This window comes from Actinomadura physcomitrii, from assembly GCF_008923205.2.
Taxonomy (GTDB): domain Bacteria; phylum Actinomycetota; class Actinomycetes; order Streptosporangiales; family Streptosporangiaceae; genus Spirillospora; species Spirillospora physcomitrii.
In genome coordinates this window covers 13,042-102,318 of record NZ_WBMS02000038.1, presented here as the reverse complement: position 1 = coordinate 102,318, position 89,277 = coordinate 13,042, and the positions used below count along the sequence as shown (strand labels likewise).

77 protein-coding genes and 1 pseudogene are annotated in these 89,277 nt (G+C 73.6%); 36 read left to right on the top strand and 42 right to left on the bottom strand.

The annotated features are described in order from the left end of the window. From F8568_RS35225 to F8568_RS35215, 3 genes and pseudogenes are all read left to right on the top strand, one after another. A pseudogene (locus F8568_RS35225) lies at positions 1-308 on the top strand (DUF4350 domain-containing protein); the annotation flags it as partial. 86 nt (positions 309-394) lie between these two features. Continuing rightward, on the top strand, positions 395-1,363 hold the full coding sequence (locus F8568_RS35220) for an AAA family ATPase (RefSeq protein ID WP_151590616.1): 969 nt from the start codon (positions 395-397) through the stop codon (positions 1,361-1,363). Beyond that, complete coding sequence (locus F8568_RS35215) at positions 1,363-2,655, top strand: DUF58 domain-containing protein (RefSeq protein ID WP_151590127.1); 1,293 nt, start codon at positions 1,363-1,365, stop codon at positions 2,653-2,655. The genes F8568_RS35220 and F8568_RS35215 overlap by 1 nt, the downstream gene beginning before the upstream one ends. Before the next feature lie 123 nt (positions 2,656-2,778). Here the strand turns inward: F8568_RS35215 and F8568_RS35210 are convergent, their stop codons facing one another. After that, positions 2,779-3,774 (bottom strand): stage II sporulation protein M, encoded by a 996-nt coding sequence (locus tag F8568_RS35210; protein WP_151590129.1) that lies wholly within the window; start codon positions 3,772-3,774, stop codon positions 2,779-2,781. Positions 3,775-3,843: 69 nt separating this feature from the next. Between F8568_RS35210 and F8568_RS35205 the strand changes: the two genes are divergently transcribed. Further along, a complete protein-coding gene (locus F8568_RS35205; protein WP_151590130.1) occupies positions 3,844-4,887 on the top strand; it encodes an RDD family protein in 1,044 nt (347 codons plus the stop codon). 41 nt (positions 4,888-4,928) lie between these two features. Here the strand turns inward: F8568_RS35205 and F8568_RS35200 are convergent, their stop codons facing one another. The 4 genes from F8568_RS35200 to ahcY (F8568_RS35185) all read right to left on the bottom strand — a co-directional run bounded on the left by F8568_RS35200 (position 4,929) and on the right by ahcY (F8568_RS35185) (position 9,580). Further along, positions 4,929-6,185 carry an MFS transporter gene (locus F8568_RS35200; RefSeq protein ID WP_160573454.1) on the bottom strand — a complete coding sequence of 419 codons (1,257 nt, stop codon included), beginning with the start codon at positions 6,183-6,185 and terminating at the stop codon, positions 4,929-4,931. A 57-nt stretch (positions 6,186-6,242) separates the two neighbouring features. Continuing rightward, positions 6,243-6,821 carry a hypothetical protein gene (locus tag F8568_RS35195; RefSeq protein WP_151590132.1) on the bottom strand — a complete coding sequence of 193 codons (579 nt, stop codon included), beginning with the start codon at positions 6,819-6,821 and terminating at the stop codon, positions 6,243-6,245. Between the two features lie 3 nt (positions 6,822-6,824). Next, a complete protein-coding gene (gene ahcY, locus F8568_RS35190; RefSeq protein ID WP_151590134.1) occupies positions 6,825-8,081 on the bottom strand; it encodes an adenosylhomocysteinase in 1,257 nt (418 codons plus the stop codon). Between the two features lie 68 nt (positions 8,082-8,149). Then, positions 8,150-9,580, bottom strand: coding sequence for an adenosylhomocysteinase (gene ahcY / locus F8568_RS35185; protein ID WP_151590136.1), 1,431 nt, complete (start codon positions 9,578-9,580; stop codon positions 8,150-8,152). Positions 9,581-9,795: 215 nt separating this feature from the next. On the opposite strand from ahcY (F8568_RS35185), the gene F8568_RS35180 reads away from it, so the two are divergent. Continuing rightward, positions 9,796-10,179, top strand: coding sequence for a MerR family transcriptional regulator (locus tag F8568_RS35180; protein ID WP_151590138.1), 384 nt, complete (start codon positions 9,796-9,798; stop codon positions 10,177-10,179). A 64-nt stretch (positions 10,180-10,243) separates the two neighbouring features. Next, positions 10,244-10,729, top strand: coding sequence for a hypothetical protein (locus F8568_RS47180; protein ID WP_202124345.1), 486 nt, complete (start codon positions 10,244-10,246; stop codon positions 10,727-10,729). 24 nt (positions 10,730-10,753) lie between these two features. On the opposite strand, the gene F8568_RS35170 is transcribed toward F8568_RS47180, so the two are convergent. The 7 genes from F8568_RS35170 to F8568_RS35140 form a co-directional block, all read right to left on the bottom strand. Continuing rightward, positions 10,754-11,425 carry a response regulator gene (locus F8568_RS35170; protein WP_151590140.1) on the bottom strand — a complete coding sequence of 224 codons (672 nt, stop codon included), beginning with the start codon at positions 11,423-11,425 and terminating at the stop codon, positions 10,754-10,756. Positions 11,426-11,461: 36 nt separating this feature from the next. Beyond that, entirely contained in the window at positions 11,462-13,075 is a 1,614-nt protein-coding gene (locus tag F8568_RS50730) for a sensor histidine kinase (protein WP_328600660.1), read from the bottom strand. Between the two features lie 367 nt (positions 13,076-13,442). Beyond that, complete coding sequence (locus tag F8568_RS35160) at positions 13,443-14,402, bottom strand: cation diffusion facilitator family transporter (RefSeq protein WP_151590142.1); 960 nt, start codon at positions 14,400-14,402, stop codon at positions 13,443-13,445. Beyond that, on the bottom strand, positions 14,403-15,539 hold the full coding sequence (locus F8568_RS35155) for a bifunctional phosphoglucose/phosphomannose isomerase (protein ID WP_328600661.1): 1,137 nt from the start codon (positions 15,537-15,539) through the stop codon (positions 14,403-14,405). Further along, positions 15,536-15,718: a Trm112 family protein gene (locus tag F8568_RS35150; RefSeq protein WP_151590144.1), complete on the bottom strand. Its 183-nt coding sequence runs from the start codon at positions 15,716-15,718 to the stop codon at positions 15,536-15,538. Before F8568_RS35150 ends, F8568_RS35155 begins: the two co-directional genes overlap by 4 nt. 7 nt (positions 15,719-15,725) lie before the next feature. Continuing rightward, positions 15,726-17,081 (bottom strand): phosphomannomutase/phosphoglucomutase, encoded by a 1,356-nt coding sequence (locus F8568_RS35145; protein ID WP_151590146.1) that lies wholly within the window; start codon positions 17,079-17,081, stop codon positions 15,726-15,728. A gap of 128 nt (positions 17,082-17,209) precedes the next feature. Further along, positions 17,210-17,587 carry a DUF3499 domain-containing protein gene (locus tag F8568_RS35140; protein WP_151590148.1) on the bottom strand — a complete coding sequence of 126 codons (378 nt, stop codon included), beginning with the start codon at positions 17,585-17,587 and terminating at the stop codon, positions 17,210-17,212. A gap of 231 nt (positions 17,588-17,818) precedes the next feature. Between F8568_RS35140 and F8568_RS35135 the strand changes: the two genes are divergently transcribed. Then, positions 17,819-18,235 carry a metallopeptidase family protein gene (locus tag F8568_RS35135; RefSeq protein ID WP_151590150.1) on the top strand — a complete coding sequence of 139 codons (417 nt, stop codon included), beginning with the start codon at positions 17,819-17,821 and terminating at the stop codon, positions 18,233-18,235. 20 nt (positions 18,236-18,255) lie between these two features. Here F8568_RS35135 and F8568_RS35130 read toward each other — a convergent pair whose 3' ends face one another. From F8568_RS35130 to F8568_RS35115, 4 genes are all read right to left on the bottom strand, one after another. Next, on the bottom strand, positions 18,256-19,701 hold the full coding sequence (locus tag F8568_RS35130; protein ID WP_151590152.1) for a DUF5719 family protein: 1,446 nt from the start codon (positions 19,699-19,701) through the stop codon (positions 18,256-18,258). A gap of 1 nt (position 19,702) precedes the next feature. Then, positions 19,703-23,011 carry a glycosyltransferase gene (locus F8568_RS35125; RefSeq protein WP_151590154.1) on the bottom strand — a complete coding sequence of 1,103 codons (3,309 nt, stop codon included), beginning with the start codon at positions 23,009-23,011 and terminating at the stop codon, positions 19,703-19,705. A 233-nt stretch (positions 23,012-23,244) separates the two neighbouring features. Beyond that, on the bottom strand, positions 23,245-23,460 hold the full coding sequence (locus F8568_RS35120) for a WhiB family transcriptional regulator (protein WP_171064042.1): 216 nt from the start codon (positions 23,458-23,460) through the stop codon (positions 23,245-23,247). A gap of 281 nt (positions 23,461-23,741) precedes the next feature. After that, positions 23,742-24,656, bottom strand: a complete 915-nt coding sequence (locus F8568_RS35115) for a hypothetical protein (RefSeq protein ID WP_160573455.1) — start codon at positions 24,654-24,656, stop codon at positions 23,742-23,744. A 172-nt stretch (positions 24,657-24,828) separates the two neighbouring features. Between F8568_RS35115 and cofD the strand changes: the two genes are divergently transcribed. Together cofD and F8568_RS35105 are read left to right on the top strand one after the other, a co-directional pair. Beyond that, a complete protein-coding gene (gene cofD, locus F8568_RS35110) occupies positions 24,829-25,779 on the top strand; it encodes a 2-phospho-L-lactate transferase (protein ID WP_160573456.1) in 951 nt (316 codons plus the stop codon). Then, positions 25,776-27,062, top strand: coding sequence for a coenzyme F420-0:L-glutamate ligase (locus F8568_RS35105; protein WP_328600662.1), 1,287 nt, complete (start codon positions 25,776-25,778; stop codon positions 27,060-27,062). The genes cofD and F8568_RS35105 overlap by 4 nt, the downstream gene beginning before the upstream one ends. 11 nt (positions 27,063-27,073) lie before the next feature. Here F8568_RS35105 and F8568_RS35100 read toward each other — a convergent pair whose 3' ends face one another. The 6 genes from F8568_RS35100 to F8568_RS35075 all read right to left on the bottom strand — a co-directional run bounded on the left by F8568_RS35100 (position 27,074) and on the right by F8568_RS35075 (position 35,237). Further along, positions 27,074-28,090, bottom strand: coding sequence for a substrate-binding domain-containing protein (locus tag F8568_RS35100; RefSeq protein ID WP_151590158.1), 1,017 nt, complete (start codon positions 28,088-28,090; stop codon positions 27,074-27,076). 75 nt (positions 28,091-28,165) lie between these two features. Continuing rightward, positions 28,166-30,718, bottom strand: coding sequence for a bifunctional FO biosynthesis protein CofGH (locus tag F8568_RS35095; protein WP_151597967.1), 2,553 nt, complete (start codon positions 30,716-30,718; stop codon positions 28,166-28,168). A 423-nt stretch (positions 30,719-31,141) separates the two neighbouring features. Beyond that, complete coding sequence (locus F8568_RS35090; protein ID WP_151597966.1) at positions 31,142-32,086, bottom strand: DNA-3-methyladenine glycosylase family protein; 945 nt, start codon at positions 32,084-32,086, stop codon at positions 31,142-31,144. Next, positions 32,079-33,146, bottom strand: a complete 1,068-nt coding sequence (gene manB, locus F8568_RS35085) for a mannose-1-phosphate guanylyltransferase (protein WP_151597965.1) — start codon at positions 33,144-33,146, stop codon at positions 32,079-32,081. Before manB ends, F8568_RS35090 begins: the two co-directional genes overlap by 8 nt. Positions 33,147-33,183: 37 nt before the next feature. Beyond that, positions 33,184-34,353: a glycosyltransferase family 4 protein gene (locus tag F8568_RS35080; protein ID WP_151597964.1), complete on the bottom strand. Its 1,170-nt coding sequence runs from the start codon at positions 34,351-34,353 to the stop codon at positions 33,184-33,186. A 179-nt stretch (positions 34,354-34,532) separates the two neighbouring features. Beyond that, positions 34,533-35,237, bottom strand: coding sequence for a class I SAM-dependent methyltransferase (locus tag F8568_RS35075; protein ID WP_151597963.1), 705 nt, complete (start codon positions 35,235-35,237; stop codon positions 34,533-34,535). Between the two features lie 97 nt (positions 35,238-35,334). Between F8568_RS35075 and F8568_RS35070 the strand changes: the two genes are divergently transcribed. Together F8568_RS35070 and trxA are read left to right on the top strand one after the other, a co-directional pair. Then, positions 35,335-36,336, top strand: coding sequence for a lysylphosphatidylglycerol synthase transmembrane domain-containing protein (locus F8568_RS35070; RefSeq protein ID WP_328601162.1), 1,002 nt, complete (start codon positions 35,335-35,337; stop codon positions 36,334-36,336). A 2-nt stretch (positions 36,337-36,338) separates the two neighbouring features. Then, entirely contained in the window at positions 36,339-36,662 is a 324-nt protein-coding gene (gene trxA, locus F8568_RS35065) for a thioredoxin (protein ID WP_151597962.1), read from the top strand. Here trxA and F8568_RS35060 read toward each other — a convergent pair. The 3 genes from F8568_RS35060 to F8568_RS35050 all read right to left on the bottom strand — a co-directional run bounded on the left by F8568_RS35060 (position 36,643) and on the right by F8568_RS35050 (position 40,839). After that, positions 36,643-37,734 carry a glycosyltransferase family 4 protein gene (locus tag F8568_RS35060; protein ID WP_151597961.1) on the bottom strand — a complete coding sequence of 364 codons (1,092 nt, stop codon included), beginning with the start codon at positions 37,732-37,734 and terminating at the stop codon, positions 36,643-36,645. The two genes, trxA and F8568_RS35060, sit on opposite strands and share 20 nt — an antisense overlap. Next, a complete protein-coding gene (locus F8568_RS35055; RefSeq protein ID WP_328601163.1) occupies positions 37,734-38,636 on the bottom strand; it encodes a glycosyltransferase family 2 protein in 903 nt (300 codons plus the stop codon). The genes F8568_RS35060 and F8568_RS35055 overlap by 1 nt, the downstream gene beginning before the upstream one ends. 160 nt (positions 38,637-38,796) lie before the next feature. Further along, complete coding sequence (locus tag F8568_RS35050; RefSeq protein WP_151597959.1) at positions 38,797-40,839, bottom strand: hypothetical protein; 2,043 nt, start codon at positions 40,837-40,839, stop codon at positions 38,797-38,799. A 107-nt stretch (positions 40,840-40,946) separates the two neighbouring features. Here F8568_RS35050 and F8568_RS35045 point away from each other — a divergent pair, with 107 nt between their 5' ends. The 7 genes from F8568_RS35045 to F8568_RS35015 all read left to right on the top strand — a co-directional run bounded on the left by F8568_RS35045 (position 40,947) and on the right by F8568_RS35015 (position 53,856). Next, the gene (locus F8568_RS35045; RefSeq protein ID WP_151597958.1) at positions 40,947-41,843 is read left to right on the top strand and encodes a TIGR03089 family protein; all 897 of its coding nucleotides are present in this window, start codon (positions 40,947-40,949) and stop codon (positions 41,841-41,843) included. Between the two features lie 153 nt (positions 41,844-41,996). Further along, the gene (locus tag F8568_RS35040) at positions 41,997-43,418 is read left to right on the top strand and encodes an LCP family protein (RefSeq protein WP_151597957.1); all 1,422 of its coding nucleotides are present in this window, start codon (positions 41,997-41,999) and stop codon (positions 43,416-43,418) included. Between the two features lie 11 nt (positions 43,419-43,429). Next, positions 43,430-44,737, top strand: a complete 1,308-nt coding sequence (locus tag F8568_RS35035; RefSeq protein ID WP_236009808.1) for an acyltransferase family protein — start codon at positions 43,430-43,432, stop codon at positions 44,735-44,737. Between the two features lie 161 nt (positions 44,738-44,898). After that, positions 44,899-46,026 carry an acyltransferase family protein gene (locus tag F8568_RS35030; protein WP_151597956.1) on the top strand — a complete coding sequence of 376 codons (1,128 nt, stop codon included), beginning with the start codon at positions 44,899-44,901 and terminating at the stop codon, positions 46,024-46,026. Positions 46,027-46,085: 59 nt separating this feature from the next. Continuing rightward, positions 46,086-48,311 carry a bifunctional glycosyltransferase/CDP-glycerol:glycerophosphate glycerophosphotransferase gene (locus F8568_RS35025; RefSeq protein ID WP_202125704.1) on the top strand — a complete coding sequence of 742 codons (2,226 nt, stop codon included), beginning with the start codon at positions 46,086-46,088 and terminating at the stop codon, positions 48,309-48,311. Positions 48,312-48,414: 103 nt separating this feature from the next. Then, on the top strand, positions 48,415-51,822 hold the full coding sequence (locus F8568_RS35020; RefSeq protein ID WP_151597955.1) for a bifunctional glycosyltransferase/CDP-glycerol:glycerophosphate glycerophosphotransferase: 3,408 nt from the start codon (positions 48,415-48,417) through the stop codon (positions 51,820-51,822). Between the two features lie 24 nt (positions 51,823-51,846). Continuing rightward, positions 51,847-53,856, top strand: a complete 2,010-nt coding sequence (locus F8568_RS35015) for a glycosyltransferase (RefSeq protein ID WP_151597954.1) — start codon at positions 51,847-51,849, stop codon at positions 53,854-53,856. A gap of 77 nt (positions 53,857-53,933) precedes the next feature. Here the strand turns inward: F8568_RS35015 and F8568_RS35010 are convergent, their stop codons facing one another. Next, positions 53,934-55,460, bottom strand: coding sequence for a hypothetical protein (locus tag F8568_RS35010; RefSeq protein WP_151597953.1), 1,527 nt, complete (start codon positions 55,458-55,460; stop codon positions 53,934-53,936). 169 nt (positions 55,461-55,629) lie between these two features. On the opposite strand from F8568_RS35010, the gene F8568_RS35005 reads away from it, so the two are divergent. Next, positions 55,630-56,664: a CDP-alcohol phosphatidyltransferase family protein gene (locus F8568_RS35005; RefSeq protein ID WP_151597952.1), complete on the top strand. Its 1,035-nt coding sequence runs from the start codon at positions 55,630-55,632 to the stop codon at positions 56,662-56,664. A 15-nt stretch (positions 56,665-56,679) separates the two neighbouring features. On the opposite strand, the gene F8568_RS35000 is transcribed toward F8568_RS35005, so the two are convergent. From F8568_RS35000 to wecB, 3 genes are all read right to left on the bottom strand, one after another. Further along, positions 56,680-58,839 (bottom strand): glycosyltransferase, encoded by a 2,160-nt coding sequence (locus tag F8568_RS35000; protein WP_236009813.1) that lies wholly within the window; start codon positions 58,837-58,839, stop codon positions 56,680-56,682. An 86-nt stretch (positions 58,840-58,925) separates the two neighbouring features. Continuing rightward, positions 58,926-59,660 carry a hypothetical protein gene (locus tag F8568_RS34995; RefSeq protein WP_202125703.1) on the bottom strand — a complete coding sequence of 245 codons (735 nt, stop codon included), beginning with the start codon at positions 59,658-59,660 and terminating at the stop codon, positions 58,926-58,928. Beyond that, positions 59,657-60,772, bottom strand: a complete 1,116-nt coding sequence (gene wecB, locus F8568_RS34990; protein WP_151597950.1) for a non-hydrolyzing UDP-N-acetylglucosamine 2-epimerase — start codon at positions 60,770-60,772, stop codon at positions 59,657-59,659. Before wecB ends, F8568_RS34995 begins: the two co-directional genes overlap by 4 nt. A gap of 24 nt (positions 60,773-60,796) precedes the next feature. Between wecB and F8568_RS34985 the strand changes: the two genes are divergently transcribed. The 3 genes from F8568_RS34985 (at position 60,797) to F8568_RS34975 (ending at position 64,935) form a co-directional block, all read left to right on the top strand. Then, entirely contained in the window at positions 60,797-62,272 is a 1,476-nt protein-coding gene (locus F8568_RS34985) for a glycosyltransferase family 4 protein (protein WP_151597949.1), read from the top strand. Positions 62,273-62,365: 93 nt separating this feature from the next. Next, the gene (locus tag F8568_RS34980) at positions 62,366-63,628 is read left to right on the top strand and encodes a nucleotide sugar dehydrogenase (RefSeq protein ID WP_151597948.1); all 1,263 of its coding nucleotides are present in this window, start codon (positions 62,366-62,368) and stop codon (positions 63,626-63,628) included. Between the two features lie 137 nt (positions 63,629-63,765). Further along, positions 63,766-64,935 (top strand): glycosyltransferase, encoded by a 1,170-nt coding sequence (locus F8568_RS34975; RefSeq protein ID WP_151597947.1) that lies wholly within the window; start codon positions 63,766-63,768, stop codon positions 64,933-64,935. Between the two features lie 173 nt (positions 64,936-65,108). Here F8568_RS34975 and F8568_RS34970 read toward each other — a convergent pair whose 3' ends face one another. After that, on the bottom strand, positions 65,109-67,163 hold the full coding sequence (locus F8568_RS34970; RefSeq protein WP_151597946.1) for an outer membrane protein assembly factor BamB family protein: 2,055 nt from the start codon (positions 67,161-67,163) through the stop codon (positions 65,109-65,111). A gap of 136 nt (positions 67,164-67,299) precedes the next feature. On the opposite strand from F8568_RS34970, the gene F8568_RS34965 reads away from it, so the two are divergent. The 7 genes from F8568_RS34965 to F8568_RS34935 all read left to right on the top strand — a co-directional run bounded on the left by F8568_RS34965 (position 67,300) and on the right by F8568_RS34935 (position 73,763). Beyond that, a complete protein-coding gene (locus F8568_RS34965; RefSeq protein WP_151597945.1) occupies positions 67,300-67,917 on the top strand; it encodes an HD domain-containing protein in 618 nt (205 codons plus the stop codon). A 43-nt stretch (positions 67,918-67,960) separates the two neighbouring features. After that, entirely contained in the window at positions 67,961-68,473 is a 513-nt protein-coding gene (locus F8568_RS34960; RefSeq protein ID WP_151597944.1) for an SRPBCC family protein, read from the top strand. Between the two features lie 79 nt (positions 68,474-68,552). Beyond that, positions 68,553-69,335 (top strand): acetoacetate decarboxylase family protein, encoded by a 783-nt coding sequence (locus tag F8568_RS34955; RefSeq protein WP_328601160.1) that lies wholly within the window; start codon positions 68,553-68,555, stop codon positions 69,333-69,335. Continuing rightward, positions 69,332-69,961: an SDR family NAD(P)-dependent oxidoreductase gene (locus F8568_RS34950; protein WP_151597943.1), complete on the top strand. Its 630-nt coding sequence runs from the start codon at positions 69,332-69,334 to the stop codon at positions 69,959-69,961. The genes F8568_RS34955 and F8568_RS34950 overlap by 4 nt, the downstream gene beginning before the upstream one ends. 87 nt (positions 69,962-70,048) lie before the next feature. Further along, a complete protein-coding gene (locus tag F8568_RS34945) occupies positions 70,049-72,502 on the top strand; it encodes a HelD family protein (protein WP_151597942.1) in 2,454 nt (817 codons plus the stop codon). Positions 72,503-72,879: 377 nt separating this feature from the next. After that, entirely contained in the window at positions 72,880-73,011 is a 132-nt protein-coding gene (locus F8568_RS49960) for a hypothetical protein (protein WP_268896469.1), read from the top strand. Positions 73,012-73,130: 119 nt separating this feature from the next. Further along, on the top strand, positions 73,131-73,763 hold the full coding sequence (locus F8568_RS34935; RefSeq protein WP_151597941.1) for a TetR/AcrR family transcriptional regulator: 633 nt from the start codon (positions 73,131-73,133) through the stop codon (positions 73,761-73,763). Here F8568_RS34935 and F8568_RS34930 read toward each other — a convergent pair. The 6 genes from F8568_RS34930 to F8568_RS49950 form a co-directional block, all read right to left on the bottom strand. After that, positions 73,756-74,610: a glycosyltransferase family 2 protein gene (locus tag F8568_RS34930; protein WP_151597970.1), complete on the bottom strand. Its 855-nt coding sequence runs from the start codon at positions 74,608-74,610 to the stop codon at positions 73,756-73,758. The genes F8568_RS34935 and F8568_RS34930 overlap by 8 nt on opposite strands. A 23-nt stretch (positions 74,611-74,633) precedes the next feature. After that, positions 74,634-75,521, bottom strand: coding sequence for a CDP-alcohol phosphatidyltransferase family protein (locus F8568_RS34925; protein ID WP_236009806.1), 888 nt, complete (start codon positions 75,519-75,521; stop codon positions 74,634-74,636). Continuing rightward, on the bottom strand, positions 75,511-76,587 hold the full coding sequence (locus F8568_RS34920; protein ID WP_202125708.1) for an iron-containing alcohol dehydrogenase family protein: 1,077 nt from the start codon (positions 76,585-76,587) through the stop codon (positions 75,511-75,513). The genes F8568_RS34925 and F8568_RS34920 overlap by 11 nt, the downstream gene beginning before the upstream one ends. A gap of 62 nt (positions 76,588-76,649) precedes the next feature. After that, positions 76,650-77,381 (bottom strand): phosphocholine cytidylyltransferase family protein, encoded by a 732-nt coding sequence (locus tag F8568_RS34915; RefSeq protein ID WP_151597938.1) that lies wholly within the window; start codon positions 77,379-77,381, stop codon positions 76,650-76,652. Beyond that, a complete protein-coding gene (locus F8568_RS49955) occupies positions 77,378-77,983 on the bottom strand; it encodes a DUF5941 domain-containing protein (protein WP_202125700.1) in 606 nt (201 codons plus the stop codon). The genes F8568_RS34915 and F8568_RS49955 overlap by 4 nt, the downstream gene beginning before the upstream one ends. Further along, on the bottom strand, positions 77,980-78,765 hold the full coding sequence (locus F8568_RS49950) for a DUF5941 domain-containing protein (RefSeq protein WP_151597936.1): 786 nt from the start codon (positions 78,763-78,765) through the stop codon (positions 77,980-77,982). The genes F8568_RS49955 and F8568_RS49950 overlap by 4 nt, the downstream gene beginning before the upstream one ends. Positions 78,766-78,889: 124 nt before the next feature. Here F8568_RS49950 and ispD point away from each other — a divergent pair, with 124 nt between their 5' ends. Together ispD and F8568_RS34895 are read left to right on the top strand one after the other, a co-directional pair. Then, positions 78,890-79,591: a 2-C-methyl-D-erythritol 4-phosphate cytidylyltransferase gene (ispD, locus tag F8568_RS34900; RefSeq protein WP_151597935.1), complete on the top strand. Its 702-nt coding sequence runs from the start codon at positions 78,890-78,892 to the stop codon at positions 79,589-79,591. Continuing rightward, entirely contained in the window at positions 79,588-80,340 is a 753-nt protein-coding gene (locus F8568_RS34895; RefSeq protein ID WP_151597934.1) for a glycerophosphodiester phosphodiesterase, read from the top strand. Before ispD ends, F8568_RS34895 begins: the two co-directional genes overlap by 4 nt. A 28-nt stretch (positions 80,341-80,368) precedes the next feature. On the opposite strand, the gene F8568_RS34890 is transcribed toward F8568_RS34895, so the two are convergent. From F8568_RS34890 to F8568_RS34880, 3 genes are all read right to left on the bottom strand, one after another. Further along, entirely contained in the window at positions 80,369-80,911 is a 543-nt protein-coding gene (locus F8568_RS34890) for a Uma2 family endonuclease (protein ID WP_328601159.1), read from the bottom strand. Positions 80,912-81,003: 92 nt separating this feature from the next. Further along, the gene (locus F8568_RS34885; RefSeq protein ID WP_151597933.1) at positions 81,004-81,810 is read right to left on the bottom strand and encodes a hypothetical protein; all 807 of its coding nucleotides are present in this window, start codon (positions 81,808-81,810) and stop codon (positions 81,004-81,006) included. A gap of 100 nt (positions 81,811-81,910) precedes the next feature. After that, positions 81,911-82,978: a glycosyltransferase family 2 protein gene (locus F8568_RS34880; protein ID WP_268896466.1), complete on the bottom strand. Its 1,068-nt coding sequence runs from the start codon at positions 82,976-82,978 to the stop codon at positions 81,911-81,913. A gap of 255 nt (positions 82,979-83,233) precedes the next feature. Here F8568_RS34880 and F8568_RS34875 point away from each other — a divergent pair, with 255 nt between their 5' ends. From F8568_RS34875 to F8568_RS34865, 3 genes are all read left to right on the top strand, one after another. Next, on the top strand, positions 83,234-84,904 hold the full coding sequence (locus F8568_RS34875) for an LCP family protein (RefSeq protein ID WP_151597932.1): 1,671 nt from the start codon (positions 83,234-83,236) through the stop codon (positions 84,902-84,904). 24 nt (positions 84,905-84,928) lie between these two features. Beyond that, positions 84,929-85,747, top strand: a complete 819-nt coding sequence (locus F8568_RS34870) for a thioesterase family protein (protein WP_328601158.1) — start codon at positions 84,929-84,931, stop codon at positions 85,745-85,747. 102 nt (positions 85,748-85,849) lie between these two features. Continuing rightward, the gene (locus F8568_RS34865; protein ID WP_151597930.1) at positions 85,850-86,314 is read left to right on the top strand and encodes a hypothetical protein; all 465 of its coding nucleotides are present in this window, start codon (positions 85,850-85,852) and stop codon (positions 86,312-86,314) included. A 257-nt stretch (positions 86,315-86,571) separates the two neighbouring features. Here F8568_RS34865 and F8568_RS34860 read toward each other — a convergent pair whose 3' ends face one another. After that, positions 86,572-87,048 carry an ATP-binding protein gene (locus F8568_RS34860; protein ID WP_160573879.1) on the bottom strand — a complete coding sequence of 159 codons (477 nt, stop codon included), beginning with the start codon at positions 87,046-87,048 and terminating at the stop codon, positions 86,572-86,574. A 248-nt stretch (positions 87,049-87,296) separates the two neighbouring features. Between F8568_RS34860 and F8568_RS34855 the strand changes: the two genes are divergently transcribed. Together F8568_RS34855 and F8568_RS34850 are read left to right on the top strand one after the other, a co-directional pair. Beyond that, complete coding sequence (locus tag F8568_RS34855; RefSeq protein WP_160573878.1) at positions 87,297-88,160, top strand: helix-turn-helix domain-containing protein; 864 nt, start codon at positions 87,297-87,299, stop codon at positions 88,158-88,160. Then, the gene (locus F8568_RS34850) at positions 88,160-88,396 is read left to right on the top strand and encodes a DUF397 domain-containing protein (protein ID WP_151597927.1); all 237 of its coding nucleotides are present in this window, start codon (positions 88,160-88,162) and stop codon (positions 88,394-88,396) included. The genes F8568_RS34855 and F8568_RS34850 overlap by 1 nt, the downstream gene beginning before the upstream one ends. 34 nt (positions 88,397-88,430) lie before the next feature. Here the strand turns inward: F8568_RS34850 and F8568_RS51225 are convergent, their stop codons facing one another. Beyond that, on the bottom strand, positions 88,431-88,604 hold the full coding sequence (locus F8568_RS51225) for a DUF4241 domain-containing protein (RefSeq protein ID WP_151597968.1): 174 nt from the start codon (positions 88,602-88,604) through the stop codon (positions 88,431-88,433). Further along, the gene (locus tag F8568_RS51220; RefSeq protein ID WP_151597926.1) at positions 88,574-88,945 is read right to left on the bottom strand and encodes a DUF4241 domain-containing protein; all 372 of its coding nucleotides are present in this window, start codon (positions 88,943-88,945) and stop codon (positions 88,574-88,576) included. Before F8568_RS51220 ends, F8568_RS51225 begins: the two co-directional genes overlap by 31 nt. Positions 88,946-89,277 lie beyond the last annotated feature (332 nt).

Genomic DNA, 89,277 nt, shown 5'->3' with positions numbered 1-89,277 from the left:
TCCGCTCCGCGGAGACGGTCGAGGGGCGCGCGCGCCTGTACCGGGCGAGCCGCGCCCGGGACCGGGCCGCGGACGCGCTGCGCTCGGGCGCGCGCGAGCGCCTCGTCCCGCTTCTCGGGCTGCCGCGCACCAGCGCGCAGGACCCCGCGGCCGCGCGGGAGATCGTCGCGGCCGTGGCCCGCCGGACCGCCCGCGACGAGGCGTACGTCGGCGCGGCCCTGTACGGTCCCGAACCCGTGGACGACGCCGGGCTGATCGCCCTCACCTCCGTCCTCGACGACCTGGAAAGGCAGGTACGCCAGTCGTGAACCACCCTGTTGACCTCGGGAAGGACGACGCGCCAGGGCCGGTGCCCGGCGACGCGCCGGCCGGCACCCCGCCGGGCGCCGTGGGCATGTCCGAGGAGGTCCGGCGGCAGGCCGAGACCGCCCGCGCGGCGCTCGCGGCCCTGCGCGGCGAGGTGGCCAAGACGGTCGTGGGCCAGGACTCGGTGGTGACCGGGCTGGTCATCGCGCTGCTGTGCCGCGGCCACGTGCTGCTGGAGGGCGTCCCCGGAACCGCCAAGACGCTGCTCATCAAGACGCTGTCGCGGGCCCTGGACCTGGACTTCAAGCGCGTCCAGTTCACTCCGGACCTGATGCCCGGCGACGTGACGGGGTCCCTGGTGTACGACAACCGGACCGCGGAGTTCGAGTTCCGCGAGGGCCCCGTCTTCACCAACCTGCTGCTCGCCGACGAGATCAACCGGACGCCGCCGAAGACGCAGGCGTCGCTGCTGGAGGCCATGGAGGAGCGGCAGGTCTCGGTGGAGGGGGCGGCCCGCGCCCTGCCGGACCCGTTCGTGGTCTGCGCGACGCAGAACCCGATCGAGTACGAGGGCACGTACCCGCTGCCGGAGGCGCAGCTCGACCGGTTCCTGGTGAAGCTCACCGTGCCCGTCCCCACGCGGGACGAGGAGATCAAGATGCTGCAGCGGCACGCCACGGGGTTCGACCCCCGCGACCTGTCGGAGGTCAAGGCCGTGGCGGGCGCCGCGGAGCTCGCGGCCGGGCGCGCCGCCGTCCGGGCGGTGCACCTGGACCCGAAGGTCGCCGCGTACGTCGTGGACCTGTGCCGCGCCACGCGCCAGTCCCCGTCGCTCCAGCTGGGCGTCTCCCCGCGCGGCGCCACCGCGCTGCTGGCCACCTCGCGCGCGTGGGCGTGGCTGTCGGGCCGCGACTACGTGACGCCGGACGACGTGAAGGCCCTGGCCCGGCCGACGCTCCGGCACCGCGTGCAGCTGCGTCCCGAGGCCGAGCTGGAGGGCGCGACCGCCGACGGGGTGCTGGAGGGCATCCTCGCCCACGTCCCCGCGCCGCGCTGATGGCGCTCACCGGACGCCTGGGGCTGCTGGCGCTGCTCGGCGCGCTCGTGCCGATCCTGCTGCCGAGCTGGTGGACGCTGCTCGCGCTGTGGGGCGTCCTGCTGCTCGGCGTCGTGGTGGACCTCGCGCTGGCCGGCAACGTGCGGGCGCTGCGGTTCCACCGGTCGGGCGACACCAACGTCCGCCTCGGTGAGACGGCCCATGTGGCGCTCATCGTGGAGAACCTCGGCCGGCGGCGGCTCAAGGCGCGGCTGCGGGACGTGTGGCCGCCCAGCGCCGCCGCAGCGCCGCGGACGGTGCGCGTGGACGTCCCGGCCGGGGAGCGCCGCCGCGTCGACATGGCGCTGACGCCGACGAGGCGCGGTGACCGCCGCGCCGTCACGGTCGTGGTCCGGTCGGTGGGGCCGCTGGGGCTGGCCGCCCGGCAGCTGTCGCGGTCCGCGCCCTGGACGGTGCGCGCGCTGCCGGCGTTCCCGTCGCGCCGCCATCTGCCCGCGAAGCTGGCGCGGCTGCGGGAGCTGACCGGGGCGCACGTCGCGCTCATCCGCGGCCAGGGGACCGAGTTCGACTCGCTGCGCGAGTACGTCGACGGCGACGACGTCCGCTCCATCGACTGGCGGGCCACCGCGCGGCGCGCGGACGTGGTGGTCCGGACGTGGCGTCCCGAGCGCGACCGCCGGATCTACCTGGTGCTGGACACCGGCCGCACGTCCGCGGGCCGGGTCGGGGACATCCCGCGCCTGGACTGCTCCATGGACGCGGCGCTCCTGCTGGGCGCCCTGGCGTCCCGGGCCGGGGACCGCGTCGACATGCTCGCCTACGACCGGCGCGTCCGTGCGCGCGTCGAGGGCGCGTCCCGGACCGACCTGCTGCCGTCGATGGTGCACGCGATGGCCCCGCTGGAGCCGGAGCTGCTGGAGTTCGACGCGGCGGGGATGGTGTCGACGCTGATGGCGCGGGTCCGCCAGCGGTGCCTGGTGGTGCTGCTGACCGAGCTGAACACCGCGGCGATCGAGGAGGGGCTGCTGCCGCTGCTGCCGCGGCTCACCGCGCGGCACCTCGTCATGATCGCCGCCGTGTCGGACCCGCGGGTCGGCGAGATGGCCGGCGGGCGCGGCGACCTCGCGGCGGTGTACGACGCGGCGGCGGCGGAGCGGGCGCGGGCCGAGCGGGGCCGGCTGACCGCCGAGCTCCGCACGCACGGGGTCGAGGTCGTGGACGCGCCGCCTCAGGACATCGCTCCGGCCCTCGCGGACGCCTACCTCGCCCTCAAGGCCGCCGGGCGGCTCTGAACGGCTCAGCGGCCTTCTCAGCGACATCTGGACGGCCATCGGAGGCCGTGAGCCCCCCGGCCGGACGGACACTCGCGCCGGTTAATGGCGGTTTCACCTGGTATGACGCGTTCAGTCGAGGGATCAGCCGGCGACCGGGGCGAGGTCGGGGCGCAGCTCCGCGTCGCCCGTCTCGCCCCGCCGGGTGGCGCGCCGGCCCAGCACGATCACGTACCCGAGGAACGCCGCCTCGGCGGCGACGCCGATCGCGATGCGCAGCCACGTGACGTGCACCCAGCCGGTGACGAAGCCCTCGATCAGCCCGGACACCAGCAGCACGCCGACGAGCCCGATCGCGATGCTGATCGCGGCGCGCCCCTCCTCGGCGAGCGCCTGCCCGCGGCGGCGGCGCCCGGGGTCCACGACCGTCCAGCCGAGCTTCAGGCCCCCCGCGCACGCGAGGTAGACCGCGGTCAGCTCCAGCAGTCCGTGCGGCAGGATCAGGCCGAAGAACACGCCGCCCTTGCCGTAGGCGAACATCAGCCCGCCGTTGATGCCGAGGTTGACCTGGTTCATCAGCAGCACGTACACGGTCGGGATGCCGAGCAGGATGCCGAAGATGAGCGCGATCGCCGACACCCACGCGTTGTTCGTCCACACCTTGAACGCGAACGACGCCGCGGAGTGCTCGGTGTAGTAGTTCGCGAAGTCGTGCTCGACGAGGTCCCGGAGCTCGTTGGGGGTGCCGATGCTCGACTGCACGTGCGGGCTGTGCACGATCCAGATCGCCAGGGCCAGCGCCAGCAGGTTGCCGATGACCGCGTTCCCCAGCCACCACCACCGCATCCGGTAGGCGGCGGCGGGGAACGACACGGTCGCGAACCTCGTGACGTCCCGCCACATCGGCGCATGGGCGCCCGCCACGGCGGCCCGTCCGCGCGCCACCAGCGATGACAGCCGCCCCACGAGCTCGGGGTCCGGGGAGCTCGACCGGACGACCGACAGGTTCGTGGCGGTCCGCTGGTACAGCTCGACCAGTTCGTCGGCCTCCGCGCCGGTCAGCCTGCGGCCGCGGTTCACAAGATGCTCGAGGCGCAGCCAGTCGGCGTTGTGCGCGGCCACATAGGCGTCGACGTCCACCCGGGGAGACTAACGCCTCGGCCGGCTAAGGCGGCAAAATGGACCGCCCCGGCATTGGAGGATCAGGACATGGCCGAACTCGTCACCGGCGAGGCCGTCGCGCTCGACATCCGGGTCGCGCGGCTGGCCAGCCGGGGCTGTGCCCTGCTGCTGGACCTGATGTTCCAGCTCATCCTGCTGAACGTCGCCGTCTACGTGACGGGCCTGACGGCCCTGGTCGCCGACGAGGCGTGGACCATCGGGCTGTCCCTGGTCGCCGTCGTCGCCGTGATGGTCGGCTACCCGTGCGCGTTCGAGACCCTCTCCAGGGGGCGGACGCTCGGGAAGATGGCCCTGCGGATCCGGGTGGTGGCCGACGACGGAGGCCCGATCAGGTTCCGGCAGGCGCTCGTGCGCGCGCTCGCCGGGTTCATCGAGTTCTGGACGCTCTACGGCGCGCCCGCCCTGATCACCTCGTTCTGCAACCGGCGCGGGAAGCGCCTCGGCGACCTGTTCGCCGGGACGATCGTCATCCAGGAGCGGATCCCGTCGTCCGGCCTCTTCGGCCCCGTCGCCGTCATGCCCCCGCAGCTCGCCTGGTGGGCGCGGTCGCTGGAGATCTCCATGCTCTCGGACGAGCTGGCGATGACGGCCCGCCAGTACCTGTCGCGGTTCTGGGAGTTGCTGCCGGAGGTCCGGGACTCTCTGGGCCAGCGCATAGCGGCCCAGGTCGTCGCCGCGATCAGCCCGCCGCCGCCTCCGGGCGTCCGCCCGGAGATCCTGCTGTCCGCCGTCCTGGCGGAACGCCGCCACCGAGAGGAGTGGCGGCTGGCACAGCGCCGGGCGCGCCGCCTGCGCCGCAGCGGGCGGACGGACTGGGCGCAGCCTCCTGCTCCCGGCGCCGTCCCTATACCCGTCCCGGCGATGGCCACGGCCGGAGCAGGCCAGCCTCCCCCGCCCGGGTGGCAGGGACCTCCTGCCGGTCCGCCGTGGAGGCCCGGCCCTTACCCGACGGGTCCTTATCCCACAGGCGCTTATCCGGCCGCCCCTTACCCGACCGGCTCGTACCCGTATCCGGCGCAGGGCGTGCCGCCAAGTGCCTACCCCAACAACGGCGTACAGCCGGGCCGGTAGCCGAACCTTCCACTGGGCCGCGCCCCATCGGAGTGCGCCGGTCAGCGGCCGACGTGGTGCGGGGTGCGGCTGCGGCCCGGCTCAGTCGAGCCCGCGGACGTCCCGCGCCGTTCGAGCCGGACGAGCGCGACCAGCGCGGCGAGCGCGAGCACCGCGACGGCCGCGGTGAACGCCACGGCGGCGCCGCGCAGCCCGAGCACCTGGGCGGCGACCCCGACGAGGATCACCGGCAGGGAGATCCCCGCGTAGGCGGTGAGGAAGAAGCTCGACACCGTCTGGGCGCGCTGCGCGGCCTGGGTGCCCGCCGTGATGGCGGCCAGCCCGGCGCGGAAGCCTAGGCTCTGCCCCAGGCCCGCCACGACGGTCCCGGTGACGAGGAGGGGAAGGGACTCGGCCAGGAGCGCGCCCGCGATGGCGGCGAGCCCGGCGATGAGCACCGCGCAGCCCGCGGGCAGGGCGATCCTCTCCGGCACTTTGGCGAACACCACCTGCCCCACGGTGGACGCGCCGAACATGGCGAACACCACGGCGCCCGCCAAGGCGCGGTCGGGGCGGTGCAGCACGTTGACGAGGATCCCCGGCGCGACCGCCGTGACGAGGCCGAAGACGGCGAACGCGGAGAACGCCGCGATGGCGGCGGGCACGAACACCGGCCGCACCTCCGCCGGCACGGCCGGGCGCTGCGCGCGCGGCCACACGAGCCGGCGGCCCCGCACCGTCTCCGGTGCGGCCAGCACCGCCACCAGCGCGAGCGCCAGCACCACGAGGTCCACCACGAACGGCAGGGCCAGCGGATGGGGCGCGTACTCGGCGAGGAGCCCGGCGAGCAGCGGGCCGCTGCCGAGCCCGAACATGTTGACGGCCGCCGCGAGCAGCGCCGCCGCGCCACGGCGCTCGGGGCGGACGAGTTCGACCAGCGTGACGGTCCCGGTGGCGGTGACGACGCCCGCGGACAGGCCGGACAGCACCCGCGCCGCGAGCAGGACCGGGACGTCCTCGGCCACCAGGTAGACCACAGCCGCGAGCATCGACACCGCGACGCCGGCGAGCATCACGCGGCGGCGGCCGAGCGCGTCCGACGACCGCCCGAACAGCAACGCGAACATAACCCCCGCGGCGTAGACGGCGAAGACGACGGTCGTGACGAGGCTGCCGAAGCCGAGATGCCGCTGGTAGATGGGGTACAGCGGCGTCGCGAGCGTGGTGCCGAGCATGACGGCCCAGAAGGCGTACGCCATGCACGCCGGGCCGATGACCCTACGCAGGTGCCGCCCCGAACCGTGCCCCCGAATCCCCATCAATCCTCTCCTTCCACCCGAATCACCCTTCCCAGTGCCACGGGGTCGAACATCTGGTCAGGCCCGCAGGTTCGGTGGTGAGTCCAGGTCGGTGAGTTCCACACCGGGAGCCGCCACAGCGATGTCACCGGCCAGATAGAGCGACTCCACCTCGCCAGTCGACAGGTCGGTGATCTGGTATTCCGAGACGGGCAGCGGCTCCGTCTCGGTCTCGTAAGGGGTCGTCCCGCACCGGCGCCACCGCCACGACACCGATAGCGCCGACAGCGACGTCCCGCTCAATCGGACGAGACGCACATCGGCCTCGGCGCCCTCGTCCAGTTCCAGGGAACGCGCCACCGCGACGAGGAATCCCGGCGAGCCCGACACGAAGCCCGACGCCCGATCCCCGTGCTCGGTGCGGTCCTCTCCGGCCGCGCGCACCCACGCCAGTTCGGACCCGGTCAGCCCGCCGCGCAGCCACCAGCCCGGGGTGACGACCTCGACGCGGATCTGCCGCCAGCGCGCGTCCACGACGAGGTCCAGCCGGACGCCGTCGTCGCGCCGGGACGTGTAGCGCCAGCCGCCGGGCCCGGGAGCGCACTGGAAGCGCTCCTCGATCCCGTCGTCGAGATGCAGGTACGCCCCGGACGGCACGGGTCAGGACCCGATGCGCCAGGAGTGCAGGTAGTCCTCCTGGTCCGGGGTGAGCAGGTCGATGGAGATGGCCATGGACGCCAGCTTGAGCCGGGCCACCTCCGTGTCGATGTCCTTGGGGACGTCGTGGACGGCCGCGGGCAGCGACGCGTGCGCAGTCGCGAGCCACGCGCACGTGAGGGCCTGGTCGGCGAAGGACATGTCCATCACCGCGGCGGGATGCCCCTCGGCGGCCGCCAGGTTGACCAGGCGCCCCTCCGCCAGCAGGACCAGGCGCCGGCCGTCGGCCAGGACGTACTCGTCCGCCTGCGGGCGCACGCCGTGGTGGACGGCGACCGCCATCTCCTCCAGGGCGCGCACGTCGATCTCGACGTCGAAATGGCCGGAGTTCGCGAGGATCGCGCCGTCCTTCATCAGCGCGAGGTGCTCGGCGTTCACCACGTCGCGGTTGCCGGTGACCGTGATGAACACGTCGCCGTCCGCCGCCGCCTCCGCCATCGGCTGCACGGCGAAGCCCTGCAGCGCCGCGTCCAGCGCCTTCACGGGGTCGATCTCCGTGATGACCACGCGGGCGCCCAGTCCCCGCGCGCGCTCGGCGAGGCCCCGACCGCAGTAGCCGAAGCCCGCGATGACCACCGTCTTGCCCGCCAGGAGCGTGTTGGTCGCGCGCACGATGCCGTCCAGCGTCGACTGCCCGGTGCCGTAGCGGTTGTCGAACATGTGCTTCGTATCGGTGTCGTTCACCGCGACCATGGGAAACCGGAGGGCGCCCTCACGGGCCATCTGGTGCAGGCGGATGACGCCCGTCGTCGTCTGCTCGCAGCCCGCCTTCACCGTGGGCAGCAGATCAGTGCGTTCTATGTGGAGCGTGTTGACGAGGTCGCAGCCGTCATCCAGCACGAGATCGGGACCGGTCTCCAGAGCCTGGTGGATGTGCGCGTAGTAGCCCTCACGGTCGATGCCCGCGCGCGCGAAGACCTCCGTGCCGTCCTCCTGCACCAGCGCGGCGGCCGTGTCGTCCTGCGTGGACAGCGGGTTCGACGACGCGAGCGCCACGCTCGCCCCGCCCGCCTGCAAGGTCCGGATCAGGCAGGCCGTCTCCGTCGTGATGTGCATGCACGCCGCGATGCGCAACCCGTCCAGCGGACGCTCCCTGGCGAACCGCTCCCGGATCTGCCGCAGCACCGGCATGCTCCGGTCGGCCCACTCGATCCGCTTGACGCCCTCGTACGCCAGCGACACATCCGCGATATCGCTCATCCGTCCCCCTCAAGGCACAAACCGCCGCACGGCCCGGGGCCGTGCGGCGGTCCGAACGCTACAGGCGATCAGTAGCGGTAGTGGTCCGGCTTGTACGGGCCCTCGACGTGGACGCCGATGTAGGCGGCCTGCTCCTTGGTGAGCGTGGTCAGCTTGACGCCGAGCGCGTCCAGGTGCAGGCGGGCGACCTTCTCGTCCAGGTGCTTCGGCAGCACGTACACGCCGACCGGGTACTCCTCGGTCTTGGTGAACAGCTCGATCTGCGCGATGACCTGGTTGGTGAACGAGTTGGACATGACGAACGACGGGTGGCCGGTGGCGCAGCCGAGGTTCATCAGCCGGCCCTCGGCCAGCACGATGATCGAGTGGCCGTCGGGGAACCGCCACTCGTGCACCTGCGGCTTGATCTCGATCTTCTCGATGCCGTCGATCCTGGCGAGGCCGGCCATGTCGATCTCGTTGTCGAAGTGGCCGATGTTGGAGACGATCGCCTGGTGCTTCATCCGGGCCATGTGGTCGGCGCGGATGATGTTGAAGTTGCCGGTCGTCGTGACGAAGATGTCGGCCTTGTCGACGATGTCGTCCAGGGTGGTGACCTGGAAGCCGTCCATCGCGGCCTGCAGCGCGCAGATCGGGTCGATCTCGGTGACCACGACGCGGGCGCCCTGGCCCTTCAGCGCCTCGGCGCAGCCCTTGCCGACGTCGCCGTAGCCGCACACCACCGCGACCTTGCCGCCGATCAGCACGTCGGTGGCGCGGTTCAGGCCGTCGATCACCGAGTGCCGGCAGCCGTACTTGTTGTCGAACTTCGACTTGGTCACCGAGTCGTTGACGTTGATCGCCGGGAAGGCGAGGGTGCCGGCCTTCGCCATCTCGTAGAGGCGGTGCACGCCGGTCGTGGTCTCCTCGGTGACGCCCTTGATCGCGGCGGCCGTCTCGGTCCAGCGGCCCGGCTTCTCGGCGATGGTGCGGCGGAGGGTGTCGAGGATGATCCCCCACTCCTCCGGGTCGTCCTCGGTCGCCTGCGGGACCGCGCCCGCCTTCTCGTACTCGGCGCCCTTGTGGACGAGCAGGGTCGCGTCGCCGCCGTCGTCCAGGATCATGTTCGGGCCGGAGCCGTCCGGCCACTGCAAGGCCTGGTCGGTGCACCACCAGTACTCTTCGAGCGTCTCGCCCTTCCAGGCGAACACCGGGACGCCCTTCGGGTCCTCGGCGGTGCCGTCCTTGCCGACGACGATCGCGGCGGCGGCGTGGTCCTGGGTGGAGAAGATGTTGCAGGACACCCAGCGGACGTCGGCGCCGAGCTCGACCAGCGTCTCGATCAGCACGGCGGTCTGGATCGTCATGTGCAGCGAGCCCATGATCTTGGCGCCGCGCAGCGGCTTGGCGGCGGAGTACTCCTCGCGCACCGCCATCAGGCCCGGCATCTCGTGCTCGGCGAGCCGGATCTCCCGCCGGCCGAAGTCCGCCAGCGACAGGTCGGCGACCTTGTAGTCCATGCTTTCGTTGCTCCTTGTCTGCTTGCTCGCAGCAGGGTCCGCCTTGCAGCAGGTCCGCCCGTGCGCGGCAGGTCCGTTGGCGCCCGCGGGCCGCGTCGTTCGTCCGCGAGGACCGGCCCCGCGGGCCGGCCGACCCGGCCGAGTCTACGGGCGGGGACGGTCCCGAGGCACGGTCGGGGGCGCATTTCTGACACAGATTTGTCAGAATCGACGGTATGCGCATCACGGAGGCCGCCCGGCGGCTCGGCACCTCGCCCCGCATGCTCCGCTACCGCGAGACGCTCGGGCTGCTGCCCGCGACCCGCGACACCGCGCCGGCCTCCCCCGGCACCGGACGGAGCGGCGGGACCGGACGCGGCGGCGGGCACCGCCGGTTCGGCGACGCGGAGCTGCGCGCCGTCGCGCTCGCGCTGGCGCTGGAGAAGCGCTACGACATCGGTCCCGCCGAGCTGGCGTTCGGGCTGCGCGTCCTCGCCGAACCGCAGGTCCAGGCGCACGTCCGCGAGCTGGGCGAACGCATCGGACGGCTGTCCGCGCCGCCCGCGCGGGCGCTCGACTTCGAGAAGGAGAAGGCGCTGCGGCTGCTGCGCCGCCGGTAGCGGCCGGCTCACGTTCCGTCGGCGGCACCCACTACCATCCCGCTGGACGGACGGGAGACGGCGCGTGAAGAACTGGCTCTACGGGGTGCTCGGCCTCGTGCTCGGCATCGGACTGTTCGCGGGCGGCCTGGCGTCGATGCCCGGCGGCACGGTGAAGTGCGGCGAGCGGGTGATGTCGCCTGGCGACACGTGCACGACGCTCCGGAACGGGCGCGCCACCAACCGGTCCTACGACGAGCAGAAGTCCAAGGACGGCCGCGAGGCGGTCATCATGATGATCGTCGGCCCGTTGCTGGCGATCGGCTGCGGCGTGCTGTTCCTCGGCCCGGCCCTCACGCGCCGCCGCAAGGGCGCGGCGTACGCGGCCGGCCCCGCCCCCGGCCACGGATACCCGGGCCCCGCCGGCCCCGGCCACGGCGGCCCGCCACCCGCATACCCGCCACCCGCATACCCGCCACCTGCGTACCCGCCCGCACCGCCCCCGCCCGGCTACCCGCCCGCACCGCCCGCCCAGCCGTACGGCCCGCCGGGCCCGTACCCGCCCGCCTGACGCGGCGGCCCGGCCGGCCCCTGATCAGGTCGCGTTCTCTCCGGGGACGACGACGCCGGACTCGTAGGCGAGCATGACGGCCTGGGCGCGGTCGCGCAGGCCGAGCTTGGTGAAGACGCGCGCCACGTGCGTCTTCACCGTGTGCTCGCTGACCACGAGGCGGGCGGCGATCTCGGCGTTCGACAGCCCGCCCGCGATCAGCACGAGCACCTCGTTCTCCCGCGCCGTCAGCGTGGCCAGCTCCGACGGCGCCTGCGGCCGGTTGCGCCGCTGCTTGGTGAACTCCCGGATCAGCCGCCCGGTGACCTGCGGCGCCAGCAGCGAGTCGCCGCGCGCGACGACCCGGACCGCGGAGACCAGCTCGTCGGCGGTCGCGTCCTTGAGCAGGAACCCGGACGCGCCGACGGCCAGCGCCTCGTAGACGTACTCGTCCACGTCGAAGGTGGTCAGCACGAGGACGCGGACGCCCTCGGAGCCGGGCCGCGCGAGGATCCGGCGGGTCGCCTCGATGCCGTCCATGCCGGGCATCCGGATGTCCATGACGACGACGTCGGGGCGGTTCCGCTCGGCGAGCGCGACGGCCTGCCGCCCGTCGCCGGCCTCGCCGACGACGGTGATGTCGTCCTGCGCGTCGAGCAGCGCGGCGAACCCGGCGCGGACGATGGTCTGGTCGTCCGCCACCAGCACCCGGATCACCGGCGGGGCTCCGTCCCGGGGCGGGCGAGAGCGCGGTCAGCGGCGGCCGGGGGGCGCCTCGGAACCGTGTCCACTGGTGGAATTCCCCTCCCTCGTGAGCGGCAGTTCGGCCTCCACCAGGAACCCGCCGTCGGTGGCCGGGCCGGCGGAGAACCGTCCGCCCAGCATGGTCGCACGTTCCCGCATGCCGACGAGACCATGTCCGCCGCCCGGTCCGCCGCCCGGTCCGCCGCCCGGTCCGCCGGGCCGCGGCGGGGCGCCCTCCAGCCGGGTCGGACCGGCCGGGCCGCCGCCGGCCGGGTCCAGTACCGCGGTACGCGCGGCGGGATCGTCACGGTTCAGCACCCGCGTCGACCCGGCGGAACCCTCGTCGCGGACCCGCACCGCGAGCCGGTCCGGCAGGAAGGTGAGGTCGACGTGCACACCGGCGCCGGGCGCGTGCCGCCGCGCGTTCGTCAAGGCCTCCTGGACGATCCGGTACGCCGACAGCTCCACGGTCGTGGACAGCGCGCGCGGGTCGCCGTGCACGGCGAGGTCGACGGCGCCGCCCGCGCCGCGGTGCTGCTCGATGAGGTCGGGGAGCCGGTCGAGGCGGGGCTGCGGGGAGTTCGCGGCGTCCGGTTCCGGCTTGGCGTCGGCGCGCAGCACGCTGAGCAGCCGGCGCATCTCGACCAGCGCGTCCCGGGCCGTCTTGGCGATCTCGGTGTAGCCGGCGCGGGCCTCGGGCGACAGGTCGTCCATCGTGTACGGGGCGGTCTCCGCCTGCACGGCGATCATGGAGACGGAGTGCGCGACGACGTCGTGCAGCTCGCGGGCGATGCGGGCGCGCTCGCGCATGACGGCCTGCTCGCGCTGGACGGCGGTGAGCCGGGTCAGGGTCTCGTTGGTGCGCTCCTCCGCCTCCGCCTCGGTGCGGCCCGCGGACTCGACGGCGCGGCGCGCGTCGCCGAGGCCGATGGCGGCCAGCACGGCGACGACCGCGGCGGGCCAGGGGACGTCGTCGAGCGTGCCCGTGGCGAGGTAGACGACGGCGACGGTGGCGACGCTCCCGGCCGCGAGAACGCCCGCGGACTGCCGGGGCAGCTGCCGGCCGAGCGCGTACAGCGTGTAGAGCGCGGCGAACGCGGTGGTGATCAGCAGCTGCTGGCCGGTGAGCAGCCCGGCCGCGAACGCGCCGAGGACGACGGCCGCGACGGGCCGCAGGTTCTCGCGGCGCCAGACGAGCGGGACCGTCGAGGCGACCGCGAAGCCGCCGGCGAGGCTCACCGGGGACCCGGTGCTCGGCGCCAGCTCGGCGAGGGCGGCGATGGTCAGCGCGAGACCGGTGAGGGGCGCGAAGTACCAGGCGCCGGTGAACTCGGTCCAGGTGCTGATCCAGCGGGGCAGCGGCGCCGTCTCACCACCGGGACGCGGCGGCATGCCGGGAGCGCCGGGCATGCCGGGGACGGGCGCGCGGCCCGCGCCGTTCAGCCGGGCGCCGAGCCTGACGGCGAGCGGCCGCAGCAGGTGCCCGATGCCGGTGAGGATCCAGAGCAGCAACTGCCCCACCCCCGCGACGATCCGGCCGGACAGCCGCCACGCCTGGTGCGCGAGGGCTGGGCCGAACCCCGCGGGGTCGGGTCCGGTCCGGGCCTTGTCATCGGTGGTCACTCCTCAATACTGACCGCTGGTCGGGCATATCACCTCACCGTGCGGTGGTATGCGCGCGGCCGGAATCCCCCTGGAGGACGACCCCTGGTCCCTCCTTGCGGTGGACGTGCGGACGACCGGCGCAGACGTAATGTCTTAACCGTGACCGCGACGGCGGCGCCGCCGACGTAGGGGGTTCGGCGGGGCTGCCGCGGTCACGCCAACCGCCCGGTTTCAGGGGTCCGGGCGGGGAAGCATGGGAAGCACCTCGCCGGACGGCCGCGCCGCCCGCCTCCGCGGAGGCACTCGCCGGTCTCGCCTGGGCTGGGGTTCGGCCGGCATCCTGTGCCGGCCGCCCGGCGAGGGATCCCATGCGGCCGCCCGCGCGTCACACCTCGCCCGTGGCCTTCCCGGCCGGCTTGGCGGGGTTCCTGCGGTCCGCCTCGTCGAGCGCCGGCTCCAGGTAGATCAGTTCCGCCTCGGGGATCACCGCGCGGACCTTCGCCTCGGCGGCGTCGATGCCGCGCGCCACCTCGGCGGCCGTGTCGTCGTGGTAGACGGCGATCTTGGCGGCGATCAGCAGCTCCTCCGGGCCGAGGTACTCGGTCCGCATGTGGATGACGTGGTCGACCTGCTCCACCGACTCCAGCGCGTCGATGATCCGCTTCTCCTGCTCGGCGTCGACGCCCTCGCCGATCAGCAGGCTCTTGGTCTCGATCGCCAGCACCGTCGCGACCAGGCCGAGCAGCAGGCCGATGCCGACGGTGCCGATGCCGTCCCAGACCCCGTCGCCGGTCGCGACCGCCATCGACACGCCGAACAGCGCGAGGATCAGGCCGATCAGCGCCGCCGCGTCCTCCAGCAGGACGACCGGCAGCTCCGGGGCCTTCGCGCGGCGGATGAACGCCCACCACGAGTGCCCGCCGCGCAGCTGGTTCGACTCCTTGATCGCGGTGCGGAAGGAGAAGCCCTCCATCCCGATCGCGATGACCAGAACCGCGAACGCCCAGATCGGCGACTCGACGTCCTCCGGGTGCCGGATCTTGTGGTAGCCCTCGTACAGCGAGAACGCCGATCCGACGGTGAACAGCACGACCGCGACGACGAACGCGTAGAAGTAGCGTTCCCGGCCGAAGCCGAACGGGTGCTCGGGCGTCCGGTCGCGTTCGGAGCGCTTGCGGCCGAGCAGCAGCAGGCCCTGGTTGCCCGAGTCGGCGACCGAGTGGATCGACTCGGCCAGCATCGACGACGAACCCGTGAACGCGAACGCGACCATCTTGGACGCGGCGATTCCGAGGTTGGCGGCCAGGGCCGCGATGATGGCCTTCGTCCCACCCTCAGCACTCATCTAGGCAATCCTCGCTTTGAGCTCTTGAATGGCCGGCACGGGCGTCGGGTCGACGCCCAGCGTGATGGCCAAGTAAACCGTGACGTAGTCGGCCAGCGCGATCATTGTCGCGATCCTCTCGAGCGGATGGTCGCCCTCGGCGAGGATCTCGGTCACCGCGACGCCCCGGTCCCGGGCCATCTCGACGGACGCCGCGCGCCGCTTGGCGGTCTGCGGGTGCTCCTCGGTGTCGCGGAGGACGACCAGGTGCAGGCCGTGCTCGGCGTCCTCGGCGCGGTCGCGGAAGAAGTCGTCCGGATCGGCCGGCGAGCCGCCGCCCGCGAAGAAGCCGTCGAACGCCATCACCTGGTTGTGGTCCGCCTCCGGCAGGCCGCCGAAGACGCCCGGGTACTTGGCGTTCTCGTTCAGCTGGCAGCACATCCGGTACGCGGCCGTCTCGGCGAGCGGCGACGTCCCCCACACCAGCGGGACGTCGCCGGCGAGGTCCAGCGCGATCCGCTTCGCCGGGTTCACGAACGGCTCGCTGTCCGGGCGGCACCGGTGCGCGACGTCTTCCAGGCGGGCCGCCGTGGACTCCAGCACCGCGTCGGGGACGTCCGCCAGGCCGAGCGTGCGGGCCGCGACGAGCAGCGGGACGGTGAGCCCCCACAGCGTCGACCGGGGCTGCCCCACCGACCGCACCGGCACGAACAGGCCACGGCTTCGGGCGGCGAGGTCGGCCAGCGGCGAGCCGGCGCCGCCGACGCACAGCAGCCGGCAGCCGCGCCGGGCCGCCTGCGCCGCCACCTCGAGGGTCTCCTCGGTGGAGCCGGAGCAGGACACCGCGATCACCAGGTCGGCGGCGCCGACCCAGCCCGGCAGCCGGTACCCGCGGACGGTCGTGACCGGGACGGGGCAGCCGAGCCCGCACACCGCCGCGAGCACGTCCCCGGAGATCCCGGAGCCGCCCATGCCGGTGACGACGATCGCGCGGGGGCGGCCGTCCTCGGCGAGCGCCGCGACGCCCGCCTCCTCCGCCGCGCGCCGCGCCTCCCGGATCTGCGCCGCGGACGAGGCGACCTGGCGGAGCATCCCGCCCGGATCGGACGCCTCGACGTCCTGCGCGTCCTCCAGCCGGGCGGGGTCCAGCGTGCTCACGAAGCGGGGGCCCGGGCCTCGTCGACGAGGAGGACGGGGATGTCGTCGCGGACCGGGTAGGCGTAGCCGCAGGAGCCGGTGCACACCAGCTCGGCGGCCGCCTCGTCGGGGCGCAGCTCGCCGCCGCAGTTCGGGCAGGCCAGGATCTCCAGCAGCCAGTCGTCCAGCTTCATGCTCATAGCAGCGTCACTTCTCCCTCACGATGGCCAGGACCTCGTCGCGGATCGCCGCCATGGTGGCCTCGTCGCCGGCCTCCGCGTTGAGGCGCAGCAGCGGCTCGGTGTTGGACGGCCGCAGGTTGAACCACCATCCGGCGGCCTCGTCGCCCACGGTCAGGCCGTCCAGCTCGTCGATCGTAACGCCGGGGCGGCCGGCGAACGCCTCGCGGACCTTGCCGGCGGCGGCGTCCTGGTCGGCGACCTCGCTGTTGATCTCGCCCGACGCGACGTACCGCGTGTACTCGCCGAGCAGCGCCGACAGGGGGCCCTTCTGCTCGCCCAGCGCGGCCAGCACGTGCAGCGCGGCGAGCATGCCGGAGTCGGCGAACCAGAAGTCGCGGAAGTAGAAGTGCGCCGAGTGCTCGCCGCCGAACACCGCGCCCGTCTCGGCCATCGTCTGCTTGATGAACGAGTGGCCGACCCGCGTCCGCACGGGGGACCCGCCGTTCTCGGTGACGATCTCCGGGACGGCCTTCGAGGTGATCAGGTTGTGCACGATCGGGGCGCCCGGGTGCTTGGCCAGCTCGCGCACCGCGACCAGCGCGGTGATCGCGGACGGCGCGACGATCTCGCCGCGCTCGTCCACCACGAAGCAGCGGTCGGCGTCGCCGTCGAAGGCGAGGCCGATGTCGGCGCCGGTCTCGCGGACCTTGGCCTGCAGGTCGCGCAGGTTCTCCGGCTCGATCGGGTTGGCCTCGTGGTTGGGGAAGGTGCCGTCCAGCTCGAAGTACAGGGGGACGAGGTCGATCGGCAGCCCCGCGAAGACGACCGGGACGGTGTGCCCGCCCATGCCGTTGCCCGCGTCCACGACGACCTTCAGCGGGCGGATCGCCGACAGGTCGACCAGCGTCTTGAGGTGCTCGGCGTAGCCGTGCAGGACGTCGCGCCCCGACACCTTCCCGGGCTCGCCGCCGTACGCCGGGACGCCGCCGTCGACCATCTCGCGGATCTCGGTGAGGCCGGTGTCGCGGCCGACCGGCTTCGCGCCCGCCCGGCAGAGCTTGATGCCGTTGTACTTGGCCGGGTTGTGGCTGGCGGTGAACATCGCGCCGGGGATGCCGAGGTCGCCGCTGGCGTAGTAGAGCATGTCGGTGGAGCCGAGACCGGCCTCGACCACGTCCGCGCCCTGCGAGGTCGCGCCGCGCGCGAACGCGGCGGCCAGCGGCCCGGACGACTCGCGCATGTCGTGCGCGGTGACGACGGCGTCCGCCCCGGTCACCCGCACGAACGCCGCGCCGGCCGCCTCCGCGACCGCTTCGTCCAGCTCGTCGGGCACGACGCCGCGGATGTCGTACGCCTTGAAGATCTTGGCGAGGTCGCCCACTCCTGCTCCCCTGTACGCAAGTGATGGCCGTGTACGCATGTGATGGCCGACGGGTCGGCGGGACCACCGAGCCTACCGGGAAGCGCGGCGGCGGCCCGAGCCGGTGCCGGTCACCGGCGTGACCGGGGTCACTCCTGCGGCTGGGTGCCCGCCGGTTCGGAGCGCAGCACCCGCAGGTGCCCGCGGCGGCCGACCTCGGTGCCCTGGCCGACCGGCTCCTGGCCGGTGCCCGGCGCGGGCCGCGCGGCCTCGCGGACGGCGTCGGCGAGCGCCTCGAGGTCGTCGGCGCTCGGCTCGGTCTCCTCCTCGACGGGGAGCCGGACCAGCTCCCAGCCCATGGGGGCGGTCAGCCGCTCCGAATGCTCCGCGCACAGGTCGTAGCAGTGCGGCTCCGCGTACGTGGCCAGGGGCCCGAGGACGGCTGTCGAGTCGCGGTAGACGTACGTGAGCGTGAAGACTGCGGGCGCCTTGCAGGCGGTGCGGGAGCAGGTGCGGACGGGGCTCACGATGGCCGACCGTACCTCGCTCCCGGCGCCGCCGCCACCACCCGGGCGCACGTGTCGCCGTTACCGGCCGATTTCCGGGGTAACAGTTACATACCGTGTGGCCCTGAACCCTTACCGTGGGGTCGCTGTCCGGGACGTCACGATGGTGTTCCCGGGGTGGAGAAGGTGTTCCTGGTGCGGGGACCGGGATTCGCGTGCGGCGGGAGGTAACCTGAGGGAGTGCGATCCCGTGTGGCAGGCGTACGGCGCCGCGATCGGCACGGTCGCGGCGTCCGTGGCCCTCTGACGCCCCCGCAGGCGCCGGTCTCGCGGACCCGCGCGGAGAAGTTCGACGACCTCGTCCACGACGAGGTGCGGCGGCTCGGCGCGCGCTGGGGCCGGGAGCTGTCCGGTGTGGAGTTCGGTGTCGAGGAGGTGCCGGACGTCGAGCCGTGGTTCGACGGTCCCGTGCCGCTCGGCCGGACCCTGCCGAGCGAGGCCGGCCGGCCCGTCCGGATCGTGGTGTTCCGGCGGCCCGTGGAGGCGCGCGCGGCGGGCGAGCAGGAGCTCGGCCGGTTGGTGCGCGACCTGCTGGTGGAGGAGGTCGCCGACCTCCTCGGCCTCTCCCCCGAGTCCGTCGACCCGAGCTATGACTCCCCGGACGACTAGCGCGACGACCGGGACGGCCCCTAGCGGATGAGGGCGGTCTGGCTGTCGCCGGTCGGCGGGAGCCGGACGGTCGTCGGCGCGGGCATCAGCGGCAGGACGGTGAACAGGTACCCGTCGCCCTTGCCCTTCGCCATGGTCCGGGCCGCGTAGACCGGCCCTGAGCCCGGCTTGACCGTGATGACGGCCCCGTAGCCCTTGTCGCCGCTGCCGTGCGGCGCGGCGAGCTTGGTCTCGACGGTGCGTCCGGCGCCGATCTCGACGTTCTGCGGCGCGCCGCTCCCCTGCGCGTCCATCGTGGTGATCTGGACGGCGGCGCGTCCGGCCGGGGCGGTGAGGACGACGGACGCGTCGTAGCGGTCGTCGGCGATGACCGCGGACGCCCCGGACGCGCCGCCGAGCGGCTCGGTGGCGGTGCCGTAGGCGACATCGGCGCCGCGCGAGGCCGAGAAGCCCGCGATGATCGGCCGGTCGGAGTCCAGCCGGATGGCGGCGGCGCGGCCCGAGAGCGCGCCCGCCAGGTCGACGGAGGTGACGCTCTGCGCGGGGGCCTCCACGGTGTCCTGGCCCTGGGGGGCGAAGGCGCCGGCGGCGGTGACGGCCCGCACCCTGATCCGGGCATCGGCCTCGCCGGGCACCGCGACCAGCAGCTTGCGCTGCCCGTCGCCGCCGGGCACGCCGGGCACGACCACCGACCGCGCTGGTCCCGGCGAGAGCGGGAGCCACTCGACGCCCTTCCGCTCGCCGATCCGGACCCGCAGCGACGCGGCGACGCGGCCGGCGGTGGTGTGCACGTTGAGCGCGAGGTCGCGGGCGGTCTCGACGATGTCGCCGAGCCCCTCCGGCTGCTTCCCGATCTTGATGACGCTGGTGCTGTACGGGGCGACGGGCGTGGCGCGGCCCTCGGTGGTGTCGAGCGGCCCCTCCCCGGACAGGCCGGTGACATCGACGGACGCGGGCCGCCCGTCGATGTTGGTGAGGTACAGCTCGAGCCGGTCGGCGGCGAGCGGGCCGGGGCCGAGGAACCACAGGTCGGCGCCGGGCCGGGCGCAGCGGCCGGTGGCGAGGCCGCGGTCGTCGCCGTGCGGCCAGTAGGTGGTCTGCTCGGCCTCGAGCCCGGCGGCGAGGGCGCCGGTGGCCCGGACGGTGAAGGAGTCCTCGGTGGTGCCCATGTCCTTCTCCCAGCCCTGGCCGGTGGTGGTCATGGAGGCGAGCGGGGAGCCGCCGCGGGTCTCGGTCACGTCGAGGCGGCCGCCGGTGCGCTTCTGCCGAAGGGACTGGACGCTGACGCGGCCGCCCTCGTGCCCCGGGCAGACCATGACGGCGGCGTTCACGGGCGCGCTGCGTGCCTTCTCAACCGCGTTCCCGGGCCGGGAGAACGAGGCGGCACCGTAGAGGGCCGCCAGCCCGACCAGGACGAGGGCGGCGATGGCGTACCGCATGCCGAGGAGCTTCAGCACTCTGTCCATGTCAGCTCTGCTCCTCCGAGACCACAGGCTCCGGCTCGGTCTTCGGCTCGGGCGGAGTCTCGGCCGGCGGCTCCGGTGCCTCCGCGACCGGTGCCGGTTCGTGGCGGACGCCGGCGCGGTGCCCGCCGCGCGTGCCGCGCCTGGCCCGGCGGCCTCGCCGTTCGCGCCGCTCGCGGTTGCGGTCGCCGTCCGGCACGAGGGTGTCGGCGCGCGCGCCCGGCAGCGCGAGGACGGCGACCAGCAGCACGGCCACGCCCTGGACGGCGAGCCAGGCGTGCCGCATGAACATGCCGCGCGTCAGCGTGAACTCGCCGCCGGACGGCGGGACGTCGTAGCCCTGCGCCCATCCGTCGACGGTCCGCGACTTGAGGCCGTGGCCGTTCAGCCGCGCCTCCCAGCCGCCGTCGGCCGGTTCGGCGAGCAGCAGTGTGCGCGCGCCCGTACCGGCGGGGATGCGCACTCGCGCATCGATCTTGCCCGCGCGCAGCGGCGTGATGGCGGAGCCCTGCAGGAGCATCATGCGGGCGGAGTTCGCCTGCAGACGCCACACGGCGAACGATCCCGTGCGGCTGAGGCGCGACAGTTCCGGCGCCGCGTCCAGGACCTTGGTGACGGGGTCGGAGCCGGGATGCGGCACCAGCACGTACTGGACGCCCATACGCGACAGCGCGGGGCCGTCGTCGCCCTCCCGGTTCGCGGCGAGGCCTGCGACCAGCTCGTCCAGGCGCCGCGCGCCGGGCCCGTCCGCGAAGGTCTCGGCCTCGCCGAGCCTCGGCCGGTCGCCGCGCAGCAGCGTGTAGGAGACGCGTCCGGACGGGGCGCCGTGCAGCACGAGGGTGCGCGGCCCGCCCGGCGCCTTGACGAACTCGGGGACGGTGTCCGCGTCGACCGTGCCGAGCGGCCCGCCCGCGCCGTGCGCGATCCACGCGCCCGCCGCGAGCAGCGGCGCCGTCAGCGCGGCGAGGACGACGACCGCGCCGCCCGCCTTGTAGATCAGGTGCTTGCCGGCGAGGACCTCGGTGCCGCGCTGGACGGCGGCGGTCGCGGCCAGCAGCACCCCCGCGCCCGCGAAGACCAGCGCGACGCCGGGCCAGGCGGGCGCCGCGTCCGCGCCCTTGGTGACCGTCGCGGCGCCGGCGAGGATCGCGACGAGCAGCCCGGCGACCGCCAGCAGCCAGCCCGCGAGGACGGCGGTGCGGCGGCCGCGCAGCGGCAGCGCGCAGACGGCGGCGGCGAACAGCCCGGCGAACGTCCACCACACGGGCGTGCCGGGGCCGCCCGGGTTCAGGGCGAGCAGCTCGGTGGCCGACGCGGGGCCGAACGAGCGGTGCAGCCCCGCCTCCAGCAGGAACCGCGACGGATGCAGCAGCAGCCCGGCCGTCCAGGGGAACAGCAGCAGCGGCGGGACGGCCAGCGCGATGACGAGGTTGCGGCGGTCCTGCCCCCTGCGGCGGTCGAACAGCGCCCAGACCAGGCCGCCGCCCGCCAGCGCGAGCGGCCATGCGAGCGGGACGAACGCCGTCGCGACGGTCAGCAGCAGCGCGACCGCCCAGGCCGCGCGTCCGGCGCGCTTGCGCAGCGTGGCGGGGTCGGCGGCGAAGCGCGGCAGCCCGTACATGCGGGCGACCTGCACCGCGATCAGCGGCAGCAGGACGAGGACGACCGCGGTGCCGATCCGGCCGCCCGCGATGGCGCCGGTCGCGGCGGGCAGCAGCGCGTACACGGCGGCGAACCACACGCGGACGGCGGAGACGGGGACGCGGCGGCCGGCGGCGGCGCGGGCGCGGCGGCCGGTCCGCGGCGGCTCCAGCACCAGGATCCGGGACGCGCGGTAGGCGGTGAGCCCGGCGAGCGGGACGCTGCCGAGCAGCAGGACCGCGACCGCGAGCCACGGCTTGCCGAACAGGACCGTCGACAGCAGCGCGAGGAAGCCGACATACGGGGGGCTGCCCGCGCCGGTGCCGAGCCCGACCGGGTGGAAGCCGGACAGGTACTGGTCCCACAGGTCGCTCGCGCCGCCCCACGCGGGCACGAGCGCCCCGCCGCCGAGCCGCGCCGCTCCGGTGATCAGCGACCGTTCCGCCGCGACGGTGACGGCGGCCAGCGCCAGCACCAGCAGCACGCCGGGGCGGGCGAGCAGCCGGCGGATCGGACCGGGCTCGTCGGTGATCTCGTCCTCGGACTCCCGCTCGTGCTCGTGCGCCGCGAAGAACTCCGAGACCGCCTCGGCGCCGCGGCGCAGCACGACCATCCGGGGCTGGAACCGCCGGACGCTGCGGTGCACGCGCGCCCGCCCCTCGGCGCGGACGGCACGGGCCCGCCGCAGCCGGCCCGGATCGCGCAGCACGTCGGCCAGCGCCGCGAGCTCCGCGCGCGCTTCGGCGGGCCGCTTGGTGATCGTCAGGGCGAGCGCGTGCAGCAGCGACGCCCACACGTTGCGGACCAGCGACCGGAGCATGGCGCGGAACGGCTGGTTCGCCAGCAGCGTCCACAGCGCGTTGCGGCGGTCGCGGCGCAGCGGGTGCTCGGACGTCATGCCGATCTCGCGCAGGCCCCGCCGCGCGGCCTCGGCGTGGTACACGACCGCGTCGGTCGCGACGACGACGCGGTGCCCGGCCGCGTGCGCCCGCCAGCAGAAGTCCAGGTCGTCGCGGAAGATGCCGTACTCGACGTCGAACCCGCCGAGCCGGTCCCACACGTCGCGCCGCACCAGCATCCCGGCGCTGGAGACGGCCAGCACGTCGCGGACGCCGTCGTGCTGGCCCTGGTCGAACTCGCGGCGGTCGACGCCGGTCCAGCGGCGCCCGGCACCGTCCACGGACGTGCCGGTCTCGCGCAGCACCCGCCGGTCGGCGAAGTCGCGGATCTTGGGGCCGAGGACGGCGATGCCCGGGTCGGACTCGGCGGTCCGCAGCAGGTGGCCGAGGGCGTCGCGGTCGGGCACGGAGTCGTCGTGCAGCAGCCAGATCCACTCCGTCCGCGCCGGGAGGTCGGTCGGGGTCGGTTGGTTGGGGTAAAGGCGGCCCGGCTCGTCGTCGGGGACCGGGGCGGACGCGGCGTCCTGGCGCAGCGCCTCCGCGACGGCCTCGCCGTAGCCGGTGGTGCGGGGCAGCGTGAGGACGTCGTGCCCGCCGATCACCTCGGCGAGGACGGCGGGGCCGCGGTCGCGGCTCCCGGTGTCCACGGTCACGAGGCGCTGCACGGGCCGCGCCTGCGTCAGCAGCGCCTTGAGCGCCTCGGGCAGCCAGCGCGCGCCGTCATGGGCGACGAGGACGGCCGTGACGACATGGCGATCGAGTGTGGGGGCCAAGGATCGCTCGATCTGTGGGACGACGGTTGTTCCCTGCTGAGAAGACAGCAGCCGTGCCGACCCTCGGGTCGGCACGGCTGCTTACTGTACGCGTGGCCTCGCGAGCACGCTCCGGATCCCCGGGATCCGGGCCCCGGCGCGGCCGCCGCGGGCGTTCCGGAGGGGCTCAGCGCGGCGCCGCTCCCCTTCGGCGCCCGCGAACCGGCCTGCCGGTGACCCGCGGGTCGTGGACGTCAGACGGCTTGGCGCTTCAGCTTGCGGCGTTCGCGTTCGGACAGTCCCCCCCAAATACCGAAACGTTCATCGTGCTGCAGCGCGTACTCCAAGCACTCCGTCCGCACCTCGCATGCCCGGCACACCTTCTTGGCCTCGCGAGTGGAGCCGCCCTTCTCCGGAAAAAACGCCTCCGGGTCCGTCTGCGCGCACAGTGCGCGCTCCTGCCAGCCCATCTCTTCGCCGTCTGTGCCGTGCGCCAGCGGGATGACGACCTCGCTCACAGCGCACCTCCTGCCCGTGGAACCCCCTGGTCAATGCCGTCCTCAAGATCTCTCCCCCGGGAAGGCATTGAAACTACACCGACGAAATTACACGCGTGTAGCGCCCGCCCCGTCAAGCGGAACGAGTTTCCAGGGCGACATAACGGGCTATGTGGTGAACCCCTCGCCGACCCTCAGATGAAGATCAGTCAATCGGCGGGTCAGCGCGGCGGATCACCGCGGACCGGCGCCGGTCACTGCGGCGGCGGGGGCCGGTCGTCGCGGTACCAGTCGCCGCCCTCGTCGGGCCGCTGCTCGCCCTGCGGCTGCCCCGGGTGGGTGCCCTGCGGGCCCGCGCCCTCCTGGCCGGACCCGCCGTAGGCGCGGGTCCACTCGCCCATCTCCTCCTGCTGGTCGGCGGGCTGCTGCGGCTGCTCGCCCCCCTGCGGCTGGGACGGCTGCCCCGGCTGCGGCTGGCCGGGCTGCGGCTGGCCGGGCTGGCCGGGCTGCGGCTGCACCGGCTGGCCGTACTGCTGGTACTGCGGCTGGCCGTACTGCTGCTGCCCGTACTGCTGGGCGTACTGCTGCTGGGCGGCCTGCTGGCCCTCCGCGCCCGGCTGGCCGTACTGCTGGTACTGCTGGTAGCCCTGCTGGCCGTAGCCCGGCTGCCCGTACTGCTGCTGCCCCTGCTGGTAGCCGAAGTCGGGGTAGCCCTGCTGCATCTGCGGCTGCGGGCGGGCCGGCTGCATGGCCTGGAAGACGGTGAAGACGAACCAGGCGCCGACACCGATCACCGCGAGCTTCCCGCCGCCGGCGAGGAACACCGCGAGCTTGCCGAGCGCGCTCACGCCGTCGGCGGCCATCGCGCTCAGCCAGGAGATGACGGCGAACAGCGCGGTGACGCCGAGCACGCCGAGCGCGCCCATGGTGATGGTGCGCGCCTGCGGGGTCGGGGCGCCCCAGGTGCTCAGCAGCACCGCCAGGACGACCAGCCCGACACAGACGATCTGCGTGAACAGGGTGTCCTGGGCGGCCGACAGCGCGCGGTACGTGAAGGAACCGTCACCGCCGAGCAGCAGGATGATGCCCGCGAGCAACTGGACGCCCGCGGAGGCGAGCAGTACCCAGGCGGCCGGTTCGCGCAGGCGCTGGACGGCTTCCTTGTTCACGGTGGCTTCTCCAGACCGAGGCAATCGGATGACACGCAAAGCTTTGCACATCCCACCCGGCCCCGTCTCTGTCCCCCGCGGCACGCCAAACCGCTGGAAAGGCCCGGTTCGCGGACGCGGAACCCGCACCGCGCGTCGAGAACCGCCCATTCGGCGCCCTAGGCTGATCCGCATGAGGATCGTGGCGCTGGCGGGCGGCATCGGGGGCGCCCGCTTCCTGCGCGGGCTCCAGGCCGCCGCCCCCGAGGCGGAGATCACCGTCATCGGCAACACCGGGGACGACATCTCCCTGTTCGGGCTGCGGGTCTGCCCCGACCTGGACACCGTGATGTACACCCTCGGCGGCGGGATCAACGAGGAGCAGGGCTGGGGACGGACGGACGAGACGTTCACCGTCAAGGAGGAGCTGGCCGCCTACGGCGTCGGGCCCGGCTGGTTCGGCCTCGGCGACCGCGACTTCGCCACCCACATCGTCCGGACGCAGATGCTGGCGGCCGGGTACCGGCTGTCGTCGGTGACCGAGGCGCTGTGCGACCGGTGGAAGCCGGGCGTGCGGCTCATCCCGATGACCGACGAGCAGGTCGAGACGCACGTGGTCGTGGACGACCCGGAGCACGGCCGGCGCGCGATCCACTTCCAGGAGTGGTGGGTGCGGCTGCGCGCGTCGCTGCCGGCGCTGTCGATCGCACCGGTCGGCGCCGACGAGGCGAAGCCGGCGCCGGGGGTGCTCAAGGCGATCGAGGAGGCCGACGTGGTGCTGTTCCCGCCGTCCAACCCGGTCGTCAGCATCGGGACGATCCTGGCGGTCCCCGGCATCCGGGAGGCGGTCGCGGCGAACACCGTGGTCGGCGTGTCGCCGATCATCGGCGGCGCCCCGGTGCGCGGGATGGCGGACGCGTGCCTGACCGCGATCGGGGTGGAGACATCGGCGAAGGCGGTGGCCGAGTACTACGGGCTCGGGCTGCTGGACGGCTGGCTGGTCGACGGGGCGGACGGCGACGTGCGGGTGGAGGGCATCGAGGTGCGGTCCCGCCCGCTGCTGATGAGCGACCCGGAGGCCACGGCGGCGATCGCGCGCGCGGCGCTCGACCTGGCCCTCGAACTGAAGAAGGAAGCCCCGTGAACCTGCAGGTGTCCGGCATCCCCGGGCTTCCGGAGGTCGGCGAGGGCGACGACATCGCCGCGCTCGTCCCGGCCGGCCTGGTCGAGGACGGGGACGTCCTCGTCGTCACGTCCAAGATCGTGAGCAAGGCGGAGGGCCGGGTCCTGGTCGCCGGCGACCGGGAGAAGGCGATCGACGCCGAGACGGTGCGGGTGGTCGCGCGGCGCAGGCACGCGCGCGGCGAGACCCGGATCGTGGAGACGCGGCAGGGCCTGGTGCTGGCGGCGGCGGGGGTGGACGCGTCCAACACCGCGCCGGGCACCGTGCTGCTGCTGCCGGAGGACCCCGACGCCTCCGCGCGCCGCATCCGCGCGGGCGTGCGGGAGCGCACGGGCCGGGACGTCGCGGTCATCGTGTCCGACACGCTCGGCCGGCCGTGGCGCACCGGGCTGACGGACGCCGCGATCGGCGTCGCGGGACTCGCGCCGCTCAGCGACCTGCGCGGCACCGACGACAGGTACGGCAACCGGCTCGAGGCGACCGTCACGGCCGTCGCGGACGAGATCGCGGCGGCGGCCGAGCTGGTGAAGGGCAAGCTCGACGGGGTGCCGATCGCGGTGGTGCGCGGGCTGTCACACCTGGTCACGGCCGATGACGGGCCGGGGGCGCGGCAGCTCGTCCGGCCGCCCGCCGAGGACATGTTCCGGTACGGGTCGGCGGACGTCCTGCACGCGCGCCGCACCATCCGCGAGTTCACCGGGGACCCGGTCGACCCGGAGGCGGTGCGCCGCGCGGTCGCCGCCGCGATCACCGCGCCGGCGCCGCACCACACGACGCCGTGGCGGTTCGTCCTGCTGGAGTCGGCGGAGTCGCGGACGCGGCTGCTGGACGCGATGCGCGACGCGTGGGAGGGCGACCTGCGCCGCGACGGGTTCTCCGAGGAGTCGGTCGCGAAGCGGCTGCGCCGCGGCGACGTGCTGCGCCGCGCGCCGTACCTGGTCGTCCCGTGCCTGGTGATGGACGGCTCGCACGACTACCCCGACGCGCGCCGCGCGACCGCGGAGCGCGAGATGTTCGTCGTCGCGGCCGGCGCGGGCGTGGAGAACCTGCTGGTCGCGCTGGCGGTGGAGGGGCTCGGGTCGTGCTGGGTGTCCAGCACGATGTTCTGCCGCGACGTCGTCCGCGAGGCCCTGGACCTGCCCGACGAGTGGGACCCGATGGGCGCCGTCGGCGTCGGCCACCCGGCCGCGCCGCCCCGCGACCGCCCGCAACGGACACCCGACGCCTTCATCGAGGTCCGCTAACCCGCCGCGCCTCAGCGTTTCCAGGAGGAGAGGGCCGCGGCCAGCTCCTTGGACGTGGGGAGGCGGAGGGCGCGCGGCGGGGTCGCGGCGAGGCCGTGGTCGCGGGCGTAGGCGTCGCCGAACGTGCCGTCGGGCGCCCGGAACCCGGCCTGCTGGAGCGCCTCGCGGGCGGACCGCGCGCCGAGCGCGTCGCCGAACGCGGCCGCCGCGTCGCGGTGCCGCCGGTCGCGGGCGGTGACGGCGTACGGGTGGTCGAGCATGAGCGTGCCCTCGTCCGGGACGATCGGGGTGACCGGGTTCGGGCGGTGCGCGCCGTTGTAGGCGACGGCCGCCTGCTCGGTGGTGACGACGAGCGACCGGTCGAGGCGTCCGGCGGTGGTGAGCCCGGTCAGGACGGCGGCCGATCCGCCGGCCGCGTCGTCGGCCGGTGACGGTGCGGCGGCGCGCAGGTCGCCGGCGATGTCGCGGGCCTTCCCGCCGGTCTGCTCGACGGCGAGCATCGCGACCATCCCGCTGAGGCCGACCGCCGGGTCCGCCGCCCTGCGGGCGAGGCCGACGCCGTCCGCCCTGTCCTTGATCAGCAGTTTCCAGCTCATGGCGACGTGGTCGGCGGCGAACTCCCCGGCCACCGGCCGGGTCATGGCGAGCACGACGGGCGTCGCGGCGAGCGGCGTCCCGCCCGCCGGGACGCTCTTGTCGCCCGCGTCGCGGACGATGCCGAGCCACACCGACGACTCCGGCACCCACGCGTCCGCGCGCCGCCGCAGCTCCGGCCGGCGGGCGAACTCGGCGGGCGCGACGGCCGTCACGCGCGCGCGGACGCACCGTCCGCCGACGCGGTGCTCCTCCACGTTGAACCGGGACGCGACGTCGCGCAGCGCGGGCGCGATCTCCGGCTGCGCGGCGACGGCGACGCGCACGGTCCCGCCCGCGCACGACGACGGCCCGGGCAGCAGCCCCAGCGCCCACGCCCCGCCGCCCAGGCCCGTCACGACCAGCAAGGCCGCCGCCCACACCTTCCACCGCACGCGTCAGTCATAACACGCGTTCACTTGTGGCGTGTCGTGGTTATGAAGCGCGCCATAACCACGACACGCCACAACTCAACGGGGGGTGAGGGTGAGGGTGGGGCGGCCGAAGTGGCCTATTCCGTCGGTCTTGCGGGCGGCCTCTCGGCGTTCTGGGGGGACTTCGCCGTAGAGGGTGGTGCGCTGCCTGGCGGGGCGGCCCGCGCGCGCGGCGATCTCTTCGAGCTCGCTGATGGGCTTGAACGAGCCGTTCTCCGACCCGGCCATCCGGCTGATCGTCTCCTCCATCAGCGTCCCGCCGAGGTCGTTGACGCCGCCCTGCAGCACGCGCGTGCACAGCTCGTCGCCGAGCTTCACCCAGGACGTCTGGATGTTGGAGATGGCGCCGTGCAGCAGGATCCGCGACAGCGCGTGGACGGCGACGTTCTCCCGCACGGTCGGCCCCGGCCGGGCGAGGCCCGCCAGGTAGATGGGCGAGTTGTGGTGGACGAACGGCAGCAGCACGAACTCGCTGAACCCGCCGGTCCGCTCCTGGACGGAGCGCAGCAGCTTGAGGTGCGCGACCCAGTGCGCCGGGGTGTCGACGTGCCCGTACATCATCGTGGACGTCGTCGGGATGCCGATCTCGTGGGCGGTGGTGACGACCTCGATCCACTGGTCGGTGGGCAGCTTGCCCTTGGTCAGCACCCACCGGACGTCGTCGTCGAGGATCTCCGCGGCCGTCCCGGGCAGCGAGTCGACGCCCGCCTCCTTCGCCGCCTCCAGCCACTCGCGGATGGACAGGTCGGTGCGGGACGCGCCGTTGACGACCTCCATCGGGCTGTAGGAGTGCAGGTGGATGCCGGGGGCGCGGCGCTTCACCTCGCGGGCGAGGTCGAAGTAGGCGGTGCCGGGCAGGTCCGGGTGGATGCCGCCCTGCATGCAGATCTCGGTGGCGCCCGCCTCCCACGCCTCGTCGACGCGGTCGCCGACCTGCTGGAGCGACAGGGTGTACGCGTCGGCGTCGGTGCGGCGCTGCGCGAACGCGCAGAACCGGCAGCCGGTGTAGCAGACGTTCGTGAAGTTGATGTTGCGGGTGACGACGTAGGTGACGTCGTCGCCGACCGCGTCGCGGCGCAGGTCGTCGGCCAGCTTCGCGAGCGCGTCGAGTTCGGGGCCGTCGGCGTGCAGCAGCGCGAGGGCCTCGTCGTCGGTCAGGCCGGCCGGGTCGCGTTCGGCGGCGGCGAGGGCGGCCTTGACGTCGGCGTCGAACCGCTCAGGGGCGGCTATCCGCTCCTTGAGCGCGTCCCAGTCGCCGTAGACCTCGTCGAAGTCGTCGCGCCGGTCGGACGTGCGGCCGGTCGTGTCGATCTCGGTGTGCAGGTCGGTGCGCCCGGACGCCTCGAACCCGCCGTCCGGCTCCTGCCACGGACGCCCTTCGAGCACGGCGTCCTCGCGGGCGAGGCCGGTCGCCGGGTCGGCCAGCGCGGACACGTGCCCGAGCAGCCGCGGGTCCAGCCACGGCTCGCCGCGCCTGACGTACTCGGGGTAGATCGTGAGGCGTTCGCGCAGCTCGAAGCCCGATTCGGCGGTCCGGGCGGCCAGCTCGTCGATCTGCGGCCAGGGACGCTCGGGGTTCACGTGGTCGGGCGTCAGCGGGGACACCCCGCCCCAGTCGTCAATGCCGGCGCGCAGCATCAGCGAGTACTGGTCGGCGACGAGGTTCGGCGGTGCCTGCACGCGCGCCTTCGGGCCGAGGACGATCCGCGTCACCGCGATCGTCGCGGCCAGCTCCGCCAGCTCGGCGTCGGGCGTGTCGCGCATCCTGGTGTCCGGCTTCGCGCGGAAGTTCTGCACGATCACCTCCTGGATCGCGCCGTACTCGCGCATCGTCCGGCGGATCGCGAAGATCGCGTCGGCGCGCTCCTCGATCGTCTCGCCGATGCCGATGAGGATGCCGGTGGTGAACGGGACGTTCGTGCGGCCGGCGTCCTCCAGCACCCGCAGCCGGACGGCCGGGTCCTTGTCCGGCGACCCGAAGTGCGGGCCGCCGCGCTCGCTGAACAGCCGCGTCGCGGTCGTCTCCAGCATCATGCCCATGGACGGCGCGACCGGCTTGAGCCGCTGGAAGTCGCGCCAGGTCAGCACGCCAGGGTTGAGGTGCGGCAGCAGGCCGGTCTCCTCCAGCACCCGGATCGCCATCGCGCGCACGTACGAGAGCGTGTCGTCGTAGCCGTGCGCGTCGAGCCACTCGCGGGCCTGCTTCCACCGGTCCTCGGGACGGTCCCCGAGCGTGAACAGCGCCTCCTTGCAGCCCATCGCCGCGCCCTGCCGGGCGATGTCGAGGACCTCGTCGGGGCTGAGGTACGGCGCGTCCAGCCGGTGCGGGACGGTCGCGAACGTGCAGTAGCCGCAGCGGTCCCGGCACAGCCGGGTCAGCGGGATGAAGACCTTGCGGCTGTAGGTGATGATCCCGGGACGTCCCGCGGCGGCGAGGCCGGCGTCCCTGGTCCTCGCCGCGTAGGCGAGGAGATCGTCGAGCTGCGGGCCGCGGGCCTGCAGCAGCGTCGTGGCCTCGGACTGGTCGAGCGTCTTCCCGTCACGCGCACGGGCCAAAGCCCGCCTGATCGCGTTCTGCGTGGCCTCCATGCGGGCACTCTATGCCAATCGTCATATTTCGCGCCGCGCCGGGGGCCGAGAGACCGGCAACGACCCACCGATCACCCCATACAGCCCGCGACGTGCGCCGACTATTCCCCCGAGACCACCGCGAGGCGGGATGTAGCGGAACTTAATAAATACCTCTAGAAAGAGTCGCTAGTCCTCAATGTTGGACTGAGTCAAACTATAAGGGCGAGAGGGTCGTCCCCCCGGGCGGAACCACCGCCGCACGGCCCTCACCGAAGGACAGTCCCATGCTGGTCATGCTCGCGATCATCGTCGCGCTCGCCGTCCTCGCGCCCGTCTTCGGCGCCGACACCCGCGACGGCCTCAACTGGACCCCCGGCAACTTCTGGCTCTCCAGGCCTTCCACCCCGCCGCAGAAGGCGCGGAGGACATGGAAGGAGAGGGTCAGAAACTCCGGTAGTCGCGGACGGGAAGACGCGGCCCGCGCCGCGGAGGCCGCGCGCCGGACGATTCCAGCAGCCGGGTGACGCGGTGCCGATGCCCCGCGTACGGCGCCAGCAGCTCCAGCATCCCGTCGTCGTCGACCTTGCGGCCCGCCAGCGCCCAGCCGACCAGGCCGGGCAGGTTGTAGTCGCCGACGGAGACGGCGTCGGGATCGCCCGCCGCCCGCTGCCGGACCTCCGCCGCCGTCCAGACCCCGACGCCCGGCAGCGTCCGCAGCCGGGCCTCGGCCGGGTCGTCCTCCAGCCGGGCGGCGACCCGCGCCGCGCCGATGATGGTGCGGGCCCGGACCGCCTCCAGCCCCGACCGGTGCCACTCCCACGACGGGATCCGGACCCAGACCGCGGGCGGCGGCGGGACCCGCAGCCGCAGCGCGGCGGGCGCGCCCGGCGCCGGCTCGCCGAACCGGCGCAGCAGGTACCCCCAGGCCCGCCACGCCTCCTCGGCGAGGACCTTCTGCTCCATCACCGCCGGGACGAGCGCCTCGAACACCCGGTTCGTCCGGCCGATCCGCAGCCCCGGCCGCAGTAGCGCCTGCCGCCGCACGATCTCATGGTGCGCCTCGAAGCCGGCCGGCTCGTCGGACGCCCCGAGCAGGTCCGGGAGGCCGTCGAGCAGCCACTCGGCGCCCGGCCCCCACGCGCGCCCCTCGACGACGCCTCCGCGACTGCGAATCCGCAGCGTGCCCGGCCCCTCCGGGGTGTAGGACGCGCGCCAGACGGTCCCGTCCCGCTCCACCCGGAACGCCGGATCGTGGTGCCCGCGCCGGTGCGGCCCCAGCGTCGCCCCCACGTCGACGGCGAACGACGGCGCCCACTCCCGCCGCAGCCCCTCGGCGGCACGTCCCGGCAGCGGCCCGGACGCGACGCCCGCCGGGCCGTCAGGCATCGGTGGAGAAGCGGACCGCGGTGGGCGGGAGCTCGATGCCCGGCCAGACGCGCAGCCCGCAGCACAGCTCGTTGCCCGGTCCGACCACCGCGCCGTCACCGAGGATGACGCCGTCCAGGACCGCTCCGGGACCGACGCGCGCGCCGCGGCTCAGCACCGAGTCGCGGACGGTCGCGCCCTCCGCGACGAACGCGTCGTCCAGCAGGACGCTGCCGATGACGGTGGCGCCCGCCTCGACCACGGCGCCGCGCCCGACCGTCGTGCCGCCGCGCACCACCGCGCCCGGCGACACCGTCGAACCGGCGAGGGTGAGGCGCTCGCCCGGACCGCCCGGCATCGCCGGCGAGTCGATCCTGCCGAGGACGAGGTCGCAGGAGCCGCGGACGAACGCCTCCGGAGTGCCGACGTCCAGCCAGTAGCCCGACTCGACGTGGCCCATCACGACGGCGCCGGACGAGATGAGGGCCGGGAACGTCTCGCGCTCGACGGAGACGACCTCGTCCTCGGGGATCGTGTCGATCGCCGACCGGCGGAACACGTAGCAGCCCGCGTTGATCTGGTTCGTCACCGGATGGGACGTCTTCTCCAGGAACGCGGTGACGCGTCCCGCGCCCTCGGTCGGGACGCAGCCGAACCGGGTCGGGTCGTCGACTTCGGTGAGGTGCAGCGTCACCTCCGCGCCGGCGTCCTCGTGCAGCTTCACCTGGGCGCGCATGTCGTGGCCGGAGAGGATGTCGCCGTTGAGGATCAGCACGGGGTCGTCCGGGCCGCAGTCCAGCGCGCGCGCCGCGTTGCGGATCGCGCCTCCGGTGCCGAGCGGCTGCGACTCGCTGACGTAGACGAGGTCGACGCCGTACGCGTGCGGGCCGAACGCCGCCTCGAACATCTCCGCCCGGTAGGACGTCGCGAACACGATGCGCTCGACGCCGGCGGCGTGCGCGCGCGCCAGCTGGTGCGCCAGGAACGCGACGCCGGCCGTGGGCAGCAGCGGCTTCGGGGTGGAGATCGTCAACGGGCGCAGGCGCGTGCCCTGGCCTCCCACCAGGAGGATCGCTTCCACTCGGCTCCTTTCTCCACCACGGCCGTGGTGACGAAGCCTAGTGGGTTGCGGACGCGGGACCGCGACCGTGCGAGGCCTCGTGCTGGCGGATGGCCCGCTCGTAGGACGCCAGGTGCGCCTCCGCCGACGCGGTCCAGGTGAACTCCAGCGAGCGCGAGTACGCGGCCTCCGCCAGCCCGGCGCGGCGCGCCGGGTCGCCGCTCAGCGCGGTCAGCGCCGACGCGATGCCCTCCGGGTCCGGCTCGGTGTAGGCGACCGCGTCGCCGCCGACCTCCGGCAGCGGGCCCCGGCGTGTCGTCAGCACGGGCGCGCCGCACGCCATCGCCTCCAGCACCGGCAGCCCGAACCCCTCGCCGCGGCTCGGCAGCGCCACCACCAGCGCGCCGCCGAAGAACCCGGGCAGCGACGGCCACGGCAGGTACCCGGGGCGCAGCACCCGCAGCCGTGGCGGCACCGTCGCCATCGCCGCGTCGACCTCGTCGTCCCAGCCCGCGCCGCCGGCGAGGACCAGCGCGGGCGGGTCCTCCAGGCCGGAGCAGGCCCGCACCCAGCCGCGGATCAGGTTCGGCACGTTCTTGCGCGGCTCCAGCGCGCCCAGGTAGGCGACGTACGGGCGGCCGTGCAGGCCGAGCCGGTCGGAGACCTGCTTCACCTCGGCCTCGGACGGCCGGTGGAACACCTCGTGGTCGACGCCGTGGTACGCCACGTCGATGTGCTCGGGATCGGCGCCCAGGATCCGGACCAGCTCGTCCCGCGTCGCCCGCGACGGGACGATCAGCCGGGTCGCGCGGCGCGCCGCGGTCCGGGTCGCCGACTTGACGTAGGTGGTGCGGACCGGGTCGTGCACCTCCGGCTCCGCGAACAGCGTCACGTCGTGGATGGTCACCACCGTCGGCCGGACGGCGCTGACCGGCATCGTGTACGTCGGCAGGTGGATCACGTCGGCGGCGACGCGGTCGGCGACGTGCGGCAGGCCGGTCTGCTCCCACGCCAGCCGGGTCGCGCGGTGCGCCAGCGCCGCCGGGCCCGCGACGATCCGGGCCCCGGGCGCGAGCTGGCCGTACCGCTTCTCGTCCGCGCGCTGGCACGCGACCGCGAGGTCGGCGTCGAGCGCGTGCAGGGCCGACAGCAGGCCGTCCACGTACCGTCCGAGCCCGCCCCTGTCGGCGGGTACCGAGGTGGCGTCGAGCAGGATCCGAGGCGCCACGGTCCACTCCCCCATTCCGGCGCATCCGCCGTAGTGGCGTAGATCACTCTTTACCGTCCGAGCCTACGCCCGCGACCGTGCCGGGCGCGCGACCTCCGCGCCCCTCGCCGCCGCGAGTCATGGTGAGGCCCTACCCGAGCCCCCGGGCCCCTACCTTTCACCGGGGCCCGTCCCCGCACCTATCTCTTGCGCGCGTGCACCAGCACGATGCTGCCCTGCCGGTTCGGCGCGCTCCGGTCGGCGAGGGCGACCAGCGGAGCCAGCGGGGCCGCCGCGTTGAAGCCGACCTTCCCGCCGTAGGTCGACAGCGACAGGTACAGGCGCTCGGTCGCGGCCGTCCTGAACTGGTAGGAGTGCCGCACCAGGTCGAGGCCGCGCTCGTCCATCAGCTTGCGCAGGCTCTCGTGGGTGTAGGTGTGCTGGACGTGGTACTTCGCCTTGTGCGCGTCCCGCAGCTTCGGCCATTCGTCCGCGCGGCTCAGCACGTCGGCGGACATGAAGATCTCACCGCCGGGCTTCAGCACCCGCGCCATCTCGTCCAGCGACCTCCCGCCGTCGTCGAAGTGCTCGATCGCGCACACCGACAGGACCGCGTCGAAGGCGGCGTCGCCGAACGGCAGCCGCAGCGCGTCGCACTCGATCAGCGCGGGCGCGTCGGCGAGCGTCCGGCCGTACACCATCTTGCTGCGGGCCAGGTCGATCGAGACGGCATGGGCGCCGCGGCGGCGCGCCCGCCCCGCCCAGTAGCCGTCGCCGCCCGCGACGTCGAGGACCCGCTTGCCGCGCAGGTCCCGTCCCATCCAGGACAGCAGCGTCCCCGCCTCGCGGTACCGGCACACGTGCACCTGGTGCCCCATGAAGGCGACCACATCGGAGAGTTTCATCGCCCCCAACTGTAGGGCGCGGCGGGCGGCGGCGCGGCCGAAGCGGCACCGCCCGCGCCGCGGCACGCCGCGATCCGGGTTCGCCTACGCTGGGCGGGTGAACTTCAAGGTCGTCGCCATGCGGGTCCTGCGCGTGCTGCTGGTGCTGCTCGCGCTCGGGTTCTGCGCCTACAGCGTCATCCACCAGTGGGACGCGACGACCAGGGCGTTCCGGGAGATGTCCTGGCCCACGCTCGCCGGCGCGCTCGTCACGGGCCTGGCCGGGCTGTTCGCCTGGACGCTCGGATGGCGGACGTTCCTCGGCGGCCTCGGCTCGCCCCTGCCGCTGAAGGTCGCCTACCGGATCTCGGCGGTGTCCCAGCTCGGCAAGTACGTGCCGGGCAAGGTGTGGGCGCTCGTCACCCAGATCGAGATGGCCCGCGAGCACAAGGTGCCCGCCGAGCGCAGCTTCGGCTCGACGCTGCTGGCCGTGGCGACCTCGACCGCGTGCGGGCTCGCCGTGGCGGCGGTGACGCTGCCGCTGACGTCGGCGGCGGCGCGCCGCGAGTACTGGTGGCTGTTCCTGCTCGCCCCGTTCATGCTCGCGGCGCTGCACCCGAAGGTCGTGACCTGGGCGCTGGGCATCATGCTGAAGCTCGTCCGGCGGCCGGCGCTGGAGCATCCGGTCAGCCTCGGCGTGACGCTGCGGGCCGTCGGCTGGACGGTCCTCGGCTGGGCGCTGTTCGGCGTGCACACCTGGCTGCTGTGCCTGGCCGTCGGCGGCGACGGCCCCGGGCTGCCGTTCCTCGCGACCGGCGCCTACGCGCTCGCGTTCGTCGCCGGCTTCCTCGTCTTCATCGCGCCCGGCGGCATCGGCGCGCGGGAGGCCGCGCTGACGGTGGTGCTGACGCCGGTGCTGCCGGCGGGCGCGCCGGTCGTGGTCGCGATCGCGTCCCGCGTCGTGCTGACGGTCGCCGACCTCGTCAACGCCGGCGCCGGCCTCCTGCTCGGCCGCTCCGCCCGCCGCCACCGCGCGCAGGCCGCGCCGCCGGCGGACGAGGGCGGGAATGAAGCCGGCCGCCACGCGCTTGTCAGGGGTACCAAGCCTACGAAGGAGTGACCGTGACGGCCCCCATCAGCGTGACCGACGCCACGTTCGCCGAGGAAGTCCTGGACAGCGACGTGCCGGTGCTCGTCGACTTCTGGGCGGACTGGTGCGGCCCCTGCCGCATGATCGCCCCCGTCCTGGACCAGATCGCGGCCGAGCAGGACGGCCGGATCAAGATCGCCAAGCTGGACTACGACGCCAACCCGCAGACCCCGCAGAAGTACGGGGTGCTGGGCCTGCCGACGCTGCTGCTGCTCAAGAACGGCGAGGTCGTCGAGCAGATCACCGGCGCCAAGCCGAAGCGGGCGCTGCTGAAGGTCATCGAGCCGCACCTGTGAGCGCGGTGAGCGCCTCCAGGTAGGCGGCCCAGACCGGGCCGTGGTCGACCGGGCGGACGCCGGAGCGCAGGCGCTCCGGCTCCCCCGGCGCGTAGAACCGGGTGATGGCCTCCGCCAGGCCCGGCACGTCGCCGGGAGGGCAGATCAGCCCGTCGACGCCGTCGCGGACCTGCTCGGCGAACGCGCCGACGTCCGTCGCGATCACCGGGAGGCCGTGCTCGTAGGCCATCCACACGTTCTGCGACGCGGTGGCCGTCCGGTACGGCAGGACGAGCGCGTCCGCGGCGGCGAACAGGCCGGGGACGTCCGCGGCGGGCACGTAGCCGGGCCGCAGGTCCACCCGGGACGCCAGGTCGAGCGACCGGATCAGCTCGCGGGTCTCGTCGAGGCCGCCCCAGAACTCGCCGGCGACGGTCAGCGCGACGTCGCCGGGGCCCTCGGCGAGCGCGCGCAGCAGCACGTCCAGGCCCTTGTACGGCCGGACGATCCCCCAGAACAGCAGCCGCCGCCGCACCTTGCCGCCATCGGCGGGCGCACCGCCGGACGCGGGCAGGTGCGCGGGCATCTCCGCGACGCGGACGGGACGCGGCGCCAGCCCCCGCGCCAGTTCCGCCTGCGCCTCCGAATGGACGAGGACGCCGTCGGCCTTGCGCAGCAGCCGCTTCATCAGCGGCTCGTCGTAGGCCTTGCGCTCGTGCGGCAGCACGTTGTGGCACAGCGCCACGACGGGCGTCCGGCGCCGCAGACCGGCGAGTATGCCCAGGTAGGACGGCACCTGGACGGGGCTCAGCACCGCGAGGACGACCAGGTCGTGCGCGCGCAGGGCGCGGCCGGTGCGGTACCAGCCGTCGGGGCGGCGCCAGTCGAGGCGGCGCCGGGTGCCGGGGAACGGCTCGCCCTCCGGCTCGGAGATCGTCTGCTGCCCCGGGTAGAGGAAGCCGGGGTACTGGGCGCGCCACGACTCGATGGCGACGTCGTGCCCGGCGGCGGCGAGCCGCCGCGCCAGCTCGGTGGTGTGGTGGGCGCCGCCCCCCTTGTACGGGAAGGCGGGGCCGACGATCGCGATCCGCACTAGACGTCGCCGCGCGATCGGACGATCAGGTCGGCCAGCAGCGCCAGCGAGGCGATGATCAACCCCGTCACGAAGATCATGATGGTGTTGTTGGCGAAGTAGCCGAAGTGCACCGCCATGTCGAACACGCCCTTGAGCAGCCCGATCCCGATCAGCCAGAGGGCGAGCGGCATCAGCACCTTGAGCGGGTTGAAGTACATCACCATCCGCAGCACCTGCAGGATGTAGCGGTAGGCGTCCTTGGTGAAGTGGAACTTCGACTTGCCGGCCCGCTTGGCGTACTCGATCGGCAGGTAGTGCACGGGGTGCTGGTTCGACAGGAACGCGATCGTGATCGTGGTGACGCAGGAGAACCCGGGCGGCAGCAGCCGCAGGTAGGGCAGGGACACCTCGCGGCGGAACGCGCGCAGCCCGGAGTTCAGGTCGGGGATCTTGGAGTTGGTGAGCCGCTCGGCGACCTTGCGGATGAACCACTTCGCGGGGACGCGCAGCAGCTTGTGCGTGCCCTCCTCGGTGGTCCGCGCCCCGACGACCTGGTCGATGGACGGGTCGCCGTCGAGCAGGTCGACGAGGTCGGGGATCCGCTCGTTCGGGTACGACATGTCGGCGTCGGTCCACACGACGATGTCGCCGCGGGCCTGCTGGGAGCCGATCCGCCGGACCGTCCCGGACCCGCTGTTGTGCTGGAACGCCATGACCCGCATGTGCGGGAAGCGGGGCGCCGCCTCCTCCAGCCGGGCGAGCGTCGCGTCGGTGGAGCAGTCGTCGACCGCCAGCAGCTCGTAGCTCTTGCCGCTGTTGTCCATGGCCTTCGTGATCCGCTCGACCTCGTCGATCACGTGGTCCTGCTCGTTGTAGCAGGGCAGGACGATGGTCACGTGGACAGGCGCGGCATCGCTCACGGGGTCGCTCGGCTCGGCGGCTTCGGGTGCGGGCCGCTGCGCGGGCTCGGCGGGCTGGGTACTCACGCACGGCGAGAATACTCGCAACGGCGCGCCCCGGCCGACTCACCGGCCGACACGGAACATGGACGCCGCGTGCGAGCGCCCCGGCGGGGCGGCGTCAGGGGGCCGTCGGCTCGGCGATCCACACGTCGATGGCGAGGCCCCAGGACCCGCCCGGCGGTTCGTCGAGCGTGCGGCCGTCCTGCCGGGTGCGCAGCCGCATGATCTGGCGCGGGCGGCCGTAGGGCGCCACCTGCTCCGGCTTCGACCCCATGACCACCGGACGCCGCCCGGCACCGTCGATCTTCCCGATGACGCGGCGGACGTCGGACTGCTCGGCGAACGTGGCGGCCCGCGCGGCCGGCAGCCCGCACATCCCGCGCAGGACCTGCAGGAACCGGTCGGCCGTCCCGACCTCGACGACGACGACGGAGCGGCCGGGCCCGAGCCGGTCGCACATCGCGTTCACGGCGCCGACCTCCTTCTGGTCGGTCCGTCCCACCATGTACGCGGCCGAGGTGATGACGATCGGCACCAGCATCAGCGCGACGCCGATCACCGCGGTCGCCCGCACGACCTTGCGGGAGTAGCCGATCCGCCGCAGCCGCTTGGTGATCCACGCCGCCGCGAACACCGTGAAAAGCAGCAGCCCGGGGATGACCAGCCCGATCAGCCGGCGGGACGCCCACGGGTGATCGGGGGTGATGCCGGGCCTGACCAGCACCTGGACGGTCGTCCACACGATGACCGCGTACGGCAGCAGCCACTCCGGCGACTGGCGGCGCATCAGCCGCCGTACCAGCAGCGCCGCGCCGAACGTGGCGAGCAGCAGCGCGGGGATGCCGATGTACCAGACGACCCAGTACAGCGACAGCTCCGAGTACTGCCGGGTGCCGTCGAGCGGCAACCGGTCGATCTTCTGGACGGCCTCGATGAACTGGGCGTTCAGCCGGTCGTCGGTGTTGGTCGGGACGCGGCGGACGGTCTGCACGAGCGGCCGGACGGCGAACCCGACCATGACCAGCGCGGTGAGGATCGCGGCGGCGCCGGGCAGCCGACCGCGCCCGGCCGCCGCCCCGGCCGCCCGCAGCCGGCGGCCGGTGGCGTTCCAGCGCAGGAGGACGACCATCAGCGCCGTCGCGGCCACGATCGCGCCGGAGATCACCAGCAGCGGGTCGAGCGAGGCGTGCAGGTAGTCCAGGTACGGGCGGGACTTGAGGTAGCCCTCGGCGAGCCCGGCGGCCGCGCCGAGGGCGAGCCCGCCGGCGAGGGCGTAGCCGGTGCGGCGCCGCCGCGCGACGAGCAGCCCGGCGTACACCACGGCGGGCAGGATGTCGCGGATCCCGTCGATCCGGACGAGCACGATCAGCCCGAGCGCGAGGCCGCCGAGGAACGCCTTCACCAGGGCACTGCGCGGACGCTCGGTCCGGGCGTCGTGCAGCAGCGACAGCCCGCCGAGCAGCAGGATCAGAGCGGGCGGCTCGCTGAAGGTGGACCGCGACACCCACAGCATCGGCAGGGTCAGCGCCAGCAGGAGCGCCGCGGCGGGCGCCCAGCGGGGGCCGACGAGCCGCGCGGCGAGCCCGCCGAACGCCAGCACGCTGCAGGCGCCGAGCAGCGGCGCCATCAGCAGCATCCCGTGCGTGCCGCCCGCCCAGCCGCCGAGCGCGAGAATCATCGGCAGGCCCGCCATGAACTGCGGGACGACCGAGCCGCCGTGCGCGTAGAAGGCGGGGCTGTCGAACCTGAGCACGGGGTCGCCGCCGCCGAACGCCCCGCGCAGCTCCGGGATCGGCAGCGAGCCGTGGTCCGTCAGCCAGGTCGCGAACTGCACGTAGGAGGCGGGGTCGCGGCGGACGATGATCTGCTCGGAGCACATCAGCGCCTCGAACACCAGGAACGCGGCGGCGACCGCGACCACCCCGGCCGCCGACCACCACGGCGCGGGGCCGAGCGGCCCGTCGCGTCCGGCGTCGTCGTCGCGGGGGCGCCGCCGCAGGCCGAGCCAGAGCGCCGCCGCGCCGACCGGCACCCACAGCGCGATCGCCGGGCCCGGCCGGAACACCCCGCCCATCAGCAGCGGAAGCGCCACCGCGAGCCAGGCCGCGACGAGCAGCGCCGGGGCCACGGTGGTCCGGGCGAGCAGCCGACCCGCGTTCATGCACCCGCCCCGCGCTCGTCCGATCCGTGGTCATCCATCGGTGCGGAGCGTAGCGGGAACGGCCGGTCGGCGAGTCCCGGCCGGTCACGGGGCTCTACGCTCGCCCCATGAGCCACCGCGAACCCGCCGTGCCCGGACCCGCCGATCTGCTGCGCCTGCGGCTGGCCGGCGACCCGTCCCGCCCGCTCGTCACCTACTACGACGACCGTGTTCGCCCCGACCAACCGACCCCGACCGACCTCCCGGGCGCCGAGCGCGTCGAGCTGTCGGCCCGGACGTTCGACAACTGGGTGGCCAAGACCGCGAACTTCCTGGTGGACGGGCTGGCGGCGGAACCGGGCGGGCGCGTCGTGCTGGCGCTGCCGCCGCACTGGCAGACCGCGGTGTGGCTGATGGCCTGCTGGTCGGCGGGGCTCGTGGCCGAGCCGGTCGACCCGGCGACGGTGCTGGAGCGCGCGGCGGCCGGGTCCGAACCGCTCGGGGCGTCCGGGCCGTACCTCCTGGCGGCGGCCGAGGAGGTGCTGGACGTGGTGCTCGCGGACCCGGGCGTGGACGCCGAGGCGGAGGAGATCGTCGGGCTCTCGCTGCACCCGCTCGGCGGGCCGCTCGCCGACTGCCCGGTGGGCGTCACCGACTACGCGGCGGAGGTCCGCTCGTACGGCGACCGGTTCGCGGCGGGCCCCGAGGTGAGCCCCGATCTGCCCGCCCTCACTGTGACAAAGACCACACTGACCGGCGCGGAGCTGGTCGCGGAGGCCCGCGCGGCCGCCGCGAAATGGGAGCTGGACGCGGACGCGCGGCTGCTCACCGATCTGCCGTTCACGACCCTCGACGGGGTTATGGCCGGCCTGGTCGCACCACTAGCCTCGGGTGCTTCCGTCATAATCCAACGAAACTTCGACAAAGCCGCCCTAGACCGACGCGTGACCTTGGAGCATGTGACGGCGGTGGCCGGAGTGCCAGGATGGAAAGACGCATCCGGGTCCGTGCGCCGGCTCGCCTGACCTACGCTCTCTTTGCCCGCGCTTTGTCAACCGAGCCACGGCCAGCACCGTCACAGCACTACAGGACAGAGTCAGCAGAACAGACCGTTCCAGCAGAGCAGACCAAGCCGACCGACCCCCTGAAAGCGGGCCGCGCCCCCGGACACGGAGCCGATGAACAGCAACCCGATGTACATGGAGTACGTCGACGACGCCGATCCGCAGCCGGCGCATCGTCGACGCGGCTGGCGCATCCTCGGCTGGGTGTGCGTCGGAATGTCGGCGGTCATGGTGGCCGGCTCCCTCACCGCCTACGGCCTGTACCGCAGCGCGATGGGCAACATCAACCACGAGGACGTCAACTCGGCGATCGGCCCCAACCGGCCGAAGAAGCTGAACAGCGCGATGAACATCCTCCTGCTGGGGTCCGACACCCGCGCCGGTGCCAACGCCAGCTACGGCCGGTCGCTGAAGAACGACCCGCCGCGCTCGGACACGATGATCCTGCTGCACCTGTCCCCCGGCGGCAGCCAGGCGATGGGCATCAGCTTCCCCCGCGACCTGATCGTGCACATCCCGCCGTGCAAGACGCACGCGGGCGGCATGTCGGCGGACCAGCCGAAGGCGCAGATCAACTCCTCGTTCACGATCGGCGGCGCGGCCTGCGTCATCAAGACGATCGAGGGCCTGTCCGACATCCGCATCGACCACTTCATGCAGGTCGACTTCACCGGGTTCAAGGCCATCACGAGCGCGATCGGCGGCGTCCCGGTCTGCCTGCCGAAGGACGTGAACGACCCCAAGTCCAAGCTGCACCTGTCCCGCGGCAGGCACGTCATCAAGGGCGACACCGCCCTGGCGTACGTGCGCGTCCGGCACGGCCTCGGTGACGGCTCCGACCTCGACCGCATCAAGCGGCAGCAGAAGTTCATGGGCGCGCTGGCGAACAAGGCCATGAGCGCCGGGGTGCTGAGCAACCCGACCAAGCTGATCCCGCTGATGAACGCGGCGACCAAGTCGCTCACCACCGACAAGGAGCTGACCCCGCAGGTCATGCTGAAGATCGCCCAGGGCATGCAGGGCATGACCTCGGGCAAGCTGCGCTTCGTCACCACGCCCAACGGCCCCGACCCGGCCGACCCGAACCGGGTCGTGCTGACCTCGGCCGCGCAGCCGTTCTTCGCGGCGGTCCGCAACGACAAGACGGTGCCGACCGAGTCCAAGTCGGCCGCCCCCAAGATCCAGCCCGAGCAGGTGCGGGTGCGGGTCTACAACGGCAGCGGCATCGCCGGGCAGGCCAGCCGCGTCGCCTCCGACCTGGAGGCGCAGGGCTTCCAGGTGTCGGTCGGCGGCAACGCCTCCCGGACGAGCACCACCAAGGTGCTGTACGGTGCCGGGGCGGACCAGCAGGCGCAGACGCTCACCGCGCTGATCCCGAGCAAGCCGGCTCCGACGGCCCGCACCACGGGCGCGAAGCCGGGCGTGGTCGACCTGGTCGTCGGCTCGAACTGGACGGCCCTGAAGAACGCCAAGGGGGGCATCCCCAAGCAGCAGGGCGAGATCCGCGCCAACGACGACATCTGCAAGGGGGCTTGAACCGGCAGGCCATGACGTACAGCAGCAGGCCCTCGGAGGCCGAGACGGGACCGCCTGCCGCCGCACCGGCGGCGGACGACCAGCGAGCACCGGACGATCGGGGCGCACCGGACGTCCCCGACCCCCGTCCCGATCCGGTGGCGGCGCCCGCCGCCGCGGGCGCGGGGTTCCCCGGCGGCGCGGCGGGGACGGCCGCTGCGGGCATGGCCGGCGCAGTCGGCACGGTCGTCGGCACGGCCACCGGCGCGGCGCCCCCGGACGGGGAGCGCGCGGGCTCCGGGCCGGTCCGGATCTCCTCGCCGCCGAAGCCGCGCAAGGAGCGCGACCCGTTCTTCGACAACGCGAAGTACTTCGCGATCCTGCTGGTGGTGTCGGGCCACTCGATCGCCAACCTGCAGAACGTCCCGATGGCCAAGGGCCTGTACATCTTCATCTACATGTTCCACATGCCGCTGTTCATCGTGATCACCGGCTACTTCTCCCGGAACTGGACGTTCTCCCCGGGCAAGGCCCGCAAGCTCATCACCAACGTCGGCGTCCCGTACGTGGTGTTCGAGATCGCGTACTCGCTGTACGACTGGCTGGCGGGCCGCCACGACCTGGAGATCAGCCTGCTGAGCCCGTACTACCTGACGTGGTTCCTGTGCGCGCTGTTCCTGTGGCGGCTGTCCACCCCGGTGTGGCAGCAGATCCGGTGGCCGATGGCCGTGGCGATGGGGTTCGCCCTGCTGTCGTACATGAGCGACCTCGGCAGCACCTTCGACATCCACCGGGTCTTCGGGCTGCTGCCGTTCTACGTCCTCGGCCTGAAGCTCCGGCCGGAGCACTTCGAGCTGCTGAAGAGGCCCATCGCGCGGCCGATCGGCGCGGCCGTCCTCGCGGTCGGGCTGGCGTGCTCCTACCTGGTGATGAAGCACATGTCGGTGCGGTGGATCTTCTGGAAGGACCCGCACTTCAAGCTCGGCGTCGGCGACTTCCAGGGCACCCTGATGCGGCTGGCGATGTTCGCGTGCGCCACCGTGCTCGTCGCCGCGTTCCTGACGCTGATCCCGCGCAAGCGGCACTGGTTCACCGCGCTGGGCGCGACGACGCTGTACTGCTACCTGCTGCACGGCTTCGTCACCCGGCTGCTGAACTTCACCGGCTGGTGGGGTGCGGACTGGATGCACACGCCGGGCGGCGTCGTCGCGGTGATCTGCGGCGCCTGCGTCGTCGGAACGTTCCTGTGCTCGCCTCCGGTCCGCCGGGCCATGAGCTGGGCGCTGGAGCCCAAGATGACCTGGGTGTTCACCCCGCTGCGGCGTCCGAGCCGCGGCTAGCCCGGCCCGCGCTCGCGCCGCCGCGGCGGCCGAGCCGCGGCGGACCGGCCGTACGGAACCGGAACAATCTCTCATCCGGCCCCAGGGCCGCCGATCGCGGACTAGAGTCGCCCTGCCCGCACGTGAACGGTTGTCACGGACGAAATGAATCCTTCGGAGACATGACGGAAACCCTCCCTCAGCCGCGCCCCCAGGAGCCGGGCCGGCCTCCCGCCGGCGGGCCGGCGCACGCCGCGCGCCCCGCCGCGGAGGCCCCCGCCCCGCCGCGCCCGCGCGACGCCTACTTCGACAACGTCAAGTTCTTCCTCATCCTGCTGGTCGTCGTCGGGCACGTCTGGGAGGTCCTGCGGGCGAACAGCCACGCGGTGGACGCCGCCTACACCGTCGTGTACGGCTTCCACATGCCCGTGTTCGTGTTCGTCTCCGGTTACTTCGCCCGCGGATTCATGCGGTCGACCGACAAATTCCGCAGCGTTTTTCCGACCCTGGTCGTTCCCTACGTGATCTTCGCCGTGCTTTACCGGCTGCAGCTCGTGTTCGTCCGGGGAAATGAATTCCGGCTGCACGAGCTTTTCCGTCCCCAGTTCCTGATGTGGTTCCTCGTCGCGCTGGTGCTGTGGCGGCTGAGCGCCCCGCTCTGGGGGCACCTGCGGCACCCCGTCGCGGTGTCGGTGGCGCTGTCGCTGATCGCCGGGAGCTGGAGCTTCAACGCCGACGCGACGCTGTGCCGGGCCGCGGCGCTGCTGCCGTTCTTCGTCCTCGGCCTGACGATCAGGCCCGAGCTCGCGCAGGCCCCGCGCCGGCGCGGCTGGACCCGCTGGGCCGGGCTCGCGGTGCTGCTGGCGGCGCTGCCCGCCGCGTACGTGTGGGAGCGCGGCACCGTCGTCCCCAAGATCGCGCACGGGGTCCTGCTCTGGAACCGCGGCTACGAGCACATGCACTTCAGCGCCGTCGAGGGCATGTCCTACCGGCTGCTGGCGATGGTGCTCGCGGTCGTCCTCGGCACCGCGTTCCTCGCGGCCGTCCCGCGCGGCCGGGCCTGGTACACCACGCTCGGCACCCGGACGATGTACGTCTACCTGCTGCACGGCCTGATCGTGAAGACGCTGGACTACGGCGGCGTCCTGGACGCGCACTTCTTCAACACCCCGGCCGGGGTGGTCGCGGCCACGCTGGGCGCGCTCGCCGCCGGCGTGCTGCTCGGCACCGACCCGGTGCGGCGGCTCACCCATTGGGCGATCGAACCCACGGGCAGATGGCTACTCAAGCCCTCTCATGGCAGGACATAAGATTCACTTGCCGGATGCGGGTATGATCCAGATTAATCGAGTAGTTGATTGGCGTTCGCGTGAGCAGTGAAAACGACATCTCCCTGAGCATCATCGTGCCCGTGCACAAAGTGCAGGGGTACCTTCGGCAGTGCCTGGATTCGCTGCTGGTCCCGGACGTGCCGAATCTGGAGATCATCGGGATCGACGACGCCTCGCCGGACGCCTGCGGAGAGATCCTGGACGAGTACGCCGAGCGCGACTCGCGGCTGAAGGTGCGCCACCTGACCGACAACGTGGGCCTCGGCGAGGCCCGCAACGTCGGGCTGGACATGGCGACCGGCGACTACGTCTGGTTCTTCGACAGCGACGACTACGCGACCGAGGGCGCCGTCAAGGCGATCTGCGACCGGCTCGCCGAGACCCGGCCGGACGTGCTGATGTTCGACTACGCGCGGTCCTACTGGAACGGGCGGGTCAAGCGGAGCATCATCAACCACCTGTTCCGAGAGCCGCCCGCGCCGGAGGTGTTCACGCTCGCCGACCGGCCGAGCCTGCTGGAGATGTTCACCTCGATCTGGAACCGGGCGATCCGCCGCGAGTTCATGATCGAGCACGGGCTGCGCTTCAACAGCGGCTACTACGAGGACGTCAGCATCACCTACCCGGTCCTGATGGCCGCCGAGCGGGTCAGCTTCCTCGACCGGGTCTGCTACATCTACCGGCAGCGGCGCAGCGGCGCGATCACCAAGACGGCCAGCGCCAAGCACTTCGACGCCTTCGACCAGTACGACCGCATCTTCGCGTTCATGGACCACCTCGGCCCGAAGATGGACCGGTTCCGGCCGCTGATGTTCAACCGGACGATCTGGCACCTGCTGGTCATCATCGAGCGCGCCGACCGCGTGTACCCCTCGGAGAAGCAGCGGTTCTTCGCCGAGATGACCAAGACCTACAACCGCTACAAGCCCCCGGGCCACGTCCCGCCGGACGACGAGCCGAACCTGGCCGACAAGCACCGGGCGATCGAGCGCGGCGACTTCCGGGCCTGGGAGCGCCTCAACGCCCCGACGCTCACGAAGAAGGCGAAGAAGAGCGGCCGCAAGGTCCGCAAGCTGCAAAAGCGCAGCGTCGTCCGCTCCAAGGAACTCGCCAAGGAGCGGTACTACGCGATGCGGCGGCACATGCCGATCGACGAGAACCTCGCGGTGTTCGCCGCCTACTGGTACCGCGGCTACTCCTGCAACCCGGCCGCGATCTACGAGAAGGTCCGGGAGCTGGCGCCGCACATCCGCGGCGTGTGGATCGTGAAGCCGGGCGCGCGCAAGACGATGCCGGACGGCGTGGAGTACGTGGTGGCCGGGTCGGCGGAGTACTACCGGACGATCGCCGCCGCCAAGTACTTCGTCAACAACGTCAACTTCCCCGACAACGTCGTGAAGCGGCCGGGGCAGGTCCATCTGGAGACCCAGCACGGCACGCCGCTGAAGAAGATGGGCCTCGACCAGATGGAGTACCCGGTCGGGGCCGCCGACATGGACTTCAAGGCGCTGATCGAGCGGTCCGACCGGTGGGACTTCCTGCTGTCGGCCAACCCGCTGATGAGCGAGGCGTGGGAGCGGGGCTTCCCGTGCAAGTACGAGCTGCTGGAGATCGGCTACCCGCGCAACGACCGGCTGGTGCGCGCGACGCCGCAGGAGCAGGCGCGGCTGCGCGACGAGCTCGGCGTCCCCGAGGGCAGGACGGCGATCCTGTACGCGCCGACCCACCGTGACTACCAGCGCCGCTACTCCCCGATGTTCGACATCGGCCGGGTCATGGAGCAGCTCGGCGACGACCACGTGCTGCTGCTGCGGGCGCACTACTACTACAAGCTCAAGAACATGGCGGCGGACCTCGGCTGGTCGGAGGACCAGGTCATCGACGTCTCCAAGCACCCGTCCGTCGAGGACCTGATGATCGCCTCGGACGCGCTGCTGACGGACTACTCGTCGGTCATGTTCGACTACGCCAACCTCGGCAAGCCGATCGTGATCTACGCCAACGACTGGGAGACCTACCGGCTCACCCGGGGCGTGAACTTCGACCTGACCGAGTTCCCGCCCGGCGTCATCGCCTACACCGAGTCCGAGCTGGTCGACGCGTTCGCGTCCAGGGCCGCGTGGGGGGACGCGGCGGCGAAGCACCTGGAGGCGTTCCGGGCGCGGTTCTGCCCGTGGGACGACGGGCACGCGGCCGAGCGGGCCGTGCGCCGGGTGTTCCTCGGTGAGCCGCTCCCGCCGGCGGTCGCCGCCGGCCCCGCCTAGCGGCGGCGCTGCGCAGCGCGGCCGGGCCGCGCCGGCCACCATCCCCTGACCGTCCGCGACCGGACCGCCGCGTCCGGCTCGCACAGCCCCCGAAGGAGTGGGCATGACCGCCCCCAGGATCAGTGTCATCGTGCTGTCGCACGGCGCCGGGGACGACCTCGGCGACGCCCTGGACTCGCTCGCGGCCCAGACGTTCCGGGACCTCGAGGTCCTGGTCGTGGACGACGGCACCGGGACGGCCGCGCGGGCGGAGCTGCCCGACGACCGGTTCCGGATCGTCCGCGACGGGGCGCCGAGCCGGGGCGCGGCCCGCAACCTGGGGGTGGCGGAGAGCACCGGCGAGTTCCTGCTGTTCGCCGACGGCGGCGACCCGATGCCGCCGGAGGCGGTCGCCGCGCTGCTGACCGCGCTGGAGGCGTCCGGGTCGCAGCTCGCGACGGGCCCCGACGCGTCCCGCAAGTGGACGGGGCAGGTGTCGCAGTGGAAGGCGCGCGGCGACAACCCCGCCCCCGCCAAGGCCACCGACCTGCACCGCAGCCCGGACCTGCTGCGCAACCGCAAGATCACCGGGACGCTGCTGCGCCGCGCGTTCTGGGACTCGGCGGGCCTGGAGTTCCCCGACCTCGGCCGCTACGACGACCTGCCGGTCATGGTGCGGGCGCTGCACGCGGCGACGTCCGTCGACGTGGTGCCCGACATCGTCCTGCACCGCCGGTCGCGCCGGTACGAACCGACCACCGAGCCGCAGGAGATCGCCGACGGGTTCGGCGCGGCGAACCTCGCGACGACCTGGGTCGCCGAGCGCGGCGACGCCAAGGAGCTGCGGCGGCTGCAGCTCGAGCTGGTCACCACGGAGCTGAAGACGTTCCTGGACGCCCTGCCCGACCTGTCCGGCGAGGAGCGCGAGCAGGTCGTCGCGCAGGCCGCGGCGTACGCCAAGGGCGTGTCGCCGAAGGTGTTCGCCGAGGCGCCCGCGCTGACCCGGCTGAAGTGGCACCTCGCCGAGGCGGGCCACACGATGGAGCTGGTGAAGGTCGTCCGGTACGAGCGCGGCAAGTCGTCGCCGTCGATCGTGCGGGACCCGCTGCGCCGCTACGTCGTCTACCCGTACTGGAAGGACGCGAAGGTCGACGTCCCGCGCGAGGTGTACCGGGCGCGCGACGAGGTCAAGATGCGGGGCCGGGTGCACGCGGTCCGGTGGGAGGACGACCGGCTGGTCGTCACCGGCGAGGCCTACATCAACTCGGTGAGCTCACGCCGCCGCTGGACGTCGATCAAGACGGTGACGCTGCGCGACGGCCGCCGCAAGATCGTGATGAAGGCGCGGCAGACACCGAAGCCGGGCAAGTCGACCGGCGGCTGGACCGGGTTCGAGTTCGCGCTCGACGCCGCGAAGCTGAAGGACCGCGGCGCCTGGCGGGAGGGCACCTGGGAGGTGCACGCCTCGGTGCTGAACGCGGGCGTGTTCCGGCAGGGCCCGGTCCGCGGCGGCGGCTCGGGGACGGGCGCGCACCCGCCCTACCGGTACGTCGCCGACGACGTCCGGATCGTGCCGAAGGTCGTGGACGGGCACTTCGTCGTGCAGGTGGAGCGCGTCCGGGAGCGGGCGACGGCGCTGGCGTGGGACGAGCGCGGGCTGCTGGTCGAGGTGGAGTCGGCGGCGGCGCCGCCCGCGGAGCTGGTGCTGACGCTCGGCGACGCGCGCGTCCCGGTGCCGGTGGAGGCGCGGTCCGGCGGCTGGACGGCGCGCGTCGACCCCGATGCGCTCGACGTCGACATCGAGCCCGGCTCGATCGACGACACCCGCGACTGGACGCTGTCGGCGGACGGCCGGCCGCTCGTCCTCGCCGAGGGCGTGGCGGAGGCGCGGCGCACGTTCGGCGCGCTGGAGGTGAGCGCGGGCCGCGGCCCCGGCGGGTACGTGCGGGTGCGGCGGGCGACGATCCGGCTGTCGGTGAGCGAGGTCGCGTGGCGTCCGGACGGGACGCTGGCGCTGGCGGCGACGCATCCGGCGCACGCGTCCGGGCAGATCGTGGTGCGCAGCCGCGGCCGCCGCAAGGAGCACGCGTTCGACCTGGTCGCGGACGCTTCGGGCACGCTGCGGGCGGAGGTCCCGGCGGCGGCCGTGCCGGGCGTCGCGGGCGTGCTGCCGCTGCGTCCCGGCCGCTGGGACGTGCTGTTCCGGCCGGCGGGCGGGCGGGCGCTGACCGTCCGGCTGACGCAGGAGGCGCAGCGCGCGCTGCCGGGGCCGCTGGAGGTGGCGCGGCGCGGCTACGAGCCGGAGACCAAGGACGGCCGGCTCGTCATCGCCGTCACCGGCGACGTGTCCGGCGAGGAGAAGAGCGCGGGAGCGAAGTACCGGGAGGAGGCGCGGCGCCGGGTCGCCCGCGACGGGCTGCGCGACGCCGTGCTGTTCTCCTGCTTCAACGGCCGGCAGTACTCCGACAGCCCGAAGGCGATCCACCAGGAGCTGCTGCGCCGCGGGATGGACCTGGCGCAGTTCTGGGTCGTCAACGACGCGCAGGTCGAGCTGCCGAACACGCTGCAGGGCGTCCGGCTGAACGGCCGGGAGTGGCAGGAGGCGGTGACGACATCCCGCTACATCGTCACCAACCACCGGCTCGGCGACTGGTTCCAGCGGCACCCCGACCAGGTCGTGCTGCAGACCTGGCACGGCACCCCGCTGAAGAAGATCGGCCGGGACGTCAAGGAGGTCCACTTCGCGTACGCGCCGGGGATGAAGTCGGCGCTGCAGAGCAAGGAGAAGAAGCCGGAGGGGCCGGCCGTCCCCGAGTGGAGCCACCTGCTGTCGCCGAACCCGTTCAGCACGGAGATCTTCCGCCGCGCGTTCGCGTTCAAGGGCGAGATGCTGGAGGTCGGGTACCCGCGCAACGACCTGCTCTACAGCCCGGAGGCCGACACGGTCGCCAAGGCGGTGCGGGCGCGGCTCGGCATCCCGGAGGGCAAGCGGGTCGTGCTGTACGCGCCGACGTGGCGGGACGACCAGTACTACAGCCGGGGCCGCTACAAGCACGACATGCGCCTCGACCTGGACCGCGCGCGCGCCGCGCTGGGCGACGACCACGTCCTGCTGGTCCGGCTGCACTCCAACGTGGTGGACGGCATCACCGAGGACGAGCACGGCTTCGTCCGGGACGTGTCGCTGTACCCGGACATCACCGAGCTGTACCTGATCTCCGACATGATGATCAGCGACTACTCGTCGGTGATGTTCGACTACGCCAACACCGGCCGGCCGATGCTGTTCTTCACCTACGACCTCGCCGACTACCGGGACCGGCTGCGCGGCTTCTACTTCGACTTCGAGGCGGAGGCGCCGGGGCCGCTGGTGGAGACCTCCGACGACCTGATCGACGCGATCCGCGACGTCGAGGCCGCCACGGCGGGCCACCAGGACCGCTACAAGGAGTTCGTGGCGCGGTTCTGCCCGCTGGACGACGGTCACGCGGCGGCGCGCACCGTGGACCGCGTGTTCCCCCCGCCCCGCTGACGGACTCCCCCTGAGGACTTCCCAGTGACTATCCCCAAGGTCAGCGTCATCGTCCCGGTCCACAACTGCCGCGCGTCGGTGGCGGAGACGCTGCGCTCGGTGTTCGAGCAGACGATCGCGCCGGAGCTGGTGGAGGTCGTGGCGGTCGACGACGGGTCCACCGACGGTAGCGGCGACGAGCTGGACCGGCTCGCCGCCGCCGAGCCGCGGCTGGCGGTCGTCCACCAGCCGAACTCCGGGGGGCCGGGCGGGCCGCGCAACACCGGGATCGAGCGGGCCCGCGGCGAGTACCTGTTCTTCCTGGACGCCGACGACCGGCTCGGCCCGCAGGCGCTGGAGCGGATGTGCGCGCTGGCGGACGAGCAGGGCTCCGACATCGTGATCGGCAACTATGTCGGCGTCGGGCGGGGCGCGGCGCGGTTCGCGGAGAACATCGCCAGGGTCTCGGTGGACGACCCGGAGATCGACGTCTTCTCGCAGTCGCTGACGGCGCAGAAGCTGTTCCGCCGGGAGCTGGTCGAGGCGAACCGGATCCGGTTCCCGGAGGGGCTGCTGTCCGGCGAGGACAAGGTGTTCGCCGTGCACGCGTACCTGCACGCGTCGGGCGTCTCGGTCATCGCCGACTACGACTGCTACTACCTGGTGGAGCGCGACGACGGCACCAGCATCATGCAGACGGGCGGCGCGTCCTCCGCGGACTACTACGCGAGGGCGGCGCGGCCGCTGCTGGAGATGGTCGTCGCGCACCGGCGCCCGGGTCCGATCCGCGACCGGATGCTGCTGCGGCTGTTCACCCGGGACGTGCTGCACCGGATCAATGCGCACCGCTTCCTGGAGGACTCGGCGGAGTACCGGCGGCAGACCCGGGACGGGGTGCGCGGCCTGTGCGAGGACTTCCTCACCCCGGCGGTGCTGATGCGGATGCCGCCGCGGCTGCGGCTGATCGCGCACTGCGTGCGGAGCGGTCACGACGAGCTGCTGACCCGGATCGTCGAGACGGCTCTCGCGCCCGGCCCGGTCCCGGTCGTCGTGGACAAGGACCGCGCGTACGAGGTGTACCCGGGCTTCCGGGAGCCGTCCGCGGCGATCCCGGACGCCTACTTCGACGTCACCGACCGGCTGCGGACCAAGCGGAACCTGACCGGGCTGGGCTGGGAGGGCGGGGCCCTGCGGGTCGCCGGGACCGCCGTGCTCGCCCGGGTCGACCGGGACGCGCAGTCGCTCGCGCTGCTGCTGCGGCACCGCAGGTCCGGCGCCGAGCGCAGGCTGCCGGTCGAGGGGGGCGTCGACGGCTTCACCGCCGCCGTCGCGGTGCCGGCGCCCGGCCCGGTGGAGGGCGGCGCGGGCGCGAGCGCCGCGGAGGGGCTGCTGGAGGCGGGCATCTGGGACCTGTACGCCGAGGTCACCGCCGGCCGGCTGGTCAAGGAGGGGCGGCTCGGTGCCGACCGCGCCGAGGGCGCCGCGCTGCCGCCGGAGCGGTTCGTCGCGTCCGCGCGGGGCGCCGCCGCGGTCGAGCCGTTCTTCACGCGCGAGTACGGCAACCTGAGCTTCACCGTGCGGCCGGGCGCGGCCGGGCTCGCCCGGCTGGCCGCCGTGCAGGAGATCGGCTGGGACGGCGACGGGCGGCTGCTGGTGCGCGGGCGGGTGCCCGCCGCGCCCGGCGCGCATGCGCACGTCCGGGTGGGCCTCGCGCTCGACCGGCGCGGCGGCGGCGAGTCCTTGCGGGGCGAGGCGCGGGCCGCGGAGGACGGCGACGCCGTCGCGTTCACCGCCTCCGTCGACCCGCGCGGGCTGTCGTCGGGCCGGTGGGACGCGTGGCTGGAGCTCGCGGTGGGCGGCGACACCGCCCGGGTCCGGGTGCCGATCGCGGAGGCGGGACGGTCCGCGGCGGTCGCCTGCGCGCCGTTCGGGATGCGCCGCGCCCGCTACTACCGGACGGGCAGCGGGAACCTCGCGGTCGAGGTCGTGCCGGGGAAGGTCCCGGCGATGGCGCGGTCGGCGCGGCGCCGGCTCGGCGGCCGGGGACGCCGCTGACGCACCCGGGAGCCGCGGCGGGCGTGCTCACGATCGGCCGGCTCGGCGCCCCGCCCGCGCCGCCGGACGGGCCGGCGCTAGGCGCTGAGGGACCTCTCGGCGGCGGGTTCGTCGTCGTCCTGTCCCGCGCCGGGCTCGGCGACCGGGTCCAGGCGGACGCGGCGCGGCGACGGGAGGAGCGCGAGGCCGAGCGCGATGCAGGCGAACGGCACGGCAGGCAGCACGTAGCGGTAGTCGAAGTCGGCGGTCGCCGCCGGGATGACCAGCAGCGCGAGGCTCATCCCCCACGGCATCAGCGCGCCCGTCCCCCAATGCCGGACGGGCCCGAGCAGCCGCCACCGGGTGCCGCGACGACCGATGTGCGGCAGCGCGAGCACCAGCCCGCCGAGCAGGACGAGCCCGAGGACCGTGCCGGGCATCGACATGCGGTCCTGGTAGTCCAGCATCGTCCCGGCCCAGGGCCGGACGACCTTGGCCTCGCCGCCGGACGGGTCGTACTTGACGGCCTCCAGCGCCTGGTCGTCGTCCCACGACTCGCCCTCCGGGAAGACGTACTCCAGCCACGTCCACGGCGTCGGGTACGGCTCGCGCTTCCAGTCGAACGACCGCCATGTGTCGCGGAACACCACGTGCGCGTAGTCGCCCGGCTGCTTCTCGATCGCCTGCTTGGTGAACTCGCTCGCCAGCCGGTTCGCCTCGTCGCCGGTGATCCAGCCGGGGATCCGGTGGAACGGCGAGTCGTCGGTCCACAGCACCGCGAACGCCGGCGCGATATTCGGGTTGGAGTCCTTCGGGCACATGATCTGCAGCTCGGGACTCGGCTTGATCTTGGCGCAGTCGGCGAACGCGGCGGTGCGGCCGTAGATCCAGACGGAGCCCGCCTTCGTCACCGCGAACTCGCCGTGGACCTGCTTGAACCAGTACATGTAGCCGCCGAGCGGCACCGCGAACGCGATCACGACGGCGACGAGCGCGCGCCATCCGGCGCGCCGCAGCAGCATCCCGACCAGGATCACCGCGACCAGCGGCAGCCCGGCCGACCGGGTCACCGCGGCGAACGCGGCGAACAGCCCGGCGAGGGCGCCGAGCCACCAGGTCGAGCGGCGCCGCCACAGCGCCGCGGCCACCGCCGCCACCAGCAGGAACGTGAAGAACGAGTCCGACATGAGCATGTGCTCGAGGGCGATCTGGTAGCTGTCCAGCAGCACCGGCACCGGCGCGGCCGCCGCGAGCAGCCCGGGGAGGAAGTCGCGCCACGCCAGGCGGCCCGCGTGCCGCCCGGGGCCGAGCGGCCACGCCGCCCGCGCCGCGCGCCACACCACCAGGTACACCAGGACGCCGGCGAGGACGCCGATGGCGTGCTGGACGGCGACCACCACGGTGAAGCTGTGGAACGGCTTCAGCGCCCACAGCAGCAGCGAGTAGCCGCTCGGCCGCGTCTCGCCCGGCTGGAGCTCCAGCGCCGCCCGGAGGTATCCGGAGGAGTCCCCGCTCCACCTCGGCGCCGGATATCCGCGCACCGCCACGACCCGGATCCAGACCGCGACCGCCAGCACGCCGGCGAAGGGCAATTGGGCGAGAACTGCCGTAGGTCTGACGCGCACCGGCAAAGCCTACCCAGCCCCTCCCATCAAAACGATCGGGACGAGCCGGGCACCGTCCTCTTGCGTCCCGTACGTCCCACTAACGGAGTCACGACTCGGTGACAATGCCGGAGACCGCATCCGGACAGCCGATAGCATCGACCGGTCCCGGCACGAAAGGAATCCCTCCATGGCGAACTTCACGCTCGACGACGTTCGGCAACGGACGTACAAGGCGCGTGACGCGTGGTGGACGGTCCTGCTGGTCGACCCGCTCGCGTCCCGCCTGGTGAAGTTCACCGCGAACCGGACCCGGATCACGCCCAACCAGCTCACCGTGGGCGCGCTGATCCTCGGCCTCGGCGCGGGCGCCTGCTTCGCGGCGGCGTCCTGGCCGTGGCTGCTGGCCGGGGCGCTGCTGTACCACCTGTCGTTCACGCTCGACTGCATGGACGGCAAGATCGCGCGGCTGAAGGGCACCGGCTCGGTGTTCGGCGCGTGGCTGGACTACATCTTCGACCGCGTCCGGGTGCTGGCCTGCGCGGTCGCGCTGATGGCCGGGCAGTACGCGGCGACGGGCAACGTCGCCTACGTGTGGACGGCGCTCGGCGTCGTCTTCCTGGACATGCTCCGCTACATGGACGCCCTGGAGATCTACAAGGTGCGCGCGCAGATGCGCACCACGCTGATGGACGCGCGCCGGGAGGCCGAGGCGCTGGAGGCGGCGGCGCGGGGCGGCGCGGCGCAGGGCGCGGTGCCGGACGCCGCGGAGGTCGACACGGACCTGCGCTCGGCCGAGGGCGCGCTCGGCGCGGACCCGCAGGCCGAGGAGGAGCGGGTCGTCGGCGACACCGAACGCGCCAACGCCGACCTGCAGGCCGGGTTCTACAAGCGGTTCCCGTGGTACATCCGGATCCGCAACGTGCTGCTGCGCGGCCGGATCCGCCCGCACCTGATCAGCGGCATCGAGTTCCAGATGGGCGTGTTCATCGTCGCCCCGGTGATCGCCGCCGCCGTGCCCGGCGCGATCATCCCGGTGGTGTGCGTGAGCGCGGCGGGCATGCTGGCGTTCGAGCTGTTCATCATCTACAAGTTCTGGCTGTCCAGCCGGGACTACAGCCGCAGCCTCGCCAAGCTGAACGCCAAGATCGACGAGTACCGGGCGCAGCTGCCCGAGGACGTCGTGGAGCACCACGTCGGCGCGGGCGCCGGCAGCTCCGGCTGACGCCCGCGCCGCGGGTCACGCCGCGGCGAGGAGGTCGGTCCACTGCCGGCAGACCTCGTCCAGGCCGTATGCGGCGCGGACCTGGTCGCGGGCCAGCCGCGCGTCGGCCCCCCACCGGTCCAGCGCGACGGTGCCGGCGATCGAGGCCGCCATCGCGGACGGGTCGGCGTGGATCCACCGGGTGTCGTAGATCGTCTCCGCGCCGGGCCAGCCGAGCAGCGCCGGGACGGCCCCGGACGCCATGCCCTCGGCGGGCGCGAGGTGGAAGCTCTCGTCGTCGCTGGTGGACAGGACGAACCCGATCCGGCGCAGCCAGGACGCCACGTCCCGCCCGTAGGAGTCGAACACGACGCCGCCGGACAGCACCGGGGACCGGCGGATGCGGCGGAACACCTTCTCGTAGTGGGCGCGCTCCTCGTCCTTCTGCCAGATCCACCAGTACTCCCACGGGAGCTTGGACTTGACGAAGAGGGTGAAGCGCGGGTCGTCGCGGCGCAGCTCCTCCAGCGCGTCCAGGGCGAGGTCGAGCCGCTTGCGGGACGGCGCGATGCCGATCATGCCGAGGTGGTGCTCGGCGCCGGCCAGCTTCGGCCGGTCGAGCTGCCGGTCGTCCACCCAGTTCGGCACCGTGGTGATCTTTGACATCGGCCAGCCGAGGATCTCGTGGGTGAGCCGCGCGTAGTGCGGGCTGACGCAGATGACCTGGTCGACGGCGTCGATGTCGAGGTGGCGGGGCCAGCGCGCGTACAGCTCGAAGCGGTGCAGCCGGACGACGAGCCGCTGCCCGGGCCGCTTGCGCTGCGCGAACCAGATCGCGTTCGGCCCGCACCACTCGCACACGATCACGTCGGCCCAGTCGACGAGCTCCTGGCTGCGCTCCTCGTCGTGGACGCGCAGCGCCGCCCACGGGTCGACGCGGACCTCCATGTCGGGCCGCGACCTCAGGTAGTCGAGCAGGCGGGTGAAGAACTTCAGGTCGTGGCCGGCGACGCCGACGCGCAGGCGCCGGCCCCCGGCCGGAGCCGGCGGCGCGGCCGGAGCGCCCGGCGCGGCGGAGCGGCGCGCGTGCTCCTCAGCGGCGGCGAGGACGGCGGCGGACGGCTCCGGGAACGTCTGCGCGAGGCAGTCCTTCAGGCGTCCCGCCGCGGCGTCCAGCGTGAACCCGGCGGCGGCGGACCGGCAGCGCTCGGCGGCGAGGGTGTAGACGTCGGGGTTCTTGCCGATGATCGTCAGCGCGTCGAGGACGTCGTCCTCGGTGGCGGAGAACAGCGGGTAGTCGGCGCCGAACAGCCGCTCGTGCATCGGCGTGCGGTTCAGCACGACCGGGACGCCGAGCGTCCCGCACTCCAGCACCTTCGTGGACAGCTCCAGGCTCGCGTCCATCTCCGGGTGCCGCCACGACAGCCCGACGTCGGACGCGGCCGTCAGCCGCATCGCCTCGCCGCGCGGGTGGCCGCCGTGCCAGACGACGCCCTCCCCGGTCTCCAGCGCGGTCCGCATCCGGGTCGCGAACCCGGGGTCCTTCGGATCGTCGTGGATCTTGTCGCCGACCATGTGCAGCTCGGCGTCCACGCCGCGCATCGCGAGCAGGCGCGGCAGCGACGTCATCTCGTAGGTGTTCCAGCGCGGCGCGAACTTGCCGGTGTAGACGAGCTTGAGCGCGCGGCCGTCCGGGGCGCCGCCGGGACGCGGCTGCAGTCCGTCGGGCAGCACGACGACGGGCGGGAACAGCACGCTCTTGCCGGCGGTCGCGGGGACGGCGCTCTCCAGGAAGCCGCGCAGCTCCTCGGTCTGGCAGAGCAGCACCCGGGACGCGTCCGCGATGCGGCGCAGCTCGCCCTTGGCGGAGCCGGCGAACCCGGCGGCGGACTGCGGGACGTCGGTCAGGTACGTCCACAGCCGCCCGGCGAGCGGCCCGGCGGACAGCTTGCCCGCGAGCCGGCGGCCCCGCACGACGACGAGGTCGAACGGCTCGGGCTCGTCGATCCGGGCGAGGACGCCGGCGGCCTGCTTGGCCGGCATGCCCGCCTCGCCTTCGACGAGGCCTTCGGCGTGCGGGCTGCGGACGGTGACGCCGGGCAGGGCGCGCAGCGGGTCGACCAGCCGGCCGGTCCGGACCGGGGCCTTGAGCACCAGGGTCACCGCGCAGCCGGCGCGGGCCAGCGCCTGGACCATGCCCTGGGCCCAGATCGCCGATCCGTCGATCAGGTTCAGGTCGACGTCGCCGTAGACGAGGGCGCGAGGTGGCACAGCAGTTCCTTTCAACGAGGCAGCGTCATTTCCGGGGGCGGACCCCCGGACCCCCCGGGCTGCGCCCGTTGCGAGGGTTCGAGCAGGTCGTGCAGCCGGTCCGGGGCGGTGGCGGCGGCGTCCCAGTCCAGCAGCGCGAGCGTGGCGGGCGGCGCCTCCCCCCACAGGACGAGCGGCAGCGAGCGGGCCGCGGCGATCTGCCGGACGTCGTGGAGCGCGCGGTCCCGGTCGTACATGCCGGGGACGCCGAGGTAGGCCCACGGCCCGCCGGGCTCGCCGGCCGCCGCGTCGACGACGACCAGGTCCACGTCCGCGGTGTCGAGGACGATCGTGGCGTCGTGCGGGTAGAGCGGGATCACCTTGGCGTGCTCGCGCAGCGCCGCCGCCGTCGCGGGCGCGAAGATCCCCGCGATGACGATGCCGTCGTAGGGCGCGGCGGCGAGCAGCCGGTCCTCGGGCCGGTCGATCCGGTCGAGCTGGAGCCGGTCGCTCCCGGACGCCGGCGGGCTCTGCTCGGGGCCGTTGCGCTTGCGCCAGAGCCGGTACAGCTCCTTCGGCAGCCGGACGCCGCGCCTGCGCGGGTTGCGGGCGGCGCCGGCGACGAGCCGGCCGAACTGCAGGGTGACCGAGGTCTCCAGCGCGCTGAGGCGCCGCTCCAGCTCCTGGACGCGCGCCTCGCGCTCCCGCAGGGCCGCGCGCAGCCGCGCCGCCTGCCGGTTCGCCTTCGCGCCGTCCGCTCCGCTCATCCGAGGGCTCCGTTCTCACTGAGGTAGTTCATGACCACTTCCGCGATGCGGGGGCCGGCGTGGCCGTCCCACAGCGGCGGCTTGCGGTCCCCGGCCTGCGCGCCGGACTCCAGCACCTTGCGGACCCCCGGCACCAGTTCCGCGAAGGTGACGAGCCGGTTCGTCCCGTGGGTGATCGTGATGGGCCGCTCGGTGTTGGGCCGGACGGTCAGGCACGGCACCCCGAGGATCGTCGTCTCCTCCTGCAGGCCGCCGGAGTCGGTGACGACCGCCGCCGCGCCCCGCACGGCCGCGATGAAGTCGATGTACCCGAGCGGTTCGAGGACGTGCACGCGCTCGTGCTCGTCGAGCCCGGCGGCCAGCAGGTTCGCGCGGCCGCGCGGGTGCACCGGGATGACGAGGTCGGCCAGGTCGGCGACGCCGTGCAGGTGCCGGACGAGCGCCGCGGCGGTCTCCGGCACGTCCACGTTCGCGGGCCGGTGCATGGTCGCGAGGACGTACCGGTCCGGCAGCCCGTGCGCCTCCCGGACGCGTCCGGTGTCGAACGAGTCGAGGTTGGCCAGCAGCGTGTCGATCATCGGGTTGCCGACCAGGTGCGCCCGCTCCACCGGGACGCCCTCGTTCGCCAGGTGCCCGATCCCCTCCGGGCTCGTCACCAGGCAGATGTCGGAGAGCTGGTCGGTGAGCCGCCGGTTCACCTCCTCCGGCATGGTCATGTCGAAGGAGCGCAGCCCGGCCTCCACATGGGCGACCGGGATGTGCAGCTTGGCCGCGACCAGCGCGGCGGCGATCGTCGAGTTCACGTCGCCGTACACGATGACGAGCGCCGGTGAACGGCTCGTGAACTCACCGTCGAGGCCGACCATGAGGGCCGCGGTCTGCTCGGCGTGCCCGCCGGAGCCGACGCCGAGGTTCACGTCCGGCTCGGGCAGTCCCAGCTCGGCAAAGAAGATCTCCGACATCCGGGCGTCGTAGTGCTGCCCGGTGTGGATCACCGCCTGGTCGGCTCCGGCCGCCCGCAGGGCGCCGATGACCGGCGCCGCCTTCACGAAGTTGGGCCGCGCGCCGAGGACGTGCACGATGGGTGACACCACAATTTCCCTTCTGTTCATCGGGGTTGCCTACGCTCCGTCGCCGTGCGGAACAATGCCCTGAAAAAGCCGGTCTACCTGCTGGGACTCACCTGGCGCCAGATCCGCGACGATCCCGGCCGGGCGCCCCGGCTGGCGGTGCGGCTGCTGGCCCGGGCGGCGCCCGGCCCGCTCGGCGGGCGGCTGCGCCGGTCCCGGCTGGCGGTGCCGCGGCCGCGCGGGGCGCGGCGCGAGAACGCGGAGCTGCGCGAGCTGCTGGCCCATACCCCGCCGGCGCGCAAGCGTCCGGCCGGGCCGGCCCGGCCGGCCGGCCGGGGCGGTTCGGGGACGGGCGTGCTGCAGTTCGTGACGAACGCGCTGCCGGCCACGAACGCCGGCTACACCGTCCGGACGCACCGGATCGCGCTGGCGCAGCGGGAGATGGGGTTCGGCACCCATGTCGCGACGCGGCTCGGATACCCGCTCAGCCAGGGGCTCGGGGACGCGCGGGCCCGGGTGGAGGTCGACGGCGTCCCGTACCACCGGCTGCTGCCGTGGCTGCCGCCCGCCGGGCCCGTCCGGGCCGTGGCGAAGGGCGCCGACCTGGCCGGGCGGCTCGTCGAGGAGCTGCGCCCGGACGTCCTGCACGCGGTCAGCAACCATCTGAACGCGGCGGTCGCGCTGGAGCTCGGCCGCCGGCACGGGCTGCCCGTCGTGTACGAGGTGCGCGGCTTCCTGGAGGACTCGTGGCTGTCGCGCGACCCGGCGCACAGCGCGTCCGACGAGTTCTACCGGCTGACCCGGGAGCTGGAGACCCGCCGGATGGCCGAGGCCGACGCGGTCGTCACGCTCGGCGAGGCGATGCGCGCGGAGATCGCGTCCCGCGGCGTCCCGGAGGAGAAGATCTTCGTGGTGCCGAACGGGGTGGACGAGGCGTTCCTCGAGCCGCTGCCGGACGCCGCCGGCCTGCGCGCGGAGCTCGGCATCGCCGCGGACGCCACCGTCGTGGGCCTGACGTCGTCGTTCTACGGCTACGAGGGCATCGACACGCTGATCGACGCGGCGGCGCTGCTGCGCGACCGCGGCGCGCCGGTCACGCTGCTGCTGGTCGGGGACGGGCCGGAGCGCGGCGCCCTGGAGCGGCGTGCGGCCGGGCACGGCGTTCACGCCGTGTTCACCGGGCGGGTGCCGATGGGTTCCGTTCGCCGCTACCACGCGCTCCTCGATGTGTTCGCGGTCCCGCGCCGGGCGGACCGGGTGTGCCAATTGGTGACGCCTCTCAAGCCGCTGGAGGCGATGGCCGGGGGAATCCCCGTCATAGCCAGTGATGTCAGGGCACTTCGCGAAATCGTGGAACCGGGCGTGACCGGGGCGTTAACAGTTCCGGAAGACGCGGAAGCATGGGCGAATTGTCTGGAAGAGCTGGCTTACAGTCCCGAAAGTAGGCGAAAAACAGGTCAGCGGGCCCGGGAATGGGTTCGGGCGGAACGCACCTGGCGGGCCGTCGCGACGGGGTACCGGGCCGCCTACGGCCTCCGCTGAGGCCGTCCCGACGGACCTCGACTCGATCGAATCGCCATACCTGACATCCGGGAGCGCGCCGGGCGCGCGCACCGATCTCGAAGGGAGCCGGGCATGGATCTGGTGGTCATCGGACTCGGCTATGTGGGCCTTCCGCTGGTACGGGAGGCGTGCCGGGCCGGTCTGCAGGTCGGCGGCCTGGACCGCGACGCGCGGGTGGTGGAGGGGCTGAAGGCCGGCCGCTCGCACATCGACGACGTCGCGCCGGCCGAAGTGGCCGACATGCTCCGGGCCGGGTTCGCGCCCAGCCTGGAGGCGGACGTGCTGGACGGCGCCCGGACGGTGGTGATCTGCGTGCCGACCCCGCTGTCGCCCGACGGCGGCCCGGACCTGACCGCCGTGCGCGGCGCCGCCGAGACCGTCGCGGCCCACCTGGCGCCGGGCACCCTGGTGGTGCTGGAGTCCACCACCTACCCGGGCACCACCGACGAGGTCGTGCGGCCCATCCTGGAGGCCTCCGGCCTGGTCGCGGGCGAGGACTTCCACCTGGCGTTCTCCCCCGAGCGCATCGACCCGGGCAACACCGTCTACGGGGTCCGCAACACCCCCAAGATCGTCGGCGGTCTCACGCCCGCCTGCGCGTCGGCCGCCGCCGCGTTCTACGGCAAGTTCGTCGAGCGCGTCGTCGAGGCCAAGGGGACGCGCGAGGCCGAGATGGCCAAGCTGCTGGAGAACACCTACCGGCACGTCAACATCGCGCTGGTCAACGAGATGGCGGTGTTCTGCAACGAGCTCGGCATCGACCTGTGGGACGCCATCGACTGCGCCGCCACCAAGCCCTTCGGGTTCCAGGCGTTCCGGCCCGGCCCGGGGGTCGGCGGGCACTGCATCCCGATCGACCCCAACTACCTGTCCTACAAGGTCCGCTCCCTGGGGTACCCGTTCCGGTTCGTCGAGCTGGCGCAGGAGATCAACGACCGGATGCCCCGGTACGTCGCCGAACGCGCCCAGCAGCTCCTGAACAGGGAGGGCCGCGCGCTCAAGGGCGCCAAGGTGCTGCTGCTGGGCGTCACCTACAAGGCCGACATCGCCGACCAGCGCGAGTCGCCCGCCCGGCCCGTCGCCCGCCGCCTCGCCCGCCTCGGCGCCGACCTGGCCTTCCACGACCCGTTCGTCGGCGACTGGCAGGTGGACGGCACCCCGGTGCCCGCCGCCGGGCCCGACCTGCCCGCCGCGCTCGCGGACGCGGACCTGGCGATCGTGCTGGCCGACCACGCCGCCTACGACCCCGACACCCTGACCAAGCACGCCCGGCTGCTGTTCGACACCCGCGGCCGCACCCGGGACGTGCACCTCGAGACCGTCGAACTGCTCTAGAAGGAGGGCGCCCGGCGGACCGGAACGAGTCGCCCGCGGCCGTCCACATCGCGGCCAAGGGGAATTCATCGGCGATTTCCATGGGCGACGAAGACTCGAGCAGCAGGCGATTTTACCGGCACCTTGCGGAGTGAGTAATGCGGATCTGTGTTTGCACGGTGGTGCACCATCCGGAGGATGCGCGCATTCTGCACCGGCAGATACGCGCGCTCCTCGACGCCGGCCACGAGGTCACCTACATCGCGCCCTTCCGGGCGTGCAACGTGACCCCCTGGCGCGAGGTCAGCCCGGTGGACGTCCCGCGGGCGACCGGACGGCACCGGCTCCGGGCCCTGCGGGCCGCCCGGCGCGCCATCGGCGAGCACGCCGGCTACGCCGACGTGATCCTCCTGCACGACCCCGAACTGCTGATGGCCCTGCCCCGCGAGACGCGCGGCCGGACCGTCGTGTGGGACGTGCACGAGGACACGGCGGCGGCGCTCACCGCCAAGGGCTGGGTGCCCGGGCCGGTCCGCCCGATGCTGCGGCCGGCCGTCAAGCGGCTGGAGCGGCGCGGCGAGCGGCGGCTGAAGCTGCTGCTCGCCGAGGAGGGGTACCGGGCCCGCTTCCGCGGCGACCACCCGGTCGTGCCCAACACCACCTACGTGTCGGACCTGCAGCCCGGGCCGCCGGACGACCGCCGCGCCGTCTACGTCGGCAACCTGTCGGTGGCGCGCGGCGCGCTCGACATGATCGAGATGGCGCGGCTGCTGGCCCCGGAGGGCATCACCGTCGAGCTGATCGGCTCCGCCGACCCCGACGTGCGGCCCGCGCTCCGCGAGGCGCAGCGGACCGGGCTTCTACGCTGGTACGGGTTCGTCCCGAACGACCGCGCGCTGCGGATCGCCGAGGGCGCGATGGCCGGGCTGGCGCTGCTGCACGACGAGCCCAACTACCGGCACTCGATGCCCACGAAGGTCGTGGAGTACATGGCCCGCGGCGTCCCGGTGATCACCACGCCGAACCCGCCCGCGGTCGACATCGTCGAGCCGGCCGGGTGCGGGCTGGTCGTCCCGTTCGGCGACCCGGCCGCCGCCGCCGGCGCGGTCCTGCGGCTGCGCGACGACCCGGAGCTGCGCGTCGGGATGGGCGAGCGCGGCTACGCGGCGGCCCGCGCCCGCTTCCACTGGCCGGTCCACGCCGCGCGCTTCGTGGCGCAGCTGGAGGCCTGGGCGGGCCGCAGCCCCGCCGTCGTGCCCGACCCCGACCCCGTCCCCGCTCCGCAGGCCCCGTCCGAACCGCTTCCCGAGCCCGTCCCGGACTACTGACGCGCGGCGAGCACCCCCGTTGAGTTGTGGGGGGGGGGGGGGGGGGGGGGGGGGGGGGAGGACCCCCCCCCCCCACCCCACGCGGCAGGGGGGGGGGCCCCCCCCCCCGTTTGTGGGGGGGGGGGGGGGGGTGCCGCCCCCCCCCACCCCCCCCCCCCGCCACAAGTGAACGGTCAGGTGCCCGGCGACCAGGCCCGCAGGCGGTCGGCGACGGACCGGGCGAGGCGGGCCGCGGCGCCGGGCGGGCGGTCCACGTCCACGACCACGACGGCCCGGTCGACGCGCAGCGCGATCATCCCGGCGGTCGGCCCGAGCTCGTAGGCCCGGCCGGCGGGGATGTCGGGACGCTCCCGCGCCTGCGACTGGATCGCCTGCAGCGCGTCGAGCATCTTCTCGGCCGCGTCGGGGGTCTCCGCCACCCAGCGGACGCTGACGCTCAGGCCGCGCACCGCCGTCTCGGGGACGGCGTCGTCCGGCGGGTCCGCGCCGCCCGAGGCGTGCGGCGCCGGCGACGTCCCCGCCTTGCCGCTGGCCCTGCCGGTCGCGCTCGCCTCGGCAGTGGGCGTCCCGGACGGCTCCGCGCCGCCCGTCGGCTTCCCCTTCCCGGGTTTCTTGCCCGCCGTCTCGTTCCCTGCCGTCCCATTTCCGGCCGTCTCGTACGCGCAGGACACCGGGTGCGGCAGCGCCACGTCCCCGACGCTCGCCCGGGCAGGCCGGACATCGTGCTCGTCGGCGTGCACGGCGGCCAGGTCGGCCTTCTTGAGCAGCGCGCAGGCGTCCGGCCAGTCGTCCACCGGCACGCCGCCCAGCTCGGCGGGACCCGTCCCGTCCGGGCCGCCGCGCAGCGCGACCAGCCGGGCCGCGCCCGCCGGACGCGGCGCCGCCTCCGCGACCGCCGCGTACAGCAGGCCCCCCGCCGCCGCGAGCCACGGGCGCGCGCCGGTCAGGTCCGGGTCCATGGCGAACGGCGCGGGGGTCGTGGACGCGCGGCCGTCCGCGGGGTCGACGACGTCGACGCCCGCCGGGAGGAGCTGGTCGGCCAGGCGCGGCCGCAGCGCGTAGACCGTGCCGCCCGCCTCCGCCAGCGCCGCGTAACCGGGGACGTCCCGCGACCACGCCACCGCGCCGGACGGGACGTCGACCGCCTCCATCCGGTCGGTGCCGCCGCCCTTCCCCTCCTGGTGGCGGACGACGATGAGCCGCCCGCCCGCGCGGACCGCCGGGCACATCCGGTCGCGGCACACCCCCTCGCCGTCCCAGCGCGCGATCTGGTCGCCGCCGGCGGTGAACGCGCGCAGCGCCGTCGCGTCCCCGACGAGGACCGCGCCGTCCAGCACCTTGACCTCGGGGGACTCCTTCGCCGCGAGCGTCCGGCTCCACAGCACCCGCCCGTGCCCGGGGTCGAGGGCCAGCAGCCGGCCGGCCTGGCGCGGGCAGCCCACCGCGAGCGCCGCGAGGGCGTCGCCGCCCGTTTCGCCGGTGCCCGCGCCGGCCGCCGGGTCGAGGGCGTCGGAGGGCTGCGCCGCACCCTCGAACAGCCGGCATCCCTTCGGCAGCGGCGCCCGCCACAGCCGCTTGCCCGTCAGCGCGGACACCCCGTACAGGGTGCGGCGGCCGTCGTCGGTGGTCAGCACGACACCGGCTCCAGCGGGCCAGCGCAGCGTCGCGCGCGACACCGCCGCCGGGCGCTCGCCGTCGCGCCGCCACAGCTGCGCGCCTGACAGCTCGTCGAACCCGACGAGCAGCCGGTCGCCGCGCCGGCCGTCCCGCTCGAAGTAGGCGACGAGCCGGGACCGCGTGGACGTCCAGCCGAGCAGCGTCCACCCGGTGCGGCGGTAGCTCCAGCGCTCGGCGCCGTCGCGCGCGTCCCGGACGACGATGCCGCCGCCGGACGCCGTCACCGCCTGCCCGCGCGCCACGTCGTAGGCGACGCCGTCGTACCCGGCGGCGGGCCCGCCGCGGATCGGCGTGGTCCGCTCCCAGCTCACGGCGAGCGGGCCGGGCGGCGGGCCGACGTCGCTCTGCGGCGCGACGGGCCGTCCGGTGACGGTGTGGCGCACCTGCCACCACTCGGCGTGCAGGACGAACCGCTCGACGAGGACCGCGCACAGCGCGACGGCGAGGGCGCCGGCGACGAGGCCGAGCGCCATGCGGACGCCGCCTCCCCGCCCCGGCCGGCTCCCGCCCGCGCCCACGCCCGCGCCGCCTCCCTGCTCCGCCGACCGCATACCCGTTCCACTGGCCGTATGGTGTGGACCTCCACCTTGCCGTGTCGCGCCCGCCCGCGCGACACGGCCCGGACGGAATCGCCCGCGGGACGCCCCGCCCTCCCGGCCGGGCCCGCGCGACCAGCAGGGAGGATACGTGGAGGTCTTCACCCGGTGGCGCACCTGGGACGCAGCCCGCGCGGACCTGGAGTCGTCCGGCGACGGCGTTGGCCGGGACGGTGCGCGCTTCGACCTCGCCGCGCTTGCGGCGGCGGTGGACGCGGCGCGGCGGTGGCACGGCGACCAGCGGCGCCCGACCGGCGCACCGTACGTCGAGCACCTGCTGGAGGCCCTGGAGGTGCTGGCGCGCGGCGCGGGCGTCACCGATACGGCGGTGCTGTCCGCCGTCCTGCTGCACGACGTCGTCGAAGACACCCCGGCGACGCTCGCCGATGTCGAGGACGCGTTCGGGCCGGAGGTGACCGAGCTGGTCGACTGGGTGACCAAGCCGCCGGCGGGCGGCGCCGGGCGGCAGGCGAAACGCGCCGCCAAGGCCGCGTACCTGCGGCGGCTGCGCGACGCCCCGCCGAAGGCGATCCTGGTGAAGCTCGCGGACCGGGTCAGCAACGTCCAGCAGTTGGACCGGATGCCACCGGACTTCCAGCGCCGCTACTACGCCGAGACGGTCACCTACATCGTCCCGCTGGCCGAGCCGCATCCCTGGTTCGCGGCCTGGTACGGCGAGTGGCGCGAGGCGTTCTCGCACCTGCGCTAGACCACCTAGTGACCAGGCGGTCATGGAATGGCATGATCGGCCCATGGAACGCGAGTGGGTGGTCGAGGAGAGCGTCGCGGTCGGCGCCGGGCCGCGGGCGGTCTACGCCGCGGTCGCCGACCTGCGGCGGATGCGCGAGTGGAGCCCCGAGGTCTTCGCGACGTGGATCCGCGGCCGGGCCGTCAAGGCCGGCACGAAGTTCGTCGGGTTCAACCGGCTCGGCTGGCGGGTGTGGTTCACCACCTGCGAGGTGACGGTCGCCGTCCCGGGCGAGGCGTTCGCGTTCCGGGTGTCGAGCTTCGGCCTGCCGGTGGCGCTGTGGGGCTACCGGATCGAGGCCGTCGGCGGCGGAGACGGCGACGGAGACGGGGACGGCGCCCGGACGCGGCTCACCGAGTACTGGGAGGATCTGCGGCGCGGCAATCGCGGCGCCGGGCTGGTCTCGCTGCTCGGGAAGGTGTTCACGGGCGTCCCGGCCGAGGAGCGCGCCGCGGTGAACCGCGCGGGGATGCGGGCCACGCTCGACCGGATCAAGGCGGGCGTCGAGCGCGGCTGATCCCGCACGCCGGCCGCGGACGGAGCGCGGAGCGGGACCGCCCTTGGCAGCAAAACGAGAACCTGTTCTACTTAACGGTGTGACAAGTGCCGCGCAAGTCCATCCGATCCAGGGGCACGAGGTCGCGCTTCCGGTGCGGATCCGGGACGCCGCCGTCGCCTCGGCCATGTTCACCGTCCCGGCCGCCGCAGCGCAGGCCGTCATCGCCTACAGCGGCCTCGAGATCGCCGAGCCCCTGGCGGGCCGAGGAGGTAGGTCGGGGTCTGTTGGTCGGGGAGGAAGAGCGATCTGCTCGCTGGCGTTCGTCCGCTACGCCGACGGCGACCTCGGCCCGTACCACGAGTTCGCCGTCGCGTTCCTGGTGCGCCCGCCCGGGACGCCGCCGCCGTCCGGCAGGGGCGGACGGCTGCGTGCCATGCGGGACGTGGGGGCGTTCATCCACTGGCTCCCCGTCAACCAGGAGTTCACCCTGGAGTGCGGGCGCAGCATCTGGGGCTTCCCCAAGGAGCTCGCCGACATCCCGATGGACCTCGCCGGGCGCGTCAAGCGGTGCGCCGTGCGCTTCGGCGGCCGCACCGCCGTCGAGGTCGCCGTACGGCCCGGCGCGCCGATGCCGGGCGGCGCCGGGGCGCCGAAGGTGGACGCGTACTCCTGCCTGGACGGCGTCACCCGCCGGACGCCGTGGACGCTCACGCCGTCCGATGTCCGGATGCGGCCGGGCGGCGCCAAGGTGGTCCTGGGCGACCACCCGGTGGCCGAGGAGCTGCGGGCGCTGGGACTGGACCGGGCGCGCGCGCTGAGCAGCACCACGGTCGGGCACCTGTCGATGACGTTCGACCCGGCCGAGGAGGTGCGCCCGTGAGGCGGACGGCCCTGGTCGCCGGCGCGGCCCGCGGAACCGGCGCGCTCGCAGCACGGCGGCTCGCCGCGGCGGCCTGGGACGTCGTCGCCGTCGACACCGACGAGGCCGGGCTCGCGGCCACCGCGTTCCGCTCGCCGAACACCCACGTCCGCGCCTGCGACATCACCGACCCCAAGGACGTCGCGGACATCCTGGGCGTGACCGGGGCCGTGCACCGGCTCGTCATCGCCCCCGCCCTGCCTGCCCCGGAACCGCCCGTGGACGAGGCGATGCGGGACGGCTTCCTCGGCCCCGCCGGCCTCATCCGCGCGGCGCTGCCCGGGATGCTGGAACGCGGCGCCGGCGAGGTCATCGTCATCGTCGCGTCCGGCGCGTCCCCCGCGACCGCCGCCGCTGCCGCCGCCGCCCGCGCCTACATCGAGGCCCTCGCCGCCGAGCAGCGCGGCCGAGGCGTCGCCTTCCGCTGCGCGAGCCCGCCCGCCGAGGTCCCCGCCCGGCTCGTCCTCGACGAGATCGACCGCTCCCTGGCACGGCCCGGCGAGGTGCACGTGGCGCCCGGCCGCAGACCGCTGCGCCTCGCCCCGCGCCGCCCGCGCCGGGCCCGGGCGTCCGCACCGCCGCGCTGAACATCGGAGGGACCGCATAGGCTTGTCTCTTTCGCCCCTTAGGGCGCCGGGGTCGCCCCGGCGAGCCGAGCGCGAGGAGCATCCTGCATGTCGTCCCAGGTCAACGGGCGGCCGACCGGACACGGCGGCACGGTCAAGGACCGTGAGATCGCCGCCGAGCAGCGGTACGTCGACATCGCCTACGCGCGGCTGGAGGAGATGCGCGCGGACGCCCAGGCGATGATCCGCGAGGGCTACCGCCAGTCGCTCGCCGGCACGAAGGGGTCCCTGGTGGACCGGGACGCGATGGTCCACCAGGCCGCGCTGCGCGCCCAGGCCCTCGACGTCGCCGACGACGGCCTCGTGTTCGGCCGGCTCGACCTCGCCCCCGGCGAGAAGCCGTCCGGCGAGGTCCGCTACGTCGGCCGGATCGGCGTGCGCACCAGCGAGCACGACTCCCTGGTCATCGACTGGCGCGCGCCCGCCGCCGAGGACTTCTACCGCGCCACCCCCGAGGACCCGCGCGGCGTCGTCCGCCGCCGCGTCCTGCACTCGCGCGGCCACACCGTCGTCGACCTGGAGGACGACCTCCTCGACCCGGACGCCGCCGGCGGCATGACGATCGTCGGCGACGGCGCGTTCCTGGCCTCCCTCGCCCGCGCCCGCGAGGGCGCGATGCGCGACATCGTCGCGACCATCCAGCGCGAGCAGGACGAGGTGATCCGCGCGCCCGCCGACGGGACCGTCCTGGTCCGCGGCGCCCCCGGCACCGGCAAGACGGCGGTCGCCCTGCACCGCGTCGCCTACCTGCTGTTCCGGCACCGCCGCCGGTTCGGGTCCCGGGGCGTGCTGGTCGTCGGCCCGAACCGCCGCTTCACCGCCTACATCGAGCGGGTGCTGCCGTCGCTCGGCGAGGGCTCGGCGACGCTGCGCTCCCTCGGCGACCTGGTCGACGGCGTCACCGCGACCGTCCACGACACGCCCGCGCTCGCCGCGCTGAAGGGATCGGAGACGATGGCGGCCGTGCTGCGCCGCGCCGTCGCCGACCACGCCCCCGGCGCGCCCGACGAGCTGCGCGTGGTGTACAAGGGCGTTGTCGTCTCCCTCGACCGGCGCGCCCTCGACCGCGTCCGGGGCGACGTGCACCGGCGCAGCCGCGGCAGCGTGAACGCGGCCCGCCGGCAGGTCGCCGAGATGCTGCTGGACGCCCTGTGGCGGCGGTTCACCGACCTCGGCGGGCCGGAGGCCGCGCGGGAGGCGGAGGGCGCCGAGGCCGGGCTGTGGAACGCGATCCTCGCCGCCGACGGCCTCGCCTCCCTCGACGGCGAGCCCGGCCGCCCGGCGCGCGACGGCACGCCCCGCGAGCAGTTCGACGCCCGCGTCCGCGAGCAGCGCGAGTTCGCCGGCTTCCTGGTGGCGTTCTGGCCGATCCGCCGCCCCGCCGACGTGCTCCGCTCGCTCGGCGACCCGGCCCGGCTGCGCCGCGCCGCCGGGCGGGAGCTGCACGGCGACGACGTCGCGCGGCTCGCCTCCTCGTGGGCCGGCGACGCGCCGTTCAGCTACCAGGACGTCGCGCTGCTCGACGAGATCGACGCGCTGCTCGGCCCGCCGCCCCGCCCGGCGCGCCGCCGCGCGTCCGCCGCCGCCGACGACCCGTTCGTCGTCGACGGCGTCAACATCCTCACCGGCGAGGAGGTCGCGGAGGATGACTGGGAGCCGGAGATGCAGGAGCTCACCACGTCGATGGAGCGGCTGGAGCGGTCCCGCCGCGTCGACGACGGCGTGGTGGAGGAGCGCCCCGAGTACGCGCACATCGTCGTGGACGAGGCGCAGGACCTGTCGCCGATGCAGTGGCGGATGCTCGGCCGCCGGGGCCGCCAGGCCAGCTGGACCGTCGTCGAGGACCCGGCGCAGAGCGCCTGGGAGGACCTCGCCGCCGCCCGCACGGCCATGGACGCGGCGCTCAGCGGGGAGCGCCCGTCGTCGCGGAACCGCCGCCGCAAGCCCGCGCCGCGCCGCACCCGGCACGAGTACGAGCTGACGACGAACTACCGCAACTCCACCGAGATCGCCGCCGTGTCCGCGCGGGTGCTGGCGCGCGCGCTGCCCGAGGCGCGACCGGCCCGCGCCGTCCGCTCGTCGGGGATCGCGCCGGTCGTCCGCGTGCTGCCCGAGTCCGGGCTCGCGGGCGCCGCCCGGCAGGACGCCGAGGAGCTGCTCGCACAGGTCGAGGGCACGATCGGCGTCATCGTCCCGTTCCATCCCGCCGAGGCGCACGACGAGGGCACCATCCCGCTGCCGCACGAGATCGCGTCCGCGCGGTGGGACGCCGCCGCCCGCGCGCGCCTCGCCGCCGGGCTGCCCGACCGCGTCCAGGTCCTCGACGTCCTGGAGGCCAAGGGCCTGGAGTTCGACGCCGCCGTGATCGCCGCGCCGGAGACGGTCGCCGCGCAGTCCCCCAACGGGCTCCGCGTCCTCTACGTGGCCGTCTCCCGCGCCACACAGCACCTGGTCGTCCTGACGTCGGAGCCGGAGTGGGAGGGCATCCTGCTGTCCGGCTGACGCGCGCGGCACGGCCCCCAGCCCGGGCCTCGCAGTGCCCGGGCCGGGGGCCGCCGGTCAGTTCTCCAGGTCGGCGAACGCGCCGGGCTCGTAGGAACCGCCCTTCTGGCGGAGCGTCACGCCGAGCCGGTTCGCCGCACTGCTCGATCGCCAGGCTGACGTTGTACATCCGCTTGGCGATCTTGGCGCCGACCGCATTGGCCATCAGGTCGAACCGGGAATCCATGGCTTCTCCTCTGTAGCGGGGCCGCGCGGCCCGTCCGCGCGGCGTCCTGATGCCATGGAGATGCCGGTGCCCCGGCCCCTGTGACGGCGCGGCCCTATGACGTACGCCACCGCCCACAGGTGTCACAGGACGGCGGCGGGCGGCATCTCGTATGCGGCTCGACGGCGAGATCGACACCGTCATCGCCGTCCGCGTCGACGACGGCCTCATCACCGGCCTGTACGCCGTCCGCAACCCCGAGAAGCTCTCCCGCATGAGCCGCGAGACCCCCGTCCTGCGCTGACTCGCGGCGCGGCCGGGCGCGGGCCGCGGCGTCCCACGGCGGGGCCGGGTGGGAGGCGGGGCGCCGCGGGCGCGGTTAGGCTGGCGCTGCCAGCTCGACCCCCGCCGGAATGGAGTTTGATGAGCGGCCGGAACCCCGCCCCCCGCCGCAGCTACGGCGGCCGCTCCGCCGAGGAGCGCCGCGCCGACCGCCGGGAGCGGCTGCTCGGCGCCGGTCTCGAGCTGTTCGGGACCCGCGGCTACGCGGCGACCTCCATCGAGCGGCTCTGCGCCACCGCCGGCGTGTCCACCCGCAACTTCTACGAGGAGTTCTCCGGACGCGAGGAGTTGCTCACCGCCCTGCACCGGAGCATCAACGAGCGCGCCCGCGCGGCCCTCGACACCGCCTACGCGGGCTCCGCCGGCGAGCCGCTGCCCGCCCGCGTCGAGCGCGCGGTCCGCGCCTTCGTCACCGTCACCGCCAGCGACCCGCGCTGGGCGCGCATCGCGTTCGTCGAGGTCATCGGGGTCAGCGCCGGCCTCGAACGGCACCGGCTGCAGTGGCGCGCGCACTGGGAGGAGACGATGCTCGCGATGATCGCGGAGGCGGTGCGGCACGGCGAGGCCGCCGACCGCGACTACCGCCTCACCGTCATCGCGATCATCGGGGCGGTGAACAACCTCGTCCACCACTGGTCCGCCCGCGACCAGACCATCCCCCTGGACGACATCACGGCGGAGCTGACCCACCTGATCCTGGCGGCGGTCAGATGATCGGCGGGCGGCCCGTCCGCGTCATCCGCCACGCGGTGCGGTAGGAGATGGGCCGGCGCGGCCCCGCCGGCTTCCGCCAGCCCTCCACGAAGCCCTTGAACCAGGGCCTCAGCGCGCTCGGCTTACGCTCGCGCAGCAGCGTCATGCCGACCCACACCGCGAGGTAGGTGAACGCCAGCGGCCACGGCAGGTTCCGGCGGGCCAGCCAGACCCGGTTGCGGGCGTTGTACCGGTAGAACATGTCGTGCCGGGTCGGCAGGACGGCCGGGTGGAACATCACCGCGGAAGCGTCGTACACGATGTGGTAGCCGGCGTTCAGGATCTGCCACGCGAGGTCGGTCTCCTCGTGGGCGTAGAAGAAGTCCTCCGGCAGGCCGCCGCCCGCGTCGAACGCGGCGCGGCGGATCGCGCAGGCGCCGCCGAGGAACGTCGTGGCCTCCGACGAGCGCTCCGGGTCGCCCGCGCGCAGCCGCGGGACGTGCCGGCGCTCGCCGCGCCCGCCCTCCGGGTCGCGGACCCGGAACGACACGACGCCGAGCGCCGGGTCGGCGGCGAACCGGTCCCGCAGGTAGGTGCCGAGGCGGGTGGAGCGGTACCAGCCGTCGTCGTCGAGGAACAGCACCACGTCGCCGCTGGACGCCTCGACGCCCCGGTTGCGGCCGGCCGGGATGCCGACGTTCTTCGGCAGGCTGATCGTCTTGACCCGCTCGTCGTCGAACGGCGGGACGCCGGCGCGGTCCCCCACGGGGTCGACGCCGTTGCCGACGAGGACGACCTCGACGTCCGCGTGCTCCTGCTCCAGCGCGCTGCGCACGGCGCGGGCCAGCTCGTCCGGGCGGTTGCCCATGGTGAGGACGACGACGCTGAGTTTCACTTCAGTCTCCGGGAGGCCAGGATGCTGACCAGGTGCAGCAGGGTCTGCACGACCGCGACGAGCGCGACCGCGACCATCAGCACGCGGATCGCGACGGGGGAGTCCGCACCGGTCAGGGTGTCGATCAGGGCGGCGGCCAGGATCAGCAGCGACAGCTCGACGGCGCCGATGATGCGGTGGAAGCGCAGCATCGACGCGGCCTGCCGGGCCAGCGCGATCCCGGTGGAGCGGGGCCGCAGCGCCCGGTCGCCGCCGGACGGGTCGGCGGGCAGCCCGGACTTGGCGCGGGCCACCACGACGTTGTCGGTCTCCGCCTTGATCAGCGCGGCGCCGAGCGCTGCGACCAGGCCGAGCTCGGCCCAGCCGCCGTTCTTCCAGCCGCCCTGCGCGGCGAAGCCGAGCCCGATGAGCAGCGAGATCTCCGACAGGTAGTGGCCGATGCGGTCGAGGAAGACCCCCGCGACCGACGTCTGCCGCAGGTAGCGGGCGACCTCGCCGTCCACGCAGTCGAGCAGCAGGTAGACCTGGATGAGCAGGGCGCCGCCGAGGGCCGTCCACAGCCCGCCCGCGCCGGACGCGGGCACCGACACCACGGCCCCGGCGACGATGCCGCTGAGCATCATCAGGTAGGTGAGCTGGTTCGGGCTGAACCCGAGGCGCAGCGCGATCCACCCGAAGTACGGGGACAGGTCGCGCATGTAGAGCCGGCCCGCCCAGTGCTCCTCGTTGCGCCGGTCCTTCAGGCCGGGCGGCTGCCCGTACCGGCGGATGTCGGCGACCCGCGCCGCGTTGCGCGGCGGGCGGTGGTCGCCCGGGTCCGGGGAACCGGGGCCGCCCGCCGGGGTCTCGGGGGTTCCGGAGGGGCCGGGGAGCTCAGCCTCCATGGGCCTGGACATACTCTTCCACCGCCTTGAGCGTCTCGCCCTTGTCGAGGCCGAGGTGTTCCAAGATCGTATAGCGGCCCGGCCGGGTGCGCGGGGCGTACTGCACGGCCTCCGCGAACTGCTCCTCGGTGAGGCCGACGTCGGCCGGGAACCGGGGCAGCCCGTGCCGGCCGAGGCAGGCGAGGATCTCCGCGAGCCGCTCCTCCGCGGGCTCGCCGGCGGCGTCGCCGCCGGAGAGCCGGGTGGCGCGCAGGTGGTAGCAGAACGCCGCGCCGATCCCCGCCAGCTCGCCGTGGTTGGCGGTCCCCGGGTAGAGCTGGTCGATGGCGTGCAGGATCTCGTGGTCGCCGCCGCTCGCCGGGCGGGAGTCGCCCGCGAACGACATCGCCATCCCCGACAGCACCAGGCCCTCCGCGAGGACGGTGAGGAACCGGTCGGACTCGATGGAGCCCGGCTGGTGCAGCAGCGCCTCGGCGGCGGTGCGGGCCACGGTCAGCGCCATCCGGTCGACGCGCTCGCCGCACTGTTCGGCGGCGAGCAGCCAGTCGTCCACCGCGGAGAAGTTGCTGACCACGTCGCCGATCCCGGCGCGGACCAGCCGGTGGGGCGCGGTGTGCACGTAGTCGAGGTCGACGACCATCGCCAGCGGCATGACGACGCCGAACGAGCCCTTGCCCTTGTCGTGCTCCAGGGACGCGACCGGGGAGCAGATCCCGTCGTGGGACAGGTTCGTGGCGACCGACACCATCGGGATGCCCGACAGCGTCGCCGCGTACTTCGTCGCGTCGATCGTCCGGCCGCCGCCGATCCCGACGACGGCCTCGAACGTCCCGCCGCGCAGCCTGCCGGCGAGGCCGACGGCGGCGTCGACGGTGCCGCCCTCGACCTGGAACACCTCGCAGGCCGACAGGGACGGGCGGACGTGCTCGGCGATGTGGTCGCCCTGGCCTTGGCCGACGGCGATGGCCACCCGTCCCTCGGTGGCGATCCGCTTGTCGGCGAGCAGCTCGCCGAGGGCGGCGACGGCGCCGCGCCGCACGTCGATGGAGAGCGGCGCGTTCAGCATCCGCGTCAGCAGGGGCATGGGCCTCCTCGCTCGGGGTCGTCCCGCGTATGGCGCCGGCGGCCTCAGTAGGTCTTGGCGATCCGGCGGGCCTTCTCCAGGTCGTCGTGGTTGTCCACCTCGACCCACTCGACCTCGCCGATCGGCGCGACCGCGATGCGGCCGCCCCGGTCGACCAGCTCCTGGTAGCCGTCCTCGTAGTACTGGTCGGGGTCGCTCTCCCAGGTCGCCTTCAGTGCGTCGGCGAGGGGCTCCGCGGCGGCGGGCTCGATCAGGGTCGCGCCGATGTACTCGCCGTAGGCGGTGGACGGGTCCATCAGCTTGGTGATCGTCTTCAGGTGCTCGCCCTCGTCGAGGACGACCTTCATCTCCTCGTCGGCGAGTGTTTTCACGTTGTCCACGGCGAGGAGGATGTCCGGTCCGCGGTTCGCCAGTAGCGTCTTCTCGACGCTCACCGGATGGACCGTGTCGCCGTTGACCATGAGGACGCCCTTGGAGAAGTGCTCGCGAGCCAGCCACATGGAGTAGGCGTTGTTCCACTCCTCGGCCTTGTCGTTGTGAACCAGCGTGATGGACACGCCGTACCTCTCCTCGAGGGCGGCCTTGCGCTCCTCGACCGCGCCCGCGCAGTAGCCGACGACGATGACCACGTCGGTCAGCCCGACCTCGGCGAGGTTGCCGAGCGCGATGTCCAGGATCGTGGTGTCGCCGTCCACGGGGACCAGGGCCTTCGGGAGGGTATCGGTGTACGGCCGCAGCCTCCGGCCCGCGCCCGCCGCCAGCACCATGCCGATCATGCTCGTTCTTCCTCCCAGTCGACCATCACACCGCCGCCGCGAACGGACCGCGCCCACATGGCGACGCCCTCGCTGCCGAACAGCACACCAAGGTAGGCGGCCAGCGCAGCGTACGCGATCGGAAGGAGCCCGCAGAGGCCCGCGAAGGCCACCCAGAGCATCCGCCCCTCCCAGCCGAGACCGGCGCGGAGGACGAGCCCCCATGGCCGGACTCCCTGGCGGGAGCGGTACGCGGCGTCGCAGTGGTGGAGCGCGAGGACGGCCGCCGGCACGTAGACGAGCGGTGCCGGCACTCCCTGCGCAAACCCCAGTACGGCGAGGTAACCATACTCGATCGCGCGGATTATGGGCGGTACGAGCCAGTCCAGCCGTCCCTCGTGCGGGTGGCCTGCGGAAGGACCGGCCAGCAGGATCGCCACGATCGGGGCGAGCAGCGCGGGAGCCGGCGGACCCTGAGCGCCGGCGGCCAGCAGCAGCGCGGTGACGCCCGCCGCGGCGGTGACGGCGGGCAGCGGCGGGAGCCTGCCGCGCGCCGTCATGCCCAGCACCAGGCACACCGGCCCGTCGTCGCGGTGGTCCCCGACCTGGACGGCGGCGTTCACCGGTCCGCCGATCCCGGCGCGGGCACCGCACGGGCGAACGCGCCGCGCGCATGCCCGGCGAGGACGAACGCGGCGGCGGCCGAGCCCCACACCAGCAGGACCCCGAAGGTGACGCGGGCGCCGGCGAGCGCGGCGGTGACGGCGATGAGCGCGAACCGCTCGCCGGCCGGGAGCGCGAGCGCCCGCACCGCGCGCCGCGCGACCTCGTTGCGGAGGCGGCCCGGCCGCGGGCGCCCGCCGTACCGGGACGACGCGTAGGACACGTCCAGGGTCTGGCGGACCGACAGCAGCACCAGCGCGGCCACGGCCGCCGCCCACGCGTTCCCGGCGAATCCGGGCCCGCCGGGCGGCTCGGCGCCCGCGCCGGCCGCGAGGCCCGCGTACACGGCGGCCTCCTTGGCCCGGCCGAGGACGCCCGCGGGCCACGCCGCCCAGGGCGTGCCCGCCGCGCCCGCCAGCCCGCCGCCCACGCAGTCCAGGACGAACGAGACGTAGAGCAGCCCCGCCCCGGCGATCGTCCCGTCGCGGGACCCGGCGGAGAACCAGACCGCGGCCAGCGCCCCGAAGCAGAACGAGATGCCCGACACCGTCTCGGGCGCGAGGCCGCGCGACGCCGCCCAGCGCACCAGGTACGGCGCGTACCCGCCGACCGCGTAGGCCGCGACGAGCCCGTCGCCCCGGTGGCGGACGGCGTGCGGGGCGGCGCGGTTCCGCGCCGCGGCACCGGCCGCCTCCGGTACGTTGAGCTTGGCGCGCCGGCGGCGAAGGCGCACCCTGACCATCGGCGCCTCCAGGCCGGATCGAAGCGTACGGGTGACAGCTCAGCGTAGCGACTCGGTGACCGGCTGTCGCAGGAACGGGCGCACGTCCTGCGCGCGGCGCGGGGCGGAGCGGCGAGAGGGAGAGATGGCGGCGCGGACGGTGGCGGTGGTGCTCGCCGGCGGGATCGGCGAGCGCATGGGCGCGGGACGCCCCAAGCAGCTCATCGAGGTGGGCGGGCGGCCGATCCTGGCGCACGCGATCGCCGCGTTCGACGCCCATCCCGGCGTCGGCGAGGTCCTGGTGGTGATGGCCGCCGGGCACCTGCGCGAGGCGGGCGTGATCGCCGCGCCGTTCCGCAGCGTCACGGGCGTGGTGGAGGGCGGCGCGACCCGCACCGCCTCGACCGTCGCGGCGCTGCGCGCCCTGGAGGGCCACGCCGACGACGCGCGCGTGCTGTTCCACGACGCCGCCCGCCCGTTCGTCGGCGCGGCCGTCATCGACCGGGTGCTGGACGCGCTGGACGGCCACGACGCCGTCGCGGTCGGCGTGCCGTCGCCGGACACGATCGTCGTCGTCGAGGACGGCGTGGTCGCGTCCATGCCGCCGCGCGAGACGATGAGCCGGTTCCAGACCCCGCAGGGGTTCCGGCTCGGCACCATCCGCAAGGCCTACGAGCTGGCGCTCGCCGATCCGGCGCTGCGCGCCACCGACGACTGCGGGATCGTGCACCGCTACCTGCCGGACGTGCCGATCCGGGTGGTCGCGGGCAGCGAGCGCAACCTCAAGGTCACCCAGCCGCTCGACGCGGTGATCGCCGAGCACCTCGCCCAGGAGGACCTGCCTTGATCTTCGACAAGTCCCCCACGGTCATCGGCCACCGCGGCTACGGCGCGGGCACCCTCACCCCGCCGGGCGCGGCGGCGCCGGTCGCGGAGAACACCCTGGAGTCGCTGCTCGCCGCCGCCTCCGCGGGGCTGTCCTGGGTCGAGATCGACGTGACCCGCACCGCCGACGACCACCTCGTGCTGCGGCACGACCCGACCGTCGAGGGCGGCGACCACATCGTCGACATGCCCGCCGACGCCAGCGGCCTGCCGCTGCTCACCGACGTCCTCGACGCGCTGCCCGCCGACATCGCGGTCGACGTCGACGTCAAGACCGTGCTGGAGGACGCGGTGGACGCCCCGTCCCGCCGGACGGGCCCGCTGCTGCTGCCGGTGCTGAAGCGCGAGGCGCGCCGCCGCCGGCTGCTCGTCACCTCGTTCGACCCGGCGCTGCTGGTGTTCCTGCGCGGCGGGCTGCCGGACGTCCCGCTGGGCCTGCTGACCTGGCTGCGGTTCCCGATGTGGCACGCGGTCCCGGCCGCGGCGGGCCTGGACCTGCAGGCCATCGCGGTGCACACCGGCTCGTGCGGGTTCGAGCACCCCGACAGCCGGCTGCGGCCCCTGGAGCACTGCGTGGACGTCGCGCACCAGGCGGGCCTGGACGTGATCGCCTGGTGCCCCGCCGCCGACCGCGCCCCGGACTACGCGTCCGCCGGGGTCGACGCGATGGTCGTCAACGACGTCCCCGGCGTCCTCACCGCCCTGTCCTAGCCGAACCCCGGCCCCCCCAGGGCCGTCCTCAAACGGAACCGAGGTCGACCTCCATGGCGAACGGAGCCGACACCTCGACCTTGCCGGTGAACACCTCGCCCTCCCGGTACGCCGCCGTCGCCGGGTCCAGGACGTAGGTGTACAGCAGCGGCACCCCGGTGGCGGCCTGTTCGACACGCCAGTAGAACGCGATGCCCGCCCGGGCGTACTGGTCCACCTTCACGACCCGGTCGGTGGTCTCCGAGCCCGGTGAGACGACCTCGGCCACCAGGAGCACGTGCTCCGGGCGGGTCGGGGTCACGTCGATCGTGTCCGCCCGGTACACGACGACGTCCGGCCGGCGGTTGGTCAGCGGAACGTCCTGCAGCCGGACGTCGAAGTCGGTGTCGGCGTTCCACTCCGGGCCTCCGGCGTCGTCCAGGGCGTTCGCCAGGACGCGAGCGAGGCGGTTGTGGCGCTTGGACGCGCTGGGGCCGCCCGCGACGACCATCCCGCCCACGACTTCGATGCCGGCGCACTGCTCCTCGGACCAGGAGTCGTACCGCCCGGCCGTGATCTGCTCGTGAATCACGCGGGAGCGACCGGCTCGGCGGTCATGGCATTCCTCCCCGTACCCGCCCGGCGGACCGGCCCTGACGCAGTCAGGGTACTGGCCCGGCGACGTTAGCGGTCGCCGCGTCGCAGGTCGTCGCCGCCGTACATCTGCGTCCACTCGCCGACGCCCTCACCGGAGCCGCCGCCCTGGGCGGACGGCTTGCCGTCGTTGTCGTCGAACGGGACGGCACCGGACGCGGGGCGCGCCGGAGGCTGGGCCGGCGGCGCGGACGGCGCCGGGGAGGCCGCAGGCGGGAGGCCCGGCTGCGCCGAGCGGCCGTACTGCGGCTGCCCGGGAGGCTGCTGCCCGTACTGCGGCGGCCGTCCCCATGGCGAGTCCTGTGCGGGCGCCTGAGGCGCGCCCAGCGGCGCCGGAGCGCCCGCGGCGGGCGGCGGGCCCAGCGGGGCGGGCGGCGGCCCGCCGTAGCGCGGCGCGGCCGTCCGGGCGCGCCACCGCGACGGCGGCACCGACGCGACGAGCAACGCGACGCCGAGCAGCAGGAACACGCCGAACGTGGCGAGGTTCAGGTACCCCAGGGTGAGCGAGTTGGGGAAGGACTTCTTCGCCGTGTTCCGCATCGCCCATCCGGCGTCGGCGATCCACAGCACGCCGGTGGCGGTGTAGAGGACGCCCGGGATCAGCGAGGCGACCGGCGACACCCGCGACCCCGTGACGAGCCCGAGCACGATCGCCGCGCCGATCAGGAGCACCGCGCCGATCCACAGTTCCTTGCCATGGTAGTTGCGGAACGTCGCGGAAAAGTACCGCTGCGCCATGGACATCTTGTAGGCGCCCATGGTCAGGCAGTACGTGAGTACGGCCGTCGCGACGAGCCCCACCACCGCGCCTATGCCGTGGCGTGCGCCGTTGGACATGGCAACCTCCTCGCGCCCGGCGGGCGTGTTCCCGTCGAACCTAACCCTGAGACGTGCGAAAACGCACGGGGGTTCAGGGGAGGTTGGCCGGATTTCGCCGCTACACCACCGGTTCGCCGGGTTTGGCGGGGGTGGGCTGGCCGAGCCGCGGCGGGCTGGTCAGGAACCCGATGCCCCAGGTGACGTGCATGGTCGCGAAGACCAGCGGCAGCCGGATCCAGGCGGACGGCGGCAGCCCGCGGCCCTCCACGGCCCCGCCGACGATCATCGCCACCGCGTACCCGCCGGGCAGGATCCAGCCGGGCCAGAACCCGAACGCCCCGGCGACCACGCCCGCGGCCATCGCGACCACGGCGATGGGCGGGGCGAGGTAGCGCAGGTTGAGGGTGCCCTGGTGCTCGCGGCCGACGACGCGGCGCCAGCGCCCGGTGTGGAAGTACTGCCTGGCGAGGGCGCGCAGGTTGGGCCGGGGACGGTAGGTGACGCGCATCCGCGGGGTGAAGAAGATCCGCCCGCCGGTCTGCCGGATGCGGTGGTTCATCTCCCAGTCCTGGGCGCGCGTGAAGGTCTCGTCGTAGCCGCCGACCCGCTCCAGCGCGCTGCGCCGGAACGTGCCGAGGTAGACCGTCTCGACCTCGCCTGCCTCGCCGCCGGTGTGGAACCGGGCGTTGCCGACGCCGATCCGGGACGTCATGGCGCGGGCGACGGCCTGCTCGAAGGGGGTGACGCCCTCGGCGGCCATGATGCCGCCGACGTTGTCGGCGCCGGTCTCCTCCATCGTCTCGACCGCGGCGCGGACGTAGTCGGGCGGCAGCAGCGAGTGCCCGTCCACCCGGACGATGATCGAGTACTGGGACGCCTTGATGGCGATGTTGAGGCCCTGCGGGGTGCGCCCGGTGGGGTTGGCGACCACGACGATGCGGGAGTCCTCGCCGGCGAGGCGGCGGGCGATCTCCTCGGTGCGGTCGCGGGACGGCCCGACGGCGAGCACGAGCTCCATCTCGCCGGGGTAGTCCTGGGTCATGATGCGCCGGACGGAGTCCGTCAGGTGGCGCTGCTCGTTGAGGACCGGCATGACCACCGACACCGCGGGCCAGGTGCGTTCGCCACCGGTGCGCGGCCGCGTTCCGTGCCGTGTCGTGCGCTGGGCGTGGGGAGGTGGATTCATGTGGGCTCGCGGGCGTACCTCGGCCGTGGCGACGGGGTGCCGCGGCCAGAGGGAGGCCCCCCTTCCTCTCTCTCGCTTGCTTGTCTGACGCAGCCCACGCCACCCAGGTTTGCGTGCGGGCCGCCGGGGTGTGGTCAAGACGGCGCCACGTTACTGCAAGGACACGAAGTACAGGTAGCGAACGGACGGGTGTTCCCCACTTTAGAGTGGTGGGGACCCACGCGAGAACGAGGTCTTCGGGAGGCGGGCGTCGGCATGGTGGACGGGCACGACTCGGGACGCGGCGACGCCGACCCGCTGGAGCGCTACTTCCGGCCCAGACCCGCAGGTGGAGCGGCCGACGGCCCCGCCGACGACGGCGACATCGAGGGCGTCACCATCGACGGGATGCCGGCGCCGCGGGTGAAGGTGGACGGGCCGCGGGGGCCTCGGCGCCCGGGCCGCCGGATCAGCCCGCGGGCGGCGATGAGCGCCCGGCGGCAGAAGCGGTTCCTGACCCTGACCGGGACGGCGTCGGCGTTCGTGCTGCTGACCTCGGGCGGGGCGTGGGCGTTCCAGAACTACGTGACGGGCGCGATCGACAAGGTGCACGTCGGCGGGCTCGGTAAGGGCAAGGACGGCCCGAAGGGCGCGATGACGATCCTGGTCGCCGGGGTCGACCGCCGCGAGGGGCTGACGAAGGCGCAGCAGAAGGCGGCGAAGCTCGGCCACGACGCGGGCGAGCGCTCCGACACGATGGAGCTGGTGCACGTCTCCCGCGACCACGACCGGGTGTCGATCGTGAGCCTGCCGCGCGACTCGTACGTGACGATCCCGGCGCACAGGTCGAACGGGTCGGAGGGGCCGAAGGGGCAGCAGATCGGAGCCCGTCCGGGCAAGCTGACGTGGGCGTACCAGTTCGGCGGGCCCGATCTCACGGTGGCGACGATCAAGCGGGCGACCGGCGTGTCGATCGACCACTACATCGAGGTGAACTTCTACGGGTTCGTCAACATGGTGGACGCGCTCGGCGGCGTCGACGTGTGCACCGAGCAGGCGATCAACGACCCGAAGAGCGGGCTGAAGCTGCCGGCGGGCAAGTCGCACGTGGACGGGCTGAAGGCGCTCGGGTTCGCGCGGGCCCGCTACACCCTGACCGGCGGCACCGACCTCGGCCGGATCGACCGGCAGCAGCAGTTCATGGCGTCGATGATGAAGCAGGCGCTGTCGTCGAAGACGCTGAGCGACCCGGTGAAGTCGACGAAGTTCCTGGACGCGGCGCTGAAGTCGCTGCGGGTCGACCCGGAGCTCGCCAAGGGCCTGCCGAAGCTCGCCGACCAGATGAAGGACCTGTCGACCGACAGCCTGACGTTCGCGAACGTGCCGCTGGCGAACCCGGGGTACAACGCGCTGCTGTGGAACTCGCCGTCGCCGCAGTCGACCGTCCAGTGGGACCAGGCGAAGGCGAACGACCTGTTCGGCCGGATCCGGCACGACGAGCCGCTGAGCGAGGCGAAGAAGACGCCGAAGCCGAGCGCGACGCCGTCCAAGACCCCGTCGGACGGGCCGACGGTGCCGCCGGACGACATCAGCGTCCGGGTCCTGAACGCGATCGGGACGCCGGGGCTGGCGACGCACGCGGGCGCGCAGCTGACGAAGGACGGCTTCCACGTCACGGTGGTGCCGGGGGTGGCGCGGCGGGGGCTGCAGCGCACCCAGATCCAGTACGGCCCGGGCCGGGAGGACTCGGCGAAGACCCTGGCGGCGGCGATCCCGAACGCGAAGCTGAAGGAGGTCTCGTCGCTCGGGTCGCGGGTGCAGGTGATGGTGGGCGCCGACTGGGACGGGGTGAAGAAGGTGAAGGTGGCCTCGCCGTCGCCGACGGCGTCGCCCGCGTCGGGGTCCGCGCTGGACGCGGGGACGGCCACGGAGAAGCTCTGCCACTGACGATCTAGAATATCGTTCTAGATCGTGGAGAGGAGCAGGGCGTTGGACGGTGACCTTCCGGAGGCGTTCTACCGGCCGCTCGGCGGCGGCCGGTTCGCGAGCACCCCGGCGACGGCGGGCCCGTGGTCGCCGTCGCTGCAGCACGCCGGCCCGGTCGCGGGCCTGATGGGCCGGGCGTTCGAGCGCACCGACCCGGTGCCCGGCACCCGGGTCGCGCGGGTGACGGTCGAGATCCTCTCCCCCGTCCCGGTCGCGGAGCTGGAGGTGTCCGCGCGGGTCGTCCGCCCGGGGCGGCGGGTCGCGCTGCTCGAGGGCGAGATGACCCACGAGGGGCGGCCGGTCGTCCGGGCCACCGCGTGGCGGATCATGGCGACGCCCGCCGAGGTGCCCGAGGCCGTCCACGCGCCCGCGCCGCCGCCGCTCCCCGACGCGGGCCGGACGTTCACGGCCCCGGGGCTGCACACGCACGGCTACCTGTCGGCGATGGAGTGGCGCATCGCCGAGGGCTCGTTCTTCGAGCCGGGCCCCGGGACGACCTGGGCCCGCGCCCGCATCCCGCTGGTCGCCGGCGAGGCCGACTCGCCGCTGGTGCGCGCGCTCACCCTGGCCGACAGCGCGTCCGGCGTCGGCAGCCAGCTCGACCTGGCCAAATGGATGATCATCAACACCGACCTCACCGTCGCGCTGCACCGCGACCCGGCCGGGGAGTGGCTGTGCATGGCCGCGTCGCTGAGCGTCAGCCCGCGCGGCGGCGCGCTGTGCGAGGCGACCCTCGCCGACGGTCACGGAGTGTTCGGACGGGTCCTGCAAACCATGTTCGTGGACACGCAGCCAACGCCCTGACCTGGCACGACATCGCCCCACCGAATCGGCCTCTGATTCTTGATCGACTACTCTGGGTAGTGATAGGCGTGCACACAGTAGTCACCTTCAGGAGTCCAGAGAATGTCGACAAGGTTTCTCGGCCTGATCAGCACGACCGCCGTCGCCGCGCTCGCGGTGACCGGCTACGCGGCGCAGACCCACGTCCGGCTCTCCGCCGCGCACGAACCCGTCCTAGCGCCGCGCAAGACGGCCGGCCCACCCGCGCCGTCCGCGAGCCCGAAGGTCAAGAAGGACACGGCGAAGGACGGCAAGAACCTCGACGCCTGCCTTGACGCCGACTGCGAGGTGGAGGTCGAGAGCGGGCAGCGCATCCCGCTCGACCCGAAGTACGGCGTCAACGGCATCGACGTCCGCACCGACGGCCCGCGGGTCGTCTTCACCGCGAACGGCCGCAACAGCAAGATGGTCACCTCGATGGACGCCACGATCGCCGGTTCCGGCTCGTCCTCGACCGTCAACGGCCTGACGTTCCGCCCGCGCATGACCAAGGACGGCAGAATCATCGTCCAGGTCACGCATGACTGATCTCGCTTGAGCGGCGGTCACCGGCCATCCGGTGACCGCCGCTCAGCGCCGGTACCTGACCTCGTCCACATGAGCGACGGCCTGAGCGAGGGTGTGCGCTTTGACCGCCATGCACGTGCGCCGCAGCGAAGGGCGCTCCGCCTCATCGGCGAGCCGCCCCCAGTGCCTCGCCTGATCGGCCAGACCTTCCCGAAGCTGCGCCAACGCCGCGTCCACGGCCGTCTGGCGCGGCCCGGAGCGCCACGGCAGGCGCCAGATCACGCGAGTTGCCACGCGGCCCACACGACCTTGCCTTGCGCGACCCCGTACACGCCCCACTCGGACGCCAGCGCACCGGCCAGCGCCAGCCCTCGCCCGGACTCGTCCAACGGAGCGGCGTTCGAAACCCGGGGACACTCGGAACTGCCGTCGCGGACTTCGACGATCAGATGCGCCGGGGAGCACTGGAACCGGAGAAGGATCATCGCCACGTCGCACGTTTCGAGCCGCAAAGGCGCCCCGCCGGGTTCTCCGGTCGCCTCCAGCGCGTTGCTGACCAGCTCGGACAGCACCTGCCGACAGGCCCAGCCGTACGGCTCCGCCAGCCTCCACGCGCCCAGCAGCGCGTGAGCGAAATAGCGGGCGACGGGCACGGCGGACGGCAACGCGGCCAGCCCGAGCACTTCCGCCCGAGCAGGCTCACCCGCCACCGGCGGACGCGTCTCCGGCTCGGTCATGGCAGACGGCACGATCATGGCTTCCTCTCCTGTCGCCGGGGGTTCACCACCCGAGGGCACCACGATGCGATCACCTCTCAACTCTCCGTGATCGACACGAGGCGCAGGCATCCCCTTCGGAGGTCCTCGGATCGCCAGCATGACCCAGCATGCTCAAGAATGGAAGTTCCATTCTGGAAGTCGTCCGATAGATTGTCATGTGTCCGATACGGAAAGTGACTACGATGCTGGACGCCCCTCGCGCTGGTCCTGATCCGGAGAGACCCATGTCCACTACGCCCGACCGCCGCAGCCCGACGATCGCCCGCCGCCGGTTGTCGCGGGAGCTGCGGAGGCTGCGGCTGGACGCCGGCCTTACGGCGGACAAGGTCCGCGGCGACATCGACCTGAGCCAGGGCAAGATGAACCGGCTGGAGACGGGCATCGGCCCCCAGCCGAACATGAGCGACATCCGCGTCCTGCTCGACTACTACAAGGTGAGCGGCGAGGAGAAGGAAGCGCTCCTCAACCTCGCGCGCCTTTCCCGCGAGCGCGGCTGGTGGGAGAAGGAGTACGCCGACGTCCTCGGCAACGCGTACGCGGGCTTCGAGGCCGAGGCCGCCCGGATCCACACCTACCAGCCGCTCGTGATCCCCGGCCTTCTCCAGACCGTTCCCTATGCACGCGCCGCGATACGCGGCGGGCTGATCCGCGACCCTGAGGAGATTCAGCGGCGCATCGACTTCCGCATGACCCGCCAACGGATCCTTGACCACCCTGACCCGCCGCACCTGTGGGCCGTCCTGGACGAGGCCGCCGTCGCCCGCCCGTTCGGCACCGCGTCCGAGCGCGAGGAACAACTCCAGCGCCTGATCGACACGGGCGAGAGCGAGCACATCACCGTGCAGGTCATCCCGTTCTCAGCCGGCATGCACCCCGGCCTGGCCTGCAGTTTCACCCTCCTGGAGTACGCCGAGGACCCCACGATCGTCCACATCGAGATGGGGCGCAACGCGCTGTACCTGGAGCAACCCGAGGACATTGAGAGCCATAGACTGAAATATCAGCACCTCTTGGCTGCCGCCCTCGACAAGGACTCCAGCGTCGCCTTCTTGACCAAGCTGCGCGACCAAGTGAAGGCAGGGACCTGATGAACCCGACGCCACCATCCCCTGACGCGCCTTCTTCACCCTTCGATCACGTGGCTTGGCGGAAGTCTTCCCACAGCCAAGGTGACGGCGCAGACTGCGTGGAGATCGCCCGGATGCCCGGCCTCATCGCGATCCGCGACTCCAAGGACCCCGACGGCCCGCGCATCATCCTCCCCGCCGAGACCGCGAAGGCCGTCGCCGCCGCCATCAAGGCCGGGCTTCACGTCCACGAGTAAGCTGAGGCAAGCCAGGTTGTGTCGGCCTCTGACATCACACTCCAGGGAAGTCGAGGGCCGTACCATGGTGAAGTAGCTCCAGATCGGAGACAACCCAAGTGATGTCTCCATCTGCCGAACGGCCGATCCACGTTGGATAGGCTCCATCACCCATGCCGCACTTGAACACAACGATGTTCAATTCCGGATCCCCCGTCCGAAGCTCCAGGCCACAGACACGCGCTCGATCGCTCGAATCAGCAAAGCGTCATCAAAATCACGCATCGCTCCAAGCCTTTCGTGGGCTGCAGCATCAAGAAAACAGCCAGTACCGGAGTCAATGCCGAATCCAAAGAACGCGCCCTCGTCAAGTGATGCCGACTCCTGCCCCGGCCGGAGCGCCGGTTCCCAGGACGCCGAAGGTTCGTCTCGCACCGTAATCCTTGCGGCGTTGACCAATCGCATCGGGGGGTCTGGTAACCAATTCCAGTGGGAGATCGAAAGAGTTACCGGATACGACCTGGGGGGATCTTTACAGTGAACGGTCGCACCTCCGGATGGCGTCCCCAACTCGGATCTTGCACGATCAAATGTCCACTAGGAAGGCTCAAACTGCCAGCCGACTGAGCGTCAATCATCGAGTGGGTACCGTCACCCCAACGATAGCGACTTCCGGCACGGAACATACCGGCGCACTGTATTTCTTAAGTGAATCCGATGCGCGCCCCGGTCGGGGACGGTTGTTCGCCGAGAAGGTCCGCTCGAGCAAGGTTGCCGAGTCCGTACGGTGCGGTGGGGGGGGGGCGGGGGGCCCGGGGCCCCCCCCCCCCGGGGGGGGGGGCGGGGGGCGGGGGGGGGGGGGGGGGGGGGGGGGGGGGGGGGGGGGGGGGGGGGGGGGGGGC

Coding starts and splice junctions, on each gene's coding strand:
- F8568_RS35035 (WP_236009808.1), top strand. CDS start 43,430: ATGACGTACAGCAGCAGGCCCTCGGAGGCCGAGACGGGACCGCCTGCC.
- F8568_RS34925 (WP_236009806.1), bottom strand. CDS start 75,521: ATGGAGGCTGAGCTCCCCGGCCCCTCCGGAACCCCCGAGACCCCGGCG.
- F8568_RS35000 (WP_236009813.1), bottom strand. CDS start 58,839: ATGGTCCAGGCGCTGGCCCGCGCCGGCTGCGCGGTGACCCTGGTGCTC.
- F8568_RS35120 (WP_171064042.1), bottom strand. CDS start 23,460: ATGGGCTGGCAGGAGCGCGCACTGTGCGCGCAGACGGACCCGGAGGCG.
- wecB (WP_151597950.1), bottom strand. CDS start 60,772: ATGAACAGAAGGGAAATTGTGGTGTCACCCATCGTGCACGTCCTCGGC.
- F8568_RS35200 (WP_160573454.1), bottom strand. CDS start 6,185: ATGGGGATTCGGGGGCACGGTTCGGGGCGGCACCTGCGTAGGGTCATC.
- F8568_RS34915 (WP_151597938.1), bottom strand. CDS start 77,381: ATGATCGGCATGGTGCTGGCGGCGGGCGCGGGCCGGAGGCTGCGGCCG.
- F8568_RS35050 (WP_151597959.1), bottom strand. CDS start 40,839: ATGAACGCGGGTCGGCTGCTCGCCCGGACCACCGTGGCCCCGGCGCTG.
- ahcY (WP_151590134.1), bottom strand. CDS start 8,081: ATGAGCGATATCGCGGATGTGTCGCTGGCGTACGAGGGCGTCAAGCGG.
- F8568_RS35005 (WP_151597952.1), top strand. CDS start 55,630: ATGGCGAACTTCACGCTCGACGACGTTCGGCAACGGACGTACAAGGCG.
- F8568_RS34880 (WP_268896466.1), bottom strand. CDS start 82,978: ATGAATCCACCTCCCCACGCCCAGCGCACGACACGGCACGGAACGCGG.
- F8568_RS34935 (WP_151597941.1), top strand. CDS start 73,131: ATGAGCGGCCGGAACCCCGCCCCCCGCCGCAGCTACGGCGGCCGCTCC.
- cofD (WP_160573456.1), top strand. CDS start 24,829: ATGAGGATCGTGGCGCTGGCGGGCGGCATCGGGGGCGCCCGCTTCCTG.
- F8568_RS35220 (WP_151590616.1), top strand. CDS start 395: ATGTCCGAGGAGGTCCGGCGGCAGGCCGAGACCGCCCGCGCGGCGCTC.
- F8568_RS34865 (WP_151597930.1), top strand. CDS start 85,850: ATGTCGACAAGGTTTCTCGGCCTGATCAGCACGACCGCCGTCGCCGCG.
- F8568_RS49950 (WP_151597936.1), bottom strand. CDS start 78,765: ATGGTCAGGGTGCGCCTTCGCCGCCGGCGCGCCAAGCTCAACGTACCG.
- F8568_RS34920 (WP_202125708.1), bottom strand. CDS start 76,587: ATGCTGAACGCGCCGCTCTCCATCGACGTGCGGCGCGGCGCCGTCGCC.
- F8568_RS35020 (WP_151597955.1), top strand. CDS start 48,415: ATGACCGCCCCCAGGATCAGTGTCATCGTGCTGTCGCACGGCGCCGGG.
- F8568_RS35090 (WP_151597966.1), bottom strand. CDS start 32,086: ATGCCTGACGGCCCGGCGGGCGTCGCGTCCGGGCCGCTGCCGGGACGT.
- F8568_RS34975 (WP_151597947.1), top strand. CDS start 63,766: ATGCGGATCTGTGTTTGCACGGTGGTGCACCATCCGGAGGATGCGCGC.
- F8568_RS34945 (WP_151597942.1), top strand. CDS start 70,049: ATGTCGTCCCAGGTCAACGGGCGGCCGACCGGACACGGCGGCACGGTC.
- F8568_RS34850 (WP_151597927.1), top strand. CDS start 88,160: ATGAACCCGACGCCACCATCCCCTGACGCGCCTTCTTCACCCTTCGAT.
- F8568_RS35130 (WP_151590152.1), bottom strand. CDS start 19,701: ATGGACAGAGTGCTGAAGCTCCTCGGCATGCGGTACGCCATCGCCGCC.
- F8568_RS34855 (WP_160573878.1), top strand. CDS start 87,297: ATGTCCACTACGCCCGACCGCCGCAGCCCGACGATCGCCCGCCGCCGG.
- F8568_RS35180 (WP_151590138.1), top strand. CDS start 9,796: ATGCGCATCACGGAGGCCGCCCGGCGGCTCGGCACCTCGCCCCGCATG.
- F8568_RS49960 (WP_268896469.1), top strand. CDS start 72,880: ATGCGGCTCGACGGCGAGATCGACACCGTCATCGCCGTCCGCGTCGAC.
- F8568_RS34885 (WP_151597933.1), bottom strand. CDS start 81,810: ATGTCCAACGGCGCACGCCACGGCATAGGCGCGGTGGTGGGGCTCGTC.
- F8568_RS34970 (WP_151597946.1), bottom strand. CDS start 67,163: ATGCGGTCGGCGGAGCAGGGAGGCGGCGCGGGCGTGGGCGCGGGCGGG.
- F8568_RS35030 (WP_151597956.1), top strand. CDS start 44,899: ATGACGGAAACCCTCCCTCAGCCGCGCCCCCAGGAGCCGGGCCGGCCT.
- F8568_RS35045 (WP_151597958.1), top strand. CDS start 40,947: ATGAGCCACCGCGAACCCGCCGTGCCCGGACCCGCCGATCTGCTGCGC.
- ispD (WP_151597935.1), top strand. CDS start 78,890: ATGGCGGCGCGGACGGTGGCGGTGGTGCTCGCCGGCGGGATCGGCGAG.
- F8568_RS34960 (WP_151597944.1), top strand. CDS start 67,961: ATGGAACGCGAGTGGGTGGTCGAGGAGAGCGTCGCGGTCGGCGCCGGG.
- F8568_RS34875 (WP_151597932.1), top strand. CDS start 83,234: ATGGTGGACGGGCACGACTCGGGACGCGGCGACGCCGACCCGCTGGAG.
- F8568_RS34860 (WP_160573879.1), bottom strand. CDS start 87,048: ATGATCGTGCCGTCTGCCATGACCGAGCCGGAGACGCGTCCGCCGGTG.
- F8568_RS35040 (WP_151597957.1), top strand. CDS start 41,997: ATGAACAGCAACCCGATGTACATGGAGTACGTCGACGACGCCGATCCG.
- F8568_RS35075 (WP_151597963.1), bottom strand. CDS start 35,237: ATGAAACTCTCCGATGTGGTCGCCTTCATGGGGCACCAGGTGCACGTG.
- F8568_RS34930 (WP_151597970.1), bottom strand. CDS start 74,610: ATGGGCAACCGCCCGGACGAGCTGGCCCGCGCCGTGCGCAGCGCGCTG.
- ahcY (WP_151590136.1), bottom strand. CDS start 9,580: ATGGACTACAAGGTCGCCGACCTGTCGCTGGCGGACTTCGGCCGGCGG.
- F8568_RS35160 (WP_151590142.1), bottom strand. CDS start 14,402: ATGAGTGCTGAGGGTGGGACGAAGGCCATCATCGCGGCCCTGGCCGCC.
- F8568_RS35150 (WP_151590144.1), bottom strand. CDS start 15,718: ATGAGCATGAAGCTGGACGACTGGCTGCTGGAGATCCTGGCCTGCCCG.
- F8568_RS35215 (WP_151590127.1), top strand. CDS start 1,363: ATGGCGCTCACCGGACGCCTGGGGCTGCTGGCGCTGCTCGGCGCGCTC.
- F8568_RS34980 (WP_151597948.1), top strand. CDS start 62,366: ATGGATCTGGTGGTCATCGGACTCGGCTATGTGGGCCTTCCGCTGGTA.
- F8568_RS35205 (WP_151590130.1), top strand. CDS start 3,844: ATGGCCGAACTCGTCACCGGCGAGGCCGTCGCGCTCGACATCCGGGTC.
- F8568_RS35095 (WP_151597967.1), bottom strand. CDS start 30,718: ATGGAGGCCACGCAGAACGCGATCAGGCGGGCTTTGGCCCGTGCGCGT.
- F8568_RS34995 (WP_202125703.1), bottom strand. CDS start 59,660: ATGAGCGGAGCGGACGGCGCGAAGGCGAACCGGCAGGCGGCGCGGCTG.